The 115,343-nt window shown below is 44.1% G+C and carries 87 protein-coding genes and 7 tRNA genes (2 of these 94 running past the window's edge); 58 read left to right on the forward strand and 36 right to left on the reverse strand.

Translation table 11 applies throughout. The features are described 5' to 3' along the window. The 4 genes from QSH61_RS00710 to QSH61_RS00725 all read left to right on the forward strand — a co-directional run. A protein-coding gene (locus tag QSH61_RS00710; RefSeq protein ID WP_206472330.1) for a non-ribosomal peptide synthetase crosses the window boundary here: on the forward strand, positions 1–1,163 show its 3' portion. The gene continues 2,248 nt to the left of window position 1, outside the view; the window shows 1,163 of its 3,411 coding nt (coding positions 2,249–3,411); the start codon falls outside the window, past its left edge; the stop codon is at positions 1,161–1,163. Continuing rightward, positions 1,160–1,930 (forward strand): phytanoyl-CoA dioxygenase family protein, encoded by a 771-nt coding sequence (locus QSH61_RS00715; RefSeq protein ID WP_010604336.1) that lies wholly within the window; start codon positions 1,160–1,162, stop codon positions 1,928–1,930. Before QSH61_RS00710 ends, QSH61_RS00715 begins: the two co-directional genes overlap by 4 nt. 11 nt (positions 1,931–1,941) lie before the next feature. Next, positions 1,942–8,565, forward strand: a complete 6,624-nt coding sequence (locus QSH61_RS00720) for a non-ribosomal peptide synthetase (RefSeq protein ID WP_206472332.1) — start codon at positions 1,942–1,944, stop codon at positions 8,563–8,565. Positions 8,566–8,668: 103 nt separating this feature from the next. Beyond that, positions 8,669–22,471, forward strand: coding sequence for a non-ribosomal peptide synthetase (locus QSH61_RS00725; protein WP_286122912.1), 13,803 nt, complete (start codon positions 8,669–8,671; stop codon positions 22,469–22,471). A gap of 652 nt (positions 22,472–23,123) precedes the next feature. Here the strand turns inward: QSH61_RS00725 and QSH61_RS00730 are convergent. The 6 genes from QSH61_RS00730 to QSH61_RS00755 all read right to left on the reverse strand — a co-directional run bounded on the left by QSH61_RS00730 (position 23,124) and on the right by QSH61_RS00755 (position 33,154). Continuing rightward, on the reverse strand, positions 23,124–25,580 hold the full coding sequence (locus QSH61_RS00730) for an ABC transporter permease (protein ID WP_010607882.1): 2,457 nt from the start codon (positions 25,578–25,580) through the stop codon (positions 23,124–23,126). A 93-nt stretch (positions 25,581–25,673) separates the two neighbouring features. Next, positions 25,674–26,399 (reverse strand): ABC transporter ATP-binding protein, encoded by a 726-nt coding sequence (locus tag QSH61_RS00735; RefSeq protein ID WP_010607883.1) that lies wholly within the window; start codon positions 26,397–26,399, stop codon positions 25,674–25,676. A gap of 19 nt (positions 26,400–26,418) precedes the next feature. Further along, the gene (locus QSH61_RS00740) at positions 26,419–27,672 is read right to left on the reverse strand and encodes an HlyD family secretion protein (RefSeq protein ID WP_010607884.1); all 1,254 of its coding nucleotides are present in this window, start codon (positions 27,670–27,672) and stop codon (positions 26,419–26,421) included. Between the two features lie 348 nt (positions 27,673–28,020). Next, a complete protein-coding gene (locus tag QSH61_RS00745) occupies positions 28,021–29,109 on the reverse strand; it encodes a sensor histidine kinase (protein WP_227387611.1) in 1,089 nt (362 codons plus the stop codon). Positions 29,110–29,302: 193 nt separating this feature from the next. Then, complete coding sequence (locus QSH61_RS00750; RefSeq protein WP_102055873.1) at positions 29,303–30,664, reverse strand: sigma-54-dependent transcriptional regulator; 1,362 nt, start codon at positions 30,662–30,664, stop codon at positions 29,303–29,305. A 45-nt stretch (positions 30,665–30,709) separates the two neighbouring features. Beyond that, positions 30,710–33,154 (reverse strand): ABC transporter permease, encoded by a 2,445-nt coding sequence (locus QSH61_RS00755; RefSeq protein ID WP_227387609.1) that lies wholly within the window; start codon positions 33,152–33,154, stop codon positions 30,710–30,712. A gap of 387 nt (positions 33,155–33,541) precedes the next feature. Here QSH61_RS00755 and typA point away from each other — a divergent pair, with 387 nt between their 5' ends. Further along, complete coding sequence (gene typA / locus QSH61_RS00760; RefSeq protein ID WP_095728606.1) at positions 33,542–35,362, forward strand: translational GTPase TypA; 1,821 nt, start codon at positions 33,542–33,544, stop codon at positions 35,360–35,362. 97 nt (positions 35,363–35,459) lie between these two features. Here the strand turns inward: typA and QSH61_RS00765 are convergent, their stop codons facing one another. The 5 genes from QSH61_RS00765 to QSH61_RS00785 form a co-directional block, all read right to left on the reverse strand. After that, entirely contained in the window at positions 35,460–36,308 is an 849-nt protein-coding gene (locus tag QSH61_RS00765) for a CZB domain-containing protein (protein ID WP_010607888.1), read from the reverse strand. 41 nt (positions 36,309–36,349) lie between these two features. Further along, positions 36,350–37,447 carry an ABC transporter substrate-binding protein gene (locus QSH61_RS00770; RefSeq protein ID WP_206472650.1) on the reverse strand — a complete coding sequence of 366 codons (1,098 nt, stop codon included), beginning with the start codon at positions 37,445–37,447 and terminating at the stop codon, positions 36,350–36,352. Then, a complete protein-coding gene (locus QSH61_RS00775) occupies positions 37,428–39,497 on the reverse strand; it encodes a tRNA(Met) cytidine acetyltransferase TmcA domain-containing protein (protein ID WP_206472652.1) in 2,070 nt (689 codons plus the stop codon). The genes QSH61_RS00770 and QSH61_RS00775 overlap by 20 nt, the downstream gene beginning before the upstream one ends. Beyond that, positions 39,475–41,640 (reverse strand): DNA helicase II, encoded by a 2,166-nt coding sequence (gene uvrD, locus QSH61_RS00780; RefSeq protein ID WP_206472654.1) that lies wholly within the window; start codon positions 41,638–41,640, stop codon positions 39,475–39,477. The genes QSH61_RS00775 and uvrD overlap by 23 nt, the downstream gene beginning before the upstream one ends. Before the next feature lie 145 nt (positions 41,641–41,785). Next, complete coding sequence (locus QSH61_RS00785; RefSeq protein ID WP_206472656.1) at positions 41,786–42,730, reverse strand: chemotaxis protein CheV; 945 nt, start codon at positions 42,728–42,730, stop codon at positions 41,786–41,788. Between the two features lie 122 nt (positions 42,731–42,852). Between QSH61_RS00785 and QSH61_RS00790 the strand changes: the two genes are divergently transcribed. After that, positions 42,853–43,932, forward strand: a complete 1,080-nt coding sequence (locus QSH61_RS00790; RefSeq protein ID WP_206472657.1) for a potassium channel family protein — start codon at positions 42,853–42,855, stop codon at positions 43,930–43,932. Then, positions 43,932–44,114: a hypothetical protein gene (locus tag QSH61_RS00795; protein WP_010374482.1), complete on the forward strand. Its 183-nt coding sequence runs from the start codon at positions 43,932–43,934 to the stop codon at positions 44,112–44,114. The genes QSH61_RS00790 and QSH61_RS00795 overlap by 1 nt, the downstream gene beginning before the upstream one ends. Here the strand turns inward: QSH61_RS00795 and QSH61_RS00800 are convergent. Beyond that, complete coding sequence (locus QSH61_RS00800; protein ID WP_102055875.1) at positions 44,111–44,572, reverse strand: EVE domain-containing protein; 462 nt, start codon at positions 44,570–44,572, stop codon at positions 44,111–44,113. The two genes, QSH61_RS00795 and QSH61_RS00800, sit on opposite strands and share 4 nt — an antisense overlap. Before the next feature lie 153 nt (positions 44,573–44,725). On the opposite strand from QSH61_RS00800, the gene tesB reads away from it, so the two are divergent. The 4 genes from tesB (at position 44,726) to QSH61_RS00820 (ending at position 47,625) form a co-directional block, all read left to right on the forward strand. Next, on the forward strand, positions 44,726–45,583 hold the full coding sequence (tesB, locus tag QSH61_RS00805; RefSeq protein WP_095728597.1) for an acyl-CoA thioesterase II: 858 nt from the start codon (positions 44,726–44,728) through the stop codon (positions 45,581–45,583). A 334-nt stretch (positions 45,584–45,917) separates the two neighbouring features. Next, entirely contained in the window at positions 45,918–46,586 is a 669-nt protein-coding gene (locus QSH61_RS00810) for a CsgG/HfaB family protein (protein ID WP_102055876.1), read from the forward strand. A 36-nt stretch (positions 46,587–46,622) separates the two neighbouring features. Continuing rightward, positions 46,623–46,967, forward strand: coding sequence for a DUF4810 domain-containing protein (locus QSH61_RS00815; RefSeq protein WP_010607897.1), 345 nt, complete (start codon positions 46,623–46,625; stop codon positions 46,965–46,967). A 1-nt stretch (position 46,968) separates the two neighbouring features. Further along, entirely contained in the window at positions 46,969–47,625 is a 657-nt protein-coding gene (locus QSH61_RS00820; RefSeq protein ID WP_010607898.1) for a DUF799 domain-containing protein, read from the forward strand. 4 nt (positions 47,626–47,629) lie between these two features. Here the strand turns inward: QSH61_RS00820 and QSH61_RS00825 are convergent, their stop codons facing one another. Together QSH61_RS00825 and QSH61_RS00830 are read right to left on the reverse strand one after the other, a co-directional pair. Beyond that, positions 47,630–49,438, reverse strand: a complete 1,809-nt coding sequence (locus tag QSH61_RS00825) for an Lnb N-terminal periplasmic domain-containing protein (RefSeq protein WP_206472666.1) — start codon at positions 49,436–49,438, stop codon at positions 47,630–47,632. Positions 49,439–49,483: 45 nt separating this feature from the next. Next, positions 49,484–49,954, reverse strand: a complete 471-nt coding sequence (locus QSH61_RS00830) for a DUF3015 family protein (protein ID WP_069023445.1) — start codon at positions 49,952–49,954, stop codon at positions 49,484–49,486. 180 nt (positions 49,955–50,134) lie between these two features. On the opposite strand from QSH61_RS00830, the gene QSH61_RS00835 reads away from it, so the two are divergent. After that, on the forward strand, positions 50,135–50,935 hold the full coding sequence (locus tag QSH61_RS00835; protein ID WP_010607902.1) for a VOC family protein: 801 nt from the start codon (positions 50,135–50,137) through the stop codon (positions 50,933–50,935). On the opposite strand, the gene QSH61_RS00840 is transcribed toward QSH61_RS00835, so the two are convergent. Next, positions 50,932–51,660: a type 2 periplasmic-binding domain-containing protein gene (locus QSH61_RS00840; protein WP_206472659.1), complete on the reverse strand. Its 729-nt coding sequence runs from the start codon at positions 51,658–51,660 to the stop codon at positions 50,932–50,934. The two genes, QSH61_RS00835 and QSH61_RS00840, sit on opposite strands and share 4 nt — an antisense overlap. A gap of 157 nt (positions 51,661–51,817) precedes the next feature. On the opposite strand from QSH61_RS00840, the gene QSH61_RS00845 reads away from it, so the two are divergent. The 3 genes from QSH61_RS00845 (at position 51,818) to QSH61_RS00855 (ending at position 55,276) form a co-directional block, all read left to right on the forward strand. Then, complete coding sequence (locus QSH61_RS00845) at positions 51,818–52,483, forward strand: SDR family oxidoreductase (protein WP_010607904.1); 666 nt, start codon at positions 51,818–51,820, stop codon at positions 52,481–52,483. Between the two features lie 87 nt (positions 52,484–52,570). After that, entirely contained in the window at positions 52,571–52,942 is a 372-nt protein-coding gene (locus tag QSH61_RS00850; RefSeq protein WP_206472662.1) for a hypothetical protein, read from the forward strand. Then, positions 52,943–55,276: a fatty acid cis/trans isomerase gene (locus QSH61_RS00855; protein WP_206472664.1), complete on the forward strand. Its 2,334-nt coding sequence runs from the start codon at positions 52,943–52,945 to the stop codon at positions 55,274–55,276. A gap of 39 nt (positions 55,277–55,315) precedes the next feature. Here QSH61_RS00855 and QSH61_RS00860 read toward each other — a convergent pair whose 3' ends face one another. Continuing rightward, the gene (locus QSH61_RS00860) at positions 55,316–55,942 is read right to left on the reverse strand and encodes a peroxiredoxin-like family protein (RefSeq protein ID WP_130163319.1); all 627 of its coding nucleotides are present in this window, start codon (positions 55,940–55,942) and stop codon (positions 55,316–55,318) included. A gap of 114 nt (positions 55,943–56,056) precedes the next feature. Between QSH61_RS00860 and QSH61_RS00865 the strand changes: the two genes are divergently transcribed. Beyond that, positions 56,057–56,677, forward strand: a complete 621-nt coding sequence (locus tag QSH61_RS00865) for a dUTP diphosphatase (protein WP_174170923.1) — start codon at positions 56,057–56,059, stop codon at positions 56,675–56,677. Here the strand turns inward: QSH61_RS00865 and yrfG are convergent. Further along, positions 56,674–57,333: a GMP/IMP nucleotidase gene (yrfG, locus tag QSH61_RS00870; RefSeq protein WP_174170922.1), complete on the reverse strand. Its 660-nt coding sequence runs from the start codon at positions 57,331–57,333 to the stop codon at positions 56,674–56,676. The two genes, QSH61_RS00865 and yrfG, sit on opposite strands and share 4 nt — an antisense overlap. Positions 57,334–57,394: 61 nt before the next feature. On the opposite strand from yrfG, the gene nudE reads away from it, so the two are divergent. The 6 genes from nudE to QSH61_RS00900 all read left to right on the forward strand — a co-directional run bounded on the left by nudE (position 57,395) and on the right by QSH61_RS00900 (position 62,784). Continuing rightward, the gene (nudE, locus tag QSH61_RS00875; RefSeq protein ID WP_010607909.1) at positions 57,395–57,958 is read left to right on the forward strand and encodes an ADP compounds hydrolase NudE; all 564 of its coding nucleotides are present in this window, start codon (positions 57,395–57,397) and stop codon (positions 57,956–57,958) included. A gap of 1 nt (position 57,959) precedes the next feature. Then, positions 57,960–58,763 carry a 3'(2'),5'-bisphosphate nucleotidase CysQ gene (gene cysQ / locus QSH61_RS00880; RefSeq protein ID WP_138580560.1) on the forward strand — a complete coding sequence of 268 codons (804 nt, stop codon included), beginning with the start codon at positions 57,960–57,962 and terminating at the stop codon, positions 58,761–58,763. A gap of 241 nt (positions 58,764–59,004) precedes the next feature. Continuing rightward, positions 59,005–59,081: transfer RNA gene (locus QSH61_RS00885), tRNA-Met, on the forward strand. A 165-nt stretch (positions 59,082–59,246) separates the two neighbouring features. After that, positions 59,247–59,323 (forward strand) — tRNA-Met (locus QSH61_RS00890). Positions 59,324–59,488: 165 nt separating this feature from the next. Next, a tRNA-Met gene (locus QSH61_RS00895) sits at positions 59,489–59,565 on the forward strand. Between the two features lie 1,629 nt (positions 59,566–61,194). Next, the gene (locus tag QSH61_RS00900) at positions 61,195–62,784 is read left to right on the forward strand and encodes a methyl-accepting chemotaxis protein (RefSeq protein ID WP_206471654.1); all 1,590 of its coding nucleotides are present in this window, start codon (positions 61,195–61,197) and stop codon (positions 62,782–62,784) included. 68 nt (positions 62,785–62,852) lie between these two features. On the opposite strand, the gene QSH61_RS00905 is transcribed toward QSH61_RS00900, so the two are convergent. The 6 genes from QSH61_RS00905 to QSH61_RS00930 all read right to left on the reverse strand — a co-directional run bounded on the left by QSH61_RS00905 (position 62,853) and on the right by QSH61_RS00930 (position 68,335). After that, positions 62,853–64,037, reverse strand: coding sequence for a dipeptidase (locus QSH61_RS00905; RefSeq protein ID WP_174170921.1), 1,185 nt, complete (start codon positions 64,035–64,037; stop codon positions 62,853–62,855). Positions 64,038–64,142: 105 nt separating this feature from the next. Next, complete coding sequence (locus tag QSH61_RS00910; RefSeq protein WP_010607914.1) at positions 64,143–64,388, reverse strand: YheU family protein; 246 nt, start codon at positions 64,386–64,388, stop codon at positions 64,143–64,145. 1 nt (position 64,389) lies between these two features. Then, on the reverse strand, positions 64,390–65,397 hold the full coding sequence (locus QSH61_RS00915; RefSeq protein WP_010607915.1) for a hydrolase: 1,008 nt from the start codon (positions 65,395–65,397) through the stop codon (positions 64,390–64,392). Between the two features lie 247 nt (positions 65,398–65,644). Continuing rightward, positions 65,645–65,791, reverse strand: a complete 147-nt coding sequence (locus QSH61_RS00920) for a hypothetical protein (RefSeq protein WP_206471655.1) — start codon at positions 65,789–65,791, stop codon at positions 65,645–65,647. A 172-nt stretch (positions 65,792–65,963) separates the two neighbouring features. Continuing rightward, entirely contained in the window at positions 65,964–66,413 is a 450-nt protein-coding gene (locus tag QSH61_RS00925) for a TIGR02444 family protein (RefSeq protein WP_206471656.1), read from the reverse strand. After that, positions 66,407–68,335 carry an ATP-binding cassette domain-containing protein gene (locus QSH61_RS00930; protein ID WP_174170917.1) on the reverse strand — a complete coding sequence of 643 codons (1,929 nt, stop codon included), beginning with the start codon at positions 68,333–68,335 and terminating at the stop codon, positions 66,407–66,409. The genes QSH61_RS00925 and QSH61_RS00930 overlap by 7 nt, the downstream gene beginning before the upstream one ends. A gap of 130 nt (positions 68,336–68,465) precedes the next feature. Here QSH61_RS00930 and QSH61_RS00935 point away from each other — a divergent pair, with 130 nt between their 5' ends. Next, positions 68,466–68,666 carry a YheV family putative zinc ribbon protein gene (locus QSH61_RS00935; RefSeq protein WP_010374531.1) on the forward strand — a complete coding sequence of 67 codons (201 nt, stop codon included), beginning with the start codon at positions 68,466–68,468 and terminating at the stop codon, positions 68,664–68,666. A gap of 28 nt (positions 68,667–68,694) precedes the next feature. On the opposite strand, the gene QSH61_RS00940 is transcribed toward QSH61_RS00935, so the two are convergent. Continuing rightward, positions 68,695–68,907, reverse strand: coding sequence for a SlyX family protein (locus tag QSH61_RS00940; RefSeq protein ID WP_010374533.1), 213 nt, complete (start codon positions 68,905–68,907; stop codon positions 68,695–68,697). Continuing rightward, complete coding sequence (locus QSH61_RS00945; protein ID WP_010607919.1) at positions 68,904–69,917, reverse strand: WD40 repeat domain-containing protein; 1,014 nt, start codon at positions 69,915–69,917, stop codon at positions 68,904–68,906. Before QSH61_RS00945 ends, QSH61_RS00940 begins: the two co-directional genes overlap by 4 nt. Positions 69,918–70,185: 268 nt before the next feature. On the opposite strand from QSH61_RS00945, the gene fkpA reads away from it, so the two are divergent. After that, positions 70,186–70,938 carry an FKBP-type peptidyl-prolyl cis-trans isomerase gene (gene fkpA, locus QSH61_RS00950; RefSeq protein WP_026001096.1) on the forward strand — a complete coding sequence of 251 codons (753 nt, stop codon included), beginning with the start codon at positions 70,186–70,188 and terminating at the stop codon, positions 70,936–70,938. A gap of 76 nt (positions 70,939–71,014) precedes the next feature. On the opposite strand, the gene QSH61_RS00955 is transcribed toward fkpA, so the two are convergent. Beyond that, positions 71,015–71,485 carry an Rsd/AlgQ family anti-sigma factor gene (locus QSH61_RS00955; protein ID WP_010607921.1) on the reverse strand — a complete coding sequence of 157 codons (471 nt, stop codon included), beginning with the start codon at positions 71,483–71,485 and terminating at the stop codon, positions 71,015–71,017. A gap of 466 nt (positions 71,486–71,951) precedes the next feature. On the opposite strand from QSH61_RS00955, the gene hemE reads away from it, so the two are divergent. Continuing rightward, complete coding sequence (gene hemE / locus QSH61_RS00960; protein WP_010374544.1) at positions 71,952–73,016, forward strand: uroporphyrinogen decarboxylase; 1,065 nt, start codon at positions 71,952–71,954, stop codon at positions 73,014–73,016. A 71-nt stretch (positions 73,017–73,087) separates the two neighbouring features. Here the strand turns inward: hemE and QSH61_RS00965 are convergent, their stop codons facing one another. Next, positions 73,088–74,935, reverse strand: coding sequence for a M1 family metallopeptidase (locus QSH61_RS00965; protein WP_211200865.1), 1,848 nt, complete (start codon positions 74,933–74,935; stop codon positions 73,088–73,090). A 180-nt stretch (positions 74,936–75,115) separates the two neighbouring features. On the opposite strand from QSH61_RS00965, the gene murB reads away from it, so the two are divergent. From murB to QSH61_RS01015, 10 genes are all read left to right on the forward strand, one after another. Beyond that, positions 75,116–76,135 carry a UDP-N-acetylmuramate dehydrogenase gene (gene murB, locus QSH61_RS00970; RefSeq protein WP_206471657.1) on the forward strand — a complete coding sequence of 340 codons (1,020 nt, stop codon included), beginning with the start codon at positions 75,116–75,118 and terminating at the stop codon, positions 76,133–76,135. Further along, positions 76,122–77,114 carry a bifunctional biotin--[acetyl-CoA-carboxylase] ligase/biotin operon repressor BirA gene (gene birA / locus QSH61_RS00975; protein ID WP_174170915.1) on the forward strand — a complete coding sequence of 331 codons (993 nt, stop codon included), beginning with the start codon at positions 76,122–76,124 and terminating at the stop codon, positions 77,112–77,114. Before murB ends, birA begins: the two co-directional genes overlap by 14 nt. Further along, on the forward strand, positions 77,111–77,803 hold the full coding sequence (locus QSH61_RS00980) for a type III pantothenate kinase (protein ID WP_010607927.1): 693 nt from the start codon (positions 77,111–77,113) through the stop codon (positions 77,801–77,803). Before birA ends, QSH61_RS00980 begins: the two co-directional genes overlap by 4 nt. 124 nt (positions 77,804–77,927) lie before the next feature. Then, positions 77,928–78,003 (forward strand) — tRNA-Thr (locus QSH61_RS00985). Positions 78,004–78,051: 48 nt separating this feature from the next. Next, positions 78,052–78,136, forward strand: a tRNA-Tyr gene (locus QSH61_RS00990). A gap of 44 nt (positions 78,137–78,180) precedes the next feature. After that, positions 78,181–78,255: transfer RNA gene (locus tag QSH61_RS00995), tRNA-Gly, on the forward strand. A 13-nt stretch (positions 78,256–78,268) separates the two neighbouring features. Then, positions 78,269–78,344, forward strand: a tRNA-Thr gene (locus QSH61_RS01000). Positions 78,345–78,481: 137 nt separating this feature from the next. Further along, the gene (tuf, locus tag QSH61_RS01005; RefSeq protein ID WP_119230648.1) at positions 78,482–79,666 is read left to right on the forward strand and encodes an elongation factor Tu; all 1,185 of its coding nucleotides are present in this window, start codon (positions 78,482–78,484) and stop codon (positions 79,664–79,666) included. Positions 79,667–80,228: 562 nt separating this feature from the next. Then, positions 80,229–81,245, forward strand: coding sequence for a TAXI family TRAP transporter solute-binding subunit (locus tag QSH61_RS01010; protein WP_206471658.1), 1,017 nt, complete (start codon positions 80,229–80,231; stop codon positions 81,243–81,245). 36 nt (positions 81,246–81,281) lie between these two features. Next, positions 81,282–83,366 (forward strand): TRAP transporter permease, encoded by a 2,085-nt coding sequence (locus QSH61_RS01015; protein ID WP_174170914.1) that lies wholly within the window; start codon positions 81,282–81,284, stop codon positions 83,364–83,366. A 49-nt stretch (positions 83,367–83,415) separates the two neighbouring features. Here the strand turns inward: QSH61_RS01015 and plsB are convergent, their stop codons facing one another. Further along, a complete protein-coding gene (gene plsB / locus QSH61_RS01020; protein ID WP_206471659.1) occupies positions 83,416–85,842 on the reverse strand; it encodes a glycerol-3-phosphate 1-O-acyltransferase PlsB in 2,427 nt (808 codons plus the stop codon). 469 nt (positions 85,843–86,311) lie between these two features. On the opposite strand from plsB, the gene rpsJ reads away from it, so the two are divergent. The 13 genes from rpsJ to QSH61_RS01085 all read left to right on the forward strand — a co-directional run bounded on the left by rpsJ (position 86,312) and on the right by QSH61_RS01085 (position 97,147). Further along, entirely contained in the window at positions 86,312–86,623 is a 312-nt protein-coding gene (gene rpsJ / locus QSH61_RS01025; RefSeq protein ID WP_010376390.1) for a 30S ribosomal protein S10, read from the forward strand. Positions 86,624–86,650: 27 nt separating this feature from the next. After that, positions 86,651–87,286: a 50S ribosomal protein L3 gene (gene rplC / locus QSH61_RS01030; RefSeq protein WP_010376387.1), complete on the forward strand. Its 636-nt coding sequence runs from the start codon at positions 86,651–86,653 to the stop codon at positions 87,284–87,286. Between the two features lie 17 nt (positions 87,287–87,303). Continuing rightward, positions 87,304–87,906, forward strand: coding sequence for a 50S ribosomal protein L4 (gene rplD, locus QSH61_RS01035; protein WP_088529602.1), 603 nt, complete (start codon positions 87,304–87,306; stop codon positions 87,904–87,906). Then, positions 87,903–88,205 carry a 50S ribosomal protein L23 gene (rplW, locus tag QSH61_RS01040; protein WP_095728987.1) on the forward strand — a complete coding sequence of 101 codons (303 nt, stop codon included), beginning with the start codon at positions 87,903–87,905 and terminating at the stop codon, positions 88,203–88,205. The genes rplD and rplW overlap by 4 nt, the downstream gene beginning before the upstream one ends. A gap of 17 nt (positions 88,206–88,222) precedes the next feature. Beyond that, the gene (gene rplB / locus QSH61_RS01045) at positions 88,223–89,047 is read left to right on the forward strand and encodes a 50S ribosomal protein L2 (RefSeq protein WP_010607737.1); all 825 of its coding nucleotides are present in this window, start codon (positions 88,223–88,225) and stop codon (positions 89,045–89,047) included. 16 nt (positions 89,048–89,063) lie between these two features. Beyond that, on the forward strand, positions 89,064–89,342 hold the full coding sequence (gene rpsS, locus QSH61_RS01050; RefSeq protein ID WP_010376377.1) for a 30S ribosomal protein S19: 279 nt from the start codon (positions 89,064–89,066) through the stop codon (positions 89,340–89,342). Between the two features lie 12 nt (positions 89,343–89,354). Continuing rightward, positions 89,355–89,687, forward strand: coding sequence for a 50S ribosomal protein L22 (gene rplV / locus QSH61_RS01055; RefSeq protein ID WP_010376375.1), 333 nt, complete (start codon positions 89,355–89,357; stop codon positions 89,685–89,687). Positions 89,688–89,699: 12 nt separating this feature from the next. Then, the gene (gene rpsC, locus QSH61_RS01060) at positions 89,700–90,401 is read left to right on the forward strand and encodes a 30S ribosomal protein S3 (RefSeq protein WP_010376374.1); all 702 of its coding nucleotides are present in this window, start codon (positions 89,700–89,702) and stop codon (positions 90,399–90,401) included. 13 nt (positions 90,402–90,414) lie between these two features. Then, positions 90,415–90,828, forward strand: a complete 414-nt coding sequence (rplP, locus tag QSH61_RS01065) for a 50S ribosomal protein L16 (protein ID WP_095728988.1) — start codon at positions 90,415–90,417, stop codon at positions 90,826–90,828. After that, on the forward strand, positions 90,828–91,019 hold the full coding sequence (gene rpmC, locus QSH61_RS01070) for a 50S ribosomal protein L29 (RefSeq protein ID WP_058031280.1): 192 nt from the start codon (positions 90,828–90,830) through the stop codon (positions 91,017–91,019). Before rplP ends, rpmC begins: the two co-directional genes overlap by 1 nt. Further along, the gene (gene rpsQ / locus QSH61_RS01075) at positions 91,019–91,276 is read left to right on the forward strand and encodes a 30S ribosomal protein S17 (RefSeq protein WP_023398452.1); all 258 of its coding nucleotides are present in this window, start codon (positions 91,019–91,021) and stop codon (positions 91,274–91,276) included. Before rpmC ends, rpsQ begins: the two co-directional genes overlap by 1 nt. Positions 91,277–91,638: 362 nt before the next feature. Beyond that, on the forward strand, positions 91,639–93,591 hold the full coding sequence (locus QSH61_RS01080; RefSeq protein WP_227387600.1) for a methyl-accepting chemotaxis protein: 1,953 nt from the start codon (positions 91,639–91,641) through the stop codon (positions 93,589–93,591). A 97-nt stretch (positions 93,592–93,688) separates the two neighbouring features. Beyond that, on the forward strand, positions 93,689–97,147 hold the full coding sequence (locus tag QSH61_RS01085) for a PAS domain-containing hybrid sensor histidine kinase/response regulator (protein ID WP_206471661.1): 3,459 nt from the start codon (positions 93,689–93,691) through the stop codon (positions 97,145–97,147). A 4-nt stretch (positions 97,148–97,151) separates the two neighbouring features. Here QSH61_RS01085 and QSH61_RS01090 read toward each other — a convergent pair whose 3' ends face one another. Together QSH61_RS01090 and QSH61_RS01095 are read right to left on the reverse strand one after the other, a co-directional pair. Beyond that, positions 97,152–97,817 carry a response regulator transcription factor gene (locus QSH61_RS01090; RefSeq protein ID WP_206471662.1) on the reverse strand — a complete coding sequence of 222 codons (666 nt, stop codon included), beginning with the start codon at positions 97,815–97,817 and terminating at the stop codon, positions 97,152–97,154. Positions 97,818–97,914: 97 nt separating this feature from the next. Continuing rightward, positions 97,915–100,197 (reverse strand): TonB-dependent receptor, encoded by a 2,283-nt coding sequence (locus tag QSH61_RS01095; RefSeq protein WP_206471663.1) that lies wholly within the window; start codon positions 100,195–100,197, stop codon positions 97,915–97,917. 248 nt (positions 100,198–100,445) lie between these two features. Between QSH61_RS01095 and QSH61_RS01100 the strand changes: the two genes are divergently transcribed. The 6 genes from QSH61_RS01100 (at position 100,446) to QSH61_RS01125 (ending at position 106,042) form a co-directional block, all read left to right on the forward strand. Beyond that, positions 100,446–101,750 (forward strand): GntP family permease, encoded by a 1,305-nt coding sequence (locus tag QSH61_RS01100; RefSeq protein WP_206471664.1) that lies wholly within the window; start codon positions 100,446–100,448, stop codon positions 101,748–101,750. 15 nt (positions 101,751–101,765) lie between these two features. Further along, complete coding sequence (locus QSH61_RS01105; RefSeq protein WP_174170908.1) at positions 101,766–102,944, forward strand: E22 family MetX-like putative esterase; 1,179 nt, start codon at positions 101,766–101,768, stop codon at positions 102,942–102,944. A gap of 13 nt (positions 102,945–102,957) precedes the next feature. Beyond that, the gene (locus QSH61_RS01110) at positions 102,958–103,713 is read left to right on the forward strand and encodes a 3-hydroxybutyrate dehydrogenase (RefSeq protein ID WP_206471665.1); all 756 of its coding nucleotides are present in this window, start codon (positions 102,958–102,960) and stop codon (positions 103,711–103,713) included. A gap of 8 nt (positions 103,714–103,721) precedes the next feature. Continuing rightward, a complete protein-coding gene (locus QSH61_RS01115) occupies positions 103,722–104,426 on the forward strand; it encodes a CoA transferase subunit A (RefSeq protein ID WP_206471693.1) in 705 nt (234 codons plus the stop codon). Then, on the forward strand, positions 104,426–105,085 hold the full coding sequence (locus QSH61_RS01120; RefSeq protein ID WP_174170906.1) for a 3-oxoacid CoA-transferase subunit B: 660 nt from the start codon (positions 104,426–104,428) through the stop codon (positions 105,083–105,085). The genes QSH61_RS01115 and QSH61_RS01120 overlap by 1 nt, the downstream gene beginning before the upstream one ends. 300 nt (positions 105,086–105,385) lie before the next feature. Next, on the forward strand, positions 105,386–106,042 hold the full coding sequence (locus QSH61_RS01125) for a hypothetical protein (RefSeq protein WP_099031124.1): 657 nt from the start codon (positions 105,386–105,388) through the stop codon (positions 106,040–106,042). A gap of 85 nt (positions 106,043–106,127) precedes the next feature. On the opposite strand, the gene QSH61_RS01130 is transcribed toward QSH61_RS01125, so the two are convergent. Continuing rightward, positions 106,128–106,775, reverse strand: coding sequence for a DUF2959 domain-containing protein (locus tag QSH61_RS01130; RefSeq protein ID WP_010607751.1), 648 nt, complete (start codon positions 106,773–106,775; stop codon positions 106,128–106,130). 136 nt (positions 106,776–106,911) lie between these two features. Between QSH61_RS01130 and QSH61_RS01135 the strand changes: the two genes are divergently transcribed. From QSH61_RS01135 to dtd, 3 genes are read left to right on the forward strand one after another with little or no spacing between them, the layout of a single operon-like run. Then, complete coding sequence (locus QSH61_RS01135; RefSeq protein ID WP_502935080.1) at positions 106,912–107,814, forward strand: virulence factor BrkB family protein; 903 nt, start codon at positions 106,912–106,914, stop codon at positions 107,812–107,814. Between the two features lie 42 nt (positions 107,815–107,856). Next, positions 107,857–108,801, forward strand: coding sequence for an alpha/beta fold hydrolase (locus QSH61_RS01140; protein WP_095729000.1), 945 nt, complete (start codon positions 107,857–107,859; stop codon positions 108,799–108,801). Positions 108,802–108,820: 19 nt separating this feature from the next. Beyond that, positions 108,821–109,261, forward strand: coding sequence for a D-aminoacyl-tRNA deacylase (gene dtd, locus QSH61_RS01145; protein ID WP_174170905.1), 441 nt, complete (start codon positions 108,821–108,823; stop codon positions 109,259–109,261). A gap of 32 nt (positions 109,262–109,293) precedes the next feature. Here dtd and QSH61_RS01150 read toward each other — a convergent pair whose 3' ends face one another. Further along, positions 109,294–109,983 carry a spermidine synthase gene (locus QSH61_RS01150; protein WP_010607755.1) on the reverse strand — a complete coding sequence of 230 codons (690 nt, stop codon included), beginning with the start codon at positions 109,981–109,983 and terminating at the stop codon, positions 109,294–109,296. 173 nt (positions 109,984–110,156) lie between these two features. Between QSH61_RS01150 and QSH61_RS01155 the strand changes: the two genes are divergently transcribed. After that, on the forward strand, positions 110,157–111,056 hold the full coding sequence (locus QSH61_RS01155) for a bifunctional GNAT family N-acetyltransferase/hotdog fold thioesterase (protein ID WP_206471666.1): 900 nt from the start codon (positions 110,157–110,159) through the stop codon (positions 111,054–111,056). 73 nt (positions 111,057–111,129) lie between these two features. Here the strand turns inward: QSH61_RS01155 and QSH61_RS01160 are convergent, their stop codons facing one another. The 4 genes from QSH61_RS01160 to QSH61_RS01175 form a co-directional block, all read right to left on the reverse strand. Further along, complete coding sequence (locus QSH61_RS01160) at positions 111,130–112,152, reverse strand: phospholipase A (protein ID WP_010607757.1); 1,023 nt, start codon at positions 112,150–112,152, stop codon at positions 111,130–111,132. Positions 112,153–112,365: 213 nt separating this feature from the next. Further along, complete coding sequence (locus QSH61_RS01165; protein WP_174170903.1) at positions 112,366–113,478, reverse strand: succinylglutamate desuccinylase/aspartoacylase family protein; 1,113 nt, start codon at positions 113,476–113,478, stop codon at positions 112,366–112,368. A 2-nt stretch (positions 113,479–113,480) separates the two neighbouring features. Continuing rightward, positions 113,481–114,686, reverse strand: coding sequence for a PLP-dependent decarboxylase (locus tag QSH61_RS01170; protein WP_206471667.1), 1,206 nt, complete (start codon positions 114,684–114,686; stop codon positions 113,481–113,483). Next, positions 114,686–115,343, reverse strand: partial view of a 2,3,4,5-tetrahydropyridine-2,6-dicarboxylate N-succinyltransferase gene (locus tag QSH61_RS01175; protein ID WP_206471668.1) — the 3' portion only. It continues 83 nt past the right edge of the window; 658 of the gene's 741 nt are visible here — the last part of the coding sequence; the start codon falls outside the window, past its right edge; it ends in the stop codon at positions 114,686–114,688. Before QSH61_RS01175 ends, QSH61_RS01170 begins: the two co-directional genes overlap by 1 nt.

Genomic DNA, 115,343 nt, shown 5'->3' on the forward strand with positions numbered 1-115,343 from the left:
TGAGTGACCTAGACTATCTTAGTAAAACGATTGTGGATCATGATGTCAGCGTTTTAAATTTGCCACACTCAATGCTGCACATTTTATTGAGTTATTGGGTAGAAAGTCACGTCAATCCAGCGCAACTGAATTGTGTGATATCTACGGCTGAGCAACTAAAAATAACTCCAGCGATCAGAAAGTTCTTTTCACGCAATAATCGAATACAACTTGTTAATCATTATGGTCCTACAGAGACACACGTTGTGACTGCATTAAATCTCTCAAAAGTACCAGAGACTTGGGCTGATATACCTAATATTGGGTCGCCAATAGCGAATGTGAGCTGCTTGGTACTTGACGAGTTTGGCTATCAAGTACCTGTAGGCGCTATGGGGGAGTTGTATATCACAGGTGCATGCTTGGCCGATCAGTATCTCGGAGAGCCTGAGCTGACGAAGGAAAAGTTTACTGAGCTACCTCATTATCCTCATTTGGGTGAGCGATTTTATCGTACGGGAGATTTGGTTCGTTGGACGTCAAATGGCAACTTAGAGTATTTAGGTAGAAGCGATCAACAGGTGAAACTGAGAGGCTTCCGAGTTGAACTAAGTGAAGTGGAGACTACCTTAGCATTGCATCCAGACGTAGATATGGCATCCGTAAAATGTGATGAATTCAACGGAGATAGCAAGCTAATTGCTTACTTTACTGTAAAGGGAAGAACACCTTCACAAACTGAGCTAAATGAATTTTTGCTTTCCAAGCTACCTTACTACATGTGTCCAAGCTTATTTATCGAAGTCACTTCATTTACATTTAATATCAACGGAAAAGTAGACAAAAATGCGTTGCCTAAGGCTGATTTCTCGGTACTAGAAAGTCACTATAGTGAACCTGAAACTCCGACAGAGTACCGCCTTCAAGGTGCGTGGCAATCATTGCTCAATGTTGAGAAAGTAGGCCGTAATGATAACTTCTTTAACTTAGGTGGGCACTCGTTACTTGCATCACAACTCTCTGCTGGGATCCAGCAAGAAACCGGCATAAAACTATCAGTAAAAACGATTATGGAAGCCCCTATTTTGAGGGAGCAAGCGCGCTTATTCGATGAGCTAAATTATTTGCAGAATGTTGAGAGCCTAAAGGCTGGACAAACAATCAAGGAGGAGGGGGTGCTATGAAAGAACTTAAACTATCACTAGAAAATTATCTACATGAAGGCGTGGTTAAGTTAGAGGGCGTGTTTTCTCAAAACGATATTGAGACCTTAGAAATGCACCTTCGAGATCATATTGGTGTTGAAAAACGGGGGGTTGTCTATGAGCAAGATGGAGTTACGGTACGCGGCATTCATGGTATTCACTTGTACCATGAGTTTTTCTCCACATTAGTAAAACAGGAAAAATTACTTGGTATCGTTCGGAAAACCCTAGGTGACAACTGCTATGTGCATCAATCCAAAGTAAATGTTAAGAAAAAAGGGGTTGGGGAATTCTGGCCATGGCATCAAGATTTTGTGTTTTGGCATAATAATGACCATATAGAGAAAGAAGAACTAGTCAATATCGCCATATTTCTCGATGATGTGGACTTTATTTCTGGTCCTTTGTGGTTTATTCCAAACTCGCATACGCAAGGGAACCTCTGCCAAAATATAACGCTTGAAGCTCAGCCTGATAAATCATGGTCGAATGATGTGGCTTCAGCGCTTACTTTCCAAGTGCCAATTGAAGAAGTTGACAAGCAAATTCAGATGAATGGTGTTGCTCCCGCAATAGGTAAAAAAGGCGATGTCATCGTTTTCCATCCACAAACTATTCATGGTAGCCCTAATAACTTAGGGCCAACGGATAGACGGTTGCTTATTCTGACCTACAACAAAGTGAGTAACGTAAGCAAGTCTCTTTCAAGCCGGCCCGAGTTTTTGTGCTCACCAGTCACTTATTAAGGAGTATGATAATGGTGAAGGAATTAATTAATGATGCTGCGTCGGCAGGGGTTTTTCTCTCATTAGATGAAGCAGGACAGTTGAAATATGAACTATCTGTAGATGAGTTTCCAGAACAGCTAAAGCAAAAAATTATTCAAAATAAAAACGAAATCATTGCCTTTTTTGAAGGATTATCAAGTTTAAATTCAAGTCCCGGTTACAGTACTCAAGATGCTATCGAGAAAGCATCTGAGGCATCGGTATCTTTCGCCCAACAGCGCTTTTGGTTGATTGATAATATTGAAGGCGGAAGCGCCCACTATAACATGCCAGGTGCTTTTCAGTTAGAGGGTGAAATAGATTTACACGCTATTGAACGGGCGTTTGTAGAAGTTATACAGCGACATGAAGTACTACGCACAACATACCATGAACTAGATGGTCAAGTTACTTTGCAGGTCCACGATATTGAAAGTTTCCCTATCAAGCAAACCTCTATCGAGCATTTAAGTGCGGAGCTGGTAAATAAAAAGCTCACTGAACTGCTCAGGTTAGAGGCATCTAGAAGTTTTGATTTAGAAAATGATCTTATGATCCGTTGTCATCTCATCAAGCTCTCCAATAACAAATATGTTGTTGGGGTGAACATGCATCATATTGCCTCTGATGGTTGGTCGTTAGGGATCTTAATAAACGAATTTGTAGAGTGCTATAGTGCAGTGCTCGAACATCGTGATGTAAGCTTACCTGAATTGCCTATCCAATATTCAGACTTTGCGGTGTGGCAGAAGGCACAGTTGCGCGGAACGTTACTAGATCAACTCGGTAGCTACTGGAAAACGCAGCTTGCAGACATACCTATGGCGCATAGCTTGCCACTTGATAAACCGAGACCACAAAGGCCGGATAACCAAGGTACGACATTTAGTATTCAACTTCCCGCATCACAAAGTAAGGCTTTGAAAACATTCTGTGTTGAGCAAAATGCATCACTTTTTGCCGGAGTTCATGCGCTTTTCGCTGCATTGATGTCTCGCTACAGTAATGAAAATGATGTTGTTATAGGAACCCCTGTCGCGGGAAGGGATAATGCTGAGCTTGCAAGACTAATTGGGTTGTTTGTCAATACTCTTGTTTTACGAACTATCAACCCTGCCAAATTAAGTTTAGTTAAGGCGCTAGAAGTAAGCCGGAACACCATATTTGAAGCCTTTGAGCACCAAGCTATTCCCTTTGAGAACTTAGTTGAAATTCTAAATATCGAAAGAAGCCCTGCATATCATCCTATATTTCAGGTTATGTTGGCGATGCAAAATAATGATCAGGAGGCACTCAAGCTGCCTAATTTGGCATTGAGTAACGTGGAACAGCCAATAACCACGACGAAGTTTGATTTAACAGTGCATGTGAGAGAAGTTGGTGAGCAGATAGAGTTCACATGGGAGTATGCAACAGCGTTATTCAATGATGATACGATTAAAGTGATGGCAGGGCATTTTAACCAGCTAATCACTCAAGCGGTAGCTAACCCCAACGCCTCACTAGATACAATGCCTTTGCTGACAGCATCTGAGTACGAGACAGTTGTAAATAAATGGAATGCGACTTCTGTTGCTTATCTTGAAGACCTGTGTATGCATGAATTGTTTATACAGCAAGCACTAAAAACTCCAGCTGCCATAGCACTCGTAGACTCTCAAGGGGAGATGACCTATTTTGATTTGCTAAGACATGCTTTGCTCGTTGCGAGCAAGCTATCTGGGCAGATTACTGTCGAGGAGCTGGTTGCTGTAAGAGCTGAAAAAGGTAGAGCGCAGGTCATTGCCACATTAGCTATTTTGATTGCAGGAGGGGCATATTTGCCTCTTGAAACCAGCTGGCCGGTTGAAAGGTGTCGCGATATTTTAGTGCAGGCACAGGTAAAAGTCTGTTTAGTTGATAGTCAACAGCAGTTATTATCATCAGAAGAGTATCAATATATCGACTTGAGCCGCATCGATAACACAGGTATTTCTACCAAAGAGGTTATTGCATACTTTGAAAATTATCGAGCTCCGCAACAGATAAATCAGTTGGCCTATGTCATTTTCACATCAGGTTCAACAGGTGTACCTAAAGGGGTAGCGATTGAACATCAAGCAGTAGTTAACACTTTACTTGATATCAACAGTAAATATGAGGTTACGCATAAGGATAAAGTTTTATGTGTATCTGCATTGAGCTTCGACCTGTCTGTATATGATATTTTTGGTATGTTAGCGGTCGGTGGAGTGCTAGTCTTTCCAGCTTCTGAATTGGCGAAAGACCCTCATCACTGGCTTGACATGCTGGAAAAGCATGAAATAACAGTTTGGAATACAGTACCCTTATCTATGGGACTAATCACTGAGTTACTCGAAGCTGATAACCGACAAGATATTGCGCCTTTACGTATCGTGTTGATGAGTGGAGATTGGATCCCAACCTCATTACCTAAGCGTATATGGCGTCGCTTTAGGAATGCAAAACTCTTTAGTCTTGGAGGAGCAACGGAGGGGTCGATTTGGTCGATTCATTACCCCATTACTGAGGATTTGAGCGATCGTCGAAGTGTGCCATACGGTAAGCCTTTAGGTAATCAAGCATTCTATATACTTAATTCGCAGCTCCAACACTGTCCTACCGGTGTGACGGGGGAGTTGTTTATCGGCGGAAAAGGTGTTGCTCGTGAATACTACAATGCGAGTGAAATTACCGAAAAGCATTTCTTATACCATCCTGAATTACAACAAAAAATCTATCGAACAGGTGATTTAGGACGTTATTTACCAGACGGTAACATTGAGTTTGTAGGTCGCTTAGATAATCAACTAAAGGTTAGGGGATTCCGAGTTGAGATAGGTGATATTGAAAGTCAGTTGCTTGCTCATCCAAAAGTTGAAGGTGCGCATGTCGTAGCTGTACCAGACAAGTCAAAAAACATTCAGTTAGTTGCATACGTTGTAATGACAGAAGAGTGGAAGCCATCACGTATTCGCGAGTATCTGTTCGGTACCTTACCTGATTATATGGTGCCAAGTGCAATTATGTTGTTGCCAAGCTTCCCGTTGACCGCAAATGGGAAGCTTGACCGCAAAGCTTTACCTGAACCTGACTTTAGCCAAGCACTCGCTGAGTATGAAGCTCCCAAAAATAAAATTGAAGCCCTATTGTGTGAGCTTTTTGCAGAATGTTTGGGATTGGAAAAAGTAGGAAGGAAAGATAACTTCTTTTCTCTTGGTGGGCATTCTGTTTTAGGTATGGAGCTGATCTCAAAAGCTAAGCGTAAAGGCATCATTATAGAAGCTCGCCACTTGTTTTCCGTAAATACGTTAGCAGAGTTAGCGGATGTAGTGAGCGTAAATGAAGGTGAAAAGCGGCTGTATCAAGCGCCTAAGAACAAGGAGTTGCAAGATGGAGAAAGTCTTAAACCCGAACATTTGACACTTGTAAACCTTTCTAACAGTGAGCTCGAAAGTATTGCGAAGCTAGTTCCTAAAGGAATTGATAATATTCAGGACATCTATCCACTGAGCCCTGTTCAAGAAGGGTTTCTATTCCACTATATGCTTGGCGCTGACGTGGATCCTTATATTCTAAATTCTGTCATCGAATTACCACAAACAACTTCTTTATCAACGTTGCAGCAGGCCTTTGAGGTCATTCTATTAAGGCATGATGTACTAAGAACGCAAGTTCAGTGGCAAGGCGTTGCTGAACCTGTGCAAGTTGTATGTAAAGAAGTTGAATTCGTTGTGGATGAATGGGAGTTCAGTTGCGATGACGATGATACCGACGTTTTAGAAGTGATAGCACCGTCGTTACGCTCAAAGATGACAATTAGCCAAGCACCTTTAGTAAATATAACCTTGGCAAGAAATTCAACGACTACAAAGTCTTATTTAGTTATTCAGTGCCATCACCTTATCGTAGATCACGCTGGTTTAGAGATGATTGGTCAAGAGCTTGCTGCAATTTTAAATGGGCAAGAATTAAAAGCGCCTGCGCATCAGTTTAGAGAGCAAATAGCGTTTATTAAGGAACACTGTGACTTAGAAGCGGCAAAGGCATTTTATAAAGATTACTTAAATGATGTAACGCAAGGTTGTTATCCATTTAACTTGTCGAGTGTCCATGGTGATGGTAGCGATGTTGTTCAGTTGAATCATGATTTATCTGAAAAATTGAGTGCAGAAATCAGAGCATTATCTCGAGCATATCGTGTATCTCCCGCTATTCTATTCCACATGGCTTTATCTCTAACAATCTCTATTGCAAGTGCTAGTAGTCGAGTGATATTCGGGACGGTGATGTCGGGTAGGCTTGATGGTGTAAGTGGGGTTGATAAAGTGATGGGGACGATGATAAATACTGTCCCAGTACACTTAGAACTTAAGAACCTGAGTGCCGAAATGCTGTTGCGAAAAACGGAAGCATGCTTAAATGAACTCGTTTTATTTGAGCATGTACCTTTGGCTATAGCGCAGCAACAGAGTGGGTTAACTTCGGATACTCCTTTGTTTAGTTCGCTATTTAATTATAGACGGTCAAAATCTGAGAGTGCGGTGCAAAGTACTTTAGGTCTGCGTAGCTTATCCCTGAAGGAAACAACGAACTACCCTTTGGTTGTCTCAGTTGATGATTTCAATGATAAGAAGTCGTTCACCGTTGAAGTTAAAGCGATGGGAGAGTACGCCTCAAGAGTGCAAAATATTTTTGCATCTGCGATGGCAAGTATTTGCTCGGCGCTAGTATCTGGTCATGCTGGAGAAGTTACGAAGCTAGCTTGCTTACCTAGTAGTGAGCTTCCCAAAATAACATCTAAAACGGGGTGGCCTAAGAGCTGTAAAGAAATACCCTTAGCGCACAACCTGTTTGAAGCGACTGCCGTTCAGACGCCTGATGTGGATGCAGTGGTTACAACGCAAAATACACTGTCTTTCGCTGAGCTTAATAAATCGGCGAATCAGTTAGCAAATTACTTACGCCAAACTCATGGTGTTAAAGAAAACAAATTTGTCGGTATTGTCGTCAATCGTTCACAGAGCTATGTCGTTGCAGTTCTAGCTGTCTTGAAATGTGGTGCAGCCTTTGTACCCATTGATCCAAGTTACCCAACAGAGCGAGTGAGCTACATATGTGACCAAGCTAATGTGACAGTTGTTCTAGGTGATCATGACGAGCTGTCAAAAAAGGTCAGCGCACCTTTTGCTAACTTGGATTTATGCATCGAGGAGGCTACAAGCTATACCTCAGAACCACAACCAACGACTATTGATGCCAAAAGTGCAGCTTATGTGATTTTCACTTCGGGCTCTACTGGTCGGCCTAAGGGAGTCGTTGTAAGTCACCAAAATTTGGTAAACCATAGTACTGCACTAAAGGCAGACATTCTGGAAGCAACCGGAGCGAGTCGCTGGGGCTGGACACTATCAGGTGCATTTGATGGGGCGATGAAGGGTATATCTGCTTTATTAAACGGTATTTCACTTTGTATGGTGTCCGAACAAGCTAGGTATAACCCTAGCATATTGTGTTCAGAGCTACAGTTACTAAAGGCTGATATTGTAGATAGTACTCCTGTGATGATAAATGAAATCTTCAGGCTAGCTGAAATACCTCAAGTAAATTGGCTTATCGGAGGGGATGCAATTGATCCTGTGATGTGGAATAAAGTAGCCAAGTATCAGCAATCTATAGCAAGAAAAGCCTTTAATATGTATGGTCCAACTGAATGTAGCATCAACACTTGTTGGGGAGAAATAACAACAAACTCAAGCCCTCATATTGGCTCACCCATACTCAATGTAAATCTATCGATATTAGACAATGAAATGAGAGCTGTACCTGCAGGGGTTGTAGGCGAGCTTTACATTAGCGGATTTGGGGTGGCTAAAGGTTATATTAACTCGGTAGATGACGAAGCATTTCTAAGCCAAAGTGTATGTGCTGAAGCAGGCCTGGAATGGCCAGTATATCGCAGTGGCGACCTTGTGAAAGCGAGCGTTGATGGGGTATTGCAGTTTGTCGGAAGGAAAGACTCACAGGTTAAAATAAGAGGCTACCGAATCGATTTAAATGAAGTGGAAGCTGCCATTTTAGCGTGTAACATCGAATTAGCTGCGGTTACGACACACGAAGATACGCTCGGAGGGACTCAGTTACTTGCTTTTTATGAATCATCCGATATATCCGAGCAAGAGCTAAAAGAGCGCTTACGCGAGATGATCCCTTCTTATATGCTTCCAAGCGTTATTCAAAAACTTGAGCAAATGCCAATCAATAGCAATGGAAAGATAGATCGGAAAGCCTTGCCCAAGGTGGGAGAAGTCAATTCAACAGTAGTTTATGTTGCCCCCGACACAGAAATTGAAAGCAGTCTTTGTAAGCAGTGGGAAACTCTTTTGGGAGTAGAAAAAATTAGTGTTGAAGCGAGCTTCTTCGACTCTGGTGGCCACTCAATCTTAGCAACAAGATTTGCTAGTTTCGTTGAGCAAGAGTTTAAAGTGCAGTTACCGCTCTCTATGCTTTTTGAAAGTGCCACGGTGCGGACAATTGCTTCCTATATTGAGTCTATTCAATTGAGTAGAGGGGAAGTTTCTCTCAAAGAAGACGAAGAAGAGTTCTTTTTATAAGAACGTGTATTGAATCGTACAACAAGAACAATAAAAACCCTCCAAATCTGCTTACATGTGGATTTGGGGGGCAAGGAATGAGTAGATTACCTCTAAGATAATTATGAAAGCTGAAAATATAATAATTAATGCAGTCAAGAGCGGTGTTCACCTCTATTTAAAAGATGGTCGGTTAGCGTATAAACTAAACAAAGGGAGTTTTCCCGACGATATAAAAGCAATGGTAGTTGCTAACAAAGACCTTGTTATCGAGCACTTAGAACTACAGTTAACCCAGAGCAACTTAGATAGAACAGTTCAAGCCTATCCAAGAGAAAGCCAGACGTTACCAACGTCATTTTCGCAGCAGCGTTTATGGTTTATAGATCATCTCAAAGGAGGCTCACCAGAGTACAACATGCCAGTGGCCTTGACTGTAAAAGGTGAATTATCGCTGCCTGTAGTTGAGCGTGTTTTTCAGCGGATAATTGCGCGTCATGAGGTGCTAAGAACCAATTATTATGATGAAGCAGGCGTGGTGTATCAATATATCCATGAACCTGAAAATGTGGCGTTTAGTGTTGTATATCAAGACCTCAGGTCGTTACAAGGCGAAGCGCAGCAAGCCCAAATAAAAGCACGGATATCAGAGGTTATCACCACCGCGTTTAACTTGGCAGAAGACTTACTATTAAAGGTATTGTATTTGGCGACCGGAGAGGATACAGGAGTCCTACTCTTTAATATGCATCATATCGCGTCGGATGGTTGGTCAATGCAGGTGTTGACCAATGAGTTTGTACGTTTGTATGAAGCCTATAGTCAAGGTGAAGCCGAGCCTTTACCACAATTGGCGTTACAGTATGGAGATTATGCGCAGTGGCAGCGAACGCATATAACGGATACGGTATTAGATAAACAGCTCAGTTATTGGTTAGCGCAGTTGGATGAAGCCCCCGCGGTGCATAACCTCACATTGGATTATCCCCGCCCAGCAGAGAAGCAATATCATGGTGCTCAGGTGGTGTCAGCGTTTTCAGCGCAAACAGCGGATGCGTTATTGGCAGCAGCTAAACGTCATCAATTGACTCCTTTTATGTTATTACATGGTGCATTGTCATTGGTCTTATCAAGACATAGCAATAGTCATGACATCATTATGGGCACACCGGTTGCGAATCGCCTTCAAGCAGAGTTAGCCCCTTTAATCGGCTTCTTTGTAAACACCTTAGTGTTGAGGGTGAATACACAGCATGACAGCTTAGCGGAATATTATGCCCATGTGCGAGCGACCCACTTAGCAGGTCAAAGTCACCAAGATGTTCCATTTGAGCAGTTAGTAGAAAAGCTGAAAGTGCCAAGAAGTCGTGCCCATGGACCTTTGTTCCAGATTATGGTGACGACGAATACAGATTATGGCCTACATGAGCATCAACCATTGCAACTTGCGGGAATAGAAGTAGCGCCTTATCAATCAGATATAGTGCAAGCAAAGTTTGATTTAAAAGTTGACTTAGCCATAGATGAACAAGGAGGTGGCGTTAGCTGGAGCTATGATACGAGCCTCTTTAGTGAAGCACATATAGAACAATTAAGTACGCATTTACAGCAGCTATTAGAAGCGCTGGCAGACACACGAGGTGAGTGGGATATTGCGCTGTCTCAGCTAGACATGCTGTCAGCAAAAGAAGTTAGGCAGTTAGTGCACGAATGTAATGCTCGAAGTGATAATGCTACGCAGGCATGGGGCAATATCGTTTCCCACTTTACCGCGCAAGCTCAGCGACAGAGTACGCAGACAGCGGTCGTGTGTGGTGACAGCAAGATGAGTTATGGTGAGTTAGATAGGCAATCGAACCAGTTGGCACGCTATTTAATGACGAGACATCACGTGCAGCGAGGCACACTGGTTGGGCTCTGTATGGATAGGTCCATAGAGATGGTGGTCAGTATTTTAGCGATCCTGAAAGCAGGGGGTGGCTATGTGCCACTAGACCCACATTATCCGGAGTCACGATTACGTTATATGGCGACGGACACGGGGATGTCTTTGCTGTTATCACAACAGAGGCTGAAATCGGCGTTACCGGATTTACCTGTGGAAGTCGTTGCGGTGGATGAGATAGCTCAGGATTGGCAATGTTTGGCAGCAACGGATGTAGACGTAGCGATAACGGGGTCGGATGTTGCGTATGTGATTTATACGTCAGGCTCGACGGGGCAGCCTAAAGGGGTGCTCACACCACATCAAGGAGTGACTAGACTAGTCATAGAGCAAAGTTTCATGACTCTGAATAGTGATACGGTGATGATGCATTGTGCAAACATTGCGTTTGATGCCGCGACCTTAGAGCTATGGGGGCCATTACTCAACGGCGGGCAATGTGTTCTGTATCGTCCACCATACTTATCACCAGCAGAGCTGAATAAAGAGCTCGAACAGCATAACGTTAACAGTCTGTGGTTAACCGCAGGCTTCTTTAGAGAATGGTCTTATCATGTGCCGACAGTGACATCGCTACGTCAACTGTTAGCAGGGGGAGATAGTCTAGATCTAGACGCAATCAAGCGGATACAGCAGATACAGCCAGAGTTAACGTTGATAAACGGGTATGGACCAACAGAAAACACGACTTTCTCAACGACCTATACATTTCCTCAGGCTTATCAGGAGGAGCGAGTACCAATAGGTTATCGCTTAGATAGTGATGAAATTTACATTTTAGATGGTCACCAGCAATTGGTGCCTCAAGGCTGTATTGGTGAGCTATTTGTGGGCGGTCCAGGGTTAGCGCTTGGGTACTTGAATCAACCAGAGCTAACAGCGGAGCGCTTTGTAGAGAACCCATTTTATGATGAGGCGCAAGCAGGCAGCTCAAGACGACTCTACCGCACCGGAGATCTAGTTCGTTACCTGCCGGATGGGAGAATAGAATTCATAGGTCGTGTTGACAGTCAGGTGAAGATAAGAGGGTTCAGAATAGAGCTTGGGGAAGTGGAAGCCTGTTTACATGCAGCTTCAAGCGTTGCATCGGCGTTGGCGATAGTGAAGGACATCGCGGGAGAGAAGCAATTAATAGGGTATGTGCAGCGACAAAGTGGGCTGGATATAGATGAGTCAAGCTGGTTGCAGGCATTGAAGGCAGAATTACAGCAAGATTTACCAGAGCATATGATACCAAGCATACTGATTGCAGTGGATGAATGGCCATTGACGGCAAATGGCAAGGTGGATAGACGGGCATTGCCAAGTGCAGATGTGGGTTGTTTGCAAGGGGAATATGTAAGCCCTGAAGGTGATATTGAGCAACAGTTAGCCGGTATTTGGGCACAGCTTCTGGGTATAAAAGCTGCTGAGATCAGTGCAACGGCGAACTTCTTTACTCTAGGTGGGCATTCGTTACTCACCATACGTTTGGTGTCAGAAATTCAGCGTTGTTACGGTGTCGATATTTCATTACAACAGGTATTTAACGCGAAGGACTTACGCTCGCTGGCGAATGATATTGAGCAAAGCGAGCAAGGGCAAGTATTACCTGCGATTCAAGCCTATCCAAGAGAAAGCCAGACGTTACCAACGTCATTTTCGCAGCAGCGTTTATGGTTTATAGATCATCTCAAAGGAGGCTCACCAGAGTACAACATGCCAGTGGCCTTGACTGTAAAAGGTGAATTATCGCTGCCTGTAGTTGAGCGTGTTTTTCAGCGGATAATTGCGCGTCATGAGGTGCTAAGAACCAATTATTATGATGAAGCAGGCGTGGTGTATCAATATATCCATGAACCTGAAAATGTGGCGTTTAGTGTTGTATATCAAGATCTCAGGTCGTTACAAGGCGAAGCGCAGCAAGCCCAAATAAAAGCACGGATATCAGAGGTTATCACCACCGCGTTTAACTTGGCAGAAGACTTACTATTAAAGGTATTGTATCTGGCGACCGGAGAGGATACAGGAGTCCTACTCTTTAATATGCATCATATCGCGTCGGATGGTTGGTCAATGCAGGTGTTGACCAATGAGTTTGTACGTTTGTATGAAGCCTATAGTCAAGGTGAAGCCGAGCCTTTACCACAATTGGCGTTACAGTATGGAGATTATGCGCAGTGGCAGCGAACGCATATAACGGATACGGTATTAGATAAACAGCTCAGTTATTGGTTAGCGCAGTTGGATGAAGCCCCCGCGGTGCATAACCTCACATTGGATTATCCCCGCCCAGCAGAGAAGCAATATCATGGTGCTCAGGTGGTGTCAGCGTTTTCAGCGCAAACAGCGGATGCGTTATTGGCAGCAGCTAAACGTCATCAATTGACTCCTTTTATGTTATTACATGGTGCATTGTCATTGGTCTTATCAAGACATAGCAATAGTCATGACATCATTATGGGCACACCGGTTGCGAATCGCCTTCAAGCAGAGTTAGCCCCTTTAATCGGCTTCTTTGTAAACACCTTAGTGTTGAGGGTGAATACACAGCATGACAGCTTAGCGGAATATTATGCCCATGTGCGAGCGACCCACTTAGCAGGTCAAAGTCACCAAGATGTTCCATTTGAGCAGTTAGTAGAAAAGCTGAAAGTGCCAAGAAGTCGTGCCCATGGACCTTTGTTCCAGATTATGGTGACGACGAATACAGATTATGGCCTACATGAGCATCAACCATTGCAACTTGCGGGAATAGAAGTAGCGCCTTATCAATCAGATATAGTGCAAGCAAAGTTTGATTTAAAAGTTGACTTAGCCATAGATGAACAAGGAGGTGGCGTTAGCTGGAGCTATGATACGAGCCTCTTTAGTGAAGCACATATAGAACAATTAAGTACGCATTTACAGCAGCTATTAGAAGCGCTGGCAGACACACGAGGTGAGTGGGATATTGCGCTGTCTCAGCTAGACATGCTGTCAGCAAAAGAAGTTAGGCAGTTAGTGCACGAATGTAATGCTCGAAGTGATAATGCTACGCAGGCATGGGGCAATATCGTTTCCCACTTTACCGCGCAAGCTCAGCGACAGAGTACGCAGACAGCGGTCGTGTGTGGTGACAGCAAGATGAGTTATGGTGAGTTAGATAGGCAATCGAACCAGTTGGCACGCTATTTAATGACGAGACATCACGTGCAGCGAGGCACACTGGTTGGGCTCTGTATGGATAGGTCCATAGAGATGGTGGTCAGTATTTTAGCGATCCTGAAAGCAGGGGGTGGCTATGTGCCACTAGACCCATATTATCCGGAGTCACGATTACGTTATATGGCGACGGACACGGGGATGTCTTTGCTGTTATCACAACAGAGGCTGAAATCGGCGTTACCGGATTTACCTGTGGAAGTCGTTGCGGTGGATGAGATAGCTCAGGATTGGCAATGTTTGGCAGCAACGGATGTAGACGTAGCGATAACGGGGTCGGATGTCGCGTATGTGATTTATACGTCAGGCTCGACGGGGCAGCCTAAAGGGGTACTCACACCACATCAAGGGTTATCGAACTTTTATACCGGGTTTCTAGCTCAAGGCGAGGCGCTGTCGCAAGGGATGGGGGATGCGTGGCTATGGCTTTCTTCATATGTCTTTGATGCTTCTTTGAAAGGGTTGTGCTTATTGGCTGATGGGGTCAAATTGGTCATTCCAAGTAAAGCGCAAATATTAGCACCCCTTGAATTGAGTAAGCTAATCAAACAACACGATATTCAAGTTGTGAATGCGACTCCACAATTATTAGGTGCGTTACTTTCAGAACCAACATTACCTGCGGTAGATGTGATTTCTAGTGGTGATCTAATTGGTGCAGGGCTGTTGAAGCGACTACAGCAGTTTGTACAAAAACATAAGCGAGTGCTGTTGAATGCATATGGGCCAACAGAAACGACGGTCAATACGCACTTTGCCGAATTGACTCACAGTGATCGAGAGGTCATCGGGCGAGGCATGCATAATGTGTCTAGCTACATACTTAGTTCAGCCTTTGAGTTGGTGCCTCAAGGTTGTATTGGTGAGCTATTTGTGGGCGGTCCAGGGTTAGCGCTTGGGTACTTGAATCAACCAGAGCTAACAGCGGAGCGCTTTGTAGAGAACCCATTTTATGATGAGGCACAAGCAGGCAGCTCAAGACGACTCTACCGCACCGGAGATCTAGTTCGTTACCTGCCGGATGGGAGAATAGAATTCATAGGTCGTGTTGACAGTCAGGTGAAGATAAGAGGGTTCAGAATAGAGCTAGGGGAAGTGGAAGCCTGTTTACATGCAGCTTCAAGCGTTGCATCGGCGTTGGCGATAGTGAAGGACATCGCGGGAGAGAAGCAATTAATAGGGTATGTGCAGCGACAAAGTGGGCTGGATATAGATGAGTCAAGCTGGCTGCAGGCATTGAAGGCAGAATTACAGCAAGATTTACCAGAGCATATGATACCAAGCATACTGATTGCAGTGGATGAATGGCCATTGACGGCAAATGGCAAGGTGGATAGACGGGCATTGCCAAGTGCAGATGTGGGTTGTTTGCAAGGGGAATATGTAAGCCCTGAAGGTGATATTGAGCAACAGTTAGCCGGTATTTGGGCACAGCTTCTGGGTATAAAAGCCGCTGAGATCAGTGCAACGGCGAACTTCTTTACTCTAGGTGGGCATTCGTTACTCACCATACGTTTGGTGTCAGAAATTCAGCGTTGTTACGGTGTCGATATTTCATTACAACAGGTATTTAACGCGAAAGACTTACGCTCGCTGGCGAATGATATTGAGCAAAGCGAGCAAGGGCAAGTATTACCTGCGGTTCAAGCCTATCCAAGAGAAAGCCAGACGTTACCAACGTCATTTTCGCAGCAGCGTTTATGGTTTATAGATCATCTCAAAGGAGGCTCACCAGAGTACAACATGCCAGTGGCCTTGACTGTAAAAGGTGAATTATCGCTGCCTGTAGTTGAGCGTGTTTTTCAGCGGATAATTGCGCGTCATGAGGTGCTAAGAACCAATTATAATGATGAAGCAGGCGTGGTGTATCAATATATCCATGAACCTGAAAATGTGGCGTTTAGTGTTGTTTATCAAGACCTCAGGTCGTTACAAGGCGAAGCGCAGCAAGCCCAAATAAAAGCACGGATATCAGAGGTTATCACCACCGCGTTTAACTTGGCAGAAGACTTACTATTAAAGGTATTGTATTTGGCGACCGGAGAGGATACAGGAGTCCTACTCTTTAATATGCATCATATCGCGTCGGATGGTTGGTCAATGCAGGTGTTGACCAATGAGTTTGTACGTTTGTATGAAGCCTATAGTCAAGGTGAAGCCGAGCCTTTACCACAATTGGCGTTACAGTATGGAGATTATGCGCAGTGGCAGCGAACGCATATAACGGATACAGTATTAGATAAACAGCTCAGTTATTGGTTAGCGCAGTTGGATGAAGCCCCCGCGGTGCATAACCTCACATTGGATTATCCCCGCCCAGCAGAGAAGCAATATCATGGTGCTCAGGTGGTGTCAGCGTTTTCAGCGCAAACAGCGGATGCGTTATTGGCAGCAGCTAAACGTCATCAATTGACTCCTTTTATGTTATTACATGGTGCATTGTCATTGGTCTTATCAAGACATAGCAATAGTCATGACATCATTATGGGCACACCGGTTGCGAATCGCCTTCAAGCAGAGTTAGCCCCTTTAATCGGCTTCTTTGTAAACACCTTAGTGTTGAGGGTGAATACACAGCATGACAGCTTAGCGGAATATTATGCCCATGTGCGAGCGACTCACTTAGCAGGTCAAAGTCACCAAGATGTTCCATTTGAGCAGTTAGTAGAAAAGCTGAAAGTGCCAAGAAGTCGTGCCCATGGACCTTTGTTCCAGATTATGGTGACGACGAATACAGATTATGGCCTACATGAGCATCAACCATTGCAACTTGCGGGAATAGAAGTAGCGCCTTATCAATCAGATATAGTGCAAGCAAAGTTTGATTTAAAAGTTGACTTAGCCATAGATGAACAAGGAGGTGGCGTTAGCTGGAGCTATGATACGAGCCTCTTTAGTGAAGCACATATAGAACAATTAAGTACGCATTTACAGCAGCTATTAGAAGCGCTGGCAGACACACGAGGTGAGTGGGATATTGCGCTGTCTCAGCTAGACATGCTGTCAGCAAAAGAAGTTAGGCAGTTAGTGCACGAATGTAATGCTCGAAGTGATAATGCTACGCAGGCATGGGGCAATATCGTTTCCCACTTTACCGCGCAAGCTCAGCGACAGAGTACGCAGACAGCGGTCGTGTGTGGTGACAGCAAGATGAGTTATGGTGAGTTAGATAGGCAATCGAACCAGTTGGCACGCTATTTAATGACGAGGCATCACGTGCAGCGAGGCACACTGGTTGGGCTCTGTATGGATAGGTCCATAGAGATGGTGGTCAGTATTTTAGCGATCCTGAAAGCAGGGGGTGGCTATGTGCCACTAGACCCACATTATCCGGAGTCACGATTACGTTATATGGCGACGGACACGGGGATGTCTTTGCTGTTATCACAACAGAGGCTGAAATCGACGTTACCGGATTTACCTGTGGAAGTCGTTGCGGTGGATGAGATAGCTCAGGATTGGCAATGTTTGGCAGCAACGGATGTAGACGTAGCGATAACGGGGTCGGATGTCGCGTATGTGATTTATACGTCAGGCTCGACGGGGCAGCCTAAAGGGGTACTCACACCACATCAAGGGTTATCGAACTTTTATACCGGGTTTCTAGCTCAAGGCGAGGTGCTGTCGCAAGGGATGGGGGATGCGTGGCTATGGCTTTCTTCATATGTCTTTGATGCATCTTTGAAAGGGTTGTGCTTATTGGCTGATGGGGTCAAATTGGTCATTCCAAGTAAAGCGCAAATATTAGCACCCCTTGAATTGAGTAAGCTAATCAAACAACACGATATTCAAGTTGTGAATGCGACTCCACAATTATTAGGTGCGTTACTTTCAGAACCAACATTACCTGCGGTAGATGTGATTTCTAGTGGTGATCTAATTGGTGCAGGGCTGTTGAAGCGACTACAGCAGTTTGTACAAAAACATAAGCGAGTGCTGTTGAATGCATATGGGCCAACAGAAACGACGGTCAATACGCACTTTGCCGAATTGACTCACAGTGATCGAGAGGTCATCGGGCGAGGCATGCATAATGTGTCTAGCTACATACTTAGTTCAGCCTTTGAGTTGGTGCCTCAAGGTTGTATTGGTGAGCTATTTGTGGGCGGTCCAGGGTTAGCGCTTGGGTACTTGAATCAACCAGAGCTAACAGCGGAGCGCTTTGTAGAGAACCCATTTTATGATGAGGCACAAGCAGGCAGCTCAAGACGACTCTACCGCACCGGAGATCTAGTTCGTTACCTGCCGGATGGGAGAATAGAATTCATAGGTCGTGTTGACAGTCAGGTGAAGATAAGAGGGTTCAGAATAGAGCTAGGGGAAGTGGAAGCCTGTTTACATGCAGCTTCAAGCGTTGCATCGGCGTTGGCGATAGTGAAGGACATCGCGGGAGAGAAGCAATTAATAGGGTATGTGCAGCGACAAAGTGGGCTGGATATAGATGAGTCAAGCTGGCTGCAGGCATTGAAGGCAGAATTACAGCAAGATTTACCAGAGCATATGATACCAAGCATACTGATTGCAGTGGATGAATGGCCATTGACGGCAAATGGCAAGGTGGATAGACGGGCATTGCCAAGTGCAGATGTGGGTTGTTTGCAAGGGGAATATGTAAGCCCTGAAGGTGATATTGAGCAACAGTTAGCCGGTATTTGGGCACAGCTTCTGGGTATAAAAGCTGCTGAGATCAGTGCAACGGCGAACTTCTTTACTCTAGGTGGGCATTCGTTACTCACCATACGTTTGGTGTCAGAAATTCAGCGTTGTTACGGTGTCGATATTTCATTACAACAGGTATTTAACGCGAAAGACTTACGCTCGCTGGCGAATGATATTGAGCAAAGCGAGCAAGGGCAAGTATTACCTGCGGTTCAAGCCTATCCAAGAGAAAGCCAGACGTTACCAACGTCATTTTCGCAGCAGCGTTTATGGTTTATAGATCATCTCAAAGGAGGCTCACCAGAGTACAACATGCCAGTGGCCTTGACTGTAAAAGGTGAATTATCGCTGCCTGTAGTTGAGCGTGTTTTTCAGCGGATAATTGCGCGTCATGAGGTGCTAAGAACCAATTATTATGATGAAGCAGGCGTGGTGTATCAATATATCCATGAACCTGAAAATGTGGCGTTTAGTGTTGTATATCAAGACCTCAGGTCGTTACAAGGCGAAGCGCAGCAAGCCCAAATAAAAGCACGGATATCAGAGGTTATCACCACCGCGTTTAACTTGGCAGAAGACTTACTATTAAAGGTATTGTATTTGGCGACCGGAGAGGATACAGGAGTCCTACTCTTTAATATGCATCATATCGCGTCGGATGGTTGGTCAATGCAGGTGTTGACCAATGAGTTTGTACGTTTGTATGAAGCCTATAGTCAAGGTGAAGCCGAGCCTTTACCACAATTGGCGTTACAGTATGGAGATTATGCGCAGTGGCAGCGAACGCATATAACGGATACGGTATTAGATAAACAGCTCAGTTATTGGTTAGCGCAGTTGGATGAAGCCCCCGCGGTGCATAACCTCACATTGGATTATCCCCGCCCAGCAGAGAAGCAATATCATGGTGCTCAGGTGGTGTCAGCGTTTTCAGCGCAAACAGCGGATGCGTTATTGGCAGCAGCTAAACGTCATCAATTGACTCCTTTTATGTTATTACATGGTGCATTGTCATTGGTCTTATCAAGACATAGCAATAGTCATGACATCATTATGGGCACACCGGTTGCGAATCGCCTTCAAGCAGAGTTAGCCCCTTTAATCGGCTTCTTTGTAAACACCTTAGTGTTGAGGGTGAATACACAGCATGACAGCTTAGCGGAATATTATGCCCATGTGCGAGCGACCCACTTAGCAGGTCAAAGTCACCAAGATGTTCCATTTGAGCAGTTAGTAGAAAAGCTGAAAGTGCCAAGAAGTCGTGCCCATGGACCTTTGTTCCAGATTATGGTGACGACGAATACAGATTATGGCCTACATGAGCATCAACCATTGCAACTTGCGGGAATAGAAGTAGCGCCTTATCAATCAGATATAGTGCAAGCAAAGTTTGATTTAAAAGTTGACTTAGCCATAGATGAACAAGGAGGTGGCGTTAGCTGGAGCTATGATACGAGCCTCTTTAGTGAAGCACATATAGAACAATTAAGTACGCATTTACAGCAGCTATTAGAAGCGCTGGCAGACACACGAGGTGAGTGGGATATTGCGCTGTCTCAGCTAGACATGCTGTCAGCAAAAGAAGTTAGGCAGTTAGTGCACGAATGTAATGCTCGAAGTGATAATGCTACGCAGGCATGGGGCAATATCGTTTCCCACTTTACCGCGCAAGCTCAGCGACAGAGTACGCAGACAGCGGTCGTGTGTGGTGACAGCAAGATGAGTTATGGTGAGTTAGATAGGCAATCGAACCAGTTGGCACGCTATTTAATGACGAGACATCACGTGCAGCGAGGCACACTGGTTGGGCTCTGTATGGATAGGTCCATAGAGATGGTGGTCAGTATTTTAGCGATCCTGAAAGCAGGGGGTGGCTATGTGCCACTAGACCCACATTATCCGGAGTCACGATTACGTTATATGGCGACGGACACGGGGATGTCTTTGCTGTTATCACAACAGAGGCTGAAATCGGCGTTACCGGATTTACCTGTGGAAGTCGTTGCGGTGGATGAGATAGCTCAGGATTGGCAATGTTTGGCAGCAACGGATGTAGACGTAGCGATAACGGGGTCGGATGTTGCGTATGTGATTTATACGTCAGGCTCGACGGGGCAGCCTAAAGGGGTGCTCACACCACATCAAGGAGTGACTAGACTAGTCATAGAGCAAAGTTTCATGACTCTGAATAGTGATACGGTGATGATGCATTGTGCAAACATTGCGTTTGATGCCGCGACCTTAGAGCTATGGGGGCCATTACTCAACGGCGGGCAATGTGTTCTGTATCGTCCACCATACTTATCACCAGCAGAGCTGAATAAAGAGCTCGAACAGCATAACGTTAACAGTCTGTGGTTAACCGCAGGCTTCTTTAGAGAATGGTCTTATCATGTGCCGACAGTGACATCGCTACGTCAACTGTTAGCAGGGGGAGATAGTCTAGATCTAGACGCAATCAAGCGGATACAGCAGATACAGCCAGAGTTAACGTTGATAAACGGGTATGGACCAACAGAAAACACGACTTTCTCAACGACCTATACATTTCCTCAGGCTTATCAGGAGGAGCGAGTACCAATAGGTTATCGCTTAGATAGTGATGAAATTTACATTTTAGATGGTCACCAGCAATTGGTGCCTCAAGGCTGTATTGGTGAGCTATTTGTGGGCGGTCCAGGGTTAGCGCTTGGGTACTTGAATCAACCAGAGCTAACAGCGGAGCGCTTTGTAGAGAACCCATTTTATTATGAGGCGCAAGCAGGCAGCTCAAGACGACTCTACCGCACCGGAGATCTAGTTCGTTACCTGCCGGATGGGAGAATAGAATTCATAGGTCGTGTTGACAGTCAGGTGAAGATAAGAGGGTTCAGAATAGAGCTTGGGGAAGTGGAAGCCTGTTTACATGCAGCTTCAAGCGTTGCATCGGCGTTGGCGATAGTGAAGGACATCGCGGGAGAGAAGCAATTAATAGGGTATGTGCAGCGACAAAGTGGGCTGGATATAGATGAGTCAAGCTGGCTGCAGGCATTGAAGGCAGAATTACAGCAAGATTTACCAGAGCATATGATACCAAGCATACTGATTGCAGTGGATGAATGGCCATTGACGGCAAATGGCAAGGTGGATAGACGGGCATTGCCAAGTGCAGATGTGGGTTGTTTGCAAGGGGAATATGTAAGCCCTGAAGGTGATATTGAGCAACAGTTAGTCGGTATTTGGGCACAGCTTCTGGGTATAAAAGCTGCTGAGATCAGTGCAACGGCGAACTTCTTTACTCTGGGTGGGCATTCGTTGTTATTGGTAAAACTTTACAATCAGATCCAAGCTCAGTTAGCTGTTTCTGTGTCTTTTCCAGATTTGTATACTGCACTCTCACTGAGAGAGCAAGCCAACGCAATTCAGAGTAAAAACATAGCAGATAGAAATCACAATTCGCCTTTAGTATTTTTAAACAAAAGTGCAAGTGAAGATAAGTCTGAGTTTTTGGTTGTTGCGATTCCTGGGGTGTTGTCAACACCGAATGATTTTAGGTCTTTCGCTCAGACTCTTGATACACACGGAGTACCATGTATCAGTATTCACCATCCCGGTGTATTCGATGATTGTGAGTCAGTTACTACGATCAAGTCACATGGACAGTATATCTTTGACAGCATTAGGCCACAGTTTAAGAATAAACAGATCGTTTTAGTTGGGCATTCTTATGGTGGAGCTCTGGCCCAAGAGGTTGCAGAGTGTATGGGCAGTATTGAGAATCAAATATCGCTTGTTTTGCTGGATAGTTATTTTGCGCAGAGTTCATACAGGATGGATATGGACTCTAGATTAGAAAATATAGCAACATGGACACAATCACTTAAAGACACAGAGCTTGTTAATAAGTTGAATAGGTTGGCTAAGTGGCAGTCGGAAGCGTTTTTCTCATATAGCCCTGATCAGATCTGGGACAAAGAGGTGCTAATGATGTTCGCGGAGGACTCATCGATCGAGTCATGCAATTATATTGAACTATCAAAGCAGTGGTTTAGAGGTCCTGTAACAGTTGAAATGGTACCGGGAGGTCATAAATCCATGCTGGAAAGTCCTAACGTTGAGCAAGTCAGTCATGGCTTGTTACGTTATCTTGGTATTCAATAACTACTAGACGTAGATGAATCAGTTGTAGAAATGAGCTGGGCTCCATACTGTTATGGGGCCCATTTTTATTTATCGGTCTAACATCAATCACGCTAATTCTCCAACTAATTGGAACGAAAATACGATATCTCCACGCTTAAAAAAGTTCATTTATTTAACCTCGGGGTAAGAAGTAAGTTAATCCACTAAAATCACTAAGTTCAAAAGCGTAATATCACTCTAGCCAGAAGTTATTTCTTAAATGCAAGGCAAATTTGTGCGTCAAAAGCTGGCCTATTGCAAGAAAATTTAACGCAGTAGTAAGGGATAACAGCTGCTAGAGAACAAGTTGTTATCCCAAGCTCAGGTTATTTAATGTAATCAACACTTGTACAAGCTAAAACTGGCACAGCATAATTATTCGGTGTAGGCCTAACAGCAAGGTAAAGATACTAATCAATGGCATTGATGCGAGAGGCCATCACACTGCGCTTAATTCATCAATTTTCGTATAAGTTGCTTGACTGCAAATTCTGCGTTCTGGCTAAAATTCACTTAGGTGGATTACATCTCGTAGCGTGTTAATTAATAGCTTTTTAGAATGTTTATTGAGGGAAAGCAGAACTCGGAATAATAGTTTCTCAATCCGAGTTCTGGGTGCTTAGATGGGCAGTTATTGATCTCGTAGGGAATAAATTGCCGGTCTTCTGATAATCCCCCAAACAGCAAGTGTGGATGTAAACGCAGTTACTGCAATAATAGTAACTATTGGTAATATTAATCCTGTTGTTGAAAGAGCGAATGTGAAACGGGTTGAAGTTATCCACACTGCAACGCCTGAAACTATGATTGCAGCTCCAATTAGCGCGAGTATGATGACCTTAAAGTTCTCTAAGATCACACCTTTCACAATAGTAAGTGGTGACGCTCCAATAGCCATACGAACCCCGAGTTCAAATTTTCTCATGCTAATTCCATAACTTAATACGCCATATATACCAATCACGGCGATTGAAAGTGTCACTATTGCCAAAGCTAGAGATGCCCAACTAGCGATGTAATGAAGCGCAAGAGAATTTGCTAATTGTGATTCAAGTGGTTGAATATCCGAGACTCGCCACGTGGGTGTGGTCTTCGCGATAATACTATTTATAAATTGGGGAGTAAGCTGCTGGTTTGAATCTACTTCTATGATAAAAGAAGGAGCGTAACGCTCGATATTATCTACAGCCCACATTTTGGCTGAGTTATTTTGTTCCGGTAGGTTTAGATCTTCGGTGACGGCAATAATTTCATATTGAATTGTACGGCGTCCATTTAACCAGTAATAACGCTCACCAACTACATCGCCACCCGGCTTTAACTTATTGGCAAACTCTTTATTTACAATGAGGTAAGGAGAGCGATTATACACGTCTTCTCGAGTAAAATTGCGACCTTGGAGAATGTCTAACTGTAACGTTGGTATATACGCTTCATCAATTAAGTTGCCAGAGACAGAATACTGATTCTCAAACCCAGAGTCTGGGCTTAAGAAAGTACTAATACCAAACTCGACAGGCGTACCTGTAGTTAAGCTTGCAGATACAACTCTAGGGTTGGCTCTTATCTCGCTTACAATATCAAGTAGTTGTTGTCTTCTCGTACTATAATATGAATCTCTTTCAGCGCGACTTGGCCTTGGTTCGAAAAGCTGATTCAATTCCACTTGGTAACGATCTTTACTTACGAAATTGGGAGCCTGGCTTAGCAATGACCATGAGTTTATAAAGATTTGAAAGCAAGAAATCAGTAATAAACTAGCAAGAAAGATCTGACTGAAAATTAGTGCTGAACGGGTACTTGATTTCACTTGGATGCTGGTACCTTTACCACTACTTTGTATTTGAGCGTTTAGTTTACTGAAGTTAATTTTGGCACTGATAAGCCAAGCACCTAGCCAAGCTAATAATGCTGAAAGAGTTAAACAAAATATGACTGACGGCACATTAGTTGTTAAGCGTGCAACACTAGGTAAGCTGTCTGTTGCAATTAATTTTAATAGGTAATAGCACAGCTCCGATACACCTAATGCTAAAATTGCTGATAAGAGAGTTAATGTCGCAAGCTCAATAAAAATGCCTCGAACGATCTGTTTTCGTTGAGCGCCTAAAGCCGCTTTTATGGACATAGTCCGCTGCTGATTTACTGCTCTTGCGAGCACTAAATTGGCGATATTGGCACAAGCGATTAGCGTCAAACAAAATGCACCAACTAATAACCAAATTGTTCTTGATGCACTGTCGCCATGGATTTTTTCTTTTAATGGTTTTAGCTCAAAAGTGATAGTCATATCATTAAAAAATGAACGACCTGCAGTTTCTGCTTTAAAACGCCCGTTATATTTATTTGTCAGTTGGTGATTCAGCTTCGCGATATCTTCATCCGCTAAAATTTTAGTTAAAATGTGTCTGTTTGGGCCTGTCAATCCCCATTGCTGAGCATCTCGTCGATAGGATGGAAGGTAATCCCATGGAAGCCAAATACTTGTTAGTCTGCCTGGAGTATATAGCTCTGGCTCAGGTGTATTCTCTGAAAGTACGCCAATAATTCTGAAGTTAACTTGATCTATCTGGAACGTTTTTCCCAAAACCTGTGGATCTGCGCCAAAGTACGTTTGCCAAGAGTGGTAAGAAAGCACCGCTACAGGTGATATACTATCGATACCTTCTTCATCAGAAAAACCACGACCAAGCTCGAAATTGAAACCCAAAAGGGGCATAAACTCTGGAGTGGTGTAAGCAACATTCACCCGAGGGGTATCGGCACGGCTTCGTATTACTTCTTCACCATAGGCAAAAAGTGCAGTTTGAATGTGATCTGATTTTTCGTTTTTATACGCCTCGACCAAAATTGGCATTGGGGTGTAGTCTTCAAATTCAATTTTATCTTTTATGTAGTGGTTTGTCTTAGAGACATATAATTTCTCACTATCATGGTATGGCAGGGGGGCTGCGAGAATCTGGAAGTTTAAGTTGAACATGGCAATAAGCGTGCCCAAAGTAATTCCAAGAGTTATAATTATAGTAAGGGTAAATATTTTTGCTTTGCTAAGAGAGTATAAGCATGATTGGATCTCTTGTTTCAACATGTTGAGCTCCTCACCGGCTGTGTGACGAGCAAAATTGGCAATTCGAAGTGCGGTTCGTACATTTTAAGCTTCCTTGTGTATTCTTATGGTTATTTAGCTAGCCAACGGCTCCGAATGCTTTTCAGTGCTCTGTTCTTGAGGAGTTAAAATCTTGCCATCTAATAGGTGCAGCTTTCGTGTTGCCATATCTGCATACCTCGGATCATGCGTAACCATGCACAATGTGGTGCCTTCTAAATTTAGCGCTTTGAGCATATCCATCACGGCATCACCGTTCTTTGAGTCAAGGTTACCAGTCGGCTCATCTACAAGCAGTAACGCAGGGTTGCCAACCAAAGCGCGGGCTATAGCAATACGTTGTTGCTGTCCGCCTGAAAGTTGATTAGGGCGGTGGCTAGCTCTATGGCCCATGTCTACTTTTGTAAGGCAGCTGGTAACCGCTTGTGTGATCTCAACCTCGGTCATTGGCTCTTTGCGATAACGCAATGGAAGTGCAATATTTTCAAATACGGTCAGTTCATCTATCAGATTAAATGATTGAAATATAAAGCCAACCTTTTGGTTCCGTATATGTGCAGCTTCACTCAAGCTTAATTTACTTACTTCTATTCCCTCAACCTGATAACTTCCATCTGTAGGCGTATCTAGTAACCCCAATATGGAAAGGAGAGTTGATTTACCACAACCTGATGGACCGCATATTGAGACGAAATCACCCTTATATATTTCGAGGTCTATTCCTCTCAGCGCGTGCGTTTCCATTTCCTCTGTGCTAAACACCTTAGTGATGCCTGACATTTTCAATATTGCTTCTTTCATAGTTTGTTATCCTATTAAATTACTGAATTATTCTTATTTTCTGCGCTGTTTTGAAAGAGGTGGTATCGGAGAGAATAACTTGTTGGTCTAAGCCAATACCTTCCTCTATTTGAATATAGTTGCCAGCGTCAATACCGAATGAAACAGATGTTGAGTTGGCATACTCTCCTGCACTATCTAAAACGAAAATAGATTGTTGGGTGTGGGGATGAGTATTACTAGGGCGCTCGACGTATAACACGTCCTGTAATGAATGTGTCATGATTGTTGCGTCCACGTTGAGTTCTGGTCTTGCAGATTCTGGTACGGCATCGTTGAAGGTGAGCTCGACTTCGATTGTCCCTTCCTGTACTTGAGGGCTGATCCTAGTAACAGTTGCTTGCACTTTCTCACGTCTAGTGTTTACAACCGCAGGTTGACCCACTCGTATTTGCTCGGCTTTAGATTGTGAAACACGAACAAGTGCTTGAAGATCTGCGCTACTACCTACTTGCGCTAGCTCTTGGCCAGCCACAACACTTTGTCCTAGTTCTACAGCCAATCGTTGTAAAACACCTTCAGTTCCAGCGCGAACGGTGAGCTTAGCTTCTCTTTCTATAAGTCGTGCGAGAATGGAATTAGCTTGATTTATTAATTCCTGTGAAATAGTTAAGTCTTCTTTATGCAGTAACTTTAACTGCTCTATACGCTGATGTTGTAACTTTACACGTTCAGCAAGCTGCCTTTCTTCAAGTTCTGCGGTTTTTACCTCAATTGCAGGTACAACTCCCTGATCCCTGAGCTCCTGCTGTGCTTCGCGGCGCATAGCTAGAGACTGATGCTCACTTTTTAATTCCGCTAACGTCGCAGCTTCCATGAGAAGCTCTCGTTGGTTTGCGAGTTTTTGTCGGCGGAAGTTGGCTTTTTGTCTGTTTAATTCCATTTCTGCGCTGGCTAGCTGCTGCGTCAGGTCTGGATCCTGCATCTTTAAAATAATGGTGTCAGGTAGTACTTCACCGCCGGGGCGCACTAATATTTCATTTACTGTTGCGGGGTCTTGTGCGGTAATTAGTTTTTGCTTATTTGAGCGAAGTACACCATAGCCTGTCACTTCAACGTCAAGGTTACCGCGCTGTACATTGCCAATGATAATTGAATGCCTTTCAAGCTTAGTACTGGTCTGATCTGAAAGTTTCCCCATCATGAACCAAATAGATACAAGTACCACAGGAATGCTTATGAGTATAAACAGTTTACGTAATGGCTTAGCTTGTTTCTTTTTTATTACATCCACCTTTAGTTGCCTTTTTTATCGGATTGATAACTTGATGTAAGCAAACAGTGTGCCATTTGTATGTTGTTGTTTTGTTTGTTGTTTTATTTTTATTTGGATAAGTAAAGTCCGGTTCTGGACTATGCGGATGAGTAAATCGGACCAGCAATTTGTGGAACAAGAATGGCGCTATTTATTATGAAATGAGGCATGGCATAACTGTTTTTCTGCCTTGACCTCCATACTGCGTTATCGCTTATTTATGGGGAACAACCACACTACATAGGCTCAGTCTTGCCTAAATACCACACAGGCTGCTGCAAATTTAACCTTGAAAGGCCAACAGACCCTAATTTTCCGATGTTTAGATTAACTAAGTGGTACTGGAATGAGCACTTGGCAAAGAGCTCCAGGCCTATCAGAGCGGTTGGTTAAGCTTATGGATCCGGACATATGCTCAACGAAGTAACGACTGATATAGAGCCCGATACCTTCGCCCTTTTGTTTTGTAGAATAAAATGGAACAAAAAGGTTATCGCTATTAGCTACACCGCTTCCTTCATCTAAAACTTCAAAAACAGCGGTATTGTTGGTGGTATACAACCGAAGTGTTATTTTTGAGTCTCTCGGGCTAGCTTCTATGGCATTTTTAACAATATTAATAATCACTTGTTTAAACAGGGTTGGATCAACGTGAAAGTAAACGGGAGAAAGCTCTACTTGCCACTGTTGGTCCGGAAACATACCTTGTACCATTTTTATGAGATCAGTGCCCGATAGGCGCTGGATCGTCACTGTTATTGGTTGGTTTAATTGTGTGTACTTTTGAATAAAGTCCTGTAAGTGAAAACAGCGCTCTAAGACAATATCGAAAGCTTGGCTATCTCTAGGATCGTTGATGCGGGTTTGCAACCTTTCTAATAAGGCAGTTACTGGTGTAAGTGAGTTACGTATTTCATGGCTAATGACACGAATCAAGCGTTGCCAAGCCTGTAGCTCTTGATTTCGCAATGCATGTTGTATATCTATACAAATAACGAGATGATAAGTGTGTTCTTGGTTTGTAAATGTACTGTGTCTAACTTGCCAGCGCTTGTTGAGTCCAAGGTCAACAAAGTGCCACTGTGGCGTATTACTTAGCCCAAGCGATTCAGGGCGACTATAGCGTAAAGTTTGCCATGGTTTTTGGAATAATTGGTAGCACTCTTCATTGCCAAAACAAAGTTGCATGCGTTGATCAAAGATCAGTATGGGGGTATTCAACACACTGATAAGCTCAGCGACCAAAAACGATTGGACATCTTCATCCGTTTTTTCACTTTGCAACATGTCAGAGAGCGCATTCAGTTGGTTGTGCAATTGCGCGACAACACCCGAAGAAAATGTGGGTTTAGCTCTTAGGCTAAAATCACGTTTTAACCATGCTTCGACTTGATAACCGCAGCGTTCAAAAGACAATTTACAACGATTGTAGAGCTGTCTTACCAGCAAGCCTTGACACAGAATAAAAATGACAATTATTAGTAGTGAATATAAAGTTATGGATGCCGAAATGTGCACGTCTAAGTGCCAACTCAAAACGCAAATGCCTACAATTTCAAGTACTACCAGCAGTAAAAACTTTACTACAAAATACCGAGCTAACGGTTCTTTAGTTAAGCTCATATTTCTCAAGGCGTCGGTAGAGTGCTTGTTTAGTAATACCCAGTAATTCAGCCGCTTGTTGTTTATTTCCTGCCGTATTATTCAAAGCCTGTGTGATTAATTGTTGTTCCGCTTGTTCTAATGTGATCAGAGGTAATGCTTCTGAATGATTTTGTGTAAGCTGCGATGGTGTGCTCATATGTAATTGCTCCGGCCCTATTTCATCTGTTTGAGCTAATAGAACTGCTCGCTCTAGTAAGTGCCCCAGCTCTCTAGTATTTCCTGGCCAGTCATAAAGTTTTAATTGATTGAGTGCTGCGGGAGTGAGGCTACATTCATTTTTCCCGTATCGGTTACCGTGGGTTTTTATAAAATGCTCTGCCAATAATTCAATATCCTCAGGCCGCGTTCTCAATGGAGGAATTTCTATGGTAAAAGTATTGATTCTATAGAAGAGATCTTGGCGAAACTCAGCTTGTGATATTAGCTGTTCAAGCTTTGCATTGGTGGCACTAATTAGCCTTACATTAGCCACTTCAGTAGTGCTTGAGCCAACAGGTTCATATTCTCTGGATTCTAATACCCGAAGTAACTTGCTTTGTTGCGCTAGAGGCAGGGTACCAATCTCATCTAAAAACAAAGTACCAAGATTCGCGAGTTTAAATCGTCCTGCACGGTCTGATTTAGCATCCGTAAATGCACCTTTTGTATGTCCAAAAAGCTCGCTCTCAAAGAGTTGCTCTGGGATTGTCGCCATATTGACAGAAATAAACGGATGCGTTGAACGGTGTGAGTGCTGATGGATCCACTGGGCTATAAGGCTCTTACCTACACCATTTTCCCCAGTCAGTAGAATATTAGCATCAGTAGGGGCCATCACTTCAAGCTGCTCCATGAGCTGCTTCATTGTTTTACTACGCCAAAGTACGGGTTTAGCATCTCCAGCTAGCGCGTGCTGAAGCCCTTGATTTTTATTAGTTAAATCACTGAGCTGTAGCTGATACCGGATTACTTGTTCGAAACGTTGATTTTTCCATGGCTTTTCTAAGAAATCAGCAGCACCTAATTGCATAGCTTGCACAACAAGCTCTGTATGTGACCAGGCTGTCATTGCTACAATAGGTGTCGTATTGCCAAGCTGCTGCTGCTGTCTTAAAAACTTTAAACCCTCCTGCCCCGATGTTGAATCTAGTTCAAAGTTCATATCGAGCAAGATTAACTTAGGCTTATTCTGTGCTAGAAAAGTCAGTGCTTGTACTGGATTTTCAACTTCCTCGACAGCTAAGCCTAAATCTTCTAATACAAATCGTGCGGCCAACCTAACTTCTCTATTATCTTCTACTAGCAATATTAGTGGTTTAACGCTCACAGCAAGCTTCCTTGATTTATTATTATCATACCATCAACAGCCGCATTACTCTCCGCGAAGCGAGTGTAATGCTGGGCGGGTAATAATACTTTTTAAGGATAGTAGCGCAACACCAACGACTAGAATAACGACTAAAGTGAAAGAAACTAACCAATGGATAGCGCTATTTATTGTAACAGGTACAAGCGTATCCTGAAGCATCGAAATACTCAATAATACCAAGATTGAGGTGCATACGGCAGCTAGAATAGGTCGTAAATTATCCTTTAACACGAGTGAAAATATGGCAATCGGTGTTGCGCCTAATGACATTCTGACACCTAGCTCAAAGCGTCGTAATGCCATATTGTATTTACATACACCATAGATACCAAGCGCAGCGAGTGCAAGTGCAATCACAGAAAGTGTTAAGGTGAAGATACTGATTACACGTTCTTGCTGTAAATGTGCCGCTAGAAGCTCAGTTGTAGATTGGAAGTTGTAAACGCGCATCTGAGGGTGAATACGTGTTAATACTTGATTGATTTCCGCTCTGCTAATTGTAGAGTGAGGCTTGGTTTGAATTAAAATGAAAGGGTAACCTGTCGGTATTGCTGGTGTAAAAACTCTCGCGATGTGCAGCTGTTTAGGAAGATAGATATCATCAACGACACCCACCACTTCTAAACTCTCATGACTATTACGTGGGTATAATTTTGCACCTAGTACTTGTCCCTGTTCTTTCAGTCGTTTAGCGAGTGTTTGATTTACAATAACGACAGGATCACTATTAATGGCTTCTTTCATGGTAAAGGATCTCCCACTGGTAAGTTTAGCACCAAAGGTGTCGAAGTAAGTTGACGTACCAGTCGTGCGTTGATACTCAAAAGCATTCTTTTCTATTCCCGGTTCAAGTTGCATCTGGCGGTCAGAAAAGCCAGGCAACCAGTAGGAAATTGGCGGGTAACCCCCAATACCAGCTGTTGCGACGTGGGGTAGCTTCGCCAATGAGTCAACGGCAGATAGGAGTAATTGTTGACGCTCTTCCCGACTCATTTGTTCTAATAGAGTGCCTAAGTTAAGCGCGACTTGATAGGTATTTTGTTCCCTAATCCCTGTATCACGTTGTAAGTTTTGCCAGCTTGTTTGGAATATCCCAATGCAAATAGTGAGGAGTGAAAGACAGATAAATAACTGAAACGAGATTAGTAAAGTGCGAGTCGTTGCGGAGATTTGAACGCTGGTTCCTTTACCACTACTTTGCAGTTGCTGAACAATATGGCGGTAGTTAAGTTGCCGGCTTACTATCCAAGAAAGGAGTAAACACACCGTAATACTGACTAAGAAGGCAAATGCAATAGTATGCATCTCTAGATTGAGTTCTTGTAGGCGTGCTAATGGGCCAGCTACTCCTGACTTTAGCAGCTCGATGATCCCTTCGGCAATGAACAGCGACAATGCTGCGGCTGTTATAAACAGCAGTCCTAGCTCTATTGCAATATGCAAAAATAGGTGATTTGGTTTTGCACCCAAAGCGGCCTGAATAGCAAAGCTCTTTTGTTGCTCTGCTGCACGTGATAGCACTAAACTACAAATATTACTCAATGCTATTAACAGCAATACAAGGCTCCCTAACAACATCATAATACTCACTTGCGATGCTTCACCGATAATACGATGTTTAACGGGGATAAATTTGAGATGTACTTTACTGTTGGCAAATGCTTGTTCACCAGCAGTTTGTTGTTGTAGTTGTTCGTTGAGCCAGTTTTCAAGAGACAGCTTTGCGCGACGTGCATGTTGCACATCATGTAACTTTAGCAATTGATATGTCTGGATATTATTCCTTTGCCATGTCGGAGCTGGTGAATCATTGTAGTCATAGCTAATCCATACATCAGTATACCAGTTGGGTGTTGATAATACGGGTTCAATAAATTGCTTATCAGTAACACCTACTATTTTAAAACTAACGCCTTTGAATACGAGCGTTTTATCTAAAATATCAGGGTTACCACCGAAGTAACGCTTCCATACTTGGTATGAAACGATTGCAACGGGTTGCTGACTACCGACCCCTTCATCAGCACTAAAGTAACGCCCCAATGCCAGTGGCGCATTGAGTAATGGCATAAACTCAGGGGTAATAGCACCGATGTTAAATGTAGGACTGCTCGGTAAACTTTGTTCAACATCAATACTAATATTCTGAATGGCCATGATTTCGATATCAGAGAATTGTGTTTGTTTGTTATATGCCTCTAAACTCCCCGCATGAGGAATAAAGTTGCTCTGTTTCACCTCATTATGGTCATCAACTAATTCACCACGCATTAGCATTAGGCGTTCAGAATCAGGATAGGGAAGTGGAGCTGCGAGAAGTTGATAATTTAGATTATACATTGATACCAATGCGCCTAGCGTCATTGCTAGAGTGAGCGTGATTGTTAACGCATAACTAATGTGGCATTGAAGTCTTTGCCAGGCCATTTTAATAGAATGTATTACCATTTTTACCCCAAATCCGCTCACGATATCCGTCTGTATTCTGTAACAGACATGTCACTCAAATAGAACAAGGTCAGCAACGCGTATGCCAGAATTTATCTTTTTGATAAATATAGAATTTACATTTTTATTGCAATCATTTAGTCCATTATCGGACGATAAAAGACCATAAATGGACTGTGACTGCGCTTAGACTGTGGTGATCCGATACTCTGCCATTGATTTATGAGTTTCTGATGAGGATTATTGAAAAAAATGTTGGATAAACTTTCATCTGTCACATTAATAGTAGATAATACGCGACCTTTAATTCTCAATCGGGCAATCTCAACGCGCATTTTTGCGTAGATCGACTAGGATCACTGAGGGCCAACTTCACTGAGTAATAATATGAGCATCGAAAAGTTAAGAAATATCGCGATTATCGCGCACGTAGACCACGGTAAAACAACGCTTGTAGACAAGCTACTTGAGCAATCAGGTACACTACAGCAGCGCGGTGGTAATGAAGAGCGAGTGATGGACTCAAACGATCTTGAAAGAGAGCGTGGTATCACCATCCTTGCAAAAAATACCGCAATCAAGTGGAACGACTACCGTATCAATATCGTAGATACTCCAGGACACGCCGACTTCGGTGGTGAAGTAGAACGTGTTCTTTCGATGGCTGACTCAGTATTACTACTAGTTGACGCGCAAGAAGGTCCGATGCCACAAACGCGTTTCGTAACGCAAAAGGCGTTTGCTCAGGGTCTTAAGCCAATTGTTGTAATCAACAAAATTGACAAGCCGGGCGCTCGTCCTGATTGGGTAATGGACCAAGTTTTCGACCTATTTGATAATTTAGGTGCAACTGACGAACAGCTAGACTTTAAAGTGATCTACGCATCAGCAATCAACGGTTGGGCAACACTTGATCTTGATGAACCGTCTGACAACATGGAACCAATGTTCCAAGCTATCGTAGACGAAGTTGAAGCGCCTAACGCGGATCCTGAAGGTCCGTTCCAGATGCAAATTTCTCAGCTTGATTACAACTCATATGTTGGTGTTATCGGTGTTGGTCGTATCAAACGTGGTTCAGTTAAACCTAACCAACAAGTGACTATTGTCGGTGCTGATGGTAAGACACGTAATGGTAAAGTTGGCCAGGTACTTGGTTATTTAGGTCTTGACCGTCACGAAGTTGAGCAAGCAACGGCTGGTGATATTATCGCAATTACAGGTCTTGGTGAGCTGAAAATCTCTGACACTATCTGTTGTCAGAATAATGTCGAAGCACTACCACCATTGTCTGTTGATGAACCGACAGTAACAATGACTTTCTCTGTGAACACGTCTCCATTCTCAGGCCAAGAAGGTAAATACGTAACCTCACGTAACATTCTTGAGCGTCTAGAAGCTGAGCTTGTGCACAACGTTGCACTACGTGTTGAAGAAACAGATAACCCAGATAGCTTCCGTGTATCTGGTCGTGGTGAGCTTCACTTAGGTATTCTTATCGAGAACATGCGTCGTGAAGGCTACGAGATTGCAGTATCTCGTCCAGAAGTAATCTTGCGCCATGTTGATGGTCAGCTGGAAGAACCGTACGAAACAGTGACTATTGACTGTCAAGAAGAACACCAAGGCTCTATCATGGAACAGCTTGGTCTGCGTAAAGCGGAAATGACTGACATGTCTCCTGACGGCAAAGGTCGTGTACGCATGGACTTCATGATGCCTGCGCGTGGTCTAATCGGATTCCAAACTGAATTTATGACGTTAACATCTGGCTCTGGTTTGATGTACCACACGTTCTCACATTACGGCCCACACAAAGGCGGTAACATCGGTCAGCGTAAAAATGGTGTACTAATCGCTAACGCAGCAGGTAAAGCGCTAACAAACGCACTATTCAACCTACAAGAGCGTGGTCGCCTATTTATTGGTCACGGTGTTGAAGTGTACGAAGGTATGGTTATTGGTATTCACAGCCGTGATAACGACCTAACGGTAAACGCGCTTAAAGGTAAGCAGTTAACAAACGTACGTGCATCTGGTACTGATGAAGCACAAAACCTTGTGCCACCTGTTGTTATGTCTTTAGAGCAAGCGCTTGAGTTCATCGATGACGACGAGCTAGTAGAAGTAACGCCTGAAAGCATCCGTATTCGTAAGAAATTATTGACTGAAAGCGAGCGTAAACGCGCTAGCCGCCAAGCTAAGTAACCTGAGCTTGGGATAACAAGTTATCTCGAAGCAGGCTACTTAGAATACAAAAAACGCCGCAATTTTGCGGCGTTTTTTTGTGCTCCATTTGCTGAATCTAAAACAAGCCGTACTCTTCTGTTTCTTCTGGCTCATAATTTTGTAAATGTTCTGGGCGGAAAATGGCGCTAGGGTCAATCAATACGCTGTGACGTTTTCCCATCTTGACCAAACCCTTCATCAACTTTTTGGTTTGCGCATCGATTTCAAAACCAATACTGGTCATTTCCTGTAGTGATTTAATATCGCTTTCGTCACAGTGAACGTTATCTTCTACCTTATCGACAAGCAAACCGATATGCGGACTTTGGCCATCTTGAGTGGTAAAGACGATGATAGGTTTATGGTCAAGCATGATCTGATCACGGGCTGATTCAAACAATCTTATGAGTTTATTAAAAGTGGTGCTCTTTTCACGAGCGAGAGTATCTATGGCTTCTTGTTTATGTCCCTGTGCGCACATCACTAATAGTTTATCCGCTAATGAATGTAGTTTTGCATGTGGTTCTTCGAAGCGACTCAGTAGTGCTTTAAGATCGTCATTTTCAGTTTTGAAGCCGTAATACCACTGTCCAAAAGCACATTGCTTTGGATCTTTGGCTTTAGTGAAGGGGACATCGTTAAAAATGCTTGCTTCGAGTGCGACAAGCCATTCTTTATGATCTTGCTCTCGCTGCTGTAGCATGCTGACCAATTCTTGATTGGTCTCATAGGAAGAGCGTTTGTTCAATATGATCCCTAAATCAAAAATAGGGGTCGGTACGCCCATGTAATCTTTGACGCCCAAGAAGCTGGGGTTGTCATTGGGTAAATCCGTTAAATTTTCTTCGTAGCGTTCAGTTAATAGAATATCGAGGATTTGCAGTGATATTGTTTTTTTCCCGACGCGAAAGTTAATTAAATCCATGTCAGCCTCGCATATGGTCAGTATCAACTAAGCATAGAACATTATTGGAAAAAGGAACGGTAAACTGGCAATTTCTTTTGCGCTGGCTGGAGCATAAATACCTCTTTAATAACGGTGTTATGCTCCAACTCGTGTTGTAATGCGTTTAGTAGGCAATTGCTGTCAATAGGCAGATCACATTGCTGGATAGCAGTCGTCAACAAGTAGGCATTGAGATAGCCTTCGAATACCTGTTCGTTTTGGGAAAGCGTGCTATTGCGAACTGCTTCGCGAAAAGTGTCACAAAGCTTACCCTTACAAATCGCTGGGTCAGGCACAACTTCGGTGACTAATACTTTGGGCTTGCCTCTGAGTCTAGCGAATAGCTCATTGGAGGAGGCAAATGAAACCGTGGCGTATTGTGTTTCTAGGCCAACTTCCATGGCACGATTGATAAACTTAGACAGTGGCGTGTAGGTGCCGACCATAGCCAAGCCTTCAATTTTATGGCGCTGTGCTTGCTCAAGTGCTCGCTCAATATCATCAGTATTTCGTCTAAAACGGGTTATCACAACAGGTTTGAATCCACGTTCAGCTAACGCTTTGGTAAGGCTTTTTTCTACGGTGAGACCAAATTCATCGGCTTGTATGAGTAAAGCGACTCGCTTGAGTTTTTGTTCATCGACGAAGTAGCGGATGATATCTTGAGCCTCTTTATTATAGCTAGTGCGGAGGTTAAACACATTAAAAGTAATAGGATCTTGGAGAAACTCAGCGCCAGTATATGGCATAAGAAAGGGAACTTTAGAGTGTTCTAAAATTGGTTTTATAGCGTAAGAGGTTGGGGTGCCCATAACGCCAAATAATGCATCGACCTTATTTTTATAAACGAGCTTACGAGCATTGGTTACAGTTTTGTGTGGCTCATAGCCATCATCTAGCACCTGCAACTCAATCTTAGCTGCGCCATCCGTTTTATGCTGGTTATAAAAGTTAAAATGTAGCTCAGCACCAGCCCTTAGTTGTTGACCAATCTCTTTTGCAGGACCTGAGAGTGCGGTGGACATACCAATTTTCACCACAGGTTGAGCGGAAGCTGCAAAGCTCAGTACAGCAGAAGCAAAAGTGAATAGTAAAAATTTAACACCGAAAATACTCATATACTTGCCGTACTGTCTCTCTTAGCGTTGTGGTGAGGGCTTTTTTACCAGATAACCCAAGCAAATTAATTACGACGTGGGTCGAATGTTGCTGTAATATTAGACGAATCACTAATGCTTTGGAAACTTTAGTTAAGTTTTTAAGCAATCGAGGATCGGTTGTGATCAACTGCCATAAAAAAGGACATACTTGTTGCTCAACCGGGTTGCTTTTACGTAAATAGCGCAAATAATCTAGCTGCTCATTAGTTATATGTTCAAAGGGTAAGGTCGCCAATAGCGCGCTCACCACCTCAGTATCGAGTTGTTGATAGTGCGAGCGCAACTGATAGAAAAAAGCTTGTTTGAATACTCGAGTATAGGCGTTGTCTAAGTCGCCTCGGATTTTTTTGAACATCAAAACTGCATACTCGCCACTGGCCTTATCTTGCTTAAATCCCAGTTTCATCGGCTGATAGTGACGTTGTGACCAAAATGAAAGCAATGGCGCTGTAAGGCCAAAACTGGTTCCTATGTAACTGATATCTTCTGGTAATGTGGTTTCAAAACATTCAAGTAATTGACTGCCAATTCCTTGCTGTTGTACATCCGGGTGCACGGCTATTCTAACAACTCTTGCGCTTTTTTCGGTGACAAAACGGCTATCACCCAAGCTTGTCGTTAGCTGCTGCGCCAAGAGATGGCCTGTGGGTCTTCGTTTTCCTACTAGAATATCTTCTGCGAGATCTGAAGCGAGTTCGCCTTCGATGACAGCAAGGCAAATACCTACTAGTTCGTTATTGCAAAACGCACCTTGTAAGCGCAGATCGGGTGCATCTAATAATTGCCGTAAATCATCGACGCTGGTTTGATAATGCGCTAAAACGAGCAGTGAAAATACTTGCTCAAGTAACTGGCTATTTTCTACCAATTCACTCTGGGAAATAGCACGCATTGTGGTTGATGAAGTGAATATGGGTGATGTCGCTTTACACTCGAGTACAAATAAATCCCTGATCTGCTGCTCCAGTGGATCATCTGACGCATAACGAATAGGAGTCGACAAGGTGAAATCAAGATAACTTGGGTAATGTGATTCTAAGTAGCGTTTAAACCGTAACGTGTAGCCTCTACCATTACCCTCATAACCAACTAAGGTGCTGGAAAAAATGCAGCGAAAACCAAGTTGAGTGATTTGTATTAAAAATGGAACTGGCAGGGCAGCTGCCTCATCTACCAAAATAATCGTATTGCTATCAAGCGTAGAGGCTTGTTGTAGTAACGCATCTGGTGCCATATAGCTGAGATTAGCCAGCTTCTTCGTTTTTACATCAACCTCGGTATTGAGTGTTTGAGCAAACATGCTAAAGCAACTATGCAGCGCATGAAAATGGCGGCTACAAATAACAAATTGTTGTGTAGGATGCTTTGATGCCAAGAGACCTAATAACGCGCTCTTCCCTCGACCTCTATCTGCACTCAGTAATACAGGTGTTTGCTGGCTTTCCAATATTGCGGAGAGTTGCGCAAGTACAATTTGTTGCTCTTCAATACCACTAACCACTGAACTTGTAGCAAGATACGCTGAGGGCAATTGAGCTCCAAAGTGTTCACTGATATGCCAAACTGTTCGTTGCTGCCAGAGCTGCTGCCACCTTTTTAAAAAGTGGCTGTGTTTGGGCGTTTGCCCCTCTGAGCACCAGCGGGTAATTGCAGGGTCTAGCCAGTGGTCGAGTTCATCTAACTCGGGAAGTAACAACAGCAGTAAGCCGCCTGCTTTTACCGTGCCCGCTGCCGCTGCGATTTTGTTAGGCACAATACCGCTAAAGCCGTCGTAGACTAGGTTGCTAAATTCTTGTCCGAGTATTTGGTGTAAATGCTCAGGCCAAACGGCATTTTCTAATGTCTTATTGCTACTTAGGATAAGATTATCGTTTGAGTTTGCTAGTAGCTGCTGACACTGCCCGTAACACCAAGCTTGGCTGCCGGTGATAAGCAAGAGTTGCCGATGGCGGGCATCGGCAAGCTGAGAACGTAATTGTGAAAGACTAGAGTGCTTGAAGTCTTGCATAGGCGGTTACTAACCACTTACTACCAACATCATCAAAGCTAACCTGGATGCGTGATTGAGCACCTGCACCTTCATAGTTAAGCACTGTACCTGCACCAAATTTGGCATGGAGGACGCGCTGGCCTAAATTAAAGCCGCTATCTTCAAAGGTCGCGTGACTGATTGATGGGCTGAATCGACCCGAGTTAGCCGGACGAGAAATTTGCGTTTTGATCCGGATTTCTTCCATGCAGTCTTCAGGAATTTCACGTAAGAACCTTGAAGGGCTGTGATGTTTTTCTTGACCATACAAGCGGCGACTTTCTGCGTGGCTAATGTAAAGCTTATCCATGGCACGTGTCATACCGACGTAGCACAAGCGGCGCTCTTCTTCCAAGCGGCCTGACTCTTCATTACTTTGTTGCGATGGGAACATGCCTTCTTCCACCCCAACCATAAAGACCAATGGGAACTCGAGACCTTTGGCCGAGTGCAGCGTCATCATTTGTACCGCATCTTCGTGCTCGTCTGCCTGGCCTTCGCCTGCCTCCAAAGAGGTATAGGCTAAAAAGCCTTGTAATGGTGAAGTAAAATCTTCATCGATAGGCAGCTCATACTGACCACAAGCACTGATCAATTCTTCCAAGTTTTCCACTCGAGCGCGGCCTTTTTCGCCTTTTTCGGCTTGATACATTGCCATGAGACCTGACTGCTCAATGGCTGTCTGTGCTTGTTGTGCCAGTTCAAGCTCGGCAATTTTATCGTCTAGCTGCTCGACTAATTCAATAAATTTTGTCACCGCCGTAGCTGCTCTTCCCGCTAAATGCTTTTGCGCAAGTACGGCTTTGGCTGCATCCCAAAGTGAGAGTGATTCGTGACGTGCACAATCGCGAATATGACTTAACGTTTTATCACCAATACCACGGGTTGGGGTGTTTATCACACGCTCAAATGCCGCGTCGTCATTACGATTACTGATTATACGAAGGTAAGACAAGGCATCTTTAATCTCTTGTCGTTCGAAGAAACGCATACCGCCATAAATACGGTATTTTAGCCCTTCTTGAAGTAAGGCTTCTTCTAACACTCGGGACTGTGCGTTGTTTCTGTAGAGTACCGCGCTGTCGCTGAGCGCATTGCCAGCCTGTAACCAAGATTTAATTTTGCCAACCACAAAGCGTGCTTCATCAAGTTCATTAAAAGCGGCGTAAATTGAAATTGGCTCGCCTTGGTTACCGTCAGTCCAGAGACTTTTACCCATTCGCTCCGCGTTGTTTTCAATGAGCGCATTGGATGCTTTTAGAATGGTTGCAGTAGAACGATAATTTTGTTCAAGTCGGATCGTTTCGGCGTTAAAGTCGTCCAGAAAACGTTTGATGTTTTCAATTTTTGCACCACGCCAGCCGTAAATACTCTGGTCGTCATCCCCTACGATCATGATATTGTTGTCACTACCTGCAAGCAGGCGTAGCCACAAATATTGAATGCTGTTGGTATCTTGGAACTCGTCCACTAGCATATGGCGGAAGCGTTGTTGATAGTGACGTAGCAAGGTAGGTTGTTGCTGTAATAGCTCGTAGCAGCGCAATAGGATCTCGGCAAAATCAACAAGACCGGCTCTATCACAGGCATCTTGGTAAGCACTATACACGTTCAGCATCAGCTGTTCGTTGACATCGCATGCTTGAATATCTTTGGGTCTTAATCCTTCGTCTTTACGCGCGCTGATGTACCAGCTTAACTGCTTAGGTGGCCACTTTTTCTCATCGATATTCATGGCTTTGAGCAAACGGCGGATCATTCGTTGCTGATCATCGCTATCTAGAATTTGAAATGACTCTGGTAATTTAGCTTCACGGTGATGGGCGCGTAACATGCGGTGGGCAAGGCCGTGGAAAGTGCCTATCCACATACCACCAACAGGGCCATTGAGCGTCGCTTCAACACGAGCACGCATTTCTTTGGCTGCCTTATTGGTAAAGGTTACCGCGAAAATACTAAATGCAGAGGCGTGCTCAACTTGCATAAGCCAAGCTATACGATGAACGAGTACTCGTGTTTTACCTGACCCCGCACCTGCGAGCACTAACATGTTTTGCAGAGGTGCGGCGACTGCATCGCGCTGTTTGTCGTTGAGGCCGTCGAGTAATTCTGATACGTCCATTGCTTTGCCTATTTGCTCAAATGATGGCAAGTATACCGAGTCGTTGCCGTAAATCCCAGCATATCGCAAAGCAAACCTAACCGAGTAAAGGTAACGTTATGATTTATAAAGAAACATAAACTGGTTTTTTATACAGTGTTTATATTTATTTTTGCAAAACGTCCTTCAACCGATTTTGTACCTCTGTAACCAATAAATCGGGCTGGAATTTTGATAGAAACGCATTACAACCCACTTTTTCGACCATGGCATGATTAAAGCTGCCACTGAGTGAGGTATTGAGAATGACATAAAGGTCTTTCAGGCGACTGTCATTGCGAATTTCATAGGTGAGTCGATAACCATCCATAACCGGCATTTCTGCATCGGTGATCACCGCAAGTAACTCTTTTTGTACGTCGATACCTTCGTCGGCCCAGTGTTTTAACACATTGAGCGCCTCTTGGCCGTCAGTCGCTGGGATGATTTCTATGCCCAATTGTGCCAAGGTATCGGCAACTTGACGACGAGCAGTCGGCGAGTCATCGGCATGTAGAATTTTACGGCCATGAAACTCGTTGATGATATCTTTATCTAGAATGTCTTGCGGGATCTCAACTTTGTATTCGACGATTTCGGCAAGTACCTTTTCTACATCGATAATTTCAACGATGTGTTCAACGCCGTCACGTTTGATTTTGGTCAGTGCGGTGAGGTAGTGATTGCGGCCAACAGACTTAGGGGTTGGCATAATATCGGACCACGTAGTATTGACGATTTGGTCAACTTTACCAACTAAGAAAGCCTGCACTGAGCGGTTGTACTCTGTGATCACTAAGTTGCAGTCTTTGCCTCGGTCGCATGGCGGCATGCATATCGCTTGTCGTAAATCGATAACCGGAATAGACTCGCCACGGATGTTGGTTACGCCACACACTTTAGGGTGTGCATTGGGCATTTTGTTAAGATGAGGGAGCTTAACAACTTCTTTTACCTTGAAGACGTTGAGCGCAAAAAAGTGGCGGCTATGAAGATGAAACAATAGCAACTCTAGGCGGTTTTCACCCACCAGTTGTGTGCGTTGATTTACTGAGGCCAATACGCCAGCCATGTTAACCCCTCATTACTTCTTGTAACCTTTTCTAAGACTATATCAAAGAAGTCGATATGTCGTGTTGTTTTTTGGCTAAAATCTGCAGTAAGGTAGCAGTATGTATTTGATAGGGAAGCAATATGCCTATAATTTTTAAGCGCTTAGTTGTTTTGATGCGGGCTCATGTGGATAAGGCCAGCTGGCAACTGTTATTTATGGCAACGCTCATTCATATGTCGGTGATCTGGGGGTTATTATGGCTCAGCAATGAATCGGCGTTATTACCACTGAGCACGTTCTTTTATTACTACGTGGTGACGACTTCAACAGTTGGCTACGGAGACTTTAGTGCAACAACGGATTTTGGCCGTTTAGTCGTTGCCATAATACAGATCCCATTTGGCCTTGCGCTATTTGGTGTGTTATTGGGAAAAGCTGGACAATTTGTGACGTATTGGGTGAGAAGAGGCATGACAGGGGAAAAAGACTTTGCACATTTGCAAAACCACATTGTAATTTTTGGTTGGCATGATGTCAGAACAAAAAAAATGGTGGATTACATTTTAGGTGACAATAAACGCGAAGATAGAAAAATCGTATTAGCCGTCACCGAGGCCATGGAGCATCCGCTGTTGAGTTATCCGGAAGTCGCATTTGCGCGTTTAACCAGCTTTACTGATGACGAACAGCTAAGTCGGATTAACATCGAGCGGGCTGACAAAATCATCATTGATGGCGATGATGATAACCAGACATTTACCACCGCGCTAAAGCTTAGCCGGGTAGTAAAACCCGAAGCACATATTAGCGCGCACTTCTTGGACGATAGCAAAGCACTGCTTTTAAGAGAGCATTGTAAAAATGTTGAATGCTCAGCATCTATGTCTGCGGAAATCTTAGTGCGAGCCATGCAAGACCCAGGCTCAAGCCGAGTACAAGAGGAATTGCTGTCGACGCTACACGGCGATACGCAATTTAGCTTAGCCTTACCTGCAGAGGTAAGCTGTTTAACCTTTGGTGATATTTTTGGTTATTTTAAACAGCATCATGATGCGACGCTGCTCGGTGTTGCGCACGATATAAATGCGCTAAATATGGATCTAAACCCACCTCTGGATTACAACATCACAGGGGGAGATATTTTGCACTATATTGCACCGCAACGGGTGCTTGCATCAGAGGTTGACTGGTCATCACTATGTTCGAAGAACTCTTTTTGATGATTGCTGTTGTGTGCGCTTACTTACTTCCTGTCGCTTTGGTTGCAGGAAGCAAGCGCAGCAAAGGGCATGAAAAAAACGGCTGGCTGATAGGAACGCTACTGTTTTCTTGGGTCGCTTTGCTGCTATATATTAGCATAGTGCCTAAGCACGGGCGACAAAAAGGCAAAGCAAAACGTTAGCTTTGCCCCGACATCTCTAAAATAACCTGCCACTCAGGTTCGATGATGGGCATGATGGATAACCGCCCCCCTTTTTTTAGAGCCAGCTCGGTGAGCGCAGTGTTGGCTTTTATCGCTTGCAGGGTCACCGGGCGTAGGTGCCGCTCATATGCTAGAGTGACACCTACCCAGCGAGGGTTATCAGTGCTTGATTTAGCATCATAATAATCACTGCTTAAGTCAAATTGATGTGGATCTGGCTCTGCAGCTTTCACCACTTTGGCAATACCGACAACCGCAGGGACTTTACAGCTTGAGTGGTAAATAAACACTGAGTCACCCACCTTAACCTCGTCACGCAGGAAGTTTCTTGCCTGATAATTACGAATTCCCTCCCAAAAAGTTTGCTGCTCAGGCGCGTTTTTTAAGTCATCAATGGAAAATGCATCGGGTTCTGTTTTAAACAGCCAATAAGCCATATGGGTTAGTCCAATAGTTTGAGTTATGATGTATTATACTCATTTGAGCAATGTACTTGGTTTGCTACCAGTCCGAGTCTTACTTGGATTTGGTAAAAGTATTATCTCATTATAACGACTATCGCCAGTTCTACTAGACGTTCGGAGTGCAACATGAGTCAAGTGTTACAAAATCTGTTGGATTTGCTCAGCCTTGAAGAAATTGAGCAAGGGATATATCGAGGTCAAAGCCAAGACCTTGGTTTTCCTCAAGTGTTTGGAGGTCAGGTGATGGGGCAGGCGTTGTCCGCAGCAAAATACACCTTACCAGAAGGGCGCTTTGTTAACTCGCTGCACTCTTACTTTTTGCGTCCTGGTGATGCAAGCAAGCCCATCGTCTACGATGTCGAAAACATTCGTGATGGTCGCAGTTTTAGCACTCGTAGGATCAGTGCCATTCAATATGGTAAGCCGATATTTTATATGACTGCCTCTTTCCAAGGGGATGAACCCGGCGTTTCTCATCAATCTTTGATGCCGGATGTGCCAGAGCCTGAAACATTGAAGTCATCACTTCACTTTTATCAAGAACATGCGGACCTCATTCCAGAATCACTTCGAGCGAAATTTACGCAAGAAATGCCGCTGGATATGCGCCCTGTAAACTTTCAAAATCCATTCAAACCTAAAAAACAGGACCCGGTGAGAAATGTTTGGTTTAAAGCCAATGGTGACATGCCGGACGACAGAAGGATCCACAACTATTTGCTGGCTTATGCCTCTGATTTTGAATTTCTACCAACTGCACTACAACCACATGGTTTGTCGTTTATGCAGCCAAATATGCAAGTCGCGACAATAGACCATGCGATGTGGTTCCATCGTCCGTTTAGAATGGATGAATGGATTTTATATAGCGTTGATAGTCCGAGCGCGTCTAATGGCCGAGGCCTAGTACGTGGTCAATTTTTCAACCGCCAAGGTGAGTTAGTTGCGTCGACTATTCAAGAAGGCGTGATGCGCCAACGCTAATTTGTTGGAAAGTGTATGGCGCTTTTTAACTGTAATCTTGCTTGGTGCTTTGTGCAGTACTAAGCAAATTACAAACTTACAAATCCATAACTATTTGTTATAAAAATGAATTTAGGTTTGTTGATGGCCGCTTCTTAAGTCGTCTGCACTACTTTTTCCGGTGCTGTACTCGGTTTTATTTTGCACTATCTTTAAAATTCCATCTAGATGTAGCGTTATTGCATTTTTCCCAAACAAAAATTAACACTAAAGTCAGCTAAATTTATCTACATTGTTATTAACAAAACGAATCGCTGCGTCGCAGACAGGCGCATATGACTTTAGGAGAATGATAATGAATAAACCGCTTGCCACAGTAATTGCATTGACGTTTGTCGGATTAACCGCGGGTTGCGCAACGGAAGCATCAAGAACGGTAGAAGCACCTAAAGTGGCCTCATATAATCAGACATACAATGGACCAAAAAGTCAGTTAGCGGTTGGTAAATTGCAAAACCGTTCAGCTTTTCACAATGGTGTGTTTAGTTCAGGACCGGATCGCTTGGGTTCTCAGGCTAAAACTATTCTGACCACCCATTTACAGCAGAGTAATCGCTTTATTGTTTTAGATAGAGAAAACATGACAGAGATTGCCCAAGAAGCTGGATTTGCGGGCGCAAAACAAAGTATAAAAGGCGCTAACTTTGTGATCACGGGAGACGTTTCCGAGTTTGGTCGAAAAGAAGTAGGTGATAAACAATTGTTCGGCATCCTAGGTAAAGGAAAATCGCAAATTGCTTACGCTAAGGTAAATCTGAATATCGTTGATGTGACTAGTTCAGAAGTCGTCTACTCAGTGCAAGGTGCTGGAGAATACAGCTTATCTAATCGCGAAGTGGTTGGTTTTGGTGGCACTGCAGGGTATGACTCAACGCTAAACGGCAAGGTACTTGATTTAGCCATTCGTGAGGCCGTTAATAACTTGGTGAGTGGCATCGAGAAAGGCGATTGGAAGCCTTTATAGACAATCCCCACAGCTAATCTAAACCTCAGGTAACTTATGAAGCAAATGATATTTGTGGCGACTTTACTATTGATATTGTCTGGTTGTCAGAGTACGACACCACAATATTATTACGGTTCTTACGAACGTAATCTCTATGAGTTCTTTCGAGGTGATGGGCAGTCGCTTGAGCAGCAGATCAGTCAGTTAGAGTCAAGCATAGCGCGCGCCGAAGTAAAGCAGATCAGTCCAGCACCAGGCATGTATGCGCATCTCGGTTACTTACATTTGATGCAAGGGGATAACGGCAAAGGGTTTGCGTATTTTGAACAGGAAAAACAGCTGTATCCTGAGTCCAGGCAATATATCGACTTTTTACTAAAAAATGCGCAGGGAGAATAAGATGAAATGGATTAAAGCGAGCTTGGTGCTTTTGACTTTTGCCTTATTGAATGGCTGTGCGACGGCACCTAAACAGGATTATAGTGCCTTTATCCAAAGCGATCCTAAGTCGATACTGGTGTTACCGCCTATCAATAATTCCAATGAAGTTGTTGCGCCTTACGGGGTCATGGCGACAGTAGTGAAGCCACTTGCCGACTCTGGCTATTATGTTTTTCCAGTATCTTTGGTTAATGAGACTTTTAAAAATAACGGCTTAACTGTGGCTCATGATGTTCACAATGTTGCGATAGACAAGCTCTATGAAATCTTTGCTGCGGACGCCGCCTTATACATAGAGATTCAAGATTATGGTACGTCATACGTTGTATTAGATAGTGACACTACCGTAGCGCTATCGGCAAGGTTGGTTGATTTAAAAACTGGCCAAGTAATTTGGCGTGGTAAATCAAAAGCATCAAGTAGTGAAGACAGAGATGACCGTGATAGCAGTTTGGCTGGCGCATTGATTGGCGCGGTACTAAATCAGGTGATTGAAAGCACTTCAGATAAAGGATTTGAAGTTTCACAGAAAGCATCACAGAGATTATTATCAGCGGACTCAAGCAATGGTTTGCTTTATGGCGTGCGCTCACCTAAGTATGGGCAGCCGAAGTGAGCCACTAATCCCAATAATAATTGAACTGTAATGAAAGTCGGGATGTTTCTGCATAGTCCCAACCAATTCTTACATCGGATTGAGGCGAAAGCCGGTTTGCGAGCTCAAGTTTGACATGTGCTGCGTGATGAGTGTTTTTCGAGATAGAGGTTCTGAATGCAAAAGAATTATTTAGCCTTGAAAGTAAGCCAACTTCAATACCAGGGCTGAGATAGTAATTGTTATTTATAGAAAAAGTTTCTATTGTTGCGAGAGCAAATGTGATGCTGCTAGCATTTAGCAGATGGGCGTAGCCTGCAGCAGTATTTAATCCAACAAAAGCGCAATCATTACAATAAGCCTGCTGCTTTTCATAGCCTAAGCGTAGGCGCCAAGCCCAGTTTTGGTTATCAAACCCTTTTGCATAGCTTGGATTAAAGGACTCTAAATCCAGCACGTCAAACTTGTAAATATCTATGTCGTTATCAGCTAGCGCAAGTTCTACATCCAGCATTTCTAAGTTTGAAAATTTAACTCTAGCAGTGTCTGGAGAAAGCGAATCAAAATATGTCAATCTAAAGCCAAACCTCGCAGTATACTCTGAATCGGGCTGTGACTGAATGGCTAGGCTTACTTTCGACGGTTTTGTTGCCAAGTGTGGTGCTTTGTCACTTGGTGTTATAGCCGAGAGGGATTTCGCCTTACTGATGCCTGCTGGAAGCTTTATTCGTTCTTTTAGCAATACACGTTTAAACTCGCTGTTGCGTTTCTCGTCTCTTTCTAAGGTAAGTTGCAGCTGTACAAAGCTCATCAATACTTCAAGTAATATTACTTTTTGCTCAGTTGGAAGCTGTTGATACTTTTCATTATTGAAGTCTTTTTGATGGTGATAAAGATGGATTGCCAACGATCTGAGCTCAGGACTTAATTTTTCATATAAGTTGTAGAACTCACTGCTTGTTGAAGGAATATAATGAATCGCTGACACTAAAGAATTATCTTGGTGCTTAGCTTGATTCAATCTATCAAAAATAGTGACAGGGATCACCCAAGGCGGTAGGTCAGTCGTTAATGGCTTATCAAGCACAAGTTCAATAAGTTGTGCGATATGAAATGCGCAATTTTCGTCAGCAAAGTAATAATCAAATTGAGCGTTTAGTAATTCCCAAAGGTGTTTTGTAATAAATTCGACTTCATCTGGTGTTAAATTTAATTTGTACTCCCAAAGGTCACGCAGCTCGTCCGCACTGTAGTTATGGTGATGATGAAAAAATCGCTGATCTGAAAAGCCAGCCTGATAGCCGCCAAATAACCCTCTAGCTATATAAACTAACCCATTTTCGTCCTCTGGAACGATTGCGCCATAATTGACACTCCGGTCTAACAGGATATTGTGAGCTGATTGAGAGCCGATTTTAAGTAACATATGCCCATACAGCGAGGCCGGGTTGCTCATGTATCCGGAGGCAAACACTAAGCTGATAGAATTCCAGTCACCTTCATTTTTCCATTCATCAAAAGCCACGCAAGCTGGCGCTTTTGGCAACGGAACGCCTTGGGATCTTAGCCACTTGGCTCGAGCCGGAAATTGGCACTGTGAACTAGGCTCACGTTGAAAAGCTGCAATAGTTGCATTAAGTTCGTTCGCTGGTGAAAATTGGGTGTGATCAGATAGAAAAAAAGAAGCTGATTTTATTAAACTGTGGCCATCTTTCTTTAGATGGAGAAGTTTTTGCCACGTTGTGTTTTGGGCCAGCTCGTTGGTATCAAAGCTTAATGTGGCTGTACTATAAAACAGTAAGCTGTAAGCTGAATATTTGAGAACGGTCTTCATCAAAAAAGTGAGCACAGCGCTATTAGGTGTGCTCACCTATACTATTTAGCTTGCGTTACACTGAGCTGAATAGCTAGTCGAAACGCGAGTTTCTACGATGTTGTATAGTGCTTCAGCGTTATTTGCAGGCTGCGCTGCGTAGTCATTTCTGATAGCGGTTACAATGTCAGCTGTTGCTGCTGCGTCACAGCCACGTACTGCTAACATCGCAGACACGTATTCACCTTGACCTTCTGCAATTTCTTGCTCCAGTGTAGGGAATGTTTGCTGAATAAACATTGCAGTTTTTACTTCACGACCAGCACAAGATTCTACAGATGAAATCTTTGTAGAAACAGCAGTCGTACCAAGGTCCCAAATGATATTCGAAATTGCAGCAGCTGCACCATTATCTGGGAAGATGATTGCACCGATACCACATTCTTGCCAAGGGTTTACAGAATCAGAAGCGTGTGCAGCTAGAGGGGCAGTCATTGCGCCAACGACGATTGCTGCAGCTAGAGTAGTTTTAAACATTTTACATCCTATAGTTGTTTTTATTTCGCCTAGTCTTCAAAGGCGGAACGGGATTCTATAGGTTAATTTTTAATTCCACAACAATAAACCTCCCACACTTGTAAATTTGTGTAAATGCCTCAGGCGGCTTTAGGCTACTGCTGCTATATTCAATACACTTGAATGAGTTTGGTGCTTATCATGGCAATAATTAGTGAATTTAGACCCGGTTATTTTTGTTGGATTGAATTGTGTTCAAGCGACTGGCAGTCAGCAAAACCTTTCTATAGCCAACTATTTGATTGGCAAATTCTTGACCAGCCCATTGGTGAAGATTGTTATTACACCATGTTGCAAAAAGAAGTCGATGATGTCGCAGCGATGTATCAGATGACCGCTGAGCAACAACAAGGAGGCATGCCTAGTCACTGGCTTGCTTATGTGGCGGTAGACAATGTCGATGAATGTCTAAACAAAGCCAACGAGCTCGGTGCTGAAGTGCTTGCAGGCCCTCATGATGTCCCAGGGGCAGGGCGGATGGTGATGTTAAAGGAGCCAGGTGGCGCGGTGTTTGCGTTATGGCAAGAGGGTGGCCATATTGGGACGCAACGTCATCTTGAAGCGAATACCCCTTATTGGTTTGAGCTAGTGAGTAAAAACAGCGCCAAAAGTCGTGACTTTTATTCCGCATTATTTGGGTGGCAAATCGAAGTCAAAGACATGGGAAATATGGACTACACCTTGTTCAAAGTAAATGAGCAACCCGTCGCTGGCATGTTAGAAATGACGGCTGAATGGGGTGAAGACATTCCTCCGCACTGGATGGTTTACATTGCGGTATTGGACTGCGATAGTAAAGCTGAATATGCCCAAAAGCTTGGCGGAGAAATTTGTGTACCGCCGACAGATATACCAGATGTAGGTCGCTTCAGCGTGATAACCGATCCTCAAGGGGCGGTATTCTCTATCATAGAATCTGCCATGGATGATATTTCAACTTAATGCATTTCTAATTCAATCACTTTGCCATGGCAAGTGGCAAAGTTCTCAGAGAGCCGGTTTAGAATAGTATCGCGCTCTCCACTACTATTTAGCTGCTTGATAGACGCTGTTAATTTCGGCAGTAGGTCTTGGTGTTTACGATTGATATAGTGATAAATAGGATAACTCGCATCTCGTAGCCTACGCACATAAACTGCGGCGAGTCCTGACTGACATAGCGCACCAAGCGCAAATAAGTCATCAGCTAAAATTTGTTCTACATGACCTTTTTCAAGTGCTTGAAACGCAGAAACATCGTTAGAGACCGCGTTACAGGTCAACCTTTTACTCTGACAAACTTGCTCCGTTATTAAACTGCCTTGTATTACCACATAGTCTTGCCGGGTCGACAAAGTACAACGCTCCTTCTTGAGACAAAACACCGCCATTCGCACGGTTGCAAGTGGTTCGGGTATTTGCAGTAAGTTAGGATAGGCATTTGCAATAGCGCTAGTGCGTCCTGCCTCCGCATCATAAAACCCTTGATCTACATATTCTAATCCGCGCTCACTGGGTAACACGACAAGTGTGGGCGTGATGTCCAAAGGTGCGTATATTTTTTGCTTGAGTTGTGCGATTTGCTGTTGGCCAAGCTGATAAGCGACCAGCTCACTGACATTGATTTGGTAGGCGAACGTCGCCTTGTGGATAAAGAAAAGCAAGAGGGTGCTAAGTGCGAGTTTCACAACATATCCTTACGGTTGTCAGAGTTATAACTGTAGCAAAGTTGTCAGAAAGTGAAAAAGTACATCATAAAAATGAATTCAGTCAGGATTGACCTTGAGTTTAGTAAACTCATACCAATTGTAATAGTTTGAGCATAAAAATCGTGAGGAGAAGGATATGACACTACATGTTTTGGTGACCGGTGCTAATCGTGGGATTGGATTAGAGTTTTGTAAACAATACTTATCTCTAGGCTGCAAAGTAACTGCGGTTGTTCGCAAAGCATCGGCAGAACTAGAATCTCTAGGCGTGGATATCATTGAAGATATAGATGTTGCGACGGAAAATGGCGCGAAAAAGCTATTGGCGGCATTGGGCTCGGAGAAAATAGACATTCTTATTAATAACGCTGGAGTATTTCACAATGAAACGCTAGCGGAAATGGATTTTGAAAATATCGACCACCAATTTAACGTTAATGCGCTAGGACCAATTCGAGTCACTCATGCACTGCTCGATAACCTCAAAGCCGGTAGTAAAGTTGCCATGATCACAAGTCGTATGGGTTCGATTGCAGATAATGGTTCTGGTGGTTACATTGGTTATAGAATGTCGAAAGCAGCATTAAACGCGGCGAGTGTGAGTATGGCTCACGAGCTGAAAAACCAAGATATCGCTGTTGGACTATTCCATCCTGGCTTTGTACAAACGCAGATGGTGGGATTTGCAGGTGATATTGGTCCAGATGTTGCCGCGGAACGTTTAATTAAGAGAATTGAACACCTAACTATCGAAAACAGTGGTGGTTTTTGGCACTCTAATGGAGACACGCTCCCTTGGTAATCAAGCAGGGCGCATCGTCGCCCCCTTTTCAGCCATCAGCCATCTAACTGTGCTAATATAAAGCAAATACTCAGATGGTAACCTTTGATGGAATTACAACAAGATACCCCATTATCACTGCCGCTTTTTTTGTTAGACGATAACATCGAGAATCGTGATATCGACTCTCCAGATGCTGAAGTATCAGTGATGTTGAGTGAGAACCTCCTTGCTCATTTGTGCCAAAACCCAAAAGAAGATGAGAATATGAGCTTGCATATTGATGACTATGCGCTCAACAACATTAGTACGACAGTGACTGAGTTGATAGGTGCGGAACATCAGTTGCAATTGCTCATTAATCGCGGGCCTATTCTCAGTGCTGTGCTGAGCACCAGTAGCGATGCATTATTTGTCTCGCCTCCAGTAGAAATGATGCCGACTTTTGATCTTGGGCTGGATGACGACGAGGGCGAGTAAATGTCTAAACGTGCACTGTTTTGTGCGGTGGTTGTCGCCGTGCTTTCTGGCTGTGTGGCTTTGGGTGTGTCTAAATATGATGATATGTTTGGACCAGAGCAACCCCAAGCACGAATCGAACAATATCACCAAGGCGGTGCACGTTACTTACAAAGCGTGAAGCCCATTTTGGAGTCGCGTTGTGTGGTTTGCCATGGTTGTTATGACGCACCTTGTCAGCTTAAACTGTCATCTCCAGAAGGAATAGATAGGGGATTGTCAAAGGAATTAGTGTATGACGGCACGCGGTTGTTAGCACAAACACCAACCCGGCTGTTATTCGATGCCCAAACCACGACACAGTGGCGTGAGCGTGGTTTTACCCCAGTGCTGAATGAGCGCAATCAATCTGAATACAGCAACCTAGCTGGAAGTGTGCTTTACAATAGCTTGCTGTTAAAAATGTCTCATCGTTTTCCTGAGCAAGGTATTTTGGGTAAAGAGTTTGATTTCTCTTTAGATCGAACGCAGTCTTGCCCAACCATGGATGAATTTTCTACCCTTGCGAAACAACAGCCTCATGCGGGGATGCCCTACGGCTTACCAGCGCTCACGCATGATGAATTCAAAACCTTGGAAGCATGGCTGCAAAGTGGCAGTAAAATGAGCCAGATTGCAAAGCCAAGTGTTGCAGCACAAAAAGAAGTGAAAAAGTGGGAACAATTTTTTAATCAGGACTCCAATAAACACCGCCTTGCCGCGCGTTATATTTTTGAGCATTGGTATTTAGCCCATATCCACTTCCCTCATCTGGATGACCCCGCGTTTTTTCAATTGGTACGCTCAAGCACGCCGCCGGGCCAGCCAATCGCACTGGTGAGTTCGGTGCGTCCGTTTGACGATCCTAAGATCGATAGAGTGTATTATCGATTGATGCAAGTGCGCAGTACCATTTTGTCAAAAACTCACATGCCACTGGCATTGAACGACGCTAAGCTATCACGGTTACATCGGCAATTTTATGTAGCGGATTATCACGTGGATGAACTGCCAGGTTATGAGCCAGAGCTTGCTGCAAACCCATTTAAGGTATTCAAAGATATTCCGGTCAATTCTCGTTATCAATTTATGCTGGATGAGGCCGAGTTAATTGTAAAAGGCTTTATCAAAGGCCCTGTATGTCGAGGTCAAATAGCGCTTAACGTCATTAACGACCATTTTTGGGTGGCGTTTGTTGATCCTGAAAAAAATAGCAATGAAGCGGTGAACCAGCTGCTGCTTAAACATGATGAAGATTTGGTGCTACCTGCGGCTGAGCAAAGTAATGCGTTACCGCTTTCCAGTTGGGCGAAATACGCCACTAAGCAGCAGGATTACTTACGTGCCAAAACAGAGCTTGCAGATAAGATGTTTGCCGATGGGCAGCGTCTCAATATGGACTTGATTTGGCGTGGAGAGGGGGAAAACCCGAATGCAGCATTAACTATCTTCCGTCATTTTGATAGCGCAACGGTGGTTAAAGGTTTTATCGGCCAGCCTCCCAAAACAGCTTGGGTATTAGACTATGCCTTGTTCGAGCGCATTCACTACTTGCTGGTGGCAGGTTTTGACGTGTATGGCAACATTGGTCATCAGTTGATCACACGCTTATATATGGACTTTTTGAGGCTTGAAGGTGAGCAAAACTTTTTAAATTTACTGCCACTTAGTCATCGACAGGAAATTAAACGCTATTGGTATCGTAAGTCACACTTGAGCTTAAGTGAGTTTATCAATCGTAAATCACTAATCGGTGCGCCAACGGGGATAAAATACGAAACGGACGATCCAAAGCAAGAGTTGTATGACAAACTACATGCTGTGCTTAAGCCGATTCTAAATAGGGATTATGACTATCAAGCCGTCGGCAAGCCACTGCAGGCACTCAATAGCATGTCCGTTAGGGCGATTAATTTGCTTCCTCAGGTCTCGTTTATTATTACTAAGCAAAGTGACGGTTCACATCAAGCGTTCTCGCTATTACACCATAATGCCCACTACAACATCTCCAGTTTGTTAAATGAAGAAGGGCAAAGAGCGTATACAGAAGACACGGCGACGATTGTGCCAGGCTTTATCGGAGATTACCCAGAGGCAATTTGGTATTTAGAAAGCGAGGCAGCACAAGAGGACTTCGTCTCATCATTTAGTCAAATGAATAGTGAGTCTGATTACCGAGCGCTACGAGCGCAATATGGGATCCGCAGGACTCACCCAGAGTTTTGGCGTTACAGTGATTTAATTCACGATATTGCCAAACAAACACGTGGCGTTGAATATGGTTTATTTGACTATAACCGGCTAGAAAACCGCTAAAAAATGGAGTCTTCGGACTCCATTTTTTATGTGCTTTTCCTATAGTTGACTAGCTGCTTTGACCGCAGCTAGTAGCACGCTTTCATCCAATCTCACTTTGTAATTTGGGTTTGCGTATTGAAATTGGATCAAGCCCTTCTTATCGACTACAAATACCGCCGGCACCGGCAAGGCAACTTTATCGTTCCCCTCAAAATCAACAAAATTTACGCCCAACTTGTTGCGATAAGCAAGGGCTGTTTTATCATCTAGGAAATAGGCGAGACCTAACGCTTGGCTCATACGCATTTCGCTATCAGACAACAGTTGGTAGTGAGGGGATTCAATTGTACTTTTTGCCAGCGCCTCAGGTGAGTCTGGTGCGATAGCAATAATTTGTGCCCCCATTTTAACAAGCTGTGGTTCAATTTCTTGGATCCCCGCGAGCTGTCTTGAACAGTATGGACACCAGCCACCACGATAAACCACCAGTACGGTGATATTTTCTTTATAGCGTGTCGCGAGGTCGACAGTTTTACCTGACTTATCTTTGAGTTGTAATGCAGGGGCATCAATGCCTGGAAGGAGTGGACTTACTTGTTCAGGTGCTGCGGCGATATTAGTGATTTCAGCTGCGCTGACAAAGGCTGAACAAGCTAAAGCGAGCGATAAAATAAAATGACGCATAAAAAGTTCCTAGGGTTTCAAGTTGATATCGACTCAGAAGACCTAAGCGCTGGCGAAAATCTTTCACTTCGGTATGATATCGCTCGTAATTGATTTCCATGAAGAGAGAGCACAATGTCTGCAAACATCACTAAGCTTGTGGTTATGCTAGAAATGCAACATGCCATGAACACCAAAGTACACCAACAATGGTTTGAACAAGGGTTTGAATGGTACCGCGCAATTTGGGTTGAGTGTGCAGAAATGCTAGATCACTACGGCTGGAAATGGTGGAAAAAGCAAACGCCAGATACTGAGCAAGTGATTTTAGAGCTAGTGGATATTTTTCATTTTGGCTTGTCTTTACGTATCGATGGCGAAACGTCATTTGAGCAACTAGCGATTCAATTAGAGGCTGAATTGGCAAAGCCAACTACCGCAGAAGACTTCAAGGAAACCCTTGAATTACTTGCAAGCGCGGCTGTGACCAAACGTGAGTTTGATGCCCATGCGTTTGCGGGTTGTATGCAGCAAATCGGGATGTCTATTGATGACCTATACCGTGGATATGTCGGTAAAAACACGCTTAACTTCTTCCGCCAAGATCATGGCTATAAAGATGGCTCTTACATCAAGGTATGGAATGGCCAAGAAGATAACGAACACTTAGTCGAAGTGGTGAAAAGTCTAGATACAGCGCACCCAGACTTTAAAACACACGTGTACGACGGCTTAAAAGCTCGCTACCCAGCTTAATCTATAATAGGTAGCAAGGTATGGTAATCGGAGACTGAGAGGTATTCAGTGATCTCTCGCTCTGGTTGCCGACTATCAGGATTAGCAACGGCAAGCAAATGGCCAATACCAAATTCTTTCGCAGCATTTAACACGCTAATGCTATCGTCCACAAATAAAGTGCGGGACTTATCAAAGCCCAAATCACGCTCTACCTGTTGCCACAACATCTGACTTTCTTTACTTACGCCATATTCATGGGTTGAAACCAATTTGTCGAGATACTTATCGAATTGGGTACGCTCAATTTTCAAACTTAGACTGTTTGGGTGAGCGTTGGTCAACAAGATAAGCTGTTTTCCACTCACTCTTAAGGCCTCTAAAAACGCTGGTACATCCTCACGAATTGAGATCAAGTGTTGTACTTCACGTTTAAGCTCCATAATAGGGAGCTGTAGTTGCTCTTGCCAATAATCTAGGCAATACCATTCTATCTGGCCCATTACTGCGTCATAACGCGCGAGGATGTCGGCCCTTGCAGCCTCAAGGGTTAAGCCTTGACGTTTTGCGTGTGCCTTAGGCACAACGTCGAGAAAAAAGTGATTATCAAAATGGAGGTCGAGTAATGTGCCATCCATATCTAACAAAACGGTATCGATATTTGACCAATTTAGCATAGGCATTTAACTTCAAAGGCTTTATGATTAGGTTATTCGCCATGATAGCAAATAATGATCTATGTCACATAAAAAGCATCCCACACCACCAGAAATTTTAGCTTGCGACGTCGTGGCTAAAAGCAAATTATTCACGGTAGAAGCACTTTCGTTATCTTTTTCGAATGGCGAGCAACGAGAATACGAAAGAGTCCGTGGCGGTGGCCGTGGCGCAGTAATGATCGTGCCCATAACGGCTGATAATGAGCTATTATTAGTGAGAGAATACTGTGCAGGAACACATGACTATCAACTCGGCTTTCCCAAAGGGCTAATTGACCCAGGCGAAACCCCGGTGGAAGCGGGTAATCGAGAGCTAAAAGAAGAAGTAGGTTTTGGTGCAAATGCTTTCTCTGAACTCAAAGTAGTGTCACTGGCACCGAGTTACTTTAATGCCAAAATGCATATTTTGGTCGCTAGTGAACTTTACCCTGAACAGCTTGAAGGTGATGAGCCAGAGCCATTGGTAGTAGTGAAGTGGCCGCTAGATAAATTATATGACCTGTTACAGCAAGAGGACTTTACCGAAGCAAGAAGTGTCGCGGCACTACTGTTATTAAAAGCACATTTGAATCTGGAGGCGTAAATTGCAGTCCTATTTAGAGCCTTGCATCGCACTGGCAAAACGTGCCGGTGAAGCCATTATGGCAATTTATCAAGCCGATGATATTGGTAAAAAAGAAAAGTCTGACCACACTCCTGTCACTGCAGCTGATTTGGCATCTAATGAGATCTTAATGGCGGGTCTTGCTGAAATAGCACCTGACATTCCGGTAATGTCTGAAGAAACACCAATTCCACCATTGAGTGAGCGACAAGATTGGCAGCGCTACTGGTTACTCGATCCTATGGATGGCACTGGGGAATTTATTCTTGAAAGCGGTGACTTTGCCGTCAATATTGCGTTAATCGAAAATAATCATCCTGTGTTAGGCGTCATTTACTGGCCATCTCAAGGGCTGACATATTACGCGAGCAAAGATGAAGGTGCGTTTAAACGCAGTGACTCAGGCGAAAGTAAACGTATTTTCGTCTCGCCACGAGAAACGCTGACATTGGCAGTAAGTCGCAGACAAAAGCTTGAAGCGGTTAGTCAGTACTTAAATAGTCAGTTCGACACTGTGGCACTTGGGTCATGTTCATTAAAAGCCTGCATTATCGCAGAAGGTAAGGCGGATTGTTTTTTACGAGTAGGGCCAACGGGAGAGTGGGATACTGGCGCGTCACAAATCATCGTCGAAGAAGCCGGAGGTTGTATTACCGATGCTGAGTTTAACCCGCTGACCTACAATCGACGAGAAACTACCGAAAACCCAGACTTTATTGTTATGGGGCATCCCGATTGGCAATGGCAAAAGTTGATCAGTCCACATCATCGAACGATAGAATAAATAACGGTTTAAGTTGAAGGTTGTGGGATTTTTGCGCACTTGAATTGTTTTAAGCATTAAATCCCTTGCAATAAAATTTTAATCCATTATTATAGCGGCCTCTTGAAAGGGAAGTCCTTTTTAAGAGTTTACAGGCGCGGGATGGAGCAGAATGATAAATCATTCGTCGAGCTCGCTAAACCTGAAAAGAATCGAAGGTCGTCGGTCTCCGACGAAGAATAGATTCACAAAAATATACAGGCGCGGGATGGAGCAGCCTGGTAGCTCGTCGGGCTCATAACCCGAAGGTCGTCGGTTCAAATCCGGCTCCCGCAACCAACATCAGTTGGATGTATAGAGTCTCAAGTACAAGACTTAAAATTAAGTACAAATACAGGCGCGGGATGGAGCAGAATGATAAATCATTCGTCGGACTCGCTAAACCTGGAAAGAATCGAAGGTCGTCGGTACCCGACGAAGAGTAGGTTCACAAATATATACAGGCGCGGGATGGAGCAGCCTGGTAGCTCGTCGGGCTCATAACCCGAAGGTCGTCGGTTCAAATCCGGCTCCCGCAACCAACATCAGTTGGATGTATAAAGTCTCAAGTACAAGACTTAAAATTAAGTACAAATACAGGCGCGGGATGGAGCAGAATGATAAATCATTCGTCGGACTCGCTAAACCTGGAAAGAATCGAAGGTCGTCGGTACCCGACGAAGAGTAGGTTCACAAATATATACAGGCGCGGGATGGAGCAGCCTGGTAGCTCGTCGGGCTCATAACCCGAAGGTCGTCGGTTCAAATCCGGCTCCCGCAACCAATTTTTAATTGGACTGCACACTCTAAAGAACTACTCCAAAACTCGTCGGTTCACTCTTCATAAATTAATGGCTCCCGCAACCAACTCTTAATTGGACTGCACACTCTAAAGAACTACTCCAAAACTCGTCGGTTCACTCTTCATAAATTAATGGCTCCCGCAACCAACTCTTAATTGGACTGTACACTCTAAAGAACTACTCCAAAAGTCGTCGGTTCACTCTTCATAAATTAATGGCTCTCGCAACCAATTCTTAATTGGGCTGTAAAATCTAAAGAACTAGTACAAAAGTCGTCGGTTCACTCTTCATAAATTAATGGCTCCCGCAACCAATTTTTAATTGGACTGCAAACTCTAAAGAACTAGTACAAAAGTCGTCGGTTCACTCTTCATAAATTAATGGCTCCCGTAACCAATTTTTAATTGGACTGTAAAATCTAAAGAACTCCTCCGAAATTCGTCGGTTTACTCTTCATAAATTAATGGCTCCCGCAACCAATTTTTAATTGGACTGCAAACTCTAAAGAACTAGTACAAAAGTCGTCGGTTCACTCTTCATAAATTAATGGCTCCCGCAACCAATTTTTAATTGGACTGTAAAATCTAAAGAACTCCTCCGAAATTCGTCGGTTCACTCTTCATAAATTAATGGCTCCCGCAACCAATTTTTAATTGGACTGTAAAATCTAAAGAACTAGTACAAAAGTCGTCGGTTCACTCTTCATAAATTAATGGCTCTCGCAACCAATTCTTAATTGGGCTGCAAACTCTAAAGAACTAGTACAAAAGTCGTCGGTTCACTCTTCATAAATTAATGGTTCCCGCAACCAACTCTTAATTGGACTGCACACTCTAAAGAACTACTCCAAAACTCGTCGGTTCACTCTTCATAAATTAACGACTCCCGCAACCAATTTTTAATTGGACTGCACACTCTAAAGAACTAGTACAAAAGTCGTCGGTTCACTCTTCATAAATTAATGGCTCCCGCAATCAGCCTTTTTAGTTCAGTTACCTAAAACCCTCTCAATGGACAGTCAGTTTTCTTCGCTATATACAGAGAAATAAATCATCCACTTTTTATTATTCAAAGCCTGAGTGTTGCTGTTGTTTGATGCATTTCTTAAATTGGAATTAATCTTAATACTTACACTGTGAGCAACAACCTATACGCGGGTTATGGAAACCCGCTGTTAAAAAGTGAATAGATTTAGCAAAGGCAGGTGAATCCGATTTGACAGCTAGCAAGATCGGAGTGATTGCAACAAGCTGAGATGTCTTGGCGAGATGCACATTTCATCGTGTCCTGACATCCGTAAACTCTCGTATAATCACCTCCGGCTACTTGAGGAGTTGCTTCCTGAGGTAGTTTGTTATCTTGAGTGAGTTTTTTTAGCTGCTTTTTTTGGAGCTTTATTTTCATTTTCAATATCCTTTTTATAGATTTATTAAGTTTGTTATCACGAAACCGATAGCGTGATCTGTTTAAAAATAATACAAAGAAGTGTTGTTGTAAAACAAATAATGAAATGTAATTATTTTGTTTTCTTTTGAATGGGTGAAGATTATTTGTCTATAAATCTTTATATGGTCTAGGCTTTTACTATCTCTTGTTTGAGGTGTATGAAGATGGATTTACATAGTATTCGAGTCAAAAGTTCGTTGCCTACGGCTATGTTGACGATCGTGTTGCTATTTGTGTTTTTTGGTTTTTCGGTGTTGCTCAATAAAGTGCAATCGGCACTTGAGATCCAAACTGAAAACTATTTAAAAGCCGTGTCAGTGGTACTCAATGCGGATAGAGACTTTTATCAAGCTCAAGAAGCCTACCTCAAATTATTAGCTGGTGAAGATAAGCGGGCGGATTTTGAAGAAAACGCCGAGCAGGTGAAACAGCGCTATCAAAAGTATCTTCAGTTTATGTCACTCCACCAGAGTGAGCTGGGTAGTTTTGCAACTTTTGACGCGGACTTTCAAAGTTGGTATCGCGTGACGGTGGCGAGTATTAAAACCCCGACAGATAAAGCGCTTCAAACTGAGTCGGCTAAGTTATTTGGTGCAGTTCGTGATGTGCTTGATAAAGCCGGTGAATTAGCCGATGGAAAATCTGCTGCAAGTCGCGCGTTAGTCGTTGCTGAGGTTACTCAGATAAAGTGGGGTCTTGGTGTTGGTGCCTTGCTCCTACTTGGTATTGCTTGTTGGATTGCTTATCGAATCCCTCGTCAGCTAGCAAAGCAGATAAACTTTGTGTCAGATAGGATCTCTGAAATCGCCTCTGGAGACGGAGACTTAACTGGTCGCATTGAAATCAAAGGAAATGATGAGTTTGCAAAGCTATCGCTAAACTTTAATCATTTTCTCGAGAGTTTACAGGCGATGGTTACAGCACTTGTGAAAGATGGTGGCGAGCTGTCGAGTTTGTCGTCAAAACTCAGTCATTATGCCACACAGTGCCATGACTTAATCGACTCGCTTGGTAAGTCATCACATACCATTGTTAGCGCGGTGAATCAGCTTAGTCACTCAAGTCAAGAAGTCTCGTCGGTGGCAGAAAACTCATTGAAAGAAGCTGAAGCTTCACATCGCTACGCAGCACAAGGTAAAACGGTGTTGGCTGATTCAAAACAAAAAATCACTCATCTTGCTGATAATATGGAAGCGGCACTCTCCAGTTCGTTAGCTTTACAAAAAAACTCTGAAAACATTACGCAAGTGCTTGATGTTATTCGCGGGATCGCTGAGCAAACCAATTTATTAGCGCTCAACGCGGCAATAGAAGCGGCAAGAGCAGGCGAACAAGGTCGTGGATTTGCAGTGGTAGCTGACGAGGTTAGGTCACTGGCCACTCGAACACAAGACAGCACTAATGATATTCAGAAGATGTTGGAAGCATTCTCCCATAGCGTAGAGGACTCACAAAAGACCATTGAAGATGGTAAGCAGTATGTTGATGTTGCAGTAGAAAGTTTTACGAAGGCAACGGAGCTATTGGAGTTAATTGCACAAAGTGCGGTGAAAGTGACTGAGCTTTCAGAGCAAACCGCTCATGCGACTCAGCAGCAAAATGCAGTATCTACTGAGATTAGCAGTAATTTAACTGATTTAAATGACAAAACATTGGACGGCGAGCGGTTGTCTGGAGAAACGCACCAAATTTCGGATGATGTGCTGCGAGTCACCAGTAAATTGGTGAATGAATTATCTCAGTTTAAAGTCTAAGGTCTTGTAAGGTATGCCGTGCGGCACACCTTATAAATCAGTGGTTTGAACAGTTATTTAACCTGAGGTTATTTAGCGAACTTCTTTGCGTAAGCCTCAGCTTGTTTCCACACGCGCAGGGTATTGCCACCTAAAATCTTTTTGATATCAGCGTCGCTGTAACCTCTATCCAAGAGACCTTGCACAAGATTTGGATACGTTGACACGTCTTTCAGGCCAACCGGTAGTGAGTCACCCACACCATCGTAATCTGAACCAATCCCTACGTGATCTATCCCTATCAACTTAACGACGTGGTCAATGTGATCTAGCACTTGATCAAGTGTGGCAAATGGAAACGGATTTTTTGCTCTAAACGCCGCTCTAAAATCGGTGCGATCTTTGTCTTTGGCTTCTTTTTGTGCTTCGTCACGCTTGTCATACCAAGCTCCAGCTTTTGCCGTCACAAAGCTCGAGCCAAAGTTAATTTGGATCACGCCGCCATTTTTTGCCAAGGCTTTGAGCATTTTGTCATCCATATTGCGCTCGAATCCTGGGGTGTATTTGCGCAGGGATGAATGTGAAGCAACGACCGGCACTTTTGAAATGTCCATAACCTGATAAAAGGCGTCATCGGAAATATGTGATACATCAATGAGCATACCAATTTTGTTCATTTCAACCACAAGCTCTTTACCAAATGGGCTTAAGCCTTTCCATTTGCGGCGTACATCATAAGAAGAGTCAGAAATATGGTTGCTTTGTGAGTGTGCTAAGGTGATATAGCGTACGCCACGGTCATAAAAATGCTTAAGGTTTTTCATCTCACCTTCAATGGGCGAGCCATTCTCCATGCCCATCGCGATAGACATAATACCACTGTCAAATTGCGCATAAATGTCGTCGGTATTGTAAGCCATTGCAAATTTATCTGGTGCGCGATGTGCTAAGGCTTCCATACCGTCAATCAGTTGATTGGCGAGTTGATAGCTTTTACCTTTACCTTCAAATTCTAAATTAGCAGGAATATAAATAGACATAAATGGCGCATTAAGACCGCCTTTTACCGCGCGAGGGTAATCAAAATCACCGCCTTCGGTTGCTTGGCTAACATCATCCCATTTACTTTGGATGCGATATGGAACGTCGATGTGTGTATCAATTAGGATGTTATCGTGAGCGAGTTTAACTGCGCGCTCAGAGGCTTTGTATTCAGTTGCATAAGCGCTAGAAACAGCCAGCGCTAGGGCGCAAAGAGCAGTGCCGAGCTTCATAAAATTGCCTTTCCTTTATAGTTATAGAAATTTGATTGTAACAACTCCTGTCACTTCGACAACTGTTTACGATTAGCGCTAAATACAAAGAAAGCTGAAGGTTTTTTAATACTCGTAATCTTCCTGTGCTTGCATTGCTTGAAATTGTTGTTTGCTAACAATATTCACAGATTCATGTAATTCTGAGAAAACGATCAGCGCTTCTCCGGATTTTAGCTGTGCTTTCACTTGCGCGACTTTGCTCTCGGTGCTGACCTCGGTATCGCCATAGTCTGTTCCTTCTCGCAGCACATAGTGCTCAATAAGATTGTCTAGCGTCTCTTGCGGAAGTTGTTGATAGGGAATGAGCATACTACTTAGCCTTACTATAAATTTGCTGTAAATATTGTGGAATAACGCTTTCTAGCCAAAACCTAGGTTTAAGGGGGTTACTTCCCGAAATAAACCCTACGTGACCACCGTGGGGACTCACTGCGAGCGTCACCGGTGAGTTAACCTGAGCGGCTGTAGGCACGGCTTGTGATGATAGCATGGGGTCATCTTCGGCGTGGATCAGGAGTGTTGGTGTCGTGATCTGGGTTAAGTAGGGCTGCGAACTTGCTTGTGCGTAATAGTCTTCCGCGCCGTTAAAACCATGCAGCGGTGCCGTTATCTTATCGTCAAATTGCCAAAGGTCATCAATGGCATAAAGGGCAGGCTTGTCTATCCTAATTTGCGACTGGATGGTGTCTAGCTTACGTGAAAAAGATTTCTTCATCCTGTCTAGCAAGTATTTTTGATAGAGCTTAAAACAGCTCTTTCTGATCACCTGACAAGAGGAAGAAAGGTGATAAGGCGCTGAGACGACAACACCAGCTTCAAGACCGCTTTGCGATTTGGTTTCTCCCAAGTATTTGGCAAGTACATTACCGCCGAGCGAGAAGCCAACCGCAAATAATGGCCGTTTAGGAAAACGGGCTTTTAGCGTGTCTATAAAAAAGCCAAGATCTGAGGTTTCGCCGCTATGATAAGCCCTAGCTTGGCGATTCACTTCACGTGAGCAGTTGCGAAAGTGCATCAGTACGGCATCAAAACCATGGTGTACCAACGCTTTTAATAGGCCTTTTGCATAAAAGCTGTTGATATTGCCTTCTAGCCCATGTAATACCACAACCAAAGGTGCCGATTTATCGCCGTGTTTTGCCCATGCAAGTTCTAAAAAGTCATCGTCTGGTGTGTCTAGTGTTTCATAGTCGACGGGCACCTGTAATCTAGGCCTAAAGAATCGCGGAAGTATGGTTTGGGCGTGGCGGTTGCGCATCCACCAAGCGGGCTTAAATTCGTAATTATCGGCTGTTATTGTTTTCATGGCTTGATTCATAATAGAAACTGCGTCTTTTTGACGGTTGCTCGCAAAGCAAAGAAAGGAAGCTATCCAGTTGCAAAACACGTTTTAGCCAGTTTAACGTATTATCAGTTGAGGGTTAAGCAAATAAAAAGCACCCGACCAGTAAACTGATAAGGTGCTTTGTGCGTCGTGCTTAATTCTGCAAGTTGGGGAACTACGTCGAGCCGATCTTCTACTACTTATTCTTCAATCGTCCCAAGGTAATACATTTAAATCTGTTCTATTGTTCGTTAGGTACTTCAGCGTCCATGACTTTTCTAATAAAAAAATAGACGTAATAACAGCACAGCAAAATTACAATCCCTAAAAAGCCAAAAGACAGAAACAACACAGGGTCGGAAAAAAAGTCTCTAAAGAATACGTTCATGGCTGTGCCTCCTAATTTGTCGATGAGTAAATAGTAGTGGAGGTCTGAGGGGCTTGATATGATCAAGATCAAGTTTCAATCCTGAGTGAAATTAAACCTAGGCAAAGGCTTGATCTCGATCAGGTTTTATATCTAAGTTGGGTAATATCAGGGCTTATATTGATTTAATGGCTTAGAAGTCAGCCGTATTGAATAAAGCGTCGTACTCACTCTGGCTCAAATAGAGCAGCACATTGCTACTTGATTGCAATGGCGCAAACGAAAAGCGTTTTAATGTCTCCAGCAATAGCGCTTGTTGACGCTTTTCAAGTTCAAGCTCTGCAGTCAGCATTGCAGCTCGTAACTTTTGATAGTCTTGGTAGTCTTGATGATGTGTTTTTAGGGTATGGCGGATCGCGCGTTGGGGTTGTAGCACCGCTTGGTCAAATTGCTTAGCAGTCTTTACCAGTGCGGTTAGGGTGTCGGGGGTAATCGTCAGTGCTAAAGTGTCTAGGTAACAAAGTAACAGGCACAGGTTGATATTTTTGCCTGCAGCATCTTGCAAATTCAGCAGCCGCGATTGCATTTGCGGGCGGCTGTAGAACTCACAGGCAAACTGCCAAAAGTCTTCACGACTTAGCATATCTCTCCAGTCTCATCGAAATGATTTTGCTTTTCTTCTAACTCTTCCAATGCCATTAATAAGTTTTCTTCTGTGTCATTAAGCTCTGGGGTTATCTTGGCTTGTTTTGCCAGTAAGTCACTTAATTTTGCTTTGTTCTCGTCCGTGTATAGGCTGTTGTCAGCCAAAGCTTGCTCAATTTCCTCTGCTTGCTCAGTGAGCTTGTCGAGCTGTTTCTCGAGCTTTTCAATCGACTTTTTCAACGGCTGAATGGTTTTTCTGAATTCGGCTTCAAGACGCTTTTGCTCTTTACGATTGGCATTAGAGTTTTGCTTTGGTTCAGCCTCTGAGCCACTTGGTTTCGCTTGCTCTTTATTGGCATTCATAAGCCATTGGTAATAGGCATCTAAGTCATAGCCGAACTGAGAAACGGTTCCATTATCAACTAAATAGTACTCGTCAGCGGTATTTTTCAGCATGTGGCGATCGTGGGAAACCGTGACCATTGCACCCTCAAAACCTTGCAAGGCCATCACAAGTGCGTGTCGCATTTCTAAATCTAGGTGGTTGGTCGGCTCATCGAGTAACAGCAGGTTCGGCTTTTGATACACCAGCATCGCAAGTACGAGTCGTGCTTTTTCGCCACCAGAAAACGGCGCAACGGGTTCGAGGGCCTTATCACCATGAAAAGCAAAACCGCCCAAGAAATCACGAATAAGCTGCTCTGGGACTTTAGGGTCTAGACGTTGAATATGGGTAACCGCACTGGCCTCAAGATCGAGAGACTCAAGCTGATGCTGAGCAAAATAGCCTACATTTAATCCTTGGTGTTGAAACACTTCACCAGCTTGTGGGGTTAAATCGCCGGCAAGTAACTTGATTAGGGTCGATTTACCAGCACCGTTACGGCCAAGTAACGCAATACGGCTACCTGGGACCAGATTAAGCTTGATGTCATGCAAAATGGTAACGTCACCATAGCCCGCTTTGGCTTGCTCTAGTGTCATCAATGGATTAGGCAAGCTCGTTGGATCTGCAAATTCAAAATTAAATGGTGAATCTGCATGAGCGGGCGCGAGCATTTCCATGCGTTCAAGGGCCTTCACTCGACTTTGCGCTTGTTTTGCTTTACTCGCTTTCGCTTTAAAGCGGGTAATAAACTTCTCTAAATGTGCAATCGTTTCTTGTTGCTTCTCGTAAAGCGCTTGGTGCTGTGCCATGCGCTCTGCTTTTTGACGTTCAAACTGAGAATAGTGACCTTTATAGACGTTGATCTGCTGTTGGTCGATATGCCAAATCTCGCCAACAACTGCATCTAAAAATTCGCGGTCGTGAGAAATAAGCACTAATGTACCCTGATAGGCGCGCAAAAAGCGTTCTAGCCAATAAACAGCGTCCAAGTCCAAGTGGTTGGTTGGCTCATCCAGAAGCAATAAATCGGCATCGCGGATCAGCGCTTGCGCAAGGTTCAAGCGCATGCGCCAACCACCAGAAAAGTCGCTAACGGCAAACTCAATCTGTTCATTGCTAAAGCCAAGGCCATGGAGTAGTTCACCCGCTTTGGCTTCAATACTATACCCTTTGATATTCTCTAGCTGTTGGTGTGCTTGTGCTTGTAGTTCACCATCACCGTCCCGCTCCGCTTGTTGTAGTTGCGTTCTCAAAACATAGTATTCAGGGTGTCCCTGAAGTACATACTCGAGGGCGCTAATGGAGAGTGCAGGAGTTTCTTGTTTTACCGATGCAATAGACCAATCTTTTGGAATAGAAAAATCACCAGAATCGAGTTGCAGCTCACCTTTTAGCAGCGCAAAGAGAGATGATTTACCACAGCCATTGGCACCGACAAGGCCCGCCTTATGTTGCGGATAAAGCGTTGCATTAGCTTGTTTTAGCAGTGTTTTACTGCCACGAAGTAGCTCGATATCAGAAAGTTGGATCATAATTCTAAAAGTCTGTCTAAATTGCGCGCATCATAGCATGGATCCAATCCCTTACTCCAAGCGTATCATGACAAATAAAATTAGGATAAAATGACAAACCTTAAACTCGGTGTTCATTAGAGGTGTAGAGTTGAAAGTTAAGAAGCGTTTTATTGCAGGGGCAAGTTGTCCAGAATGCCAAAAAATCGACGTAATGATGCTCTACAAAGAGCATGATGTTGAAAAAGTTGAATGTGTTGAGTGTGGCCACGTAATGTCACAGCCGAAAGACGCGGTACAGGCTTCCACACGCCAGTTTGAGCAAGTCATTGGGGTGTTCAAACCGGAGTGAGTGTTCACCCCGGTTTTCAATTTATTTGTTAGTAGTGCGGTGGTGGTGGCTCTTGATGTTGAGGCATTAAACCCGGATCGCGGCCTTCCTTCATTTTCTCTGCCAATAGCTCAATTTGTCGTTGCATTTTAGCCAAGCGCTGCTGATGTGCCTTTAGCTCTTCATTTAAGGTTTCGATTGTATCTTCTTGAAAGGCAAGCTTAGCCTCAAGCTCAGTAATTCTGTTTTCGATTTCATTCATGGCTTTTTCACCTGCGCAAATTTTTCCAGTAGTCCGCTGGAACTTTCGGTTAGCAATGCAGTGTCTTGGTCTTGAAAAGCAACGTCAAATACAACCGCAGACTTAGGGCGGCTGCCTTCTCGAGGTTGTACACGCCAAGTTTGCAATCGTTCGCCATCACTCACTTGCCATAAAATAAGCTCGCGGTTAGGTGAGCCGGTAGCCAAGAGCGTTGCGTCTTGATTAAAGCGCACTGCACTGAAAATTTTCTGGCGAGCAATATACTGTAATTGCGCTTTGAGATCACCAGAAGTTAATTGCCAAATGCTCGCTTTTTTCATGCTATCTGCGGTAAAAGCAAATCTTCCTTGGTCATCTAATGCAACTTTGGTCACACGACTTGGGTGGTTAAAGCGGTGGATCACTTGCCCCGTTCTAGTATCCCAAAAGTAGGCGGTATAGTCGTTGCCTCCGGTTAAGGCAAAGTGACCATTGGGAGACATGGCAATAGAATTGATATTTTCTTGATGTCCAAGGAACTCTATCCGCCTTCCACTCTCTAAGTCGAGGTGAACGACAACGTTATCACTGCGGGCATAGAGTAAATATCGGCCCGCATTGCTAATTGCGATATCTCGAATAGTGCCAGACTCGATCTCAAAATATCCTAGGTTTTGACCGCTTTCGATGCTCCAGATGGCGAAAGTCTTATCAGTGGCAGTGACGGCCGTGGAGTTGTCATTAGCTAAAGCCAGTGAGTGAATGAGATCATCGGGGACATCGGAGTGACGCCATTGAAATTTGAGGCCTTGCTCTTGATTATCCCAAAGTACGGCCCCATGCTCTATGGAAGAAACAAGGCTGTAGTGACCGTCCGTAGAGATTGCTGCAGAAAATGCGCCTCTGCTGGCATGTTCCACGGTCATAACGGCTTTTGAAGTGTCAGGGCCACAGCCGGTTAAGGTGAAGCAACTTAGCATCGCGCATGCAAAGAGGAGGCTTGTCCACTTAATGTTGACGAGTTTGACCATAAGTTAGGTAAATCCTCCTTAACTCCGAAGTCTATCACAGGTAGACTAAAGGCACTAAAAACAAGATATTATTTTGATATTAGCGTATTAAAAGCGTAATGTCGTTACGCGATAATGGCAAGCAAATGCATATTGGCATTCTGATTAGAGAATGTTAATGTGGCTAGCACCTTTTCTTATTAATATAAAATTAACAATGGCACCGCATATCAAGCTCTCTTGCGCGAGCATTGGTGTTTTGATAGTAGGGACTGTCGGAGAGTTGAGAATGAAACAGACGATTAAACTGTCACTCGTTGCTGCTTCAGTGTTAGCACTAGTAGCGTGTAATAAAAAAGCAGAAGAGCAGAAGCCTGCTGAAGTTAAGCTAGATACAGAAGTGCAACAGCAAGCATACGGTATCGGTGCTTCAGTTGGTAACTTTTTGCAAAAAGACTTAGCGGATAAAAAAGAGCTAGGCATTGAACTTGATCAAGAGTTATTAATGCGTGGTTTTAAAGATGCACTGGCTGGTGAAGCTAAGCTGGATGAAGCAAAAATTCGTGAAGTACTCACTTCACTAGATTCTTCTGTTCGTGAAAAGCAAGCTGCTAAGGTTGAAGCTGACGCGAAGAAGAATAAAGAGGAAGGTGATAAGTACCTAGCTGAAAACGCGAAGAAAGAAGGCGTTCAGGTGACTGAGTCAGGTCTTCAATATGAAGTGCTAAGCGAAGGCGACGGTAAAAAGCCAGTCGCAACAGACAAGGTGACAGTACATTATAAAGGTACGTTGCTAGATGGTTCTGAGTTCGATAGTTCCTACGCACGTAATGAACCTGCTACTTTCAACCTAAATCAAGTAATTGCAGGTTGGACTGAAGGTCTACAGTTAATGAACACTGGCGCTAAGTATAAGTTTACTATTCCTGCGGAGCTTGCATACGGCACTCGTAACCTTGGTAAAATTCCAGCTAACTCAACACTGGTATTTGAAGTTGAACTGCTAGGTATCGAAGACGAAGCTGAAGAAGCTGCTGAATAATTTGGCAGTGTCCGTAAAGAAAAAGGTGAGATAGCTATCTCACCTTTTTTTATATTTTGGTGCCCGCAAATTTAGACTATTCAGTGTGATTAGAATAAAGGTTATCGATCAGTTCGTCTTCCAATTGGAAGCGTAACTCAAGCGTTTCACCTAATACAGACAAGTCGTTATCGAAGTCTGCTAATTCTTGCGTTTCTTGATTTACTTCAGCGTATTTGTCGTTGAAATCAAGTGCGGTATCAGTCGTATCTGTGATCCGAGGGTACAGTGACTGAGCTAATTTTGCGCTTTCAGGGCCTTTTTCTTGGCAGGCCTCAACAATGTTGTCATAAATTTCAAAATGACCAGCTGAAAGATAGTCCATCAAAATCTGGCAGAATGACTGAATGTCAACTTGCTCAGGAAGTGCTTTACCATTTCGAGTTGGTGAGCATCCTGCAACTTTATAATATAAAACCAATAGTTCCTGACGCTCTGCTAACCATGCATCAATAACACTATGGCTACCTCCCCATTTCTGTTGGGCTTGTTCTAACTGCGAAAGCATAGTGATTCTCCTTAAGCGGGTTACCTACCTCTATGGAAAGGGAAACGGGGCAAAAGGTCAACCAATTTTTTCTGTAAAAGCGTAAAAAGATCAAAAGATTATTGGTTTGATTATCGGGAATGTTAACAAATTCAGGAGGATAAAAATAAAAAAACCACCGAGAGAAACTCAAGGTGGTTCAAAATAGCAGTTTAGCTTGTTGCGTAATGTTGTTATTTTTTTAATTGAAGGTGTTTTGTTGTTATTTTTCTAACGCGGTAATTTTATACCAACCTTTTAATCGTGTTGCAAACAGTTTAATTGCTTGTTTCGGTAACTTTTACACAAGCTTATGAATTTGTTCCTAATAAAGTGAGGTTTAATCTAGATCATGACGAGGCGCTGGCAAGGATAGTTTAGATAGTGCCCATGTGCACTTAGTGATACAATCCGCACAATTGAATTTAAGTATTGGAATAGAGACGCTATGAGCGAATTAAAAAACGATCGTTATTTACGAGCGCTATTAAAACAACCAGTTGACGTCACACCAGTATGGATGATGCGCCAAGCTGGTCGTTATCTACCAGAGTATCGTGCCACCAGAGCACAAGCTGGTGACTTTATGAGCCTTTGTAAAAATGCAGAGCTGGCATGTGAAGTGACATTACAGCCGCTTCGTCGTTATCCACTAGATGCGGCGATTCTGTTTAGCGATATTTTGACTATTCCAGATGCAATGGGACTTGGACTTTACTTTGAAACCGGTGAAGGTCCAAAGTTTGAGCGTCCTATCCAATCGTTAGACGATGTTAAAAAGCTACCTAAATTGGATCCAACCGATGAGCTTGGTTATGTAATGAATGCGGTGAGCACAATTCGTCGTGAGCTTAAAGGTGAAGTACCACTTATTGGTTTCTCAGGCTCACCATGGACACTAGCGACTTACATGATTGAAGGCGGTAGCAGCAAAACATTCGGTAAGATTAAAAAGATGGCGTTTGCGGAGCCGCAGACACTACACCTACTGCTAGATAAAGTGGCTGATTCGGTTATCGACTACCTAAATGCGCAAGTAAAAGCGGGTGCTCAGTCGCTAATGATCTTCGACTCTTGGGGTGGAGTATTAAGCCCGCGTGACTACAAAGAGTTTTCACTACAATATATGCATAAAATTGTAGACGGTCTTATTCGTGAAAATGACGGTCGTAAAGTACCTGTGACATTATTCACGAAGAACGGCGGTCAATGGATTGAAGCGATTGCAGCCACTGGATGTGATGCAGTTGGCCTTGACTGGACGATTGATATTGCCGATGCAAAACGTCGTGTAGGCGATAAAGTTGCACTACAAGGTAATATGGATCCTTCAATGCTACACGGTACCCATGAGCGTATTCGTGAAGAAGTTCAGCATATATTAGCTGGCTTTGGCGAAGGTAATGGTCATGTGTTTAACTTAGGCCATGGTATTACGCCTGATGTTGACCCTGAAAATGCAGGTGTTTTCATCAACGCGGTTCACGAATTTAGCCGTCAATATCACAAGTAATTTAAGTTTGAACTTAAACTTAAAATGGAGAAGAGCGCTCACAGAAGCGCTCTTTTTGTTTTTGAAATGTATTATTCAAACAAAGCGTCGATGGTGCCTTGAGCAAGCGGGTGGTATCCCGGACGTGCTTGTTGGTAAACACGGTAAGCCCAGTCACGTTTGCCATGCTTAATGAGAGACTTGTATAAATTCACAATAAGCTTGCGACGACCAATACTTACTAGATGCTTTTCAAGGTCTGGGTAAATAGCTTGGTAGCCGTTACCTACTGCTAGCATATACCAAGCAAATGCGCGTTCAGCGTTGGTCGATTGCGTCAGCTTAAATGCCTTGTCCAATGCTTCCATACGCTCAATGGCGAGATCTCTTGGTAAGTTATTAATAAAGTGCAGCCATTCATGTACTGTCCAAGCGTCGGTCGGTAAATCTGCAAGTGTTTTCTCGTCTTTTAGCCAAGCTTGAGTTAGCGCATCCACTTTTTCAAAGGCATCAGAAGTTGGGTTCGGTGCGTCACTTGGCAAACCAGGCTCATAAATCCACTCTTTGGCTTTTTCTAAGCTCACAATACCAGGATATTGCTGTAGCAAGTTTTTGTCTAAGTACGCGACGAATTCATCAGTAGTCAGAGATTTAAAAGAGAAAGTGTTAAAGTAGGTTTTAACAAACTTGTCGAACTTGTCACGACCAAACTTTTCTTCTAGATAAATAAGGAATAATTGACCTTTAGTGTAAGGTACAGAGCTGAACGCATCGTCAGGATCGCGGCCATTAAGCTCTAAATTCATGCGTGTATCAGGAGCGGCGATAGTTTTAAGTTGTGCACGCAGCCCAGCAGCGTCAAGTGCTTGCTCCATCACCGCGCGGTCACGACCAAACACTTCTTCCATAATACGGTTTTCAACGTAAGAGGTGAAACCCTCATTTAGCCACAGATCTTCCCATGTTGCGTTGGTCACTAAGTTGCCAGACCAAGAGTGAGCAAGCTCATGGGCGATTAGGTTTACTAAACTTTTGTCACCGGCAACTACGGTTGGCGTGATAAATGACAGGCGTGGATTTTCCATACCTCCAAACGGGAAGCTAGGCGGCAACATGAGCAGGTCGTATCTACCCCAAGCGTATTCACCATACATGGCATTGGTTTTGTCGATCATCGCTTGTGTATCGTTAAACTCTGCAACAGAGGCATCGAGGATTTGCGGTTCTGCAAAAATCGCAGTTTGGTGCGACATCTCTTTATATTCAAGGTTACCTGCACCAATTGCAATTAGGTACGGTGGGATAGCTTGCGGCATATCAAACCAATAATCGCCATCTTTGATCAATGCGCCGGTATTGTCCGCACTCATTACCGCACGCACATCTTTAGGCGTATGTACGCGAGCAGAGTAAGTCACACGCATTGCGGGCGTATCCTGCACAGGGATCCAACTACGAGCATGAATAGCTTGAGACTGGCTATACATAAATGGGTGAGATTTACTTGCGGTTTGCTGCGGTGTTAACCACTGTAGACCTGATGCTACTGGCAAGCTGTTGTAATAAATACGTGCTTTTTTTGCTTGCTCTTTAAAGTGAATAGTTAACTTAGCACCTTTCACATCATCGCGCTTGGCAAGATCAAACTTGGCGGTATGCCATTTATCATCTCTACCTTGATACATCACTTTGTCGATTTCGAGGTCACGCGTATCTAGTACCAGTGTTCTTGCTTGGCGGTTCTGCCAATCTAGCGTGTGTTCAACAAAACCTTCGAGCTGCTTATCTTCAAAGTCAACGTCTAGGTCTAAATGCAAGTGTGTGGTAATAACATCGTTAAGATTGGCGTAAGTGTGTTGGTCAACGGCTGCGTTTACATCAGCAGTGTGGACAAGGCCAGCCATGGCAAGGCTGAGCGTAAGTGCCGAAAGTTTAATCATAATGCTGCTCTTATAAAAAGAATATTCCCAATTAGAACGGCTAACATAACTAATTTCTAACCATTTAAACAGTATTAGCCGATGGGTTACATAAAATGATGGGTAAGATGACGTTAATGCGTAAGTCAGGGCAATGCGCTACACTAGCGCCAGTTTAGTTAATATTGGCAAGGTGCTGCAGTGACTAGTTTGCAGTCTTATCACACTTTTTCGCTGCCGTCGGGTTGCGAGTCCCTTATTGTTATCACAGATCCACATGCGCTGGTTGAGCTCGATTTCAGTCGTCCTTTCTTTTTAATTGGGGAAGGGAGTAATACCATTTTTCTGGAAAACTATGCTGGAACCGTTATTAAGCTTGCGACCTTAGGTGTCGATATCGAGCAACAAGATGATGATTATGTCGTTACAGTCGCAGCTGGAGAAAACTGGCACCAGCTCGTTACAAAGCTGCTTGATAACGGAATTGATGGGTTAGAGAACCTCGCATTGATCCCTGGTACCGTTGGTGCGGCACCGGTACAAAATATCGGCGCCTACGGTGTTGAAGTATCACAATTTATCACCGCCGTTAGAGGGTTTGATATCGCCGAGCGGCGCTTCACTACATTAACAAATGCAGAGTGTGAATTTGGCTATCGAGATTCAGTCTTTAAACACCGCCTAAAAGATAAGTTTGTTATTACTGAAGTGACATTGACTTTGCCTAAACGTTGGCAGCCAACGTTAAGTTATGGCCCTCTACAAAGCTTGAGTGATACAGCAACCGCGCAAGAGATTTGTGAAGCGGTGATAGTTACTCGAAACAGTAAATTGCCCGATCCTGCGACGCTTGCAAATGCCGGGAGCTTTTTTAAAAACCCAGTAGTTGATAGGGCGTTTGCAGCTCAGTTGCAAAGTAAATTTCCAGAGATGCCAGCGTTTGATGTGGACAATGACCATGTAAAACTTGCGGCTGGCTGGTTAATTGACAAAGCGGGTCTAAAAGGCTGCCACCGTGGAGCCATTCGTGTGTATGAGAAACAAGCACTGGTACTTGTTCATACTGGTGGCAGCACCGGTGAAGATTTAACACAGTTAGTGAGCCATATTCAGCAAACCGTTTGGCAAAAATTTGCTGTGTTACTCGAGCATGAAGTGCGCCTTATAACAAAGCATGGTGAATGTCAGTTACAAAGTGTGGAATGCCATGAAAACGCCTGATCATAAAAAGCAAACGATTTTAGCGGCCTTGAATAAAGGAGAATTTATCTCAGGGCAAGAACTTGGCGAGCAATTAGGTATTAGTCGCGCGGCTATTGCGAAGCATATAGCGGCGTTGCAAGAGATGGGCGTGGATATTTTTCGAGTCAATGGCCGCGGTTATAAACTCAATTATAGCTTACCGCTTATTCATCAAAGTAAGTTGAATACTCTATGGCAACAGCAGTTTCAAAGTGAGTGTCCAATCGAATATCACGCAATTATAGACTCAACGAATAGCGAGCTAATGCGTCGTTTGCAGGACAAGCAGAATATAGGCTCAGGCCATGTCTTGGTGGCTGAAATGCAGCAAGCTGGCAGAGGGCGCAGAGGTCGGGTATGGCAATCGCCCTTTGGTGCTAACCTTTATTACAGTTATTACTGGCAGTTTGACGCTGGCATGCAAGCGGCGATGGGCTTATCCATTGCTGTAGGACTTGCAGTATATGATGCGTTAAAGGTCCTTTATGGTATTTCCGTTGAACTAAAATGGCCAAACGATATATATCTCAACCAGCAAAAACTGGCGGGGATCTTGGTTGAACTAGAGGGGCAGGTGGAAGGGCCTTGCCATCTCGTGATTGGGATTGGGCTAAATATATGCATGCCAGAATCTGCCTCTAAACACATCGATCAAGCTTGGACAGATCTGCAAACGCACTTAGGCCAAATTGATAAAAATCAGTTAGTGGTGCAGCTCACTCACTCTTTGTCTGAGCGTCTTGCCCAGTATAAAGAGTCTGGACTGAGCGAAATGGTGACCGAATGGAATAGTCTAAATGCCTTTAAAGGTGACGCAGTGACCTTGAGTACAGGACAAAGAGAATGGCGTGGGATCTGTGAAGGCATCGATATGCAAGGAGGCTTATTGCTTAGGCAAGATGGTGAGCTTAAAGCTTTTTATGGCGGTGAAATTTCGTTAAGAAAGGTGATATCGTGAAACTGCTAATCGACGTAGGTAATACTGCAGTTAAATATGCGCTTGAGCATGAAGGCCGTATTAGTCCAGTAAAAGAAAGTGATATTGAATGGCAAAAGCTAACCGCAATTGTCTGCTCTCAGGTTGGTAAGGTGGCGGGATTACAGTGGGTGGAAAGTCGTGCCTCTGAGTTTGGTCTTGTGCTAGAGCAAGCACAAGTATCGGCAAGGCGAGCTGGGGTAACTTGCGCCTATCCTAGTTTTAAAAATTTGGGAATTGATAGGTGGCTTGCGGTACTCGCCGCGCATGCTCTATATCCAACACAAGATATTATCGTAATTGATTCTGGCACTGCGACCACGGTTGATGTAGTGACTGCACATGGGATACACATGGGAGGGTGGATTTTACCAGGTATCGATCTCATGATTTCCAGTATTACCGCGCGTGCAGAGCGGGTATTTTGTGATGAGAACACGCCTTTTGCCGCAGAATTTGCTAAAAATACACCAGAGGCGGTGAAAAATGGTGCGTTAGCCGCAACACTTGGGCTCGTACATAGTGCAAAACAGCAACTTAATAATGAGTCTGCGTTGGTATTGTGTGCAGGTGGATATGGCGAGTTAATAAAAAATCATGTGGCGTCAGCGGTTTTTGATGACCTTTTGGTATTCAAAGGGCTGTCAGTTTGGTGGAAAAACCCACAATAACTGTAAAAATGTCATGGGATTGGCTTAAAACTGAGCGTTTGAACAATAAATTTAAATTTTTTTGCATATTCCTGTTGCATCAAGTCAATGGTTGCTCTAATATCTCGCCCCGTACTAAAGCAGTGCCGACTTAGCTCAGTTGGTAGAGCAACTGACTTGTAATCAGTAGGTCATCCGTTCGACTCGGATAGTCGGCACCATCTTTTTACCCTATCTTGTATAGGATGCTTTAGGAAAGAATTTTACGTGGAGGGGTTCCCGAGCGGCCAAAGGGATCAGACTGTAAATCTGACGGCTCAGCCTTCGCTGGTTCGAATCCAGCTCCCTCCACCACTTTATTCTTGACGGTTAGAGGTAGTTAAGAACAGGTTCCTAAAGCGGGCATCGTATAATGGCTATTACCTCAGCCTTCCAAGCTGATGATGCGGGTTCGATTCCCGCTGCCCGCTCCAGTTCGTCTGGCGTGCTGATATAGCTCAGTTGGTAGAGCGCACCCTTGGTAAGGGTGAGGTCGGCAGTTCAAATCTGCCTATCAGCACCAGTCTCCGAAGAATCTTCTCAAATACTTCCTTTGAATTGTCGAAAAAATATTTATAATAGACTGAATAATTCTAATCCACACTCGTCGTGGATTATTTTTATATGTAATCTAGATACACAAAACTTATAGGTTTCGTCATGGCAAAAGAAAAGTTTGAACGCGTAAAACCGCACGTAAACGTAGGTACAATCGGCCACGTTGACCACGGTAAAACAACTCTAACTGCAGCAATCACTAACGTACTTGCAAAAGTATACGGTGGTGAAGCAAAAGACTTCGCATCAATCGATAACGCTCCAGAAGAGCGTGAGCGTGGTATCACAATCTCAACTTCACACGTTGAGTATGACACACCAACTCGTCACTATGCACACGTAGACTGTCCAGGACACGCTGACTATGTTAAAAACATGATCACAGGTGCTGCACAGATGGACGGCGCGATCCTAGTAGTTGCAGCTACTGACGGTCCTATGCCTCAAACACGTGAGCACATCCTACTTTCTCGTCAGGTTGGTGTACCTTACATCATCGTATTCATGAACAAATGTGACATGGTTGACGACGAAGAGCTACTAGAGCTAGTAGAGATGGAAGTTCGTGAACTACTTTCTGAGTACGACTTCCCAGGTGATGACCTACCACTAATCCAAGGTTCAGCGCTTAAAGCACTAGAAGGCGAAGAGCAGTGGGAAGCGAAGATCGTTGAGCTTGCAGAAGCACTAGATTCTTACATCCCAGAGCCAGAGCGTGACATCGATAAGCCATTCATCATGCCTATCGAAGACGTATTCTCAATCCAGGGTCGTGGTACAGTAGTAACAGGCCGTGTAGAAGCTGGTATCATCAACGTGAACGACGAAGTAGAAATCGTAGGTATTAAAGAAACTACGAAGACAACTTGTACGGGTGTTGAGATGTTCCGTAAGCTTCTAGACGAAGGTCGTGCGGGTGAGAACATCGGTGCACTACTACGTGGTACTAAGCGTGATGAAGTAGAGCGTGGTCAAGTACTATGTAAGCCTGGTTCAATCAAGCCACACACAAAATTCACTTCAGAAGTATACGTACTTTCGAAAGATGAAGGTGGTCGTCACACTCCTTTCTTCAAAGGTTACCGTCCACAGTTCTACTTCCGTACAACAGACGTAACTGGTGACATCCAGCTACCAGACGGCGTAGAAATGGTAATGCCAGGCGACAACATCAAGATGACTGTTGAGCTAATCGTACCAATCGCGATGGACGAAGGTCTACGTTTCGCTATCCGTGAAGGTGGCCGTACAGTAGGTGCTGGTGTTGTAGCAACAATCGAAGAGTAATCTTCGTAGCAGCGATTTTATATCGCGACCAGCAAAAAAAGGTCGTTCTCTGATAAAGAGTACGGCCTTTTTTAATGCCTTGTAGATGCGATTTTATATCGCGATCAATGAAAGGGTCATCCTCCAATAAGGCGTACAGACTTTTTAATGCCTCGTAGCAGCGATTTTATATCGCGACCAGTGAAAAGGGTCATTCTCAAATAAGAAATACAGATTTCTTAATACCTCGTAGCAGCGATTTTAGATCGCGATCAATGAAAAGGGTCATTCTCAAATAAGAAATACAGACTTTTTAATGCCTCGTAGCAGCGATTTTATATCGCGACCTGCGAACAGGGTCATTCTCCTATAGAAGCATCATTCCTGTCATTGTGATGTTTATAACGAACAACTCGATAATGTTCTTATATTTGCTTTCGATAGCTTAAAATCCATATTCTCACCATTTAATCTCCCTATTCTATATGCTGATATCCTGCCACCAGCCACGTAAAAATTTGGTTAATTGCGTAAAGGTGTGCACAATAAGCCCATATAAAACCTAAAATTAGGGAGTGTAAAGATGTTAGGTCTTTCGGCTCGCACAATTTCTGCTGTGCTCAGTATCACAATGTCACTATGTACTTTTGCAAGCTTTGCTAATGTAGATAAAGACAGATCCTATATTTTGGCAACAGCCTCATCTGGTGGCACTTTTTACCCAGTAGGCGTCGCGATTGCGACACTAACTAAGCTAAAAGTCACGCCGCAGCATGGCATGAGTGTCTCGGCCATTACCTCTGCTGGTTCTGGTGATAACCTCAAACTCATGCGTAATAAAGAAGCTGAACTGGCTATTCTACAGGGTCTTTACGGTGCGTGGGCGACACAGGGGACGGGGGCAATGGCATCCGTTGGCAAACAAGATTATCTGCGTTCTGTGACTATGCTGTGGCAAAACGTAGAGCACTTTGTCATTGCTAAGAAGTATGCCAAAACGGGCAACGTCTCAGATTTGAAAAACCTATATTCACAAGGGTTTGGCATTGGTAAGCGTAACTCTGGAACGGAAGGTTCTGGGAAGCACATCATGGCTGCACTGGGCGTTGATAGTGACAAATTCACTTTGGTGCATAAAGGTTACGCGGGCTCTTCTAGCGCCCTACAAAATGGTCAGATTGCGGGAATGAATATTCCAGCAGGAGTACCTGTCAGCGCTATTACAAGTGCTTATGCAGCCGATGCCAATGGTATCGCGGTGCTGGATTTTACTGATGAGCAGCTAAATAAAGTCAACGCTGAGGTAGAGCTATGGTCACGCTTCGAGATCCCAGCTAACACTTACCCCGGCCAAACTAACGCAATCAAAACGATTGCCCAGCCAAACTTTCTTGCTGCACATAAAGACATGAGTGAGGAAGATGTATATCTGCTCACCAAGGCAATTTATGAAAATTTAGTCTTTCTTCAAACCATCCATAAAGCGACTAAAGCCATGGCGATAGAAAAGGCACTCATGGGACTGCCTGCAAAACTACATCCCGGTGCGCTGAAGTATTATAAAGAAATAGGTATTGCCGTACCTGCTCATCTGCAGTAGCGCCGTCAACTAAGTAAAACGGGATAGTATCTATCAATGAGTAATAGTAGCAATGAGCAAAGCACATTAGTAGCACCAACAGCAGCTCGTGAGCGGATCGCTTTTTATTTAGCGATACTCACGAGTTTGTTGCACCTCTATTTTAACTTGGTCGCCACTTGGCCGGATAACTATATTTCAGCCATTCACTTCATGCTATTTGGTAGCATTATCTTGCTCACCTTGCCACTTAGAGTTGGCAAATTAGCAGTGCTTTCTTGCGTTATTGATATCGGGCTGTTTATCGGTTTAATCGTGAGCTGTGGCTATCTTGTTCTGTACAGTGATGCGCTGGCTGCGCGTAATTATGAATTTGCTGCGGCTGACTGGATAGCATCTTCCACCGCTGTACTCCTCGCGCTTGAGTTGGTCCGGCGCTGTATGGGCTGGTTTATCCCGATGATGATCCTACTGGCGATGAGCTATGTATTGTTTTTGGGACAGTATATCGATGGCGTGTTTCATTTTGCTGGTTTAAGCGCAGAAACTATTTTATTTCGCAATTACTTTGATGACGGCTTGTTTGGACCTATTGCTAAAATTTCTTGGACGTTTGTTTTTATGTTTATCCTGTTTGGCGCATTTCTAGTCCAAGCCGGAACAGGGGACTTTATCATTCGCTTTGCCAATGCGCTTGTCGGTCGCATGGTTGGCGGACAAGGACTTGTTGCTGTTGTGAGCTCGGGTATGATGGGCTCCGTATCGGGCTCTGCTATCGCGAATACAGCGGCGACTGGGGTGATCACCATTCCATTAATGAAGAGAGCTGGCTTTCCTGCAAAGTTTGCGGCAGCAGTTGAAGCCGGAGCATCGACTGGAGGTCAGCTGATCCCGCCGATTATGGGGGCAGGTGTATTTGTGATGGCCTCTTATACTCAAATTCCTTATCTTACGATAATTTCGGCGGCCTTTGTTCCCGCACTGCTTTATTTCGCATCTATTGCCATCTTTGTACGTATCCAAGCTAAACGTTTGAATATCCAGCCAGCATTAGAGTCAGAGCAATTAAGTGCTTGGCAAGAACTGAAGTCCGGTTGGCATCATTTATTACCTATCGTGTTGCTCGTAACATTGATGATTTATGGCTTTACGCCAACTTATGCAGTTAGTATTGCGACGCTCAGTGTGTGTCTGTTTTCTTTGTTTTCATCTTCGCCGATGAGGTGGTCAAAGATTTTGGCTGCGCTTGCGAATGCAACTGAAAACAGCGCTAAGACAGCAATATTATTGGTGGCCATTGGTATGCTGGTTAATTGTATTTCGATCAGCTCCTTAGGGGTTACTTTTTCTCTAATGATAAATGAATGGGCGGGAGCAAGCTTGATACTGTTGTTGGTATTGATTGCATTGGCCTCGTTAATTATCGGTATGGGACTGCCAGTGACGGCATCGTATATTGTGTTGGCAACGCTTTCTGCACCGGCTTTGTATGGCTTGATCAGCCAGTCAGCACTGGTAGAGATCATAGTAAATGGTCAACTCAATGACACAGCGACGATGATGATGAGTATGATGGCGCCAGCGCTAGGAGAGATATACAACCAGCCAAATATTACAGCGGCTCAAGTGTCTACTATTTTGGCAAGCTTGCCGCCAGAGGCTATTGATATTATTCGCAGTAGCCAATTTGATGCCACGCATTTGGCCATGATGCTACTTTCTGCCCATATGATTATTTTTTGGTTATCGCAAGATAGCAATGTGACACCGCCGGTATGCTTAGTCGCTTTTACCGCCGCGGGAATTGCCAAAACACCGCCGATGGCAACAGGTATAGAAGCATGGAAAACGGCCAAAGCGCTATACATCGTTCCCTTACTGTTTGCTTATACACCGTTTATTGGGGGGAGTAACTTCGAGATCATGCAGGTTTTTTTCACCGCGCTTGTGGGAATGTACGCTTTGGTAGCAGCGATATACGGTTATGCAGAGGCGAAGCTCAATAAACCAATCAGGATGGTGTTAGCGCTTTTAGGTATCGCTTTAGTTTGGCCGCATCAAATGATCTCTGTAGATATAGCGGCGGCACTATGTGTTATTGCTGTTGTTATAAAGCAAGTAGTAGATAATCGTCTAACTTAAGCTTTGCTATGCACCATAAAGTAGGCCCCTAAATTGGGGCCTTATGATATTAGACGATATGCTGAATAGACTGATGTATTCGAGCAGGTAGCAGGGTTTTTAAGTACCGCTCTAAAGTATGTAGTGATTCTGTGCCGCGAATGCCCACGGCTTCATCTTGTTCTATAAAGCCTTGCTCTTTTAGACTAGTAACAAACGCACTGAGCACTTTTTTATCAAAAAACTCTGGGCTTTTGATACCGTGTAAAGTTCCTAGTCGGTCGGCAAGAAGTGCACTTTCTTTTTCAAGCTCGCTACGACTTAATCCTTGATGACGCTTAACGAGGTTAATCGTGATTGCATAGCGTTCAAGCGTTAAGTGGATCACTTTACCTAGCATTTCTAATTGTGCCAATGCGCTACCATCTTTGTTAACTGAGGCAAGGTGACCATCAAAGGTGATCAGATCCTTAGCCGCAAAGTATTCAAAAATGGACTCTATATATCCTGTCTTAAGGTCTGTTAAGAACCACTCTTTTGCAAACAAGGGATACAACAGCGCTACCTCTTTGCGGCACTCATCAACAGTCAAGCTGTAGCGATTGAAGAGCTGCTGAGCGATTAAGCTTGGTACGGCAAACAGGTGCAGAATATTGTTACGGTAATAATTAAGCAGAGCGCGTTCTTTTTCCTTAACACTAATGATGCTGCCAAAACTGTCTTCAATAATATCGAACTTATCAAGCTTAAGCGCATGATCGAGTAGGCCCTCAGGACTCGAATCTGGCACCGTCGCATTGTCGTGATAAGGTGCATGTCTGTGTAGTCCAAGATACAAATCGAGCTGTTGTAGCAGTTGTGATTTAGGCAATGCAAATTGCTCGTTACTCAGCAAAATTGTCGCAAGCAAATTAACTGAGTTCAGTGCTGCTGAGTTATTTATCTCAGTCATGATGACATCAGCGAGATCGGCAACTTGCTTGTTCAGCCAAGCTGGCTTTTGAGTTTCGGTGGGGTGGATAGAATCACGCCAATCTGGTTGATGTTCATTTAAAAATTGGTTGACGGATATCGGATCGCCAAAATTTAAATACCCTCTACCATAGTTTTTAAGGTTCTTAATCGCCTTAAAAATACCAAAGATAGACTCATTTTTCTTACTGTTGCCAGCCAGCTCTTTGAGGTAGGTGTTGATCTCCATAACATGTTCGTAGCCGAGATAAACGGGCACTAATGATATAGGTCTATCAATGCCGCGAAGCATAGATTGCAGTGTCATTGCCAGCATCCCCGTTTTTGGTGGTAGTAGACGACCTGTACGACTGCGGCCGCCTTCGGTATAAAACTTAACGGAATACCCTTTGATAAATAACTGACTTAAATATTCCTTGAATACCGCGGAATAGAGTTTGTTGCCCGAAAAAGAGCGGCGAATAAAGAAGGCACCACTACGACGGAAAATCGGGCCCGCAGGGAAAAAGTTGAGATTAACGCCAGCTGCGATATGCGGTGGTACTAAACCCTGATGGTAAATCACATAAGTTAGAAGCAAGTAATCCATATGGCTACGATGACATGGCACGTAAATGATCTCATGTCCTTTGTCCGCAAGTGCTTGTACTTTGTCTGAGTTATTAACTTCAATACCATTATAAAGCTTGTTCCACAGCCAAGTGAGGGCCCTGTCAGCTACGCGCACCATGGCGTCTGAATAGTTTGCGGCTATTTCGTCTAATAATCTAAGTGCTTGTAATCTTGCTTCTTCCTGACTTAGACCTTTTGCCTTTGCTTCTTCTGCAATGGCCTTTTTAATGCTTTGCGACGCTAAGATAGAATTAAATAGCTGCTCACGTGATGGTAATTTGGGGCCGGTAGCAGCCAACTTTTGACGACGGAAGTGCACGCGTGCAACGCGCAGCAGCTTATGTGGCAGCTCCTCAACGTCAGCTTTATCGTTTAACAATTGATTGAGTTCAATCGGGCGGGAAAATCGAACAAAGTTATCCCTGCCTGAAAACAAGATCACAAAGCATTTGCGTAGCCAGCTCGGTGTTAATGAGTTGGATAATAAGGTTCCCACACCAGGCTTTTCTTTACCTGGATTACGACCCCACAATATAGTGACTGGAATAACTTGCGCATCGGTATTGTCGCTATCTTTTAAGGCTTCAAAAATCGCTTTGCTATGTTCAAGCGCATCACTTGGTTTATGACTATTACCAAAGACACTTGGCGGAGTCTGGATCCCAACAAAACGATTGAGCTCTTTATTGCCAATTCGCGCTTTTTGAGACGGCCTTGGTAAACCAAGCTTTTTACACATAACTTCTAGCGCGACCATGTCTGATACCGAGTCGAGTCTCGCTACATAAAATGTGGGAATGCTGGGATCTAGCTCGTAATCCTCAATGGGATGCTCTGGCAATACTTTACTTTTAACAAAAAGCCAGTTGCTACAGCGAGCGATGGTTGTTAGCAAATAAGAAAAAATCTGCATGGGAATACCGAACAATTATCATTAACCATAGAATACCAAGATTTAACTGGACTGACCATTTTCAAAGGTGTCATCCATGTTTTCCTGCCGCAATATATCTATGGAAGATTAACAGAAGCAAATGCTTGAGTAGAGTGAATTTTGCTCTAAGTGCTTTTTGTGAGTGAAATATTGTGTATGTTCAATGCGCTTTATCTGCGCGACAGCGCCTACGGATCCGAGCGATAAAATTACTTTGTATTAGTTGTTGCATTTATCACCAATATCACTATAATATGCAGACTTTCTTGACCATAGTGTCTAGGAAAGTAAATGAAAGGTCTGGATTTCAGGCCCTATGAACAGGAACTCCAATTGTGAGTTCAACGGTAGAAATAAATTAACAACCGACTTCTCAGGAATAATTGAGTTAGTCTCGGTCGTTTTTTTATGCTCTTTTTAAATGCTCTTTTTATTTTGAGGTTTAAGAATGTCAAATCAACGCATTCGTATTCGCCTAAAAGCTTTTGACCACCGTTTGATTGACCAATCAACGGCGGAAATCGTGGAAACAGCGAAGCGCACTGGTGCACAGGTTCGTGGTCCAATCCCACTACCTACGCGCAAAGAACGTTTCACAGTATTGATCTCTCCGCACGTAAATAAAGACGCGCGTGATCAGTATGAAATCCGCACCCACAAACGTCTGATCGACATCGTAGAACCAACTGACAAGACTGTAGACGCTCTAATGCGCCTAGACCTTGCTGCTGGTGTTGATGTTCAAATCAGCCTGGGTTAATCGGAAGATTAGAGAGGTTTTAGGAAAATGGCATTAGGTCTAGTCGGTCGTAAAGTGGGTATGACACGTATCTTCACTGAAGATGGTGTATCTATCCCTGTGACAGTTATCGAAGCGACTCCTAACCGTGTTACGCAGATCAAATCTGACGCAACTGACGGTTATAACGCGCTTCAAGTTACTGCAGGCGAGAAAAAAGCAAGCCGTGTAAACAAACCAGCAGCGGGTCACTTCGCTAAAGCTGGCGTTGAAGCGGGTCGCGGCCTGTGGGAATTCCGTCTTAACGGCGGTGAAGGTGAATTTGAAGTAGGTTCAGAGCTAACTGTTGAACTTTTCACAGAAGTGAAAAAAGTAGACGTTACTGGTACTTCAAAAGGTAAAGGTTTCCAAGGTGGTGTTAAGCGCTGGAACTTCAGCATGCAAGACGCAACTCACGGTAACTCTCTATCTCACCGTGCTCCTGGTTCAATCGGTCAAAACCAGTCTCCTGGTAAAGTTTTCAAAGGTAAGAAAATGGCCGGTCAAATGGGTAATGTTCGTTCAACGACACAGAACCTTGAACTAGTACGTGTTGACGCAGAGCGTAACTTGCTTTTAGTTAAAGGTGCAGTACCTGGCGCTATCGGCGGTGACGTTATCGTTAAACCAGCTGTTAAAGCATAAGTCCTGGAGATTTAGTGATGGAATTAGCAATTAAAGGCGCTGGCGCGCTTGAAGTTTCCGAAGCTACTTTTGGACGTGAGTTTAACGAAGCATTAGTACACCAAGTAGTTGTTGCTTATGCAGCAGGTGCTCGTCAAGGTACTAAAGCTCAACTGACACGTTCTGAAGTACGCGGTGGTGGTAAGAAACCATTCCGCCAAAAAGGTACTGGCCGTGCACGTGCTGGTACAATCCGCAGCCCAATCTGGCGCAGCGGTGGTGTGAGCTTTGCAGCTAAGCCGCAAGATCACAGCCAAAAAGTTAACCGTAAAATGTATCGCGGTGCGATCAAGAGCATTCTTTCTGAGCTTGTTCGTCAAGATCGTCTAGTAGTTGTTGAAAACTTTGGTCTAGAAGCACCAAAGACTAAAGAACTAGTAGCTAAGCTTAAAGAACTTGAGCTTAAAGACGTACTAATCGTGACTGAAGAAGTAGATGAGAATCTATTCCTTTCTGCACGTAACCTGTACAAGGTTGACACGCGTGACGTAGCTGGCATCGATCCAGTAAGCCTAATCGCTTTCGATAAGGTTCTGATTACTGCTGCTGCTGTTAAGCAACTTGAGGAGGCGCTAGCATGATCCGTGAAGAACGTCTTTTAAAAGTAATCCTTGCTCCACACATCTCTGAGAAGAGCACTGTATCTGCTGAAGAAAACAACACTATCGTTTTCAAAGTAGCTAAAGATGCAAACAAAGCAGAAATCAAAGCTGCTATTGAAAAGCTTTTCGAAGTAGAAGTAACTGGTGTTCGCACTCTAAATGTTAAGGGTAAGACAAAGCGTACTGGTATGCGTTTTGGCCGTCGTAGCGATTGGAAAAAAGCATACGTTACTCTTAAAGAAGGTAGCGAGCTAGACTTTGTCGGCGGCGCCGAGTAATAAGGGGAGTTAGAATTATGGCACTTCAAAAGTGTAAACCAACTTCTGCGGGTCGTCGTCACGTCGTTAAAGTGGTTAACCCTGATCTACACAAGGGTAAGCCTTACGCTCCGCTATTAGAGAAAAACTCTAAATCAGGTGGTCGTAACAACAACGGTCGTATCACGGTTCGTCACATCGGTGGTGGTCATAAGCAGCACTACCGTGTAATCGACTTTACACGCACAAAAGATGGCATTCCAGCTAAAGTTGAGCGTCTAGAGTACGATCCAAACCGTAGCGCAAACATCGCTCTTGTATTATATGCAGACGGTGAGCGTCGTTACATTATTGCACCTAAGGGTCTTAAAGCAGGTGATGCAATCCAATCTGGTGTTGATGCACCAATCAAGGTTGGTAACACACTACCTATGCGTAATATCCCTGTAGGTTCTACTGTACACAACGTTGAACTTAAACCTGGCAAAGGTGCACAAATTGCACGTTCTGCTGGTGCTTACGTACAGATCCTTGCTCGTGAAGGTCAATACGTAACACTACGTCTTCGCTCTGGCGAAGTTCGTAAGGTTGAGTCTGATTGTCGTGCGACTCTTGGCGAAGTAGGTAACGCAGAACACATGCTACGTTCACTAGGTAAAGCTGGTGCAAATCGTTGGCGTGGTATCCGTCCTACAGTTCGTGGTGTTGCCATGAACCCGATTGACCACCCACACGGTGGTGGTGAAGGTCGTACTTCTGGTGGTCGTCACCCTGTATCTCCATGGGGCGTACCTACTAAAGGTTACAAGACTCGTAAGAACAAGCGTACTGATAAGTTTATCGTACGTCGTCGTACTAAATAATAGTTGAGGAATTGCCATGCCACGTTCTCTCAAGAAAGGTCCATTTATTGACCTACACTTGCTGAAGAAGGTAGAGAAAGCGTTGGAAAGCGGTGACAAGAAGCCAATTAAAACTTGGAGCCGTCGTTCAATGATCATACCTAACATGATCGGATTGACCATCGCTGTCCATAATGGTCGTCAGCACGTTCCTGTGTTCATCACAGACGAAATGATCGGTCACAAACTGGGTGAATTTGCACCTACACGTACTTACCGCGGTCACGCTGCGGATAAGAAAGCTAAGAAGCGTTAATCGGAGGGTATGATGGAAGCATTAGCTAAACACAAATTCGCCTCTGGTTCGGCGCAGAAAGCACGTCTAGTGGCAGATCAGATCCGTGGACTTCCGGTTGATCGCGCGCTAGAAATCCTGGCGTACAGCCCGAAGAAAGCGGCTGTATTAGTTAAGAAAGTACTTGAGTCTGCTATCGCGAACGCGGAGCACAACGAAGGTGCTGACATTGATGAGCTTAAAGTGGCTAAAGTATTTGTAGACGAAGGTCCTACAATGAAACGTATTATGCCACGTGCTAAAGGACGCGCAGACCGCATCCTTAAGCGTACAAGCCACATCACTGTTGTGGTATCGGATAGCTAGGAGATATAAGTAATGGGACAAAAAGTTCATCCTACTGGTATTCGCCTAGGTATCTCAAAGCCTTGGGTATCTACTTGGTACGCGAATACAAAAGATTTCTCTGAACAGCTTTTTGGCGATCACAAAGTACGTCAATACCTTACTAAGGAATTGAAAAGTGCTTCTGTAGCTAAGATCGTTATCGAGCGTCCAGCTAAATCAATCCGTGTAACAATTCACACAGCTCGTCCTGGTGTTGTTATCGGTAAAAAAGGTGAAGATGTTGAAAAGCTTCGCCAAGCTGTAACTAAGCTTGCTGGTGTACCTGCGCAAATCAACATCGCAGAAGTACGCAAGCCAGAGCTAGATGCACAATTAGTTGCTGACGGTATTTCTTCTCAGCTAGAGCGTCGTGTTATGTTCCGTCGTGCTATGAAGCGCGCAGTACAGAACGCAATGCGTCTAGGTGCTAAGGGTATCAAAGTTGAAGTAAGCGGCCGTCTAGGCGGTGCTGAAATCGCACGTTCTGAGTGGTACCGTGAAGGTCGTGTACCTCTACACACTCTACGTGCTGATATCGACTACGCAACTTCAGAAGCTTTGACCACTTACGGTATCATCGGTGTTAAGGTTTGGATCTTCAAAGGCGAAGTAATTGGTGGTCTTCCACTAGTTCAAGAGCAAGAGAAGCCAGCTAAACGTGCGCCGAAGAAAGCTAAAAAAAGTGCTAAGTAAGAGGTAGCGACTAATGTTACAGCCAAAACGTACAAAATTCCGTAAGGTACACAAAGGCCGCAACCGTGGTCTGGCTACCAGCGGTAACAAAGTTAGCTTCGGTTCTTTCGGCTTGAAAGCGACTGGCCGTGGCCGTATGACTGCTCGTCAAATCGAAGCAGCTCGTCGTGCTATGACACGTCACGTCAAGCGTCAAGGTAAAATCTGGATCCGTGTATTCCCAGATAAGCCAATTACAGAAAAACCGCTTGAAGTTCGTATGGGTAAAGGTAAAGGTTCTGTTGAATACTGGGTTGCTGAAATTCAGCCTGGTAAAGTTCTTTACGAAATGGAAGGTGTTTCTGAAGAGCTTGCTCGTGAAGCATTCAACCTTGCTTCTCGTAAACTACCATTCAAGACAACTTTCGTAACTCGGACGGTAATGTAATGAAAGCTAGCGAATTAAAAGACAAAAGCGTAGAAGAGCTAAATGCTGAACTTCTAGAGCTACTTCGTGAGCAGTTTAATCTGCGCATGCAAGCGAGCACTGGTCAGCTAGCTCAAACTCACGAACTGAGAAAAGTACGTCGCAACATTGCGCGTGTTAAAACGGTTATTAACCAGAAGGCAGGTGCATAATGAGCGATAAGATCCGTACTCTTCAAGGTCGTGTAGTAAGCGATAAAATGGACAAATCAATCGTTGTTGCTATCGAGCGTCAGGTTAAACACCCGATCTACGGTAAGTTCATCAAGCGTACAACTAAGTTGCACGCACACGATGAAAACAACACGGCACTAGCAGGTGACGTCGTGACTATTCGCGAATGTGCGCCAATCTCTAAGAAAAAATCTTGGACGCTAGTTGACGTGATTGAACGTCCTAAGAAAGCTTAATTTTAGTTTTTAACTAAATTAGACTTTTGATAAAGCCCCAGCATCAGCTGGGGCTTTTGCGTTTCTGGATGTATGTTTGAGCGCAACGAAGATGGTTGGTTGTTACCTCTATATACTTATTTGTTCCAGAGTAGATAGCTTTACCGCAGTGCTGGACGTAATACGCTGCTCCTTATACAACAAGATAATCATAAATATGGAGCATTAAAGGTCGTTACTTTACTTTGTTCGATTTTTAATCGGTACATTTCTTTACTAAATCAAAAAACACGACAATGATTATTGTATTAAATACAAGCTAATAGTTTTGGCATCTATGAATGCTGATAGGCTTATCTATAAATACAATGTCAGGTGCTTTTATGCTTTCTAAGTTAAGGTTAAGCCAACAATTATCTACTTCATTTGGAGTAATGATTGTACTTATGGTTGCACTCTCTAGCGTCGCTTATATTGGATTGAATGGCGGTTATAGTAATTTTGTTGAGTATCGCTCTTTGGCAAGAGCGAGCAATCTAGCAAGTACATTGGAAGCTAACTTGCTCTCACTTAGGATCAATGTGCTGAATTATTTGAAGCAGCAATCAAAAGACGATATTGAACAATTTGAACAGAAAGTGAAGCTTTTACATGATGCATTAGCAGAAGCCAAGGAGGCTCTTAATCAAAAAGAAAGCAAGCAGCTTATTGAAAAAAGTGAAACAGCTTTGGTTACATATGAAACTGCTTTTAGGGAGATTATGGCACTTTATGGTCGTAGAAATACTGTGGTTCATGACGGGCTGGATAAAATAGGCCCTCAAATGCGCAAGAATATTTCGCAATTAATAGAATCTAGCATTGATATGGGTGACTTTGAAGGACTTGCGGCTGCTACACATATGCAGGAAAAGCTGCTGCTAGGAAGACTTTTCGTAACGAAATTCTTAGTGAGTAACCAGTTAAATGACTACAACAGAGCCATGGATGAACTAAAGCAAGAGAAGATGTTTCTAACTCAGTCTAAGTCTAGGTTTATGAATGAAAATGCAAAAAATTTACTGTTTGATATAGAACAATCAGGAGAACGCTACTTAGATGGAGTGAGAGAAGTACAAGATATTATCACAGAGAGAAATCGACTGATTACCGAAGTACTAAATATTAATGGTCAAAATATCGCAGAGCATTTGGCACGTGTGAAAGAATCGATCAAGGAAAGGCAGGATGAATTAGGTCCCATAGCTCAAAGTGAGAGTAGGAAGACAGTAACAATTATTATTGCAGTATCTGTTGTGGTGATTTTGTTAGGCTGCTTTTTAAGTTGGTATATCACACGACTAATCAAAGCCCCTATTGGTGGGGAGCCAAAAGAAATCGCGGAAGTGGCATCAAGGATAGCCAGTGGCGACCTCACAATACAGTTTGACAGGGGGGAATCGGTCAGCGGTATTTATTTGGCAATGCGTGATATGGCTGACAAACTAAAAGCCATCATTGCAGAAATTCAAAGCTCCACACATGCATTGTCTTCCTCGTCAGAAACACTTAGTGCTATCACTGCCCAGTCTAAACAAGGGGCGGATAACCAAATGGAGCAACTCAGTCATAGTGCAGTTTCGATGAATGAAATGGCTGCCACGATTGCTGAGATAACCCAAAGTGCCCAGCTCGCAGCAGATGCTGCGACTGATGCGGATTCTCAATCTAATTCAGGTGTTCAAGTTGTCGTTGCAACACAGCAAGCAATGGAAGGCCTAGTTGGTAAAATAGAAAATGTTAGCAAAACCATTGAGAATCTTGAACAAGAAACAGAATCGGTTGGTTCTATTTTGGATGTTATCAGGGGGATAGCGGAGCAAACTAATTTGTTGGCGCTCAACGCAGCGATTGAAGCCGCAAGAGCAGGTGAACAAGGACGAGGCTTTGCCGTAGTGGCTGACGAGGTGAGAAGCCTTGCGAGTCGCACCCAGAAGAGTACAGATGAAATTCAAGAGATGATCTCTAAATTGCAAAATGAAGCGAAGCGCTCCGTTGGCATGATGCGAGATAACGTTAAAGATGCTAAAGATACAGCAGACAAATCGGCGAAAACGGATGAAGTGTTACAAGCGATTTCTTCATCTGTGAGCACAATTAAAGATATGAATCTACAAATTGCCAGTGCTTCTGAGGAGCAAAACACGGTTACACAGCAGCTTTCGCAAAGTGTGACAGAAATCAGTGAAACTGCACAAGAGACTGCTACGGGAGCCGAGCGCGCGTCAGACGAAGCATTATCGCTGTTGTCTTTATCCCGCACACTCGATAAGTCGGTGAGCAGTTTTAGGTTATAAGTGATGATACTAAGCATTGGGGGATAGCACTAAAGTGTGCTGTTTTTTTACAGTACAGCCGTTATGCTAGAGCAAACAATAAAAAATCATCACAGTTATGTTTTCTATCGGGCTGATCAGTCTTATTGCGCTGCTTTATTTAGCGCTTTTATTTACCATTGCATGGGGCGCAGATAGGGCGAGTAAGAAATTTAGATCTTATCGTGCCAAGCAAGTTACCTATGCCTTGTCACTAGGGGTGTATTGCACCTCTTGGGCGTTTTTTGGTACTACCGCGCAAGCGGCAAATAATGGCTGGTGGCTTGCCCCAACTTATGTTGGCACGATTTTACTGTTTATATTTGGTTGGCAAGTCTACACACGAATTGCCGAAATATGCCGCCAGCAGCAGCTCACTTCCATGGCGGATTTTATTGCCACTCGTTACGGTAATTCTTCTAGTTTGTCTGGACTCATTTCTCTGATCTCTGTCATTGCGGTCGTGCCCTATATTGCACTTCAGCTTAATGCCACCAGCGCCAGTATCGGTATGCTAACAAGCGACACTCAGCGGGTGAGTGTCACGTTTTGGCAGGATAGTACTTTTTATATCACCTTGCTGTTAGCCCTGTTTGCCATTTTGTTTGGCACACGTAGGCTGAGACCGAGTGAGCATAACCCAGGGTTGATGACTGCCATCGCCTTTGAGTCATTAGTTAAGTTGCTGGCGTTTATTGCTGTCGGTGTTTATGTCTGTTTTGTGCTCTTTGAATCGCCCACTCACTTATTTAACCAGGCAGCACAGCAGGGAATTACCAAGCAAATAGAGGCATCGGCTAGCCCAACCTATGTTTATTTAGTTCATGTTCTTTTAGGGGTATTAGCAACGCTGTGTTTGCCGAGGCAGTTTCATACCTCTTTTATTGAATATGATGAACAAAATCAATTTAAGACCGCACGCTGGTTGTTTCCCGTTTATTTGTTGCTGATTAATTTATTTATTTTGCCAATCGCCTATGCCGGGCTGGTGTATTTTAATGGTCAAGATGTTGGTTACGATACGTTTGTGCTTGCCCTACCACTGGGATCTGATGCACCTTTAGTCGCTTTGACAGCCTTTTTAGGTGGGTTCTCTGCGGCGACGAGTATGGTGATAGTCTCAGCCATCGTGCTATCTATTATGATCACCAATGACTTTATCAATCAATTTTTGTTGCGCCGCTCGCAGTTAAATTCGAGCCATCGGGGTTTATCTAAGTTTAATCTGCTCAATGCTCGACGGGTGGTTATTGTTGGCATTTTATTACTGAGTTATGCCAGTCATCGCGTGCTTGCTGAGGGCAACACGTTGGCCAATATGGGACTGATGTCATTTGCCTTGGTTGCGCAGTTTGCGCCCGCGATGGTGGTTGGTTTATGGTGGCGTGGGGCTTCATGCTTAGGTGCGCAATTGGGGATCGTGACGGGTTTTGCTATTTGGTTTTACACGCTATTGTTACCGAGCCTCATTAGTGGCTTTAACTTCGAAAGTCACTGGTTGAGTGCGGGGCCTTTGAATATCACATGGTTAGCACCTTTAGACTTTTTGGGTCTGGGGTTAGACAGTACGAGCCAGTCCGTCCTGATTTCTTTAAGTGCAAATTTGTTGGTTTATTTGCTGGTGCCGTTTATTTCATCCGCTCGTCTTGCTGAGCGCTTACAAAGCAATAAATTTGTAATACCGTCCAAATCTGCACAGTCCGCTAACACGGTATTGAGTTTCCAGGATTTGGCAACATTACTGCAGCGCTTTAGCGAGCAAGTGCGTGCGCAGCAGCTTGTTGAGCTTCATTTTCCTAAAGAGCCTGCAAACTGGAAACTGCCAGCGCCATTGCAAGTGGAAAATATGATCGAACGGGAGATGTCGACGCTCGTTGGCGGGGCATCTGCAAAACTGATTTTAGATGTCGCCAAAGATGAAAAGCGCCAGCCTTTAGAGCAAGTTGCAGAATTTGTAGATGAAGCGTCACAGGTGCTACGTTTTAATCGCGACTTACTGCAGTCGACGATAGAAAACGTCAGTCAGGGGATAAGTGTAGTAGATAGCCAACTGCAATTGGTCGCTTGGAACCAGCGCTACGCAGAAATGTTTAACTATCCAGACAATACGCTGTTTATTGGGCGTCCTGTGGCTGAGCTTATTCGTTACAATGCGCAGCGCGGACTGTTTGGTGATGCTGATGTCGAGCAGCAAGTAGAGAAGCGTCTATCACATTTACGACGAGGCAATGCGTATCGCTACCGCCGCGAGCATCACGATGGTCGAGTGTTTGAAATGCAAGGTAACCCATTGCCTGGCGGTGGGTTTGTAACGACCTATACGGATATCACTGAGTTTGTAAAACAACAATCCTTACTAGAGCAAGTTAATGTGAACCTAGAAGAAACAGTCGCGGCAAGGACTAAAGAGTTGATAGATGCCAACCGAGCTTTATCTTCTGCTAAACGCCAAGCAGAGCATGCAACGGAGAGTAAAACCCGCTTTTTCGCCGCAGCGAGTCATGATCTGTTACAGCCATTTAACGCAGCGAGCCTGTTTTGTTCATTGATGAGTGAAAAGGCCCAAGGGACCGACTTAGCTGAGCTTTCGCAAAGCATCAAAAGTTCATTGGCAAGTGCTGAAGAACTGTTGTCGAGCATTCTTGAGCTAACAAAGTTAGAGGCTGGGGCGTTTAAGGTTAATCGCTCGCGCTTTGCATTGTCGTCACTGCTGGAACCATTGGAAAATGAATATGGGGCGGTTGCGAAAGACAAAGGATTAGCGTTTGCAGTGCAGGTTTGTGATGTCATGCTCTACACCGATAAAGCACTGCTAAAAAGGGTATTGGGAAACTTACTGAGTAACGCTATCCGTTACACTGAGTCTGGTACGGTAAGACTTATTGCTGAATGTCAGGGGGAGAGTGTTTCTATCATTGTTGAAGACACAGGCGTGGGCATTGCAAAGCAAGATCAGGACGCCATATTTCAAGAGTTCAAACAGCTTCACAGTAAAGAGCTAGCGCAGGGGTTAGGACTTGGACTTGCGATCAGCAAACGAATTTGCGAAGTGTTGGAAATTCCCATCACCCTTGGCTCACAACTTAATAAAGGCACACAATTTACCTTAACACTCCCAAGTCATGGGGTGCAGACGGATCAAAAGACCGAAGTAACCGCTGACAAGCCCAGCGGTGATTCGCAATTATCGGGTCTATCTATTTGGTTGCTAGATAATGATGCCAACGCACTTAATGCATTATCTCAAGTATTACTAAGTTGGGGGTGCCAAGTAGCTGTGGCGCGAGATGAAGCAGAGCTTAGCGCGCTACAAGCAACGAGTCGTGCAGATATGCTGATCGCGGATTATCAGCTTGATCATGGTGTCACGGGACTTGAGGTGATAGCAGCGCTTAAGCTTGATGATATGCCAATCATTATTAACACAGCTAATCACGACGAGGCTATTCGCGAGCAAGTAAGTGATGCAGGGATCCCATTACTGTATAAACCGCTTAAAACACCAGCCCTAAAGCGCATGATTAAGCGACTAATCTAGTTATTTAAGCACTCGCTTCATCGTCGAGATGCACATCCGTAGCCAGCTGATTAAAGAGGATCCCAGCTTGGGTGCGGTTATACACATTGAGCTTTTTTAAAATAGCTGAAACATGCTGTTTGATGGTGGTCTCTTGAATCGACATTGCATATGCAATCTGCTTATTCAAAAGGCCGTCGGCAATCATGGTTAATACTCGATATTGCTGGGGAGTTAGCTTTTCTAAATTACGCGCAAATTGCGCTTGTTCGCTTTCATTTTCAGGCGCGATATCCACGATTTCGGGTAACCAAGTTTCTCCTTCAATAACGAGCTTGATGGCATCGCTGATCACCTCTAGTGAGGAAGACTTGGGAATATAAGCGCTTGCTCCGAGGGCAATACATTGGCTAATAATGGCTGCCGATTCGTTGGCTGAAACCATGATCACTAATATGTCTGGGTATTGATTCCTTAACCGGGCAAGACCTTCGAGACCTTTCGCGCCAGGAATAGATAAGTCCAAAAATACTAGCTCTGTTTCAGGATGCGCGAGCAACATCTCGAATAAGCTGTCTAAGGTGCTGGCTTCTTTGATAGGGTCATGACCAATCGCTTGTGCAGCGGCTTGTTTGAGTGCGCTGCGAAATAATGGGTGGTCATCAGCGATGATTGCTTGCACCTGAGACATCCTTAACTAACTCCTAGTATCCGTTGTTATAGGGTATTTCCAAAACTACATCAAGTGATTGAGATAGCGAGGCACCCTTGCAACCTCGCTTTCGGTGCTAAAAACGATAACCCACGGTAAGCGAAACGGTTCTTGGGTCGCCAAAGTAGCCTATCAAAGTATTATCACCACCAAGCCCCGGCGTGTACTTACTCACATTACTCGGATCGCTCGGGTCTGGTGTCACGAACTGATAGCCTCCTATCATATATTCTTTATCGGTCAGGTTTTTCCCATGAAGACCAACACGCCAATTGCCGTCTGTGCTATACCAATTAATACTCAGGTTGACTAAACCATAGCTATCCTGCGTCAGTAGGCTATCTTCCTCAAATAAGACATAATCACCACGATAGTAGTAGCTGGCATTGAATACCCAATCGCCAATATCACTGTAGAGTTTGTATGTCGCCCCAAGATTAAAAGTTAAATCAGGGGTGTTAGAAATACTAAAGCGGTCTGATTTGTCAAATGTCGCGCCTGTGTCTGGGTTAGTATCGAGTACCTCTTCGAAGTCACTGTCTATATATCCTATCGCGGCGTCAAAACTTAGCGCCTCTGTAGCGACATAGCTCAGCTCGGCTTCAATACCATTTGCTGTAGACTTACCAATGTTGCCAAGTCGTTGGTTTAGATCGGCAGAAGTTGCACCGGGCAATACGGAAATATATTGGCGGTCTTTGTGATCTAATGTGAATAGCGTGATATTGGCTCTTAGATTATCGTTCCACTCGCTTTTCATACCGATTTCGAATGAATCTACGATTTCAGGATCTGCAGCAGGCTCTGCGGTGCTGGCTCTGGGGTTGAAGGTGCCGGATTTAAACCCTTGAGCATAGCTGGCAAAGAACATAATATCGCGGTTGTATTGGTATTCCACTCCCACTCTTGGTGTAAACCGTGACCAATCTTCTTCATCATCAAGCACTGACGGTACGAGTTCACCAGCAGGTCGTGTATAACCTGGGATCCAATTTGATTCGGGATACACGACATCAAAGACCAAACCATTGCTGACTTGTGCCTCTTTGCTGTCTTTAGTATAACGAGCGCCCAATGTGAGCGACCACTGCGCTGCTAAATCAATGGTGCCTTGAATGTACGCGGCTTTACTATTTGAGTTGTTACAACCACTGACTTCTCGCGTAAGACCGGGAGCGCCCAAGCTTTGTCCTAACACTTCCAAAATTGCTTGGAATTGACCGCATGATTCGCCATCGTAATAATATAGACCTGAGACAAATTTATAGCCGTTACCTGCATGGCTTAGCTGTATCTCATGCGTGGTTTGCTCGTCATCATAAATGGCGGGTACATCAAAGATCCGTAATGGCGTATTATCAAAGTCGATATTGGTCGGGGAGTAACTATCTCGGCTAGCACCGATGTATTTTATCGTGGTGGCGTCAGAAAGATCCCAGCGAGCGGTCAAACTATATCCCTCAAGCTCGACTTTATTCCAAGTTGGCATACTGGTGTAAGAATCAAATACGCTGTCGGGCACGGGGGCGTCAGTCAGTAAGCTCGGCAACAAGCGATAACCCCCTTTAGAGTTGGAGTCATCGTCGGTTTTATCCCATGCTAACCGGAAGAACAAATCGTCGCTTGGACGATATTCCAAAGTTAACCGCGCAGCTTGAATTTCTTTATTGTAGTTTTCCTTGTCTTGGCCGGGTAGCGTTGAAACCTTGAACTCGCCAAAACCATCTCGATTCAAAGTAGCAAAGCCATAACCTAGATAGAGCGTGTCTTCCACGAGCGGCAATTGACCTGTGATCTTAAGATCGCGTTGATTATAACTACCAACCGTTCCCTCCACGTTAAATGTCGCATCGCCAGACATTTCCTTAGTGACATATTTTATTGCACCACCAATGGTGTTTTTGCCATATAGCGTTCCTTGCGGTCCACGTAGTACTTCAATCTGTTGTACATCAAGGAGGTCGAGTACGGCCCCTTGCGGCCTTGCTAAATAAATGTCATCGACGTAAATGCCGACACCAGGTTCATAACCCCATAATGGGTCTTGTTGCCCGACACCACGAATAAAGGCAGTGAGGGTAGAGTTAGTGCCTCGGCTAGCTTGAAGTGTGGTATTGGGTGAAAACTGCTGGACTTCAGAGAGTACCGAGATGCCATTTTCGAGTAGATCGGTTTCACCGATAGAAGTCACTGCAACTGGAACGGTTTGAAGGTTTTCTACCGTCTTACGCGCCGTGACTTCAATGCGTTCTAGCTTGCCTTCTGATTGTGTTGCTTGTTCTGCTGCCGCTGGGCTGACTTGAGTTGCGAGTGTAATAGCCAACGCGATAGCTGAATATCTAGGTTGGTAAATGTTCATCCTGTGGTCCCTATTATTGTCATTTTGGGTGCTTGTTGTCACACCAAAGCATAGGGGAGTTGTAAAGTTTTTCTATTAGTACCTTAGTACTAATGCCTTGATACGTTAGGATTAACACGGGGTGTAGGGCTTCTATAACCTTAGTACTATGGTTTTTATTGTGCTTGCACGCCACACTGATATTCATCAACAGCATGCCCAACACATCAATTTATAACGGGCATTAATAACAATAAAAGGAAGCCCTTATGCTCAGTATGCTTGGACTGGCAGGGGGACTTGGCCTGCTTATTTGGCTAACTCTCCGTGGCGTAAACTTGTTTATCGCAGCTCCACTGTGCGCTTTATTGGTCGCATTAACGAGTGGCGTTGCGCTATTTCCCACAGAAGCTGTAGAAAGCAGCTTTCTTACACTCTATATGGATGGCTTTGCTGGCTTTTTGAGTGCTTGGTTTTTCATGTTTTTGCTTGGCTCCTTGTTCGGTAAGTTCATGGAAGACAGTGGTGCTGCCGACAGCGTGGCACGTTATATTGTCGACAAGTTAGGTATGAAACATGCGGTATTAGCGGTGGTGATTGCCTGTGCGGTACTAACGTATGGCGGCGTCAGTGTTTTTATTGTGGCTTTCTCTGTTTATCCTATGGCGCTTAGCTTATTTAAAGATGCCAATTTACCAAGGCGCTTTATTCCCGCAACTCTGGCTTTCGGCTCAGTCACCTTCACCATGACTTCGGCAGGCTCCCCTGAAATTCAAAACTGGATCCCAATAAAATATTTAGGCACTTCGCCTTATGCAGCCTGGGAAGTCAGTCTAGTGGTTGCCACGTTTATGGCTATTACGGGCTATTGGTGGTTGAAAAAGATGATAGCCAAAGCGGTGGCAAATGGTGAGCACTTTGAAGCGAAAGAAGACGACCCTGAAATCCATGAACGTAACTATCCTCATCCAATCACTGGCGTACTGCCTCTAATCGTGGTGTTGATTTTATCTTTTACACTTCATGATGTGCTGCAGCAAAGTGCACTCATTGTAGCTCTACTTGGCGGTGTACTCAGTATTGTCACGATTAACTTTAAGCATTTTCATAACATGGGGGCCGCGATTAACTTAGGCACAACTGGGGCGCTAGTTGCTATCGGTAATACCAGTGCGGTAGTGGGTTTTGGTGCGGTAGCAAAAAACACCGAGGCATTTCAATTAGCGGTCGAGATGATGACACAGATGCCGGGTAATGAGCTACTTGGCGCCGCGGTGGCGGTAAGTGTAATAGCCGGTTTAACTGGCTCTGCATCCGGTGGGCAAGCTATTGCGTTACCCTTAGTGGCACCGCACTACATTGATGCGGGTGTCAATCCAGAACAATTACATCGTGTTGTGGCAATTAGCTCAGGCGCTTTGGATACCTTACCGCACAATGGTTATGTGGTCACAACCATTCGCGCCATCTGTAAAGAAACACATCAACGAGCATATTGGTCCATGGCGGCGTTGACTGCGGTCGTGCCGCTGGTGGGCGTTGCCCTCGCATTAACCCTATTCATCTTATTTTAACGGAGAGATACAGCAATGAAGCGGATTTTCCTGTTACTCTTGTTCGTTGCCAGCAATATTGTCTATGGCAGTGAGACAAACAAACCTATGCTGGTTGAAAAGCGGGCATTTACACTCGCGCATTTTACTACGGAGTCTGGAGCCAGCATTCCTGACGTTAAGGTCGGCTGGGAAAGCTATGGCAAATTAAATGCCGACAAAAGCAATGCAATTTTGATCACGCATTTTTTTTCTGGCACATCTCACGCTGCGGGTAAGTATCGAGAGTCTGACGTGTTGGCAGGTTACTGGGATGCCATTATCGGCCCGGGCAAAGCGATAGATACTAATAAGTACTTTGTGATAAGCGCAGATACTTTGGTCAATGCAAACTGGCATAGTAAAGATGTGATCACGACGGGTCCGGCGTCTATTAATCCGAAAACGGGCAAACCTTACGGCTTGGACTTTCCCGTGGTGACCATCGGTGATTTTGTTGAAGTGCAAAAGCAATTATTAGATAGCTTAGGTATCGACAAACTGCATGCGGTGATGGGCGCGTCTATGGGGTCTTTCCAAGCGTTAGAATGGTCGGTGCGCTATCCCGAAAAGGTGTCACGTTTAATTCATGTGATTGGCGCGGCAAAGATGGATGCTTGGACCGTTGCGGCGTTAGAGAAATGGGCTTTACCTATCCGACTTGATCCAAATTGGCAGGGCGGGGACTACTACGACGGGGAAAGGCCGCTTGCTGGACTCACAGCCACGATGCTTAATATTACGCAAGACGCGATGCACCCCGCTATTTACAACGCCAGTTTTCCAGACTTTATTGTGCTTGATCCCAAAGCAAAACAAGATATTCGTCAGCTTCCTAAACTCAGCCAAACGCTAGCCACGCGCGCACGAGCGAGGGCTGAAACGCAAGATGCGAATTCTATCTTGTACTTAGTCCGCGCCTCGCAACTATATACCGCAGGCATGCAAGGTAATTTTGATAGCGCTATCGATAAAATCACAGCAAAGGTTTTGTTGATGCCTGCAAGCAATGACTTGTTATTAAGGCCTGAGCCCATTCGTAAGTTAGCAGAAACCCTTAAAGCCAAGAATAAAGACGTGCAAATTACAGAGATAGAAGGCGTTTGGGGGCATTTAGACGGTATTTTTTCAATTCAATCACAGGCTGACACCATTGCTCAGTTCTTAGCAAAATAGTCAAGGAGTGACGATGAAGACGGCGTTGATCACAGGGGCTGCAAGTGGCATTGGTCGCTATATCGCGATGGCCCTGAGCAAACAAGGTTACAGCCTATTACTGGTAGACTTGAACTTAGCGCAAGCACAGACGGTAGCCGAGTCTATCGTCAGTGACGGAGGAAATGCACGAGCGTTTGCGCTCAATATCGCTAATAAGCAAGACATCGCTGACTTTATCCGTCAGCACGATAACATTGATGTGCTTATCAATAATGCAGGCGTGCAACATGTTGAAGCACTAGAGCATTATCCAGAAGATAAATGGCAATTGCTGCAAGACGTGATGCTAACAGGCCCCGCCATGTTGTGTAAGGCGGTATTGCCGCATATGCGCAGAGGAGGCTTTGGCCGCATCGTCAATATTGGTTCTATCCACGCCTTAGTTGCTTCTAAATATAAGTCTGCTTATGTCGCTGCAAAACATGGGTTAATGGGATTTGGCAAAGTATTGGCGCTGGAAACCGCAGACTGCGATATCACCGTGAACACCATTTGCCCCGCTTATGTAAAAACCCCATTGGTAGAGCAGCAAATTACCGCGCAAGCGAAACAGCATGGGATCAGCGAAGATGAAGTGATAAACAATATTATGTTGGCGCCAATGCCGAAAAAGGCCTTTATAGGGTTGGATGAGATTGCGCATGCTGTCAATTTTTTACTCGCAAATGAGTCACGCAACATTACTGGCCAAGCCATTGTGCTGGACGGCGGCTGGACAGTGCAATAGGAGGAATGATGGCTGGATTTGATAAGGTGGTCGTAAGCTACGAAGAAGCAATGGCAGGACTTTGCGATGGCATGACCGTGATTGCCGGGGGCTTTGGTTTGTGCGGGATCCCTGAAGGTTTGATAAGCCAAATACGCCATATGGGCACAAAGGACTTAACCGTGGTTTCTAATAACTGCGGAGTAGACGGGTTTGGTTTAGGGATTTTGCTTGAGGATAAGCAGATCCGTAAAATGGTGGCTTCCTACGTGGGAGAAAACGCCTTGTTTGAGCAGCAGTTATTGAGCGGTGGATTGGAAGTTGAATTAACTCCACAAGGGACACTTGCAGAAAAGATGCGCGCAGGTGGAGCTGGGATCCCCGCTTTTTATACCGCGACAGGCGTTGGTACACCCGTCGCTGAGGGCAAAGAGGTAAAAATGTTTGGTGATAGAGAATATATTTTAGAGCCGAGTATTAGGGGAGACTTTGCCATTGTAAAAGCGTGGAAAGCAGACCGTTTTGGCAATTGTGTTTATCGCCACACCGCCATGAACTTTAATCCAATGGCTGCAACAGCTGGAAAAATTACCGTCGTTGAAGTGGAAGAAATTGTAGAGCCCGGCGAAATCGAACCGAGCCAAATTCATACCCCCGGAATTTATATCGACAGAGTGATTCTAGGACAGTTCGAAAAACGCATCGAAAAACGTACTGTGAAGGAGCAAGCATAATGGCATTAACCAGAGAGCAAATGGCCATGCGAGTGGCACAGGAATTAAAAGATGGGTTTTATGTCAACCTTGGCATTGGGATCCCCACGCTGGTGGCCAATTATGTGCCACAGGGCATGGATGTGATGCTGCAATCGGAAAATGGCTTATTAGGCATGGGCGCTTATCCGACCGAGCAGGAAGTGGATGCGGATATGATCAATGCGGGTAAGGAAACCGTTACGGCCCGTACGGGAGCCGCCATTTTTAGTTCGGCAGAAAGTTTTGCAATGATCCGTGGCGGTCATGTGGACCTGACGGTGCTTGGCGCTTTTGAAGTAGATCAGCACGGTAATCTTGCCAGCTGGATGATCCCAGGTAAGCTTATCAAGGGCATGGGTGGCGCAATGGATCTTGTCGCTGGGGCTAAAAATATAATTTGCACTATGACGCATGCGAATAAACAGGGCGAGTCCAAGCTGCTACAGCACTGCAGTTTACCGCTCACCGGCGTAAACTGTATCAATAAGATAGTAACCGATCTTGCGCTGCTTGAAGTCAAAGGTGGCGCGTTTCATTTACTTGAGCGAGCTCCAGGTGTTAGCGCCTCGGAAATACAAGCGAAAACCGCAGGCATATTGATTTGCCCTGATGACGTACCGGAGATGGTATTTAGCTAGGATTGAACTAAAGCTGAGTTACCACACTATGCACGCAGTTGGCTGTATCGCGAGCTGCGCTACATTTGTTATTCTACGCTGCTGTCACAAGGTGGCTTGTAACCAAAATTTCTTCTCGGTTATCTAAAAGTCCTATTTTTCCCTTAATTATCCCTCAGCTGCTTAGTATGAAGAAAATGCACTTTTATCTAGTACTTTATTATTGATTGTGGTTACGATTTGTCACATAATTTGCGCCGCGTTTCAACGCGCTCTCAGCTGGGTTGTCGGGAGTTAATAATCACGTAAAGGAACTATATAATGACAAAAAATATCGTGCGTTTAGCACTAGCCTCTCTATTTACTATTTCTTTGACTGCTTGTGTTTCTACTTCTACTGAGGTTAAACAAAATACGGCATATGAATTTCCAATCACACTTTCAGCCCAACAACCTGTATTGATATTCCCGGTTTCGCTGCATGGTGTTCCAGGAAACGACCGTGAAGTGGGTTTAGCTATTACCGCTGGCGTAACGGGAAAACATGGTGCGTCCGTTGTTTCAAGCCAACAGTTATATGATGTGGTTGGTAACTTGTCTTGGACTGTGGGTGAAAACATGCGTAGGCATGTTAATCAAGGAAATTATGCGCTTACAGGTTCGGCTCAGCGCATTGCAGATGATCTTACCGGAGCAATACAAAAGCTGACTAAGACGCTAAAGTCGACAGGAGTGATCAAGGATAAAGGGTTTAACTTTAACAGAGTGATCGTACTACATGTTGATAGTTCTGGTGGGATCCCTGTACCGGGCGTAAATCGTGTAACGGCATTTGGCGGAATCATCGATTTGGAGAATCAAGCGGTGGTTTCTTACATAGAAAAAGACTTGGTATTGGCAGATGGATATGATGCTGTATTGGCGCAAATGCCAATGGAAATGAATGGCATCATTGAAGATCTTATCAATAAAGGTTAAACGTCTGGCTTTACACACAAAAGTACCACGATATCAGGAAGCAACTTTCTGATATCGTGAAATCTATCTTTGCAGATGCTGTCTATTACGCGCTACGTGCATTCATCTCAGCAATAAACTTGTTCGAATCTTCAATAGAGCGGTTCATATCTGCGATTAGGGCGCTAATATCACGCTTTAACCCCGTAAACTCACCTTTAATAGCGCTTACCGCTTGTGCATTTAGGTTGTGCTTAAGGTACAGCACATTATCTTGTAGTGAGTCGAGCACGGGTTGCATTTTGGCTTCACTACTGCGCATTGAGCGAAGCAAGCGTTCAAATTGGCGTTGTGTTTGACTTAATTGCTTAGCACTCTCACGTTTTAGGTTTGCACTCGAATATTGCTCAAGTTCATCTTGCCACTCGTCAAATAGCGCGTTTGCCACGTCTTCCACTTTGTCTATATTGCTACTTACTTCAGCAGCAGCGGCAAGGGATGATTGGTAGTCATCGTTAAGCAGGTTATAGGCTTCTTGTAATTCACCACCATTAAAATTAATTAACGTGGTGAGTCTTTCTAATGCCGATTGAAACTCTTTTTGTGATTCCTCTTGGGACTCCTTTGTTTCTTCGACACGATCAACCAATATCTCGCGTTTATGCACACCAAACTTTTCCATGGTGGCGTAATAGGCACTTTGGCAGCCAGTAACGAGTAAAAGTAACACTGCGCTTAAGGTGAGTTTCTTCATTTGCACTCCCGGGCTCTAGAAGGTCAATAATCAGTAAGTGGCCATGTGACCGTCGTTATATATTACTATTTAGCGCTATAAATTATGGCGGGGATTGTTATGATGTGTAAAGTGATCCATGAATATTAACTTGATTATGATGCAAAGAATAACCGAAATGAAGGTCGTAGCACTGCGATTCTTACATTCTCAGCCTAGCTGGTGGCGCCGCTATAGTAAGCGGTGTATTGAGGACCAGATCACGGTCAACGCGGGCTATTTAGCGTATGTCACTCTGTTATCCTTAGTTCCCTTAGTTGCGGTGGGTGTAGCAATTTTTTCGGCGTTTCCTGGATTTGAAGATACGCGTTTTGCAATTGAAAACTTTGTGTTCAATAACTTTGTGCCAACATCGACGGACACCATTAAAGAACACATCAGTGCGTTTACTGGCAACGCGAATAAGATGACAGCTGTGGGGGTGAGTTTTTTGGCCGTCGTGGCTTTATTACTTATTCGTAATGTTGACACCACACTCAACCGAATTTGGCGAGTGAAGCAAAAGCGTCCATTGATGATTTCGTTTGCGATTTATTGGATGGTGCTCACGCTTGGCCCTGTGCTATTGGGCGCGAGTATTGGTATGACATCTTATATCGTTTCTTTAGTGACATTTGCCGATCAAGGGATCCCAGGGTTTAGTGGTGCACTAATTAAGATGTTGCCCTATTTAATTTCTATGTTTGGCTTCATCATGCTCTATACTTTAGTACCAAATACCAGTGTGTCATTTCGAGCCGCGGTTCCGGGTGCTTTGTTTGCAGCTTTGTTATTCGAGCTAACGAAAAAAGGCTTTGCATTATACATTAGCCATTTTCCCTCATACGAAGTTATCTATGGAGCACTCGCAACAGTACCTATTCTTTTTGTTTGGGTATATTTATCTTGGATAGTGGTGTTGTTAGGTGCTGAGTTTACCGTGTGCTTAACCCAAGATATGGAAGCTGCAGGACTAGATGCAAGCTCGGAGTTTGACCCACCAGACGCGCAGGGACTTTAGCTTTTACCGATAACGGTTAGCTTAAGCCCCCAAGGGGGAGTTATGAGCTTATTGTATCAACATGGCGATGCATTGCGTCGCTTTCATCTCGCGGTAGGTGAAGGACATCAATTGGGCATAGAGGAATATGGCTGCAGTGATGGCACACCACTTATCATGCTGCATGGTGGCCCAGGTCAGGGCCATTCTCGTAATGTGCTCGGTTATTTCAATCCACAAAAATACCGCATCATCCTGTTTAGTCAGCGAGGCTGTGGCAACTCAACGCCTGCTGACTTTGGTAATATAAATACCGCGAACCTGCTGAAAGATATTCATTCCATTCGTGCGCATTTAGGGCTGCAAAAGGTTGTACTCGCCGGGGAGTCTTTCGGTGCCATGCTGGCACTGCTTTATGCTGAGCAACATCGTGAAGATGTCTTGGGGATGGTGTTGTGGTCGAGTTTTTTGGGCAATGAGGCGGATCTTCATTGGCTTTATGGTAGCCAAGGTGCCCCCGCACAAATTTATCCAGAGCAGTATCTAGCCTTTGCACAAGGTGCACAAACTGTGGAATCCTTGCTAGACCATTATCATTCGGCACTCTTTGGCGAGGATGAATTACTCAAAAGAAAAGCGGCGCAGCGCTGGTGTGAGTGGGATAATCTGATCACAACGGATAGTGATACGCAAGGTATTAGGCTTTGCAAAGCAGACAAACAGCTTAGTAAAGCACAGCATATGGTGCATTTTTTTAGTCACCAGTGCTTTATCAAAACACAGCAAATTACAGCAGATGCACATCAGCTCAATCACTTACCTATCTGGTTTATTCACAGTCGGCATGATTTAATGTGTCGGTACGCACCAGTTCATCAGTTAGCACAAAGCATTAAGGCGCAGTTGCTGATTTTAAATGGGGTTGGGCATTGTTGTGCTAACCCCGTTTATGCAGAAGCAATAAGGCGGGCGGCTGATCTATTACTGTGCAAAATTCAGCATCATTAGCAGTCACAAGAGGTAGGTAGTGCAAGGACTAATTCAAAGGGTCAGCGAAGCAAAGGTAGAAGTAGAAGGTAAGATTGTAGGCCAAATCCGTCAGGGGATATTGTTACTTTTAGGCGTTGAAAAGCCGGATACAGAGCAAACGGCGGATAAGTTACTGCACAAGGTAAGTAACTACCGTATTTTTACTGACGACAAGGGAAAAATGAATTTAAGTTTAAAAGACATTGAAGGCGAACTATTAGTTGTATCGCAATTCACCTTGGCGGCAGACACCAAAAAAGGCATGAGGCCAAGCTTTTCGAGCGCAGGGACACCTGAGCAAGCGAATACACTCTACGAATACTTTGTGGCTCAAGCTAAGGCTGCAGGGTTGAAAGTCGCGACGGGACAATTTGCTGCGGATATGAAAGTGAGTTTACTGAATGACGGCCCTGTGACTTTTAATTTTAGTGTTGAATAGTGATTTGACGTAAAAACTAGGGTCAGCCAGTGTTAGCGTTTAACCTCGATAATTATGTTGGCGTAGTCCGGCACTTTTTCGATAAAGGGCTTTTTACCAAAGTTGGTAATTAATAAGTGTTGAAGTTGCTTGAGCTGCGACTCATGCTCAGTTAAAAAGTTGATATACAGTCGGCCCCCATCATTAATCGCAGCTCTGAGTAGGCGATAAAACTGGTGCTGAAACAAGAAGATGGGGGGCTCAAGTTCGCTAAATAAATCGAGCACTATCCAATCGTAGCGTTTGCCTTGTTGCAACGCTTTAAATACATCAACACAATTAACATCGCACAAAGGGTCGCCGCCAAAGTAGCGTTTGTAACAATGGATCACATCTGGGTTGTTATCTATGGTGGTAATATGACAATTTGGATAAGTGGCATTGAGGTAATCACGGATTGCACCTGCGCCAAGACCCAGCTCCAGTACGCTGGTTGGCGGGGCGACTTGCTGCCAGCGACTCGCGAATGTTTTTAAATGAGGAAATAACAAGTGCTCCGGGTGGTTTAACTCCACAACGGATTGTAATGTGTTGTTTATCAGAAGCCATCTCAACGATTTCTCTTGCCGCACTTGGATGCTATTTCTGCCTTGTTTATGCCAATATAGCAAGTGTCCTAGTTGGTGGCTCCGGTCCACAAAATCGTTGCTGATAGTGCCTGAATGCGTAATAAATTCTCCCATGATAACATCATCATAGACGAGGATTTTGTGAATGCCAGCTTGTCCACCAGTTTTTACACTAAGGGATAAGTGTTTTGGCGCATTTTATTCCCTACACTGAGCTTATCTTGTAGGGTGTATCCGTACTAGATTCAAAGTCATTTAACAGGCTAATAACAAAACAGGAGTCAGTGATGTTTGAGGTAACTTCACCACAAAGCAGCGAAGATTGGCAAGCCTATTACCAGTTACGCTGGCAGGTGTTAAGAGCGCCATGGGATCAACCTCGTGGCAGCGAACAGGATGATTTAGAGCAAGAAGCTGAACATCGCTACATAAAAAATAATGATGGTGAAGTGCTAGGCGTAGCTAGGCTCCATTTTAACAATCACAAGCAAGCACAAGTACGCTATATGGCCGTTGCAGAAGGGCATCGAGGTCATCACTTAGGTAGCCGTTTGCTACACGAGCTTGAGGTTATTGCTTGGACGCAAAAAGCAGAAGAGCTGGTTTTGTATGCTCGCGAGCGCGCGTTATCATTTTACGAACGCCATGGTTATGAAGTGGTTGAAAAAGCACATTTAGCCTATGGCGATGTGCAGCACTGGAAGATGGTAAAACAACGTCCTACGGAGCCAGGCTGGTTTAGGCAGCCAGATTGGACCCATGTATTACAAAATACTTGGCGCGAGTCTATTCCAATCAGTGATGCGATGGGGATTAAAGTAGAAAGTTATACAGACTGGCAGTTTTCCACTAAGGCTGATTTAAAAGCGAACCTCAATTTACACAACTCGATGTTTGCAGGTTCTATATATAGCATGGCGACGCTAACGGGCTGGGGGGCGACTTATTTAGCACTTAAAGAGCTTGGGTTAGAGGGAGATATTGTGTTGGCTGACGCCAATATTAAATATCTAAAACCTTTAACCACGGCACCAGCGGCAACGGTTACCATTGCGGACTGTGAAGGTGAATTGCAAGCGCTAGAGACGGCTGGCAAAGCAAAATATGTGGTGCCAGTGAATGTCTATGATGGTGACATGCTAGTTGCTAAATTTGAGGGGCAGTTTGTGGTAATTAAACCGCAATAAGTAGAGAATTATTCTCAGCTTTCCAAACGAAAAAGCTCTGAGTGTTCAGAGCTTTTTTTGTATTCGAATGCGCTTAAAGAATATCAGTGAGTAGCACGCCAATACCGAGCCTTTGGGTATGTGTGTTATAGTCTATTAAGCTTTCGCCGTAGCCATTAAAGTATTGTGCGTAGCCGCGCAGCCTTCCCCAAATCGGGAATGACCAGTCTAATTGAATTGCACCGCGATTATCACTGTTTAAGTTGTTGCGCCACATAAAGCCAAACTCATGCTCTTCGTGGCGATATACCCCACTAAACTCGAAGTGACCTAAGTACTCATCGATATTTGGATTGTCGTCTCCGCGTGGATCCAAGGCATCTTCTTTGTCGTCTTCGGGTAAGCGATACCAAGGTTTAAAGCTGAATACAAAGCCTCGGTTTTCCCAGATAAAATTCGCATAGATACGATTCCAAGAGCGGGAGTTTGGTTGACTGCGACCGTTAGATTGATGGGAAATCCCAAGTACAAAGGCCATCTCATCGCCCCACAGCACGTTTTCATCATCTAAAAAGTTAATCCAAAAGATTTCTGGTTCATAGTTGGTTTCACGAAATGGCGAAGACACATCTTTGTTATACAGTTGCCAATACGATTGCAGCGTAAAAGCAAAATAGATTGCCTGATCTTTATCCGAAAAGTTTTTATAAATAGGCGCTTTTAATGAGATTTGGTATTTGGCTTCAAAGTTGTCGATTGGCTCGCCGTCTTCATCGTCAATGGCTTTTAGACCGTCGAATGGTCTGCTGTTGACGTTGGTCATATAAGAAACTGGCAAAATATAGTTACGCTTATGTGGTGTTAATACATTACGGTTCTTTTCCGTTACACGTTCGCGCGCCATGCGTTTATCTAATTGGCTTAAGGTTTTATCTGCATCAGCCTCGGCACATTCGGTACGGACCTGCTCTATGGTTTTATCTTTTTCTCCAGTTAATACCGCGTTTAGCACGCACTGTTTGACTAAATCGATTTCATCTTCCTGTTGGGCTTCTTGAGCGTAAAGTGGCAAGGTAAGCAAGGCCAAAGCCGGTATTGATAAGTGTGTAAGTTTCATCCTGTGTGCGCCGAGAGTAAGTACAATTGATTACATTATTAACCAATGATAATGAAAGGGAAATGAATCTCGAAGGTCAAAAATGTCAGAAAGAAAAATACGTACGAATAAGAAAAAGGTGGCGGCTATCGCCGCCATACCTTAGTAAGCGTTAAGCTAAACAAGCAGAGCTTATTTGCTTTGACTTACTCTCACGCAATAAAAGTACTCAAGTTAAAGCGTTTCAACCTGAGTAAAAAACTTATAAAGCTCAGTACCTTGATTCACACTAGCAGAGGCAAAGTGCAAAATGGCGATGGCATCTTCGTCTAACTTGATCTCATTTAAGGGCGTTTCTGATAAATAGCGCTCCATTCTGAGAATTTTGGCGATGGTTTGACCCGCCTTGATATGCTCTCCAAGCTTTGCCGTATATTCCACCATACCACCCATTGGGGCATAAAAGGCGCGATAATTTTCTAGTCGACAGACGTAACGGGTGATGTCTTGCGGCATAAAGTGTGCATCTTGAAAGGCCTGTTTATAGTTCAGGTAGCTCAAAATGCTATTAGCGTCATTCAATGCTTCCGCTAAATCAATTTTTTCTTGAGAGCCAAGCTCAACCGTAAACGCTTCGGTTAATACTGGGATCTCTCGGCCTATAGCCTGATAGGCTTGCTGCAAGTTCCACCATGGACAAAAACTGGCTTCATCCATTGCTCCATCAAAGTCACTTGGAATAAGTAACACATGTGGAATATCAAAATATCGAGCGCTGTTTTTTGCATACTCAGGACAATACAGGTGTTTTGCTGAAATTGGTCCCGTGTGTAGGTCTAAAACAATGTCAGCCTCATGAGCTAGACGCTGTAAATTCAAGGCGATGCGCTTACCTGTCGTCAACCTATCTAAGGGCCCATCAAGTAGTGTTTGGGTGCGCTCAACTAATCGTTGGCGAAATTGCTGAGCGATTTCTGTTATTGATAGCGTCGGGTTTTGCTCCACAAACTCGGCAACCAACCCGGAATGGTTGATGTACATTCGATTCCAATTCGTGCCTGTAATTGGATCAAAACGTCCTAAGGTAAACTCACCAGATTTCTGATTACAACCAATCGGGTTTGCGTAAGGCACTAAGGTGATGTCCGCTTTTAATGACAATTGCTTCAACTGTTCCAGCAGTTGATAAATCACTGCATTACCTTGCACTTCAGCGCCATGCATATTTGCTTGGATATACACCTTTGGCCCACTGCCATTGCCTTTGATGCGATAGACTGGAATAGTCAAAGGCAAGCCGTTGGCAATTTCACCAACCTGAATATGTTGTTGTGTAATGGTATTCATGTTTACCTCAAATAACTTGAAGCGGGCTCTGCTTCACGGACACAGCTGATTTCTCCAGCTGAGATGATGTACTCAGCTGGGAGCTCATGACATAAAAAGAACGGCATACTTTCGGTGTAGCCGTAAGCGCCACACTGACTGAAAACAAGCCAATCGCCATCGGCACTGTCGCTTGGTAAGGCTAGGGTGCCTAATTTATCCAATGCTGTGCAAAGTGGACCATGAATATGAAAGTCTATGGTCTCAGCTTGAGACTGGCGTAACAATTCAGCGGGGAAAGCTTGCCCGGTAACCGCTGGACGCAGCAGGTGATTGACACCGCCTGCGACAATCAGTTGTTGTGCACCGTAGTTTTGCTTTTGTTCCACCACAGGGTTGAGATAAAAACCACATTCGCCAACCGCATAGCGGCCTAACTCCATCCATAATTCTTGCACTTGCGTGGCGGATTTTATCAATGCGAGCGTGTCTAATAATTTCTGCCAATCGAGAGAAGGGCTTTGCCTATCATAGGGAATGCCAAGGCCGCCACCTAAGTCGAGTACCTTTAGAGTAATCCCTAAATCAGCAGCGAGCTGAACTAAAGGTGCAACCATAGCCTGCCAAAGTTCAGAGAGTGTATCGCTGCAGAGCATATTGCCCCACTGGAAAATATGCAGTCCGACAAAGTCTAGGTAGGTGTAGTCACTTAAAGTTAGGGCTTGCCACTGCTCTGCGCCAAGACCAAAAGGAGTCAGCGTATTGCCACCAAGTGGATTGTGCTCTGCTTTATCAAAGCGTAACTGCACCCGCAGTAAAACTTCAAATTGAAGCTCAAACTCTTCGGCCACTTGATTTAACCAGCGTACTTGATTGTGACTTTCAGCCACGAAAATACGTACGCCTTGTGTGGCAAAATGACGGATCTGCTTTAGCGATTTGGCAGGACCTGTGTTGAGCACGCGTTCAGGTGCGATCCCTTGAGATAACACCTGATCAAGCTCGCCGCTAGATGCCACATCAAAGTTAAACCTAGCGTTATCTAGGGTTTTAATGATATGTGATAACGGATTCGCTTTTACGGCATACCAAAGCTTAACGATTTGCTGATCAACTAAGGGCTTAACATGTGCACTTAGCTTATCTAAATCGTAGCAAAAGAATGGCGTATCTTGTTGCTGGATCAATGCCTCAGCTGCGGTTCGCTGTGACGTGCTCAACCAAGTCATTAGCGTAGAACCTCTTCCAGCGCCAGTGATGCATCACTTTGTTCATCACGGTATTTTACGATAAGTGCGCATGACATACTTAGTCCTTGCTCGCGCGCCCACTCACTTGAGGCTGGACGAGAGCCTGGGATCACTATCGCGTTTTCAGGGATGGCTTCACCTTTGTCAAGCAAGCGCTCGTTCACGCAGTCATAGACAGGAATACTTGCTGAAAGGCGCACACCCGGTGCTAATACGGCACCGCGTTTAACAACAACCCCTTCAACCAATACACAGCCTGCACCAATAAAGGCATCGTCCTCAACAACAACAGGGCTTGCTCCAACTGGTTCTAATACACCACCCACTTGCACCGCTGCGCTAAGGTGGACATTTTTACCAATTTGCGCGCAAGAACCAACCAACGCATGACTATCTACCATAGTACCTGAATCAATATAGGCACCAATGTTGACATAAGCCGGTGGCATAATGATTGTGCCCGCTGCGACGTAAGCGCCACGTCTTACACTGCTTCCGCCAGGAACCATACGAACGCCATCTTGGGCAGCAAATCCGCGTGGTGCTAAGTTGTCTTTATCAACAAATCCACCTGGGAATTCTGTATTTACGCCATTTCTAAATGCCTCAAGGATCCCGTGTTTTACTTCTACGTTA

The sequence above is a fragment of the Pseudoalteromonas sp. JC3 genome (assembly GCF_030291895.1).
In the GTDB taxonomy this organism is placed as follows: Bacteria; Pseudomonadota; Gammaproteobacteria; order Enterobacterales; family Alteromonadaceae; genus Pseudoalteromonas.

What these genes read in the sequence shown, in the direction of transcription:
- QSH61_RS00715 (WP_010604336.1), top strand. Translation starts at nt 1,160, where the DNA reads ATGAAAGAACTTAAACTATCACTAGAAAATTATCTACATGAAGGCGTG.
- QSH61_RS00720 (WP_206472332.1), top strand. Translation starts at nt 1,942, where the DNA reads ATGGTGAAGGAATTAATTAATGATGCTGCGTCGGCAGGGGTTTTTCTC.
- QSH61_RS00725 (WP_286122912.1), top strand. Translation starts at nt 8,669, where the DNA reads ATGAAAGCTGAAAATATAATAATTAATGCAGTCAAGAGCGGTGTTCAC.
- QSH61_RS00730 (WP_010607882.1), bottom strand. Translation starts at nt 25,580, where the DNA reads ATGTTGAAACAAGAGATCCAATCATGCTTATACTCTCTTAGCAAAGCA.
- QSH61_RS00735 (WP_010607883.1), bottom strand. Translation starts at nt 26,399, where the DNA reads ATGAAAGAAGCAATATTGAAAATGTCAGGCATCACTAAGGTGTTTAGC.
- QSH61_RS00755 (WP_227387609.1), bottom strand. Translation starts at nt 33,154, where the DNA reads ATGGTAATACATTCTATTAAAATGGCCTGGCAAAGACTTCAATGCCAC.
- typA (WP_095728606.1), top strand. Translation starts at nt 33,542, where the DNA reads ATGAGCATCGAAAAGTTAAGAAATATCGCGATTATCGCGCACGTAGAC.
- QSH61_RS00765 (WP_010607888.1), bottom strand. Translation starts at nt 36,308, where the DNA reads ATGGATTTAATTAACTTTCGCGTCGGGAAAAAAACAATATCACTGCAA.
- QSH61_RS00770 (WP_206472650.1), bottom strand. Translation starts at nt 37,447, where the DNA reads ATGAGTATTTTCGGTGTTAAATTTTTACTATTCACTTTTGCTTCTGCT.
- QSH61_RS00775 (WP_206472652.1), bottom strand. Translation starts at nt 39,497, where the DNA reads ATGCAAGACTTCAAGCACTCTAGTCTTTCACAATTACGTTCTCAGCTT.
- uvrD (WP_206472654.1), bottom strand. Translation starts at nt 41,640, where the DNA reads ATGGACGTATCAGAATTACTCGACGGCCTCAACGACAAACAGCGCGAT.
- QSH61_RS00785 (WP_206472656.1), bottom strand. Translation starts at nt 42,730, where the DNA reads ATGGCTGGCGTATTGGCCTCAGTAAATCAACGCACACAACTGGTGGGT.
- QSH61_RS00790 (WP_206472657.1), top strand. Translation starts at nt 42,853, where the DNA reads ATGCCTATAATTTTTAAGCGCTTAGTTGTTTTGATGCGGGCTCATGTG.
- QSH61_RS00795 (WP_010374482.1), top strand. Translation starts at nt 43,932, where the DNA reads ATGATTGCTGTTGTGTGCGCTTACTTACTTCCTGTCGCTTTGGTTGCA.
- QSH61_RS00800 (WP_102055875.1), bottom strand. Translation starts at nt 44,572, where the DNA reads ATGGCTTATTGGCTGTTTAAAACAGAACCCGATGCATTTTCCATTGAT.
- tesB (WP_095728597.1), top strand. Translation starts at nt 44,726, where the DNA reads ATGAGTCAAGTGTTACAAAATCTGTTGGATTTGCTCAGCCTTGAAGAA.
- QSH61_RS00810 (WP_102055876.1), top strand. Translation starts at nt 45,918, where the DNA reads ATGAATAAACCGCTTGCCACAGTAATTGCATTGACGTTTGTCGGATTA.
- QSH61_RS00815 (WP_010607897.1), top strand. Translation starts at nt 46,623, where the DNA reads ATGAAGCAAATGATATTTGTGGCGACTTTACTATTGATATTGTCTGGT.
- QSH61_RS00820 (WP_010607898.1), top strand. Translation starts at nt 46,969, where the DNA reads ATGAAATGGATTAAAGCGAGCTTGGTGCTTTTGACTTTTGCCTTATTG.
- QSH61_RS00825 (WP_206472666.1), bottom strand. Translation starts at nt 49,438, where the DNA reads ATGAAGACCGTTCTCAAATATTCAGCTTACAGCTTACTGTTTTATAGT.
- QSH61_RS00830 (WP_069023445.1), bottom strand. Translation starts at nt 49,954, where the DNA reads ATGTTTAAAACTACTCTAGCTGCAGCAATCGTCGTTGGCGCAATGACT.
- QSH61_RS00835 (WP_010607902.1), top strand. Translation starts at nt 50,135, where the DNA reads ATGGCAATAATTAGTGAATTTAGACCCGGTTATTTTTGTTGGATTGAA.
- QSH61_RS00845 (WP_010607904.1), top strand. Translation starts at nt 51,818, where the DNA reads ATGACACTACATGTTTTGGTGACCGGTGCTAATCGTGGGATTGGATTA.
- QSH61_RS00850 (WP_206472662.1), top strand. Translation starts at nt 52,571, where the DNA reads ATGGAATTACAACAAGATACCCCATTATCACTGCCGCTTTTTTTGTTA.
- QSH61_RS00855 (WP_206472664.1), top strand. Translation starts at nt 52,943, where the DNA reads ATGTCTAAACGTGCACTGTTTTGTGCGGTGGTTGTCGCCGTGCTTTCT.
- QSH61_RS00860 (WP_130163319.1), bottom strand. Translation starts at nt 55,942, where the DNA reads ATGCGTCATTTTATTTTATCGCTCGCTTTAGCTTGTTCAGCCTTTGTC.
- QSH61_RS00865 (WP_174170923.1), top strand. Translation starts at nt 56,057, where the DNA reads ATGTCTGCAAACATCACTAAGCTTGTGGTTATGCTAGAAATGCAACAT.
- yrfG (WP_174170922.1), bottom strand. Translation starts at nt 57,333, where the DNA reads ATGCTAAATTGGTCAAATATCGATACCGTTTTGTTAGATATGGATGGC.
- nudE (WP_010607909.1), top strand. Translation starts at nt 57,395, where the DNA reads ATGTCACATAAAAAGCATCCCACACCACCAGAAATTTTAGCTTGCGAC.
- QSH61_RS00900 (WP_206471654.1), top strand. Translation starts at nt 61,195, where the DNA reads ATGGATTTACATAGTATTCGAGTCAAAAGTTCGTTGCCTACGGCTATG.
- QSH61_RS00905 (WP_174170921.1), bottom strand. Translation starts at nt 64,037, where the DNA reads ATGAAGCTCGGCACTGCTCTTTGCGCCCTAGCGCTGGCTGTTTCTAGC.
- QSH61_RS00910 (WP_010607914.1), bottom strand. Translation starts at nt 64,388, where the DNA reads ATGCTCATTCCCTATCAACAACTTCCGCAAGAGACGCTAGACAATCTT.
- QSH61_RS00915 (WP_010607915.1), bottom strand. Translation starts at nt 65,397, where the DNA reads ATGAATCAAGCCATGAAAACAATAACAGCCGATAATTACGAATTTAAG.
- QSH61_RS00920 (WP_206471655.1), bottom strand. Translation starts at nt 65,791, where the DNA reads ATGAACGTATTCTTTAGAGACTTTTTTTCCGACCCTGTGTTGTTTCTG.
- QSH61_RS00925 (WP_206471656.1), bottom strand. Translation starts at nt 66,413, where the DNA reads ATGCTAAGTCGTGAAGACTTTTGGCAGTTTGCCTGTGAGTTCTACAGC.
- QSH61_RS00930 (WP_174170917.1), bottom strand. Translation starts at nt 68,335, where the DNA reads ATGATCCAACTTTCTGATATCGAGCTACTTCGTGGCAGTAAAACACTG.
- QSH61_RS00940 (WP_010374533.1), bottom strand. Translation starts at nt 68,907, where the DNA reads ATGAATGAAATCGAAAACAGAATTACTGAGCTTGAGGCTAAGCTTGCC.
- QSH61_RS00945 (WP_010607919.1), bottom strand. Translation starts at nt 69,917, where the DNA reads ATGGTCAAACTCGTCAACATTAAGTGGACAAGCCTCCTCTTTGCATGC.
- fkpA (WP_026001096.1), top strand. Translation starts at nt 70,186, where the DNA reads ATGAAACAGACGATTAAACTGTCACTCGTTGCTGCTTCAGTGTTAGCA.
- QSH61_RS00955 (WP_010607921.1), bottom strand. Translation starts at nt 71,485, where the DNA reads ATGCTTTCGCAGTTAGAACAAGCCCAACAGAAATGGGGAGGTAGCCAT.
- hemE (WP_010374544.1), top strand. Translation starts at nt 71,952, where the DNA reads ATGAGCGAATTAAAAAACGATCGTTATTTACGAGCGCTATTAAAACAA.
- QSH61_RS00965 (WP_211200865.1), bottom strand. Translation starts at nt 74,935, where the DNA reads ATGATTAAACTTTCGGCACTTACGCTCAGCCTTGCCATGGCTGGCCTT.
- birA (WP_174170915.1), top strand. Translation starts at nt 76,122, where the DNA reads ATGAAAACGCCTGATCATAAAAAGCAAACGATTTTAGCGGCCTTGAAT.
- tuf (WP_119230648.1), top strand. Translation starts at nt 78,482, where the DNA reads ATGGCAAAAGAAAAGTTTGAACGCGTAAAACCGCACGTAAACGTAGGT.
- QSH61_RS01010 (WP_206471658.1), top strand. Translation starts at nt 80,229, where the DNA reads ATGTTAGGTCTTTCGGCTCGCACAATTTCTGCTGTGCTCAGTATCACA.
- QSH61_RS01015 (WP_174170914.1), top strand. Translation starts at nt 81,282, where the DNA reads ATGAGTAATAGTAGCAATGAGCAAAGCACATTAGTAGCACCAACAGCA.
- plsB (WP_206471659.1), bottom strand. Translation starts at nt 85,842, where the DNA reads ATGCAGATTTTTTCTTATTTGCTAACAACCATCGCTCGCTGTAGCAAC.
- rpsJ (WP_010376390.1), top strand. Translation starts at nt 86,312, where the DNA reads ATGTCAAATCAACGCATTCGTATTCGCCTAAAAGCTTTTGACCACCGT.
- rplC (WP_010376387.1), top strand. Translation starts at nt 86,651, where the DNA reads ATGGCATTAGGTCTAGTCGGTCGTAAAGTGGGTATGACACGTATCTTC.
- rplD (WP_088529602.1), top strand. Translation starts at nt 87,304, where the DNA reads ATGGAATTAGCAATTAAAGGCGCTGGCGCGCTTGAAGTTTCCGAAGCT.
- rplW (WP_095728987.1), top strand. Translation starts at nt 87,903, where the DNA reads ATGATCCGTGAAGAACGTCTTTTAAAAGTAATCCTTGCTCCACACATC.
- rplB (WP_010607737.1), top strand. Translation starts at nt 88,223, where the DNA reads ATGGCACTTCAAAAGTGTAAACCAACTTCTGCGGGTCGTCGTCACGTC.
- rpsS (WP_010376377.1), top strand. Translation starts at nt 89,064, where the DNA reads ATGCCACGTTCTCTCAAGAAAGGTCCATTTATTGACCTACACTTGCTG.
- rplV (WP_010376375.1), top strand. Translation starts at nt 89,355, where the DNA reads ATGGAAGCATTAGCTAAACACAAATTCGCCTCTGGTTCGGCGCAGAAA.
- rpsC (WP_010376374.1), top strand. Translation starts at nt 89,700, where the DNA reads ATGGGACAAAAAGTTCATCCTACTGGTATTCGCCTAGGTATCTCAAAG.
- rplP (WP_095728988.1), top strand. Translation starts at nt 90,415, where the DNA reads ATGTTACAGCCAAAACGTACAAAATTCCGTAAGGTACACAAAGGCCGC.
- rpmC (WP_058031280.1), top strand. Translation starts at nt 90,828, where the DNA reads ATGAAAGCTAGCGAATTAAAAGACAAAAGCGTAGAAGAGCTAAATGCT.
- rpsQ (WP_023398452.1), top strand. Translation starts at nt 91,019, where the DNA reads ATGAGCGATAAGATCCGTACTCTTCAAGGTCGTGTAGTAAGCGATAAA.
- QSH61_RS01080 (WP_227387600.1), top strand. Translation starts at nt 91,639, where the DNA reads ATGCTTTCTAAGTTAAGGTTAAGCCAACAATTATCTACTTCATTTGGA.
- QSH61_RS01085 (WP_206471661.1), top strand. Translation starts at nt 93,689, where the DNA reads ATGTTTTCTATCGGGCTGATCAGTCTTATTGCGCTGCTTTATTTAGCG.
- QSH61_RS01090 (WP_206471662.1), bottom strand. Translation starts at nt 97,817, where the DNA reads ATGTCTCAGGTGCAAGCAATCATCGCTGATGACCACCCATTATTTCGC.
- QSH61_RS01095 (WP_206471663.1), bottom strand. Translation starts at nt 100,197, where the DNA reads ATGAACATTTACCAACCTAGATATTCAGCTATCGCGTTGGCTATTACA.
- QSH61_RS01100 (WP_206471664.1), top strand. Translation starts at nt 100,446, where the DNA reads ATGCTCAGTATGCTTGGACTGGCAGGGGGACTTGGCCTGCTTATTTGG.
- QSH61_RS01105 (WP_174170908.1), top strand. Translation starts at nt 101,766, where the DNA reads ATGAAGCGGATTTTCCTGTTACTCTTGTTCGTTGCCAGCAATATTGTC.
- QSH61_RS01110 (WP_206471665.1), top strand. Translation starts at nt 102,958, where the DNA reads ATGAAGACGGCGTTGATCACAGGGGCTGCAAGTGGCATTGGTCGCTAT.
- QSH61_RS01115 (WP_206471693.1), top strand. Translation starts at nt 103,722, where the DNA reads ATGGCTGGATTTGATAAGGTGGTCGTAAGCTACGAAGAAGCAATGGCA.
- QSH61_RS01120 (WP_174170906.1), top strand. Translation starts at nt 104,426, where the DNA reads ATGGCATTAACCAGAGAGCAAATGGCCATGCGAGTGGCACAGGAATTA.
- QSH61_RS01125 (WP_099031124.1), top strand. Translation starts at nt 105,386, where the DNA reads ATGACAAAAAATATCGTGCGTTTAGCACTAGCCTCTCTATTTACTATT.
- QSH61_RS01130 (WP_010607751.1), bottom strand. Translation starts at nt 106,775, where the DNA reads ATGAAGAAACTCACCTTAAGCGCAGTGTTACTTTTACTCGTTACTGGC.
- QSH61_RS01135 (WP_502935080.1), top strand. Translation starts at nt 106,912, where the DNA reads ATGATGCAAAGAATAACCGAAATGAAGGTCGTAGCACTGCGATTCTTA.
- QSH61_RS01140 (WP_095729000.1), top strand. Translation starts at nt 107,857, where the DNA reads ATGAGCTTATTGTATCAACATGGCGATGCATTGCGTCGCTTTCATCTC.
- QSH61_RS01150 (WP_010607755.1), bottom strand. Translation starts at nt 109,983, where the DNA reads ATGGGAGAATTTATTACGCATTCAGGCACTATCAGCAACGATTTTGTG.
- QSH61_RS01155 (WP_206471666.1), top strand. Translation starts at nt 110,157, where the DNA reads ATGTTTGAGGTAACTTCACCACAAAGCAGCGAAGATTGGCAAGCCTAT.
- QSH61_RS01160 (WP_010607757.1), bottom strand. Translation starts at nt 112,152, where the DNA reads ATGAAACTTACACACTTATCAATACCGGCTTTGGCCTTGCTTACCTTG.
- QSH61_RS01165 (WP_174170903.1), bottom strand. Translation starts at nt 113,478, where the DNA reads ATGAATACCATTACACAACAACATATTCAGGTTGGTGAAATTGCCAAC.
- QSH61_RS01170 (WP_206471667.1), bottom strand. Translation starts at nt 114,686, where the DNA reads ATGACTTGGTTGAGCACGTCACAGCGAACCGCAGCTGAGGCATTGATC.